Below are 114,657 nucleotides of genomic sequence, written 5' to 3'. Positions count from 1 at the left end.
GTCGAAGACGACTTCGGGGCCGACCGCCTTGGCGTGGGCGACCACGTCCCGGGTGGGGCCGAAGTAGACGCCGAGGCCCCAGGCGAGCAGGGAGCCGAGTCCGCCGCCGAGGGCGAGCCCCAGCACCAGCGGGATGCCGCCCCGGCGCTTGAGCAGGAAGACGACGAGCGCGGCGAGGGCCCCGAAGGCCAGGGCGAGGAGGACGAACGTGCCGTCGGAGCCGATGGCCGCCTCGCCCTCGGAGTCGCGGAGGTAGACGCCCTTGCCGTCGGAGACGAGCAGCACGCGCGGGGCGAGATTCAGCCACAGTACGCCGAGCACCGCGCCCGCGATCGTCGACACCAGGGCCACCAGGACCCCCTGGAGCACCTCGGCTGCCGTGATCGGGTCCCCGGCGGGACCGGACACCGGCGGAGGCGGCGGGGGCCAGCCGGGATCGTGCGACGAGGGCTGGTGAGGCGGCGTAAGGGGTGCGGTCACCCCGCCATCGTGCCAGGTGTCCCCGCGGCCCGCCTCAGCGGACGGCGGCCCGCCGGTACGCCCAGGTGGCGACCGCGAGGGAGACCGCGCCGACCACGGCGCAGACCCCGAGGTCGAGGGCGACGACGGCCCAGTCGGGGCGCGCGTCGAAGGTGCGGGCGAGGGCTTCCACGCCGTACGTCGAGGGCAGCAGGTCCCGGGCCCAGCCGATCGGCTCCGGCATCCGTTCGGCCGGGAGGACGCCGAGGAGCAGCGCCGCCGACATGCCGAGCTGGCCGAGGAGGGTGGCCAGTTCCTGACGGGGAGCGAGGAGGCCGAGGGCCGCGCCGAGACCGGCGAGGGCCGCTCCGGAGAGCGGGACGACGGCGGCGAGGATCCACAGGTTGCCGAGCGGCAGCCCGAAGAGGACGGATCCGGCGACGGCGGTGACGGCGGTGCCGGGCACGGTGAAGGAGGCGTACGCCCCGGCGGCGCCGAGCACGACGGCGGCGGGCGGCACGGGCAGGGTGGCGTAGTGGTCGAGCCCGCCGGTGGCCCGTAGCTGCCCGAAGTACTGGGCGAGCAGGTTGAGCGCGACGAAGGCGACGACGAGGACGGTGGATCCGGCCACGACGGCCCGCGCCTCGGAGCCGCCGTCGACCACCCCGCGCATCAGGATCATGATCCCGACGGACTGGAAGGTGGCGACGAAGAGCAGCGGGATGCGGGCGACCCGGGCGCGGGAGAGCTGCGCCCGGTAGACGGCGGCCAGGGCCGGCAGCAGCCGGGCGCGGGGGGCGAGGGGCGCGGCGGTGTCCTCGTCGTCGCGGGTCCGGACGGCGGGCGCGCCGGTCGGCAGGACCTCGGCGGGCACGGTGCTCACTGCGGACAGCTCCTGGGGGTCACGGGCTCGGGCGGGGGTACGGAGCCGGCCCCCGGATCGTACGCGAGCGAGCCCACTCGTACGGGCGCGGGCACGGGCCCTCGCCCGGAGGCGGAGATCCGCGCGGGTGCGGGCGTGGCCCCTCGTACGGAGGCGGAGGCTCGTGCGGCTGCGGGCGCGGCCCCTCGTACGGAAGGCGCGGAGGCTCGTACGGGCGTGGTCCCTCGTACCAGTGTGGAAGCCCGTGCGGGCGCGGACGCTGTCCCCGGCACGGACACGGAGGTCCCCGCGGGTGCGGGCATGGCCCCTCGTACGGAGGGTGCGGAGATCCGTGCGGGTGCGGGTGTGGTTCCGGTCACGCCTTCACCAGTCCCTCCGTGGCGCCGCCGAGGGCCAGGTAGACGTCCTCCAGGCTGGGGGTGGCCAGGGTGAAGTCGTCGAGGGCGGCGAAGGCGGCGCCGCCGGTGACGGTGGCGACGGCGGCGCGTGCCTGGTCGGGGGCGAGCCGGAGGGCCCAGCGGCGGCCGGTCTCCTGGGCGAGGCCGCTCAGCGCGGCGATCTCGGGCAGGTGGAGGGGGGCCGACTCGCGCCAGAGCAGTTCGACGCGGACCTCCCCCGCGACGCGTTCCTTGAGTCCGGTGGGCGTGTCGCAGGCGATGACCCGGCCCCGGTCGAGGACGGCGACGCGGTCGAGGACGGTCTCGGCCTCGATGACGTTGTGGGTGACGAGGAGCACGGTGGTGCCCTGTTCGGCGCGGCGCCGGTCGACGGCGGCCCAGACGGCGCGGCGGGCGACGGGGTCCATGCCGGTGGTGGGCTCGTCGAGGACGAGCAGGGAGCGGCGTCCGACGAGGGTGGTGGCGAAGCAGGCGAGCCTGCGCTGTCCGCCGGAGAGCTTCTTGAGGGGCCGGGAGGCGAGGGGGCCGAGGCCCAGCTCGTCGAGGACGGCGTCACGCTCGGCGCGGGCCTCGGGGGCGGTCAGGCCCCGGAGCCGTGCGGTGGTCTCGGCGGCGAGGGAGACGGTCAGCTCGTCGAGGGCGGTGGACTCCTGGCCGAGGTAGGCGAGGAGCCGGGCGGCCCGCTCGGGGTGGCGCACCAGGTCGTGGCCGAGGACCCGGACGGTTCCGGAGTCGGGGCGCATCAGTCCGGTGAGCTGGCGTACGAGGGTGGACTTGCCCGCCCCGTTGGGGCCGAGCAGGCCGAAGATCTCGCCGCCGCGCACATCGAGGTCGATCCCGTCGGTGGCCCGCACCTCGGGGGTCGCGGGCGTACCGCGCCCGCCGCGCGTGGCGGGGTACGTCTTGACCAGTTCCCGCACCGCGCACACCGTACTCACGGGGGAAGAGCCTACGGGGTCGTCGGGCCGGTGCCGGGCGCGGGGGCGGGTTCGGCGGCGGCCCGGACGTCGATCTCGCGCCAGAAGCCCGCCCGGATCGCGTACCGGTCGTGTTCGTCGATCTGGTCGTCCTTGTGGGCGAGCAGGCCGAACCGGGCCGCGTAGCGGAGGAGTTCGCCGTCGATGCGGTGCGGGATGCGGGGGTAGAGGACGGAGAGGTTCTGGACGTGGCTCTGTTCGTGGAGGCGTTCCATCCATCGGCGGGCGAACACCTGGCCGACCTCGAAGGGGTCGCCGCCGACGGTGGTGATGTCCTCCTCGCGGTCGGCCCAGCGCTGCTCGGCGCTGGTGAGGGTGGCGAGGGTGGGCAGGGAGGCGGTCTCGGGCGGTTCGCCGAGGGCGGGGGCCGGGCGCTCGACCCAGCCCCGGTCGGAGGACCAGCGGAGCGCGCTGTTGCCCGGGGGCGCGGTGGCGGGGCCGGTGGTTCCCGGGCCGCGCAGCCCCGCCAGGTCCTTGGGGGTGGGGACGCCCTTGCCGGTGGCGGGGGCGGGGACGCCGGGGGTGAGCGGGTGCGCGTCCTCGTGGGCGAGTCCGGCGGTGGCGTCGGGGGTGGCGGCGGGGGCGGGCGTGGTCTCGGAGGGGGGCGGCGGGGACTGCCCGGCCCGTTCGCCGGAGGCGGCGAGGGCCGCCTCCGGCAGGGGCGCCGAGAGGATGGCGGCGATCTCGGGGCGGGGCGCGGGCGACGGGGAGCAGATGCCGTTGAGGTCCTTGGCGCGGATGGCTCGGGTGATCCAGGCGCGGTCGAGGACCCGTCGTTCGTCGGCCTCGGCGACGAGGTCCTCGGACTGGTTGTAGTCGCCGTCGGCCGCCTGGACGGCCCAGAGGTGCACGGCGACGCCGTGTTCCTTGGCCGACATGAGGCCGGGGAGCAGATCGCCGTCGCCGGTGACGAGCACGATGTCGGAGCAGGCGCGGTTCCTCGCCAGCTCGGTGAGTTCGGCGTGCATGGCCGCGTCGACGCCCTTCTGGGCCCAGCGTCCCTCGCTTCGGGTGAGGGCGCCGAGCCGGACGGTGACCCGGGGCATGACCCGGAGTCTGCGGTGCTCCGGCTGGGGGACCCGGTCGGGGGCGCCGTCGAACCAGTAGATCCGCAGCAGGGGCAGGGCCGTCTCGGCCTCGGCGCGGTGGCGCAGCTGCTGGATGAGCCCGGCGTGGTCGACGGTGATCCGGGAGCGGGCCGGTTCCCCGGCGAGAAGGCTGGCAGCGGCACCCAGCAGGTAGCCGGCGTCCACCAGAACGACGCAGCGGTCCACGTGTTCCACCCTCTTTCGGGAACCTCGGGAACGGAAGTTGCTTCGGATTTCCTTCGAGTCTGCCCGAAGGCCGGGGGCCGGACGGTCGGAACTGGATCATCGGCGTGGCGGATGTCACTCCTGGGGGGCCGTCACGTTCCGCAATGATCCAAAATGCGTCGGTTCATCCGGTATGTGAGTCTGACAGCGGCCCTGGCCCCTAGGTCCCTTTGGAGGCGACCCCCATGGCGAAGAACCGCAACCAGACCCGCGGTCCGAAGCACTCCCAGGCCGAGCGCGGCGCCCAGCAGGCGCAGCAGTCGTCCCTGGAGTCGCAGGCCGACCAGCGCGCGAGCCAGGTCACCCCGGGCGACGTGGCGCGCAAGGGGCGTCAAAAGCGCTTCGGTCACAACTGACGCACCTCTGACGCACCTCGCGGTACGGCGAAGGGGCGCGCCCGTGACGACGGGCGCGCCCCTGGCGCGTGCGGCGGGCCCCCGGGGCCCGGCTCTTCGGTTATCCGGCCAGGCAGGACGGTCCGAGCAGGACCTTCAGGTCGCCGAAGAGCGCCGGATCGGCCTGGACCCGGTGGCGGTCGAGCCGGAGCACGGTGGTGGTGCGGGGGCCCTGGAGCTTGATCCGTACCTCGGTGTTGCCCTTGTGGTGGCCGAGGATCTCGCCGAGCCGGGTGATCATCGGCGGGGTGACCTTCACGGTGGGGATGGTGAGGATCACGGGCGCGTTGGTCCCGGCGTTCGACAGGTCGGGGACCATCAGCTCCATGGCGACGAGCCGGGGCACGTCCTCGCGCTTGTCCAGGCGTCCCTTGACGAAGACGACCGTGTCCTCGACCAGCTGGGTGGAGACCAGCTGATAGGTGGCGGGGAAGAACATGCATTCGATGGAGCCGGCCAGGTCCTCGACGGTGGCGATGGCCCAGGCGTTGCCCTGCTTGGTCATCTTGCGCTGGAGGCCGGAGATGATGCCGCCGATGGTGACGACCGCGCCGTCGGAGTGCTCGCCGCCGGTGAGCTGGGAGATCGCCGCGTCCGACTTGTCGGACAGGACGTGCTCGATGCCGAAGAGCGGGTGGTCGGAGACGTAGAGGCCGAGCATCTCGCGCTCCTGGGCGAGCAGGTAGGACTTCTCCCACTCGACGTCGGAGAACTCGACGTCGAGGCCGAAGCCCGGTTCGTCGGTGCTCTCCTCGCCCATGCCGCCGAACAGGTCGAACTGTCCCTCGGCCTCCTTGCGCTTGACCGCCACCACGTTGTCGATCATCGGTTCGTGGTGGGCGACCAGACCCTTGCGGGTGTGGCCCATCTCGTCGAACGCGCCGGCCTTGATCAGCGACTCGATCGTCCGCTTGTTGCAGACGACGGCCTCGACCTTGTCGAGGAAGTCCGGGAAGGAGGAGTACTTCCCCTTGGCCTTGCGCGACTTGATGATCGACTCGACGACGTTGGTGCCGACGTTCCGGACGGCGGAGAGGCCGAAGAGGATCACGTCGTCACCCTGGGCGGCGAAGTTCGACTCGGACTCGTTGACGTTCGGCGGGAGCACCTTGATGCCCATGCGGCGGCACTCGTTCAGATAGACGGCGGACTTGTCCTTGTCGTCCTTGACCGAGGTGAGCAGTCCCGCCATGTACTCGGCCGGGTGGTTGGCCTTGAGGTAGGCGGTCCAGTAGGACACCAGGCCGTACGCGGCGGAGTGCGCCTTGTTGAAGGCGTATCCGGCGAAGGGGACCAGGACGTCCCAGAGTGCCTTGATCGCCTCGTCGCTGAAGCCCTTCTTCTTGGCTCCCGCCTCGAAGATGACGAAGTTCTTCGCCAGCTCGTCGGGCTTCTTCTTGCCCATCACGCGGCGGAGGATGTCGGCCTCGCCCAGGGAGTACCCGGCGATGATCTGGGCGGCCTTCTGGACCTGCTCCTGGTAGACGATGAGGCCGTAGGTGACCGCGAGCACCTCTTCGAGCGGCTTCTCCAGCTCGGGGTGGATCGGGGTGATCTCCTGCTGCGCGTTCTTGCGCAGGGCGTAGTTCGTGTGCGAGTTCATGCCCATCGGGCCCGGCCGGTACAGGGCGGACACGGCGGAGATGTCTTCGAAGTTGTCGGGCTTCATCAGCCGCAGCAGCGAGCGCATGGGGCCGCCGTCGAACTGGAAGACGCCGAGGGTGTCACCGCGCTGGAGCAGGTCGAAGGTCTTCGGGTCGTCGAGCGGCAGGGCGAGGAGGTCGAGTTCGATCCCCTTGTTCGCCTTCACCATCTTGACGGCGTCGTCCATGATCGTGAGGTTGCGCAGGCCCAGGAAGTCCATCTTGAGCAGGCCAAGCGACTCGCACTGGGGGTAGTCCCACTGGGTGATGGTGACGCCGTCGGTGTGCCGCACCCAGACGGGCGCGTGGTCGACGATCGGCTCGCTGGACATGATCACGCCGGCCGCGTGCACACCCATCTGGCGGACCAGGCCCTCGACGCCCCTGGCGGTGTCGATGACCTTCTTGACGTCCGGCTCGTTCTCGTACATCGACCGGATCTCGCCCGCCTCGCTGTAGCGCGGGTGCGAGGGGTTGGTGATGCCGTCGAGGTCGATGCCCTTGCCGAGGACGTCGGCGGGCATGGCCTTGGTGAGCCGGTCGCCCATCGCGTAGGGGTAGCCGAGGACGCGGGCGGAGTCCTTGATCGCGTTCTTGGCCTTGATCTTGCCGTAGGTGCCGATCATGGCGACCTTGTCGGCGCCGTACTTCTCCGTGACGTACCGGATGACCTCGACGCGCCGGCGCTCGTCGAAGTCGATGTCGACATCGGGCATGGAGATGCGCTCGGGGTTGAGGAAGCGCTCGAAGATCAGACCGTGCGGGATGGGGTCGAGGTCGGTGATGCCCATGGCGTACGCGACGATCGAACCGGCCGCGGAGCCTCGGCCGGGGCCCACGGCGATGCCCTGGCTCTTCGCCCACATGATGAAGTCGGCGACGACGAGGAAGTAGCCGGGGAAGCCCATCGAGATGATGGTGTCCATCTCGTACTCGACCTGCTTCATGCGGTCCTCGGGGATGCCGCCGGGGAAGCGCCGGTGCATGCCCTTCATGGTCTCCGCGCGGAACCAGGTGACCTCGGTGTAGCCCTCCGGGATGTCGAACCTCGGCATGAGGTTCTTCTCCACGAACATGCCCTCGGTGGTGACCTGCTCGGCGACCAGGAGGGTGTTGCGGCAGCCCTCCTGCCAGGCGTCCGAGGAGTCGACGGCGTACATCTCGTCCGTGGACTTCAGGTAGTAGCCGGTGCCGTCGAACCTGAAGCGGTCCGGGTCGGAGAGGTTCTTGCCGGTCTGGATGCAGAGCAGGGCGTCGTGCGCGCCCGCCTCGTGCGCGTACGTGTAGTGGGAGTCGTTGGTGACGAGCGGCGGGATGCCGAGCTTCTTGCCGATCTCCAGGAGGCCGTCGCGGACCCGGCGCTCGATCTCGATGCCGTGGTCCATCAGCTCCAGGAAGTACCGCTCCTTGCCGAAGATGTCCTGGTACTCGGAGGCCGCCTTCAGGGCCTCGTCGAACTGGCCGAGGCGCAGCCGGGTCTGGAGTTCGCCGGAGGGGCAGCCGGTGGAGGCGATCAGGCCCTCGGACCACTGGGAGATGGTCTCCTTGTCCATCCGGGGCCACTTCTGGAGCCAGCCCTCGGCGTAGGCGTCGGAGGAGAGCTTGAAGAGGTTGTGGAGTCCGGTGGCGTTCGCCGCCCAGATCGTCTTGTGGGTGTAGCCGCCGGAGCCGGAGACGTCGTCGCGCTTCTGGTGCGGCTGGCCCCACTGGATCTTCCGCTTGTTGCGGCGGGACTCGGGGGCGACGTACGCCTCGATGCCGATGATCGGCGTCACCCCGGCCTTCTTGGCCGAGTGGAAGAAGTCGTACGCCCCGTGCAGGTTGCCGTGGTCGGACATGGCGATGTGCGTCATGCCCATCTCGTTGCACGCGTTGAACATGTCCTTCAGCCGCGCGGCCCCGTCCAGCAGCGAGTACTGGGTGTGGACGTGGAGGTGCGTGAAGGGCGGCTTGGTCACGGCGGAAGGCCTCCGGGAAACGACGGACTACAGGCTGCGGACAGTCTGGGGGGACAGCGTGGAAGTCTACGTCGCGCGAGGGACGGACGACGGGTACCGGGAGCCGGGGTCGCCCGCGGGCCGGGAGCGGACACCCGCCCGAATTGTCGTGAACATTCCCGCCGGTTCCCAGGAGCCGGAAGACACCCCGCCGCCGGGCCCCCGGCGAGCGCGTCCGTGCCGTCCCCGGCCCCCCGGGGCCCGTGAGGCCGCCCACAGGTTCCCCTTAGTCACCCCTTACGGCCCGGCATGACAGACTTCCGGGCAATGGACATGGCAGGGACGCAGCTGAGGGCGCTGCGGGCGGCGTTCTTCACGGCAGTGGTCGTGACGCTGTCCGTGGCGTCCCACGTGCTGCTCTCCGGCGTGCCGCTGCCGCTCGGGGCGGTCGTCCCGGTCGCGGCCGGCGTCTTCGCCACGGCGTACGCGCTGGCCGGGCGCGAGCGGGGGTTCGGCCCGATCGCCGGGCTCCTGATCCCGCTGGAGCTGGCCGCCGACACCCTGTTCACCAGCGGCCAGACGATCTGTTACGGCCCCGCAGGCGGCCCGGTCGCCGGTTCGCTGCGCTCGGTGGGCGTGGAGGTCTTCTGCGGCGGCGCCCTCGGCACCCCGCTGCCCGGCGTGGCGGACCCCGAGGGCGGGGCCGTGGGCGCCGTCCTCTCCTCCGCCGATCCGGCGCTGCCCTGGCTGCTGCTCGGGCTCCATGTGACCGTCGGCCTCTCGGCGGCGCTCTGGCTGCGCGGCGGGGAGCGGGCCCTCGCCCGGCTGCTCGGCGCGGTGGCCGCCTTCGCGTTCCGGCCGCTGCTGCTGCTCGCGGCCCTGCTGCGGACCGCCGGTCCCGCGCCCCGGCGCACCGGCCGCCCGGTGGCGCGGCCCCGGCTCTCCCGCGCCCGGCTCCTCACCCACTCCGTGGGACGGCGGGGACCGCCGTGCCCGCGCTTCGCCCTCGTCTGAGCGAAGCGCGCCCCCGGCACGCAGTCCCCCTCGTCTTCCTCACTTTCACGGAGATCACGATCATGAGCGCACGCAACACCCAGTCCAACAAGGCCGCCGCCCGCGAGCGGCTGCGCGTCGAGCGCGAGCGTCAGGCGAAGAAGGACCGGGCCCGTCGGCAGCTGGTCGTCGGCGTCTCGGCGGTGGCGGTCCTGGCCGCCGCCGGTGGCATCGGCTACGCGATCGTCCAGGCCAACAAGCCGTCCGCCTGGGAGGCGGCGGCGGACGCCAAGACGGTGACCGCGCCGAAGAACACCACGGGCACCGACGGCACGACGGTCGTCATCGGCAAGGAGTCGGCGAAGAAGACCCTGGAGCTGTACGAGGACTCCCGCTGCCCGGTCTGCGCCACCTTCGAGCAGGGCGCGGGCGCCTCGGTCGAGAAGGACGTCGAGGCGGGCAAGTACAAGATCAAGTACATCGGTGCCACCTTCATCGACAACGCCACCAACGGCGAGGGCTCGAAGAACGCCCTGTCGGCGCTCGGCGCGGCCCTGGACGTGAGCCCCGAGGCCTTCCTCAAGTACAAGGCCGCGCTGTACTCGACGGAGTTCCACCCGGAGGAGAACGACGACAAGTTCGCCAAGGACTCCTACCTCCTGAAGGTGGCGGACTCGGTTCCGGCGCTCAAGGGGAACGCCGCCTTCAAGAAGAACGTCGAGGACGGCACCTTCGACGCCTGGGCCATGAAGATGTCCAAGACCTTCGACGCGAGCGGGGTCACGGGGACGCCGACCCTGAAGATGGACGGCAAGCCGCTGACGGCGCCGGGCAGTGAGAACGCCCCGATGACGGCCGCCGACTTCGAGGCGTCGATCGCCGCCGCGCTCAAGGCCTGACCCCTCCGCCCGGCCCACACCTTCGGCCCCGGTCCCCCCGCTTCCCGCGGGAACGGACCGGGGCCGGACGTCTTGGCGGCGCCACACGAGGGGCCAACCGGTCCTCCGGCGTACCTCCTGAGTACCCCTACGGCCCCCACAGCGATGCTTTTCAGCCATGGACGCTTCCGTTGACGGAAGATCACATCGCTACGGCGGGTGGCGATTCGCGCCGATCGAATCCGGACACACCACCCGCCTCCGTCACCCCATCCATGACGTCGGGATCTCAAACTCCGAGAAGCACATCAGTTTTTCTTCCCGATGCCCCGAATTGCCGCAGGAATGAATGGGCTTGATCATTCCTCAACAGGATCTGACATGAACGCGTAATCTCCCCGGCGTGGCGGAGGAAGGACCTCCGCACACCCCCCACGAGGAGTCACCATGCGTGCTCTTGCCCGGATATCCCCGCGTACGTCCCGCCGGATGCTCGGTACCGCCGTGATGGCCGGAACCCTGGCCCTTGCCCCGCTCTCCGCCCCGGTCGCCCTCGGCGGCACCGCCACCCTGGCCGGAGCCTCCGCCGAGAAGTGCGCGCCGGACGCGGAGGCCGCCACCTCCGCCACCGCCCGCAAGGCACGCGGCGCGGACACCAAGACCGCCGATCCGAACGAGGTCACCGCCGCCAAGGCCAAGGCGATGGACGAGGACCTGCGGAAGAAGCTCTCCGCCGCCCGCGCCTCGGGCCGCCTCGGCGCCGAGGCGGGCACCACCGCCGCCGCCGCCGTGAGCATCCCCGTCTACTTCCACGTCGTCCACTCCGGCACGACCGGCAAGCTCTCCGCCGCCGCCATCAGCGGCCAGATGGCGGTGCTCAACGCCGCCTACGGCGGCCAGGGCACCGGGAACGCCAACACCAACTTCCAGTTCAAGCTGGCCGGCACCGACTACACGGACAACGCCACCTGGTACAACCTCACCGACGGCTCCACCGCCGAGAAGCAGATGAAGCAGACCCTCCGCAAGGGCGGCGCGGGTGCGCTCAACGTCTACACCGCGAACCTGGGCGGCGGTCTCCTCGGCTGGGCCACCTTCCCGTCCTCGTACACCTCAAGCCCCCTGATGGACGGCGTCGTCATCCTCGACGCCTCCCTCCCGGGCGGCTCGGCGACCAACTACAACCAGGGCGACACCGCCACCCATGAAGTCGGCCATTGGATGGGCCTCTACCACACCTTCCAGGGCGGCTGTAACGGCAACGGCGACTACGTCTCCGACACCCCGGCCGAGGCCAGCCCGGCCTACGAGTGCCCCACCGGCCGTGACTCCTGCACCGGCAAGACGGGCGTCGACCCGATCCACAACTTCATGGACTACACGTACGACTCCTGCATGTACCAGTTCACCTCGGGCCAGGTGGCCCGGATGAGCAGCTCCTGGACGGCGTACCGCGCCTGACGCGAGCGCCCGCACACGGGTGTGGCCCCGGGGATCGGTCCCCGGGGCCACACCCGTGTGTCCGTGCCGGTCCTACAGCTCCTCCAGGAACGAGAGCGCCACCGACCAGGTCCGCTCGGCCGCCTCCTCGTCCCAGTCGGGCAGCTCCGGGTCCGTGTAGAGGTGACCGGCGCCCCGGTAGCGGTAGATCTCCACGTCCGCCCCCGCCTTGCCCATCTGGAGGTACCAGGAGGACAGCCAGTCGTCCGTCTCGAAGGGGTCCGGCTCCGCCACGTGCAGCTGCACGGGCAGGTCGTCCACCGAGGCGTTCGGCGCGAGGTCCGAGGTGCCGTGGAGCAGCAGCAGGCCACGCGCCCGCTCGTCGCCGAGGGCCAGGGTCTGCGCGACGGAGGCGCCGAAGGAGAAGCCCGCGTAGACCAGACCGCGCTCCGAGTAGGGGGCGGCGGCCAGGATCGCGCGCTTGAGCAGCTCGTCCTTGCCGATCTCGTCCCGCTTCGCCATGCCCTCCTCCACCGAGTCGGTGGTCCAGCCTTCGAAGAGGTCCGGCACCCACACCCGGTGTCCGGCGGCCCGCAGCCGCCCGGCGGCGGCCTCGACGGCGGGCCGGGGCCCGTAGACCGAGTGGAAAAGCATGATGTCCATACGGGACATCCTGCCACCCGCCACCGACAGTCGAGGCGAGGGCGGCCGGGGCGAGGCCGCCGCCTCGGCCGGGCTCACCGCATGCTGCGTACGTCCAGCTGTCGCAGCACCCGGTCCACCACCTCCGGGTCGGCGCCCGGCTCGTTGCGCGCGGCCAGCACCTCGTGCCGGGCGGCCGACATCAGCTCCCGCTGGATCCGCTGCACCGCCTTGAACCGCTGGGTCCGCTCCACGAAGGCCGCCCTGCGCTCCTCGTCGACGACGTCCGGGCTGATCCTGGCCCCGATGTCGTAGGCGCCGCGCTGGAGCCGTTCCTGCACCTCCTCCGGCAGCTCCTCGACCTCCTCGATCTCCTTGAGCCTGCGCCGGGCCGCCTTCGCCGCCCGGATCGCGAGATCGCGCTCAAGGGCCCGCTCGGCGTCCGTGTCGGCCCGTACGCCGAGCTTCCTGACCAGCCAGGGCAGGGTGAGGCCCTGGAAGACCAGGGTGCTGATGATCACGCAGAAGGCGATGAAGACGATCTCGTCACGGCCGGGGAACGGCGTCCCGTCGTCGGTGCGCAGCGGGATGGCGAGCGCGAGGGCCACCGAGGCCACTCCGCGCATCCCCGCCCACCACATGACGATGGTCTCCCGCCAGCTCGTCGGGATGTCCTCCTCCACGTCCCTGCGGGTGTGCAGCCGTTTCGCCAGCCAGGTGGCCGGCAGCAGCCACAGCAGCCGGACCCCGACGACCACCCCGACAACTGCGGCGCCCCAGCCGAACATCTCCCTGCCGTGCCCCTCGGCCACCGCGAAGACATGGATCATCTCCAGGCCGATGAGCCCGAACGCGATGCCGGTGACGAGGGTGTCCACGATCTGCCAGAAGGTCTGCCCGGCGAGCCGTCCCATGACGTCGTCGGCGTCGGCCGCGTGCTCGGCCAGGAAGAGGGCGACGACGAGGACCGCGAGGACGCCGGAGCCGTGCAGCTCCTCGGCGAGGACGTAGCTCACGAAGGGCACGAGGAGGGTGAGCCCGGTCTGGAGGGTGGCGTCGCCGAGGAGTCCGATGAGCTTGTTGGAGAGCCAGCCGAGCAGCAGTCCGACGATCACGGCGACCACGGCGGACAGCACCAGCGCGCCGACCGCCTCAGGCCAGGAGAACGCCCCGCTCACGGCGGCGGCGATCGCCACGTGGTAGAGCACGATCGCGGTCACGTCGTTGAAGAGGCCCTCGCCCTCCAGGATCGACACAAGGCGCCTCGGCAGCCCCAGCGATCCGGCCACGGCGGTCGCCGCGACCGGGTCGGGGGGTGCGACGAGGGCGCCGAGCGCGATCGCGGCGGCCAGCGGCAGCCCCGGCACCAGCGCGTTCGCGACCGCGCCGACGGCCGCCGTGGTGACGAAGACGAGCGCGACCGCGAGGAGGAAGATGGGCCGCTTGTTCGCCGTGAACTGGCGCCACGAGGTGCGTTGCACCGAGGCGTAGAGCAGCGGTGGCAGCACCAGCGGGAGGATGAACTCCGGCGGGACCTCGACGTTCGGCACGAAGGGCAGGAGGGCCAGCACGATCCCGATGAGGGTCATCAGGACGGGCGCGGGCAGTCCGAGCCGCTCACCGAGGGGCACGGTGAGCAGGGCGCCGAGCAGCAGCAAGAACAACAGGGCCAATTGATCCACGGCCACACCCTGCCATGTATGTCCGGTTTGGCTGCGACTGCCCCCTGTGCGTCTTCGCGCGCGGCGGCTGCTACCGGAGGGCCCCTACAGGACCCTGCGCATCGCCCGGTGCGGCATGCCCGCGTCCGGGAACTCGGGGCCGTACGCCTCGTAGCCGAGACGCTCGTAGAAGCCGAGGGCGTGGGTCTGGGCGTGCAGGTCGACGGCGGTCAGACCCTGGGCGCGCGCCGCCTCCTCGATGCCCCGGACCAGGGCGGCGCCGACGCCGAGCCCGCGCGCCGCACGGGAGACCGCGAGCCGGCCGAGGGAGCCCACCGAGGCGTCCGCGCCGGTCCTGTCGGCCGCGTCCGCGCCGAACAGCAGCCGCCCGGTGCCCAGCGGGCGCCCGTCCGCGCCGACCGCGAGGACGTGCAGGGCGGTCGCGTCGCAGTCGTCGTACTCCATCTCCGTGGGCACGCCCTGCTCCTCGACGAAGACCTCGCGGCGCACCGCGAAGCACGCCTCCCGGTCCTCGTCGACGTCCGCACGGCGCACGGTGTACGCGGCGGTCATCGGCTCTCCGACGCGATCCGGTCGAGGGCCCGCTGGAGGTCCTCGGGGTAGGTGCTGCTGAATTCGACCCAGGAGCCGTCCCCCGGGTGCTCGAAGCCGAGCCGGACGGCGTGCAGCCACTGCCGGGTCAGCCCGAGGCGCTTGGCGAGGGTGGGGTCGGCGCCGTAGGTGAGGTCGCCGACGCAGGGGTGCCGGTGGGCGGACATGTGCACCCGGATCTGGTGGGTGCGGCCCGTCTCCAGCTTGATGTCGAGCAGCGAGGCCGACCGGTACGCCTCGATGAGGTCGTAGTGGGTGACCGAGGGCTTGCCGTCGGCGGTGACCGCCCACTTGTAGTCGTGCTGGGGGTGCCGGCCGATGGGGGCGTCGATGGTGCCGCTCATCGGGTCGGGGTGCCCCTGGACCAGCGCGTTGTAGCGCTTGTCGACCGTGCGCTCCTTGAACTGGCGCTTGAGCGAGGTGTACGCGTACTCGGACTTGGCGACCACCATCAGACCGGAGGTGCCGACGTCGAGGCGGTGCACGATGCCCTGGCGCTCGGCGGCGCCGGAGGTGGAGATGCGGTACCCGGCGGCGGCGAGCCCGCCGATGACGGTGGTGCCGGTCCAGCCGGGGCTGGGGTGCGCGGCCACCCCGATCGGCTTCATGATCACGACGATGTCGTCGTCGTCGTGGACGATCTCCATGCCCTCGACGGGCTCCGCGACGATCTGCACGGGAGCGGCGGCCCCCGGCATCTCGACCTCCAGCCAGGCACCGCCGATGACCCGCTCGGACTTGCCGACGACGGAGCCGTCGACGTGGACCTTCCCCGCCGCGGCCAGCTCGGCCGCCTTCGTACGGGAGAACCCGAACATACGGGCGATGGCGGCGTCGACGCGCTCGCCCTCCAGGCCATCGGGAACGGGCAGGGTGCGGATCTCGGGACTCGTGCTCACCCGTCGAGTATGCCTTGTGCGGAGGCCGCCTCGTCTTCCACGACCGCCGGACCGGGTCGTTCCGGACCTTCCCGGCCCCGCGCCGGTCCCGCGTCGTCCCTGCTCAGTCCTTGTGGACGGTGCCGTCGGGGTCCAGACCGCGGAAGGAGAGGATCACGATGAGGATGCCGCCGCAGACGATCGCGGAGTCCGCGAGGTTGAAGACGGCGAAGTGCGCGGGGGCGATGAAGTCGACCACGGCGCCCTCGAAGACGCCCGGCGAGCGGAAGATCCGGTCCGTGAGGTTGCCGAGCGCGCCGCCGAGGAGCAGCCCGAGCGCGATGGCCCAGGGCAGGCTGTAGAGCTTCCGGGCCAGCCGGACGATCACCAGGATCACGGCGGCGGCGATGCAGGTGAAGATGATGGTGAAGGCCTCGCCCATGCCGAAGGCGGCGCCCGCGTTCCGGATGGCGTCGAGCCGGAGCAGATCGCCGACCAGCTCGATCGGCTCGTGCCCCTCCAGCTTCGCCACGACCAGCATCTTGCTGCCCAGGTCGAGCAGGTACGCGAGGACGGCGACGACGAAGAGCGCGAGGATCCTGCGACGGCCCTTGGGGGGCGCGACGGCGTCCGCGTCGGCGGGGCCGGTCCGGGAGGTCTCCGCGTCGGCAGGGGCGGTCGCGGCGACGGGGGCGGTCGCGGCGGCGGGGCCGGAGACCGCGGTGTCCGCATCCCCGGCCGTACCCTCGGCCTCGGTCTCGGCGGCCTTCGCTGCCGGGTCCGCGCCGGTCGTGCCCTCCGGCTCTTCGGCCCCTGCTGAATCCGGCGTACCGATGATGCGCTCCGCCTCTGCCACGTGAGTGAGTCCCTCGACCTCGATGCCTGACCGTGCACCGAGCGTACGGCACAGGCGTACGAGACCGGCAGCCGAGACCGTCAGCCGCGCCGCTCCTGACGCTGCTTGTCCTCGACGCAGAGCGTGGCCCGGGGGAAGGCCTGCATCCGCGCCTTGCCGATCGGCTTCCCGCACACCTCGCACAGGCCGTACGTGCCCGCGTCGAGCCGTTCCAGGGCGTGCTCGGTCTGCTCCAGCATCTCCCGCGCGTTGGCGGCGAGGGACAGCTCGTGCTCCCGGGTGATGTTCTTGGTGCCGGTGTCGGCCTGGTCGTCGCCCGCGCCGTCGCCGGAGTCCCGCATCAGACCGGTCAGCTCCTCCCGCGAGTGGGCCAGCTCGCTGCGCAGCCGCAGTACCTCCGCCTGGAGCCCGGTGCGGGCCTCGGCGACCTCCGCCGGGGTCCACGGCTCCTCGCCGGGGCGTACCGCCAGCTCCCAGGACCCGGCCGCGGGCACCCCGGCCGTCTCCCCGGGCGCGGTCCTCTGCGCTGCCACCGTCCTGGCTCCCGTCTGCTTCCTCGCCCCGGGCGCGGTCTTCTTCGCGGGGGTCTTCCCGGCCGCCGCCCTCTTCGCGGGGGCCTCCTTCGCCGCGGTCTCCCCTGCGGCGGTCTTCCTCGCCGGGGTCTTCCTGGCAGCCGTCTTCCTGGCGGCGGCCTTCTTCGCGGGAGCCTCGGCCGGGGCCTTCTTCGCAGGGGCCTTCCCGGCGGCGGCCTTCTTCGCGGGAGCCTCGGCCGGAGCCTTCTTCGCGGGGGCCTTGTCGGCGTCCGGCGTCCGGGCCGCGTCCGTCCCGGCGGCGGTCTCCCCGGCCGGGGAGTGCCGCGTCGCCGTCTTCTTCGCCACCATGTCGCGGCCCCTTCACATTTTGTGATCTTGCTCGCGCACCGTGCTGGGACGATAAATCGGCCCAAGGTCCTCGGCAACGGGGCACGCCGCCGTTCCCGCGCCCCGCACAGCGGACCCGCATCCGTTGTGCCCAGCTCCCCGCCGGGTAATGCCTCCCGCCCTCCCCCACATGGCCGCACACCGACTCCGGACCGCCCCGTATGCCCATTCGGGTCACGGGAAAACCGGTCCGCCGTATCGCGCCGGGGCCCTTACACTGGGCGAAGCGAAAGGCTTGGATGGGGACGAGTAGCGTCGTACGCAGCCATGAGCGACCCGGGGACGGTGAGAGCCCGGGGGCGAGCCCGATGTGAAGCATCACCCCGGAGCCGTCGGAAGAAAGCCGCAGCACAGCGCGGTGACTAGACCCGGCGTCGCGCCCCAATGAGGGGGCTCGGGGCGTGCGCGCCCCGGGCCAAGGAGGGTGGTACCGCGGGAGCAGTGCTCTCGTCCCTCCGACGGAACGACGCCAGTCCGCCGGAGGAACCGATGACACCGCCGCAGTACCGCCAGGTGCCCGCCCAGGTCGACCTGTCCGCGATGGAGCACGCCGTGCTCGATCTCTGGCAGGAGAACAAGATCTTCGCCAAGTCGCTCGAACAGTCCGAGGGACGCCCCGAGTGGGTGTTCTACGAGGGCCCGCCGACCGCCAACGGCATGCCCGGTGCCCACCACATCGAAGCCCGCGTCTTCAAGGACGTCTTCCCCCGCTTCCGGACGATGCGCGGCTACCACGTGGCCCGCAAGGCGGGCTGGGACTGCCACGGTCTGCCGGTCGAACTGGCCGTGGAGAAGGAGCTGGGCTTCTCCGGCAAGAAGGACATCGAGGCGTACGGCATCGCCGCGTTCAACGACAAGTGCCGCGACTCCGTGACCCGGCACACGGACGCCTTCGCCGAGCTGACCACCCGCATGGGCTACTGGGTGGACCTCGACGACGCGTACCGGACGATGGACCCCGAGTACATCGACTCGGTCTGGTGGTCGCTCCAGCAGATCTTCGACAAGGACCTGCTCGTCCAGGACCACCGCGTCGCCCCCTGGTGCCCCCGCTGCGGCACCGGTCTCTCCGACCACGAGCTGGCGCAGGGCTACGAGACGGTCGTCGACCCCTCGGTGTACGTCCGCTTCCCGCTGACCTCCGGCCCCCTCGCGGGCAAGGCGGCGCTCCTGATCTGGACGACGACCCCGTGGACCCTGGTGTCCAACACGGCGGTCGCCGCGCACCCCGAGGTCACCTATGTCGTCGCCACCGACGGCGACGAGCGGGTGGTCGTCGCCCAGCCGCTGGTGGAGAAGGCCCTCGGCGAGGGCTGGGTGACCACCGGCGAGTCCTTCACCGGCGCCGAGATGGAGCGCTGGACCTACCGGCGCCCCTTCGACCTGGTCGAGTTCCCCGTCACCGAGGACGGCTCCCCCTCCGCGCACTACGTCGTCAACGCCGAGTACGTGACGACCGAGGACGGCACGGGTCTGGTCCACCAGTCCCCCGCCTTCGGCGAGGACGACCTCAGGGTCTGCAAGGCGTACGGTCTGCCGGTCGTCAACCCGGTCCGCCCTGACGGCACCTTCGAGGAGGACCTGCCGCTGGTCGGCGGCGTCTTCTTCAAGAAGGCGGACGAGGCGCTCACCGCCGACCTGGACGCGCGCGGACTGCTCTTCAAGCACATCGCGTACGAGCACAGCTACCCGCACTGCTGGCGCTGCCACACGGCCCTGCTCTACTACGCGCAGCCGTCCTGGTACATCCGTACGACCGCCGTCAAGGACCGGCTGCTCGCGGAGAACGAGCGGACCAACTGGTTCCCCGACTCGGTCAAGCACGGCCGCTTCGGCGACTGGCTCACCAACAACGTCGACTGGGCGCTCTCCCGCAACCGCTACTGGGGCACCCCGCTGCCCATCTGGCGCTGCGAGGAAGGCCACCTGACCTGCGTCGGCTCGCGCGCCCAGCTGACCGAGCTGACCGGCAGCGACCAGTCGGAACTCGACCCGCACCGCCCGTACATCGACGCCGTCACGTTCACCTGTACGGCCGAGGGCTGCGAGAAGACCGCGACCCGCGTCCCCGAGGTCATCGACGCCTGGTACGACTCGGGCTCGATGCCGTTCGCGCAGTACGGCTACCCGTACCGGAACAAGGAGCTGTTCGAGAGCCGGTACCCGGCGCAGTTCATCTCCGAGGCGATCGACCAGACCCGCGGCTGGTTCTACACCCTGATGGCCGTCGGCACGCTGGTGTTCGACAAGTCCTCGTACGAGAACGTGGTCTGTCTGGGCCACATCCTCGCCGAGGACGGCCGCAAGATGTCCAAGCACCTGGGCAACATCCTCCAGCCGATCCCCCTGATGGACCAGCACGGCGCCGACGCCGTCCGCTGGTTCATGGCGGCCGGCGGCTCGCCGTGGGCGGCCCGCCGGGTCGGCCACGGCACCATCCAGGAGGTCGTCCGCAAGACCCTCCTGACGTACTGGAACACGGTCGCCTTCCAGGCGCTGTACGCGCGCACCGCCGGCTGGGCACCCAGCGCCGCCGACCCGGCCCCGGCCGACCGCCCGGTCCTCGACAAGTGGCTCCTGTCCGAGCTGCACACCCTCGTCGCCGAGGTCACCGAGGCGATGGAGGCGTACGACACCCAGCGCGCGGGCAAGCTGCTCTCCGCCTTCGTCGACGACCTGTCGAACTGGTACGTGCGCCGCTCCCGCCGCCGCTTCTGGCAGGGTGACGCGGCGGCCCTGCGCACCCTCCACGACGTCGTGGAGACCGTCACCCGGCTGATGGCCCCGCTGACCCCGTTCATCACCGAACGGGTCTGGCAGGACCTGGTCGTCACGGTGACGCCGGACGCCCCGGAGTCGGTCCACCTCTCCGCCTGGCCGGAGGCCGACCGGGAGCTGATCGACCCGAAGCTCTCCGAGCAGATGCTGCTCGTCCGGCGCCTGGTCGAGCTGGGCCGCGCCACGCGCGCGGAGTCCGGTGTGAAGACCCGCCAGCCGCTCTCCCGGGCCCTGGTGGCGGCGACGGGCTTCGCGGCCCTCTCCGAGGAACTCCAGGCGCAGATCACCGAGGAGCTGAACGTCTCCGCCCTGGCCTCCCTCTCGGAGGTGGGCGGTTCGCTCGTCGACACGACGGCGAAGGCCAACTTCCGTTCCCTGGGCAAGCGTTTCGGCAAGGGCGTCCAGGACGTGGCGAAGGCGGTGGCCGCGGCCGACGCGGCGGCGCTCTCGCTCGCCCTGCGCTCCGGCGAGGCCACCCTTGAGGTCAACGGCGAGACGATCACCGTCACCCCCGAGGAGGTCATCATCACGGAGACCCCCCGCGAAGGCTGGTCGGTCGCCTCGGACTCGGGCGCCACGGTCGCCCTCGACCTGGAGATCACCCCGGAGCTGCGCAAGGCGGGTCTGGCCCGTGACGCGATCCGGCTCATCCAGGAAGCCCGCAAGAACAGCGGTCTGGACGTGGCCGACCGGATCGCCCTGCGCTGGGCGACGGACTCCCCGGAGACGGCGCAGGCCCTGACCGCCCACGCGGAACTCATCGCGGACGAGGTCCTGGCCACGGAGTACGCCCAGGGCGAGGCCGACGAGAGCTACGGGACGCCGTTCACGGACGATTCGCTCTCCCTGACGTTCCGTCTGCGCAAGGCGTAACCCGCACGAGTGAGAGGCCCGGCCCCCCTTTCCCCGGGGGGCCGGGCCTCTGGCGTTTCCCGGGCCGGTCCGTGAAGTCCCTTGCGGGACAGGGCTGGTAGGGAATGCCTCCCAAGTCCCGTACGACGAAAGGACGATGAGACCGGGGCTCCCTCAGGGAAGGCTCCCGGTGGAGTGCGCGCGCCGCCGCCGTGGAGTGCGTACGGGCCGCCGTGGAGTGCGTACGCCGACCCCGGCAGCGCGCACGGCGACCCGGCAGCCCGTACGCCGACCCCGGCAGCGCGCACGGCAAAAGGCCGGGCCCCCGGTTTCCCGGGGGCCCGGCCTCGCAGCCTGCCGACGGCTACGCGCTCAACGCGCGACCGCCCGCCGTCAGTTGTCGTCCTCGTCGATGAGGAAACCGCGCATCGGCGCGGGCGCCTGCTGCATCGGCTGCGGAGCCTGCGGACGGACCGGAGCCATCGGCTGGGTCATCGCCGGAGACATCTGCTGCTGACCGCCGTAGGAGGGGCCGCCGCCCATGGACGGAGCACCGCCCATCGCGCCGTTGCCACCGTAGGACGGGGCACCCGCACCGGCCGAGGCCATCGACGGGGCCGGCGGCAGCGAGGCCGTCGCCGGGGTCCGCGGCGGGGCCAGCGAGTCGTCGGCCTGCGTCTCCAGCTGACGCAGCTGGGACTCCAGATACGACTTCAGACGCGTGCGGTACTCGCGCTCGAAGCCGCGCAGGTCCTCGACCTTGCGCTCAAGCGTGGCGCGGGCGGACTCCAGGGAGCCCATCGCGACACGGTGCTTCTCCTGCGCGTCCCGCTCCAGGGCGTCGGCCTTGGCGCGGGCGTCCCGCTCCAGACCCTCGGCGCGCGAACGGGCCTCGCCGACAATCTTGTTGGCCTCGGAGCGGGCCTCGGCGATCGCCTGGTCGGCGGTCTGCTGGGCCAGCGAGAGGACACGGGCGGCACTGTCTCCACCGGGCGCCTGCTGCGGAGGCTGCTGCTGCATCTGCGGCGGCTGCATCTGCTGCTGCGGGTGACCCATGGGGCCGCCCTGCATCGGGCCGGGACCCATCGGCCCACCCTGCATGGGACCGCCCTGCATCGGGCCGGGGCCCATCGGTCCGCCCTGCATGGGGCCGGCGGGAAGCTGAGGGGCACCGGACGGCAGCTGCGGGGGCCCCATCTGGGGCGGCTGCTGCTGTACGGGCGGGCCCGATATGGCGGCGGGCACCGGCGCGCCGGGAGCGACCGGACGGTCCTGCGGCTCCGGGGGCTTGCGCATGCCCTGCTGCTGCTGGTTCTGCGCGGCGGCACGCGTCGCGGCGGCCAGCTTGGCGCGCAGGTCCTCGTTCTCGCGGAGCAGGCGGGTCAGCTCGGCCTCGACCTCGTCGAGGAACGCATCCACCTCGTCCTCGTCATAGCCTTCTCGAAGGCGGACGGTCGTGAACTGCTTGTTCCGCACGTCCTCGGGAGTCAGCGGCATCTCTTCTTCACCTCTACGTAGTCGTCGGCAGTCGGCAAGACCGTATCGTCCACATTCACCTCGCGAAGCTGCTCACGATGGAGATCAGGATGTAGACGATGATCATCAGAACGAAGAAGGACAGGTCGAGTGCCACGCCCCCGAGACGCAGCGGCGGAATCAGCCGCCGCAGAAGCTTGAGCGGTGGATCGGTGACAGTGTAGGTGGCCTCAAGGACCACCACCATCGCCTTGCCGGGTTGCCATGAACGGGCGAACTGGAAGACGTAGTCCATGACAAGCCGGACGATCAGGAGGACGAGGAAGCACATCAACACGATGTAGACCACCTGTAGTGCGACGCCCATCCCGCGTTTCCCTCTCCCCTGGCTTTCGTGCTCTCACTGGTCCGGCCGCTTCGCGACCGGCCCGTCCGTTTTTCGTTTTGTCAGCTCTGGTTGAAGAATCCGCCCTCTGCGATCCGGGCCTTGTCCTCCGCCGTGACATCGACGTTAGCAGGCGACAACAGGAACACCTTCTGTGTCACACGCTCAATGCTGCCATGGAGTCCGAAGACGAGTCCGGCGGCAAAGTCGACAAGTCGCTTCGCATCCGTGTCGTCCATCTCCGTGAGGTTCATGATCACCGGAGTGCCCTCACGGAAGTGTTCCCCGATGGTACGGGCCTCGTTGTAGGTCCGCGGGTGCAGCGTGGTGATGCGGTAGGGCTCCCGCTCGGACACGACCTTGGGCATGATCACCGGTGCGTTCTTCTCCAGGCTCGGACGTTCGGGTGTGATGGATGCCACGGGGGCAATTCGGGCCGGACGTCCGCTTTCGGCAGCTACCGGGACGGAATGGGCGACCGGTTCGCGGGGTGCGGGAGGCTGAACCACCCGTACCGGTTCCTCGCGTTCCACCTGACGAGGAGGCACCTGGCGCCGGTCGCGCTCGGGCTCCGGCTCCAGTTCGGGCTCGAAGTCGTCGTCGGGGTCGAACCCCCGGCCGTCGTACCCATCGTCCTCCACGAGGCCGAGGTAGACCGCCATCTTGCGCATCGCGCCGGCCATTCTCTGAGTCCTCCGCTCTGTGGTGGATCGGCCTCGTCACCAAGTGTGCGATCCACGGGTCGTCCCGCCATTCTGCGGAATGACCATATTTTCTGCTGTGGTCCGACTTGCTTCGCGACGTTACCCGAGCTTCGGGCGGACTCCGAGTACCGCAGTACCGACGCGTACGTGTGTCGCCCCGGCCGCCACGGCCTCTTCCAGGTCCGCACTCATGCCTGCTGACACCATGTTCGCAGCCGGGCGTGTCGCGCGCAGCGCGGACGACAAATCCATCAGCCGGTCGAAGGCGGCGCGTTGCCGTCCGGCGTACGGACCGGCCAGCGGGGCGACGGTCATCAGACCGTCGAGGCGCAGCCCGGCGGCGGCGTCCACCGCCGCCGCCAACTCCTCGATCCCGTCCGGCGCGACACCGCCGCGCTCGCCCCGCTCGCCGGACTCGGCGTCGAGCGCGACCTGGAGGAGGCAGCCCAGCTCGCGGCCCGACTTCTCCGCAGCTGCGGAGAGAGAGGAAACGAGCTTCAAACGGTCGACTGACTGCACGACATCTGCATAACCGACCACCGATCTGACCTTGTTGGTCTGCAATTGACCGACAAAGTGCCAGGTGAGATCGAGGTCCGCACAGGCCGCGGCCTTGGGTGCGGCGTCCTGGTCCCGGTTCTCGGCGACGTGCCGAACTCCGAGGCCATGGAGGATTCTGACGTCGCTCGCGGGATAGGTCTTGGTGACCACGATGAGAGTCACCTCCTCCCGGGGGCGACCGGCGGCGGCGCAGGCGGCGGCGATGCGCGCCTCCACCCCGGCCAGGTTCTCGGCGAGTTCCGACGTGCGGTCCGTCGTCATGTCTCTTCTCAGTCCAACCAGACATATCCCGCGAGTCGCCCTGTGATGCGATCGCGACGGTACGAGTAGTGGTCACCGGACTCCCGGGTGCAGACGCCACTGGCCTGCCGGTCGGCGACACCGAGCCGTTCGAGCTGGGCGAGCACGCCCGCGGCGACGTCGACGGCCGGGGTGCCCCAGGAAGTCTCGGCCCAGGCGGCCGGTTCGACCGCCGCGACCTCGGCGCGCATCGCCTCCGGCACCTCGTAACAACGCCCGCAGACGGCGGGGCCGGTGCGGGCGACGACACGGGCGGGCTCGGCGCCCAGCCGGACCATGGCCGCGAGGGCGGCGGGGACGACCCCCGCCACCATCCCGGGTCGTCCGGCGTGGGCGGCGGCGACGACCCCGGCGACGGGGTCCGCGAGCAGGACCGGGACGCAGTCCGCGGTCAGGACGGCGAGGCCGAGGCCCCGCCGGGCGGTGACGAGCGCGTCGACCGACGGGACGTCACCGGTGGTCCAGGGCCCGTCGACTTCGGCGACACCGGCGCCGTGGACCTGGTTCATCCAGACCACCCGGTCCGGAGCGAGCCCGAGGGCTCCGGCGGCCAGCGCCCGGTTGGCGCGCACGGCCTCGGGGTCGTCACCCACCGCGCCGCCGAGGTTCAGCTCCTCGTACGGAACGGCGCTCACCCCGCCCCACCGGTCGGTGAAGGCGAAGTGGGCGCCGTTCGCGTCGAGGCGTTGGCCTATCACTTCAGGAAGTCCGGGACGTCCAGCTCCTCGGCCTGGGAGTCCGCGTACGGGCGGGCGGGCGGGACGGCCGGGGGCGCGGGCGGCAGCGGAGCCTCGTTGACCGAGGCCGACTCGGCCGGGATGTGCACCGGCTCGTCGCGCGGGGCGACGGTGCCGAGGCCGCCCAGCGGGCGGGGGGGCTCGATGTGACGGGGCGCCGGGGCGGGCTCCTCGCGCTTGGCGGCCGAGCCCATCATGGTGTCCCGGCGGGCCGGCGGCTGACCGCCGTCGAAGCCCGCCGCGATGACGGTGACCCGGACCTCGTCGCCGAGGGCGTCGTCGATGACGGCGCCGAAGATGATGTTGGCCTCGGGGTGGGCCGCCTCGCTGACCAGCTGCGCGGCCTCGTTGATCTCGAAGAGACCGAGGTCGCTGCCGCCGGAGATGGAGAGCAGCACGCCGCGGGCGCCGTCGATGGAGGCCTCCAGGAGCGGCGAGGAGATCGCCATCTCCGCGGCGGCCACCGCGCGGTCGTCGCCCCGGGCGGAGCCGATGCCCATGAGCGCCGATCCGGCCTCGGACATGACCGACTTGACGTCGGCGAAGTCGAGGTTGATCAGGCCCGGGGTGGTGATGAGGTCGGTGATGCCCTGGACACCGCTCAGCAGCACCTGGTCGGCCGACTTGAAGGCGTCGAGCACGGAGACCTGACGGTCCGAGATCGACAGGAGCCGGTCGTTGGGGATGACGATGAGGGTGTCGACCTCTTCGCGGAGTTCGGCGATGCCGTCCTCCGCCTGGTTGGCGCGACGGCGGCCTTCGAAGGTGAACGGCCGGGTGACCACACCGATCGTCAGGGCGCCGAGCGAGCGCGCGATGTTGGCGACGACGGGCGCGCCGCCGGTGCCGGTGCCGCCGCCTTCGCCTGCGGTGACGAAGACCATGTCGGCCCCCTTGAGGACCTCCTCGATCTCCTCACGGTGGTCCTCTGCCGCCTTGCGACCGACGGCCGGGTTGGCCCCGGCCCCGAGGCCGCGGGTGAGTTCACGGCCGACGTCGAGCTTGACGTCGGCGTCGCTCATCAACAGCGCTTGCGCGTCGGTGTTGATCGCGATGAACTCGACGCCCTTGAGACCGACCTCGATCATTCGGTTGATGGCATTGACACCACCGCCGCCGACACCGATGACCTTGATGACTGCGAGGTAGTTCTGCGGTGCTGCCACGTCGAAGGCCTCTCGCCTCGAGTTACGTGTCGTCGCCGCGCGTTGTAGCGCCGCTCCGACGGATGCCGATTGGGACGGTCCGAAACGCCGACCCGAACCCTAACGTTGAAGTTTAGGGTTACCAGTGTCTCTGTTCGCTGGACTCTTCCGGACAGGACACTAAGTCGACAAGTGGCGCACGTTCAACGAACACGCCGAACCTCCCGTTTTTCTTTTCACCCTATGTGATCACCCGTAGCGCTGGCCAACCAGGGTGCTGGCCAGGGGCGATACACGTCAACTTCCGGACGAGGCGGGCGCCGTGGGGGCACTTACATCGAAGTGCCCCGCTTTGGGCGTGGCCTTCATCAGGGCGACGAGGACCCGAGCCTTGACCGGACCGTGTTCGCCACTGCCCCAGTAGACGGTGCGCCCCTTGGTCAGCTCCAGAGTGACGGAGTCGTACGAGGTGACGCGTACGACACGAGTGTCCCGGGCGATTTCGGGCGGGAGTTCACCCCGGACGCGTACCGCCTCCGACATCAGCCGGTCCGCGTCGAAGCGGCGGAGGCTGGGCGAGGCGGAGGTGTCCAGGACCAGCCGGGGGACGCCCTTGGGGGCGGTGGCGACCGTGGCGAACCGCATACCGGTCGCGTCCACTTCGATAAACTTTCCGCCCTTTTCCAGCAGGAGGACGGGCTGCCTCTCCGTCACTTTCAGACCGATTCCGTGCGGCCATGACCGGACCACGTCCACCGACTCGATGCGCGGCAGCGCGGACCGCAGCCGCGCCCCGATGGCGTCGGTGTCGACCGAGACCAGCGGGGCGCCCACGGGTACGGCGGCGGCCTTCTCGACCTCGGCCGGGGTCAGCACCGAGGTGCCGGAAGTCTTCACACCTTCCACACGGAACCAGGAGGAGCCGTAGAGCGCCCAGATCCCGCCCGCCACGAGGACGAGAACGCCGAGGGCGATCAGGAGCGTTCGGGTGCGGGGCACCCGGAGCACGCGCCCCCGGGCGCCCCCGCCGGAGGGACCGTCCGACGACCCCCTCGTCCTGCGCTCGCCGCTCTTCTCGGCGGTCGTCGGTCCGGCTGCCACCTGGCGCCTCCTGCCCTCTGCCGCCGCGCTACGCCTGACGGCGGGCGGCGATCGCCTCGTACACCATGCCGACGAGCAGCTCGTCGGCGTCCCGGCGGCCGAACTCGGCCGCAGACCGGGACATCTCGTACAAACGGTGCGGATCGGCCAGTACGGGCAGAACGTTGCCCTGCACCCACTGCGGCGTCAGCTCCGCGTCGTCGACGAGGAGTCCGCCGCCCGCCTTCACCACCGGCTGCGCGTTGAGCCGCTGTTCGCCGTTGCCGATCGGCAGCGGGACGTAGGCGGCGGGCAGTCCGACGGCGGAAAGCTCGGCGACGGTCATCGCGCCCGCGCGGCAGAGCATCATGTCGGCGGCGGCGTACGCGAGATCCATCCGGTCCACATACGGTACCGGCACATAGGGCGGCATTCCGGGCATATTGTCGACGCGCGGCATTTCGTTCTTCGGGCCGACCGCGTGCAGGATCTGGATGCCCGAGCGCTGGAGCACCGGGGCGATCTGCTGGATCACCTCGTTGAGCCGCCGGGCGCCCTGCGAGCCGCCGGAGACGAGGAGCGTCGGCAGGTTCGGGTCGAGTCCGAACGCCGCGCGCGCCTCGGGCCGTACGCGCGCCCGGTCCAGGGTGGCGATGGTGTGCCGCAGCGGGATGCCGATGTAGCGGGCGTTGCGGAGCTTGCTGTCCGGGGTGGCGACGGCGACCCCGGCGGCGTACCGCGAACCGATCTTGTTGGCCAGACCGGGCCGTGCGTTGGCCTCGTGGACCACGATCGGCACCCCTCGGCGCTTGGCCGCGAGATAGCCGGGCAGCGCGACGTAGCCGCCGAAGCCGACCACGCAGTCCGCCTGGGTGCGTTCGAGGATCTGCTCGGCCGCCTTGATCGTGCCGCGCAGCCGTCCGGGGACGGTGATCAGCTCGGGGGTCGGCTTGCGGGGCAGCGGTACGGCGGGGATGAGCGCCAGCTCATAGCCCCGCTCGGGCACGAGCCGGGTCTCCAGACCCTTCTCCGTGCCGAGCGCCGTGATTCCCACGCTGGGGTCCTGCCTGCGCAGGGCGTCCGCGAGGGCCAGCGCCGGCTCGATATGACCGGCGGTCCCCCCGCCGGCGAGTACGACATGCACCGAAATTCACCGCTCTCCGGACGGGCGCTTCTTGACGCGCCGTCGCATCGACTTCCATCTCACCCCGGCCCGCTTGCCCCAGCCGGGGCGGCGCATGGCCAGGGCCGCTTTCGCGGCGGGTTCCTGTCGCGCGAAGGCGATGAGGAGCCCGACGGCGAACATGGTCGGCAACAGGGCCGATCCTCCGTAGGAGAACAGCGGGAGCGGGACACCGGCGATCGGCAGCAGACCGAGCACCGCACCGATGTTGATCACGGCCTGGGCCGTGATCCAGGTGGTCACGCCTCCCGCGGCGAACCTCACGAAGGGATCCTCCGTGTTTCCGGCCACGCGGATACCCGCATAGCCTAGGGCCGCGAACAGGGCCAGCACCGACAGCGTCCCCGCGAGGCCCAGTTCCTCACCGGTGACCGCGAAGATGAAGTCGGTGTGGGCTTCGGGGAGTTGGCCCCATTTCTCGACGCTCGCACCGAGTCCGGATCCGAACCAGCCGCCCGAGGCCAGCGCGTAGATTCCGTGCGCCGCCTGGAGGCAGGGGGCTCCCTCGCCGCCGGGGTCGGAGGCGCCGATGCACTCGAAGCGCCGCATCCGGTTGGCACTCGTCTTGATCAGCAGGAAGCCGATCGCACCGGCCACGGAGAGCACTCCGGCGAAGAGCCGGGTGGGCGCCCCCGCGGTCCACAGCAGACCGAAGAGGATCGCGGCGAGGATGATCGAGGTGCCCATGTCGCCGCCGAGCATGATCAGCCCGAGCAGCATGAAGGCGCCGGGTACCAGCGGCACCAGCATGTGCTTCCACTGCGTGAGCAGTTTCATGTCCTGTTTACGGGCGAGCAGGTCGGCGCCCCAGAGGATGAGCGCCAGTTTGCCGAACTCGCTGGGCTGGAGCTGGAAGGGCCCGCCGAGGGAGATCCAGTTCTGGTTGCCGTTGACCGCGTGCCCTATCCCGGGGATCTGGACGAGCACCATCAGGAAGACCGCGCCGACCAGTATCGGGTAGGCCAGGGCCCGGTGCAGCCGGACCGGCATCCGGGAGGCGGCCAGGAGCAGTACGGTGCCGATCAGCGCGGCGAGGAACTGTTTGCGGAAGAAGTAGGAGGGCGCCAGGTCGTAGCGGAGCGCCGTGATCATCGAGGCGGAGTAGACCATCACGAGGCCGAGCGTGGTGATGAGCAGGCCCGCACCGATGATCACGTAATACGCGGTGAGGGGCCGGTCCCAGGCCTTCCGCGCCTGGTCGAGGAGGCCCCGGAGACCTCCGCCGCGTGGCCGCGGGGTCGCGGGAACCCGCCCTCCGCCGCGTACGGCGGAAGGACGGCGTGTCCCGACGATCTTGCTCGGCATGGTCGCTGATCCCCTCAGGTCGTGCCCGGTCCTGCCGGACCCTTCCCCTGGGCGGTCAGGCGTTCCCGGTCGCGGCGAGGGCGCGGACCGCGTCCGCGAAGGCCTCGCCCCGCTTGTTGTAGTTGGTGAACATGTCCATCGAGGCACAGGCCGGGGCGAGGAGGACGGTGTCCCCCGGGCGGGCGAGCCGGGCCGCTTCGCGGACCGCCTCGGACATCGCCCCAGTGTCGGTCCGGTCGAGGTCCACCACCGGGACTTCCGGGGCGTGTCGCGCGAGGGCTTCGCGGATCAGGGCCCGGTCGGCGCCCATCAGGACGGCGGCGCGCAGGTGCTTGGCCGACTTCCCGACCAGCTCGTCGAAGGTCGCGCCCTTGGCGAGGCCCCCGGCGATCCAGACGATCGGGTCGTAGGCCGCCAACGAGGCTTCCGCGGCGTGGGTGTTGGTGGCCTTGGAGTCGTCCACGTAGGCGACTCCCCCGACCTCCTCGACCAGTTCGATGCGGTGCGGGTCGGGCCGGAAGGCCTTCAGCCCGTCCCGTACGGCCCTGGCGTCGACGCCGAAGGCGCGGGCGAGGGCGGCGGCGGCGAGCGCGTTGGCGATGTTGTGCGGGGCCGGCGGCTGGACGTCGGCGACCTCGGCGAGTTCCTGGGCGTTCTTCTGCCGGTCCTCGACGAAGGCGCGGTCGACGAGGATGCCCTCCACGACGCCGAGTTCGGAGGGGCCGGGGGTGCCGAGGGTGAAGCCGATGGCCCGGCAGCCCTCCTCGACGTCGGCCTCGCGGACCAGGTCCTCGGTGACCTTGTCGGCCACGTTGTAGACGCAGGCGACCTGGTTGCCCTCGTAGATCCGGCCCTTGTCGGCGGCGTACGCCTCCATGGAGCCGTGCCAGTCGAGGTGGTCCGGGGCCAGGTTCAGCACGGCGGCCGAGTGGACCCGGACCGAGGGCGCCCAGTGCAGCTGGTAGCTGGAGAGTTCGACGGCGAGGACGTCGTACGGCTCCTCGCCGAGGACGGCGTCGAGGAGCGAGACGCCGATGTTGCCGACGGCGGCGGTCCGCAGTCCGGCCGCCTCCAGGATCGAGACGAGCATCCGGACGGTCGTGGTCTTGCCGTTGGTGCCGGTGACCGCGAGCCAGGGGGCGGCGTCCGGGCCCCGGAGCCGCCAGGCGAGTTCGACGTCGCCCCAGATCTCCACGCCCGCCGCACCGGCGACGGCGAAGAGCGGCTTGTCGGGCCGCCAGCCCGGGGCGGTGACGATCAGCTCGGTGCCGGTCGGCAGGGTGTCGCCGTCGCCGAGGCGGACGGTGACGCCCTCCGCCTCCAGCTCCGCGGCCTGGGCCCGGGAGCGCTCGTCGTCGCCGTCGTTGACGACGGTCACGTGCGCGCCGAGGCGGTGCAGGGCGCGGGCGGCCGGGATGCCGGAGACGCCGAGCCCCGCGACGGTGACCTTCTTGCCGTTCCAGTCGAGCTGTTCCGTCACTTGTCCGCTGCCCATCCCGCGTAGAAGAGGCCCAGGCCCACGATCACGCACATGCCCTGGATGATCCAGAACCGGACGACGACCAGGACTTCCGACCACCCCTTGAGTTCGAAGTGGTGCTGGAGCGGGGCCATCCGGAAGACGCGCTTGCCGGTCATCTTGAACGAGCCGACCTGGATGACCACGGACATCGTGATCAGCACGAACAGGCCGCCGAGCAGCGCGATGAGCAGCTCCGTGCGGGAGCAGATGGCGAGACCGGCGAGGGCGCCGCCGAGGGCGAGGGAGCCGGTGTCGCCCATGAAGATCTTGGCGGGCGAGGTGTTCCACCAGAGGAAGCCGAAGCAGGCGCCCATCAGGGCGGAGGCGACGACCGCGAGGTCGAGCGGATCGCGGACCTCGAAGCAGGCGCTCGGGTTGGTGAGGGTCAGCGCGTTGGCGCAGGACTCCTGGAACTGCCAGAGGCCGATGAAGGTGTAGGCGCCGAAGACCATCACGGAGGCGCCGGTGGCCAGGCCGTCCAGACCGTCCGTCAGGTTCACGCCGTTGGACATGGCCAGGATCATGAAGAGCGCCCAGACCACGAAGAGGACGGGGCCGATGGCCCAGCCGAAGTCCGTGATGAAGGAGAGCTTCGTGGAGGCCGGGGCGAGTCCGCGCGAGTCGGCGAACTGGAGCGAGAGCACCGCGAAGGCGATGCCGACGATCAGCTGTCCGGCCATCTTCGCCTTGGCCCGCAGGCCGAGCGAACGCTGCTTGACGATCTTGATGTAGTCGTCGAGGAAGCCGACCAGGCCCATGCCGGTCATCAGGAAGAGGACCAGCAGACCGGAGTACGTGACGGACTCGCCGGTGATCACCTTGGCCAGTGCGTACGCGATGAGCGTGGCCAGGATGAAGGAGATGCCGCCCATGGTGGGCGTGCCCTTCTTCCCGGCGTGGCCGCGCGGGCCGTCGTCGCGGATGAACTGACCGTATCCCTTGCGGGCGAGGAGCTTGATCAGCAGCGGGGTGCCGATCAGGGTCAGGAAGAGCCCGATGGCCCCCGCGAAGAGGATTTGCCTCATCGGCCGGTGACCTCGCCCTCGGTGTCCAGGAGAGCCAGGGCGACCTGTTCGAGACCGACCGACCTGGAAGCCTTCACAAGGACGACGTCCCCCGGGCGCAGCTCACTGCGCAACAGGTCGACAGCCGCCTGCGCGTCGGACACGTGCACCGACTCCTCACCCCACGAACCCTCGTTATATGCGCCCAGTTGCAGCCAGGACGCTTCCCTGTCCCCGACCGCGACGAGCTTGCTGACGTTGAGCCGGACGGCGAGCCGTCCGACCGCGTCGTGCTCGACGAGCGATGCGTCACCCAGCTCGGCCATCTTGCCGAGCACCGCCCACGTACGAGCCCCTCGGGCCTGTGCGGCCCTGCCCATGGCCGCGAGCGCGCGCAGGGCGGCTCGCATGGACTCGGGGTTCGCGTTGTAGGCGTCGTTGACGATCGTCACGCCGTCCGGACGCTCGGTGACCTCCATGCGCCAGCGCGACAGGGTGCCCGCTTCGGAGAGCGCGGTGGCGATCTCTTCGACGGGCATGCCCAGCTCGTGCGCGACGGCGGCCGCTGCGAGCGCGTTCGACACGTGGTGCTCACCGTACAGGCGCAAGGTCACGTCGCTGCACCCGGTGGGTGTGTGAAGGCGGAAAGAAGGCCGTCCGGTCTCGGTGAGACGCACGTTCTCGGCCCGTACGGCCGCTTCGTCCGCTTCGCCGAAGAACAGGACGCGGGCCTTGGTGCGGCTCGCCATCGCGCGGACGAGCGGATCGTCGATGTTGAGGACCGCCACTCCGCCGTCCTCGGCCGACGGCAGCGCCTCGACCAGTTCGCCCTTCGCCTCGGCGATCTGCTCCCGGCCGCCGAACTCGCCGATGTGGGCGGTGCCCACGTTGAGGACGAGGCCGATACGGGGCGGGGTGAGGCCGGTGAGGTAGCGGATGTGGCCGATGCCCCGGGCGCCCATCTCCAGGACCAGGTGCCGGGTCTCGTCGCTCGCGCGGAGCGCGGTGAGGGGCAGTCCGATCTCGTTGTTGAGCGAGCCGGGCGTCCACACCGTGGGCGCGTGCCGGTCGAGGACCTGGGCGATCAGGTCCTTGGTGGAGGTCTTGCCTGCCGAGCCGGTGAGGGCGACGACATCGGTGCCGAGCCGCTCGACGACCGCGCGGGCGAGGGCCCCGAGCGCGGTCTGGACGTCGTCGACGACGAGGGCGGGGACGCCGACGGGCCGGGCGGCCAGTACGGCCACGGCTCCGGCCTCGACCGCGCGTGCCGCGTAGTCGTGGCCGTCGACGTGCTCGCCGGTGAAGGCCGCGAAGAGGCTGCCGGCCCGCACTTCGCGGGAGTCGATGACGACGGGCCCGGTGATCCGGGCGTCCGGATCCGGTATGTCGTGCGCCTGCCCGCCGACGATTTCGGCGATCTCGGCGAGGGAGAGGGCGATCACTGCTTCATCCCTGACTGTTCTGGTGGCTGTCTGTTCCGCTCGGCGCGGGGGCCTGGGGGTGCGGGCGGCCGGTGATGGCGGCCCGCAGGACCTGACGGTCGTCGAAGGGGCGGACCACTCCGGCGATCTCCTGGCCCTGCTCGTGGCCCTTGCCCGCGACGAGGACGGTGTCCCCGGGCTCGGCGCGGGCGACGGCCGCGGCGATGGCCGCGGCGCGGTCGGCGAGGACGAGCACCTCGCCGCGTTCCTCCGCGGGCACCTCCGCGGCGCCCGCGAGCATGGCGGTGAGGATCGCGAGGGGGTCCTCGGAGCGGGGGTTGTCGGAGGTGAGGACGGTGGTGTCGGCGAGCCGGGCGGCGGCGGCGCCCATCGGGCCGCGTTTGGTGGTGTCCCGGTCGCCGCCGCAGCCGATGACCACGTGCAGCCGTCCCTCGGTGACCTCGCGCAGGGAGCGCAGGACCGACTCGACGGCGTCGGTCTTGTGCGCGTAGTCGACGACGGCGAGGTACGGCTGGCCCGCGTCGACGCGCTCCAGGCGGCCGGGGACGCCGGGGACGGCCGCGACGCCCTCGGCGGCGCGCCGGGGGTCGACGCCGGTGGCGGCGAGGGTGGCGATGGCGGCGAGGGTGTTGGCGACGTTGAAGGGGCCGGGCAGCGGGGCGGTGGCGGGGATGCGGGCGCCCTCGGGGCCGACGGCGGTGAACGTCGAGTCGTGGGAGCCGAGGACGACGTCCTCGGCGCGCCAGTCGGCTTCGGCGCGGCCTTCGGCGGAGAAGGTGAGGACCGGGACGGTGGCCTCCTTGGCGAGCCTGCGGCCGTAGGCGTCGTCGAGGTTGACCACGCCGAGGCGGCTGCGCTCGGGGGTGAAGAGGGAGGCCTTGGCCTGGAAGTAGTCCTCCATGCCGGAGTGGAACTCCATGTGCTCCGGGCTGAGGTTGTTGAAGACGGCGACGTCGAAGACGCAGCCGTCGACCCGGCCGAGCACCAGGGCGTGGCTGGAGACCTCCATGGCGACGGCCTCGACGCCTCGTTCGCGCATGACGGCGAAGAGGGCCTGGAGGTCGGTGGCCTCGGGGGTGGTGCGCTCGGACTTGACGCGTTCGTCGCCGATCCGCATCTCGACGGTGCCGACGAGCCCGGTGTGGTGTCCGGTGCCGCGCAGTCCGCCCTCGACGAGGTAGGCGGTGGTGGTCTTGCCGGAGGTGCCGGTGATGCCGATCTGGAGGAGGTCGTCGCCGGGGCGGCCGTAGATGCGGGCCGCGAGTTCCCCCATCCGGGCGCGCGGGTTCTCGACGACCAGGACCGGCAGGCCGGTCGCGGCGGCGCGGTCGGCGCCGGTCGGGTCGGTGAGGACGGCGGCGGCGCCGAGTCCGGCGGCCTGGGCCACGAAGTCGGCGCCGTGCGCGCGGGCGCCGGGGAGGGCCGCGTACAGGTCGCCGGGGCGTACGGCCCGGGAGTCGTGGGTGATGCCGGAGATCCCTGCGGTCCCGGGGGCGGTGGTCCCCAGTTGTGCGGCCAGGTCGCCCAGGGGTGTCGGGCGGGCCTGCTCCGGCCGGGGCGGGGTGGTTCGGTACTGATCAGCGTGTGGCACGGCGGTGAGCGTACCGGGCGCACCCTGTGGGGGGCCAAAAGAGCCCGGGGCCTCGCCGGAGTTCGATTTCCGGTTCCCGGAATGGGGGGTGATCGTTGTCACTGGTGCTCCCGGAGTGTCACGGGGTGGGGTCGAAGGTGACCGGCAGTCGGCCGGGGGGGTTGCCCGTGGGGGCGACGTGGAGGGTCTTGAGGGAGAACTCCATGACCTGCTTGTAGATGGGCCCGCAGATCTGGCCGCCGAAGTAGCTGCCGGATGTGGGGTTCTGGATGGCGCAGTAGACGGTGATCTGGGGGTCGTCGGAGGGGGCGAAACCGGCGAAGGAGGCGGTGTAGCCCTTGTAGCGGCCGAGTTCGGGGTCGACGCGGTTGGCGGTGCCGGTCTTGCCCGCGACGCGGTAGCCGGGGATGGCCGCCTTGACGCCGGTGCCCTCGCCGCCGACGACGGATTCCAGCATGGCGGCGAGGGTGCGGGCGGTCTTCTCGCTGACGACCCGGGTCTCCTCGGGCTTGGCGGCGGGGGCGAAGCGCCCGTCGGGTCCCTTGCTGCCGCGGACGAGGGTGGGTTCGACGCGTACGCCTCCGTTGGCGATGGTCGAGTAGACCGAGGCCGCCTGCATGGCGTTGAGGGAGAGGCCCTGTCCGAAGGGGATCGTGTACTGCTGGGAGGTGGACCAGTCCTGGGGTTTGGCGAGGAGGCCGGAGGTCTCGCCGGGGTAGTCGAGGCCCGTGGGGCTGCCGAGGCCGAACTTGCGCAGGTAGGAGTAGAGCACCTGGTTGGCCTGTGCCTGGGTGGTGCCGAGCTGGCCGGTGGCGAGGATGGTGCCGATGTTGCTGGACCGGGCGAGGACGCCGTTGAGCGTCAGGTGCCAGGTCTCGTGGTCGATGTCGTCCTTGAAGAGCCGGTCGCCCCGGTGGAGCCGGTTGGGGACGGTGACATGGGTATCGGCGGCGGCCTTGCCCTCTTCCAGGACGGCGGCCATGGAGATGACCTTGCTGGTGGAGCCGGGTTCGAAGGCGTCCTGGAGGGCGGCGTTGCCCATGGCGGCGGAGTTGGCGGCGGAGAGGTCGTTGGGGTCGAAGCCGGGGGCGTTGGCCATGGCGAGGACCTCGCCGGTCCTGGCGTTCTGGACGATGACGTAGCCGCGGTCGGCCTTGGACTTGCGGACCTGTTCGGTGATGGCCTGCTGGGCGGCCCACTGGATGTCCCGGTCGATGGTCAGCTCGATGTCGGAGCCGGGGACGGCGGGGGTGCCCTGGGAGCCCGCGGTGGGCACCTGACGGCCGCCGGACTGGGTGAAGCGGATCTTGCCGTCCTTGCCGGCCAGCGCCGGGTCGAGCATGGATTCGACGCCGCCCGCGCCCTTGCCCTCGGCGTTGACGTAGCCCAGTATTCCGGCGGCCAGTTCGCCGTTGGGGTAGACGCGCTTGGTGCTGGGTTCGCTGAGGATGCCGCCGAGCAGGTTGACGCCGTTGCCGCCCTCGGAGGACTGGGACTTCTGCCCGTAGACCCGCTTGAGGTCCTTGATCTGGTTCCAGACCTGCGGGGTCTGCTTGCGGGCCAGGAGGGTGTAGCGGGACTTGGGGGTGCGCAGCTTCTTCGCCAGTTCCGCGGGCTCCTTGCCGAGGAGGGGGGCGAGGAGGGCGGCAGCCTGTTCGGGGGCGTCGGGGACCTTGGACTCCTCGGGGGTGAAGAGCTTGGGGTCGGCGGTGATGTCGTACGCGTCGACGCTGGCGGCGAGGGCGATGCCGTTGCGGTCGGTGATCTCGCCGCGTTCGGCGGAGAGCGTGTACTCCTGGAAGCGGTACCGGTCGGCCTTGGCCGCGTAGGCGTCGGCGTCGACGGCCTGGACCTGGAGCAGCCGGACCACGAAGACCAGCATGACGAGCGTCAGGGCGAAGGAGATCAGCCGCAGCCGGGGCCGGGGGCTGCCGAGCCGGATGGTGCGGGCGCGCCGGGCCGGGGGGCGGGGCGCGGTCCGCTTCCCCGCCGGGCGGGGGGCGGGTCGGTTCGGGCGGGCTCCGGCGGAGGCGGGCCGGGGGCGTACGGGCCTGGCGGGGCCGGGGACGCGTCGGCGCGGGGGCTCCTTGGGGGGCACTGCTCGGTCACCTGCCGGAGGTCGTCGGGTCGGGCGCGGTCGTCTTCGGGCCCGTGGTGCCGGTGGTGGCGGGGTCCGGGGTGGTGGGCGGGTTCCGGGTGCCGGCGGTGGAGGGGGTGGCCGTCGCCGTGGGCGTCGGGTCCTGCGTCGGCGTGGTCTTCCCCGTCGGGGCGGGGCTCGGCTTGGGGGCGGCGGCGGCCTTGGACGGCTCGCCGAGCACCTTTCCGTCCTGGCCGAGGAAGGCGGGGCTGCCGCCCGGGACCATGCCCAGCTGGCGGGCCCGGCGGGCCAGGGCGTCGGGGGCCGCGTAGTCGTCGACGTCCCGCTGGAGCGCCTGCTCCTCGTCGGTCAGCTCGGTGGTCCTGTTCTTCAGCTCGTTCAGCCGGAAGGAGCCCTGGTTGAGGGCCGAGTTCAGCACGAGCAGGGTGATCAGGCCGCCGCCGAGCAGCACCACGACGAGCAGGACGAAGGGGGTGCGGGCCGCCTGGCTCGGCCCGGCGGGCAGAAGCCGACCGAGCCGTGCGGCCCGTCCTTTGAGGGGCCCCTTCGCCGTGCTCACCGGACGTCTTCCCGGATGCGTTCGACGCCGCGGAGCCGGGCGGGGGCGGCGCGCCGGTTCTCGGCGACCTCCTCCTCGGTGGGCAGCTCGGCGCCTCGGGTGAGCAGCTTCAGACGGGGCTGGTACTTCTCGGGGACGACGGGCAGGCCGGGCGGGGCGGTGTTCGCGGCGCCGGCCGCGAACACCTGCTTGACCAGCCGGTCTTCCAGGGAGTGGTACGAGAGGACGGCGATGCGGCCGTTGACGGCGAGGGCCTTGACGGCGGCCGGGATCGCCCGCTCCAGGACGGACAGCTCGCCGTTGACCTCGATGCGCAGGGCCTGGAAGGTGCGCTTGGCCGGGTTGCCGCCGGTGCGCTTGGCGGCCTGCGGCAGCGCGTCGCGGATCAGCTCGACGAGCCGGGCGCTGTGGTCGAAGGGCTCCTTCTCGCGTTCGCGCACGATCGCGGAGACGATCCGCTTGGCCTGCTTCTCCTCGCCGTAGGCGCGCAGGATGCGGACCAGTTCGCCGGCCGGGTAGGTGTTGAGGACCTCGGCGGCACTGATGCCGGTCGTCTGGTCCATGCGCATGTCGAGCGGCGCGTCCTGGGCGTAGGCGAAGCCCCGGTCGGCCTCGTCCAGCTGCATGGAGGAGACGCCCAGGTCGAAGAGGACGCCGTCGGCGGCGGGGATGCCGAGCCGGTCGAGGACCTCGGGCAGCTCGTCGTAGACGGCGTGCACGAGAGTGGCGCGCTCCCCGTACGGGGCGAGCCGCTCGCCGGAGAGCCGCAGGGCCTCCTTGTCGCGGTCGAGGGCGACGAGCCGCACCTCGGGGAACCGCTTCAGGAGTGCCTCGCTGTGGCCGCCGAGGCCCAGGGTGCAGTCGACGACGACCGCGCCGGGGCGCTCCAGGGCGGGGGCCAACATGTCCAGGCACCGCTGGAGCATGACCGGGACGTGTCGGTCGTTGCTCAATGCGCCCTCTCAGATCGGGCGCGGAGGTTACCGGCGAGCGGGAGGAGGCCGAGCCGTAGGTACCGCCGCACACACGGGGGAGAAACCGCGGAAATCGCTCGTTGTCTCCAGGAACTCCGCGCCACTTTAGTCCACCGGACGCGCCGGTCAATCAACCCGCTGGCGCGTCGCCCGGAGGTGGGAGGCCGGGGGACATTTCCGGGCGCCTCACTCGTTCGGGGCATGTCGCCGACACGTGTGGGTTACCTCACAACAAGGCTCGTCGACGTAATTTGTCCGCTCCCACAGCGGGCCACGAGGGGTCGCGGCCACTAACGTCGGAACCATGTCGACTTCCGCGCACTCCTCTGTTGACGCCATACGCGACGGCGGCACGGTCACCGACCGTCTCGTCGACGCGAACGCCCACTACGCCGCCGACTTCACCGATCCCGGAATGGACGCCAGGCCCGTGCTGCGCGTCGCCGTCGTCGCCTGCATGGACGCCCGTCTCGACCTGCACGCGGCCCTCGGTCTGGAACTGGGCGACTGTCACACCATCCGCAACGCGGGCGGGGTCGTCACCGACGACGTCATCCGTTCGCTCACCATCAGCCAGCGTGCCCTGGGCACCCGCAGCGTGATGCTGGTGCACCACACGAACTGCGGTCTGGAGTCGCTGACCGAGGACTTCCGGCACGAGATCGAGGACGAGGTCGGACAGCGCCCGGCGTGGGCGGTCGAGGCCTTCCGCGACGTGGACAAGGACGTGCGCCAGTCCATGCAGCGGGTGCGGACCTCCCCCTTCCTGCTGCACTCCGACGACGTCCGCGGTTTCGTCTTCGATGTGACGACGGGCCTCCTGCGGGAGATCGACCCCTCCGAAGACCCCGAGACCGAAACGGCCTAACACCCCCCAAACCCCGGCATTGCACCCGCAGTTATCCACAGGCGAGTGACACGAGCCGGATCCGCGAACAAGAATGCCCGTGTGACACCCCCCGAAGATCCCACGGGGGCAGGTGTCCCTGTTCCGGAAGGCCGAGGAGGGCCGGGGTGACCACCTATGACGATCGAGCGAGCCTCACTGATCTGACCACCACCGTCGAGCGTGTCCGCAGGTCGGTGGAGAGCGTGATCGAGGGCAAGCCCGAGGTCGTACGGCTTTCTCTGACCGTGCTGCTCGCCGAGGGGCACCTCCTCATCGAGGATGTCCCCGGCGTCGGCAAGACCATGCTCGCCAAGACCCTGGCCCGGTCCATCGACTGTTCCGTGCGCCGTATCCAGTTCACCCCCGACCTGCTGCCCTCGGACGTCACCGGCGTGTCGATCTTCGACCAGCAGCGGCGGGACTTCGAGTTCAAGCCGGGCGCGATCTTCGCCCAGATCGTCATCAGCGACGAGATCAACCGCGCCTCGCCGAAGACCCAGTCGGCGCTCCTGGAGTCCATGGAGGAGCGCCAGGTCACCATCGACGGCCAGACGTACGAGCTGCCCAGCCCGTTCATGGTGGTCGCCACGCAGAACCCGGTCGAGATGGAGGGCACCTACCCGCTGCCCGAGGCCCAGCGCGACCGCTTCATGGCCCGGGTCTCCATCGGCTACCCCAGCGCCGACGCCGAACTCCGGATGCTCGACGTGCACGGCTCGGCCTCCCCCCTGGACGACCTCCAGCCGGTCGCCCACGCCCACGAGATCCTGAAGCTGATCGACGCGGTGCGCGCGGTGCACGTCGCCGACGCCGTCCGGCGGTACGCGGTCGACCTCGTCGCCGCCACCCGCGCCCACCCCGACCTGCGGCTCGGCGCCTCCCCGCGAGCGACCCTGCATCTGCTGCGGGCCGCCAAGGCGTCCGCCGCGCTCAGCGGCCGCGAGTACGTGCTGCCCGACGACCTCCAGGCCCTCGCCGCGCCCGTCCTCGCCCACCGGCTCCTGCCGACGGCGCAGGCCCAGCTCAACCGGCGCACCGCCGAGCAGGTCGTCCAGGACATCCTCCAGCGCACGCCCGTCCCGGCCGCGGCGGCGCCCGCCGGCCCGATCCACCCGCAGCCCGGCGCCCGGCGGCCGTGATGGAAGCCTCCGCCGTGCCGGAGGGCCAGCGGGGCGAGGAGGACGACCGGGGCGGTCTGCGGACCGCCCTCGGCGGTCTCACCACCCGGGGCCGCTCCTTCCTCGCCGCCGGGGTGGCCGCCGCCGTCTGCGCGTACGTCCTCGGCCAGGCCGACCTGCTGCGCGTCGGGCTGCTGCTCGCCTCGCTCCCGCTGCTCTGCGCCCTCGTGCTGCACCGCACCCGCTACCGGGTCGCGACCTCCCGAAGGCTCACCCCGCAGCGGGTCGAGGCCGCCTCGGAGGCCCGGGTCCAGCTGCGGATGGAGAACGTCTCCAAACTGCCCACCGGCCTCCTCATGCTCCAGGACCACGTGCCGTACACGCTCGGGCCCCGGCCCCGCTTCGTGCTCGACCGGGTCGAGGGCGGCGGGCGGCGCGAGGTGTCCTACCGGGTCCGCTCCGACCTGCGCGGACGCTTCCCGCTCGGGCCGCTCCAGCTACGACTCAGCGACCCCTTCGGGATGTGCGAGCTGACCCGGTCCTTCAGCGCGTACGACACCCTCACCGTGGTGCCGAGGAGCGAGCCGCTGCCGCCGGTGAAGCTCACCGGCGAGGCCTCCGGCCACGGCGACGGGCAGCAGCGCGCCCTCGCCCTCGCGGGCGACGACGACATCATCCCGCGCGCCTACCGCCACGGCGACGACCTGCGCCGGGTGCACTGGCGCTCCACCGCCCGCTACGGCGAGCTGATGGTCCGCCGCGAGGAACAGCCGCAGCGGGCCCGCTGCACGGTCCTCCTCGACACCCGCCGCATCGCCTGGCAGGGCGCGGGCCCCGACTCCGCCTTCGAGTGGGCGGTCTCCGGCGTCGCCTCCGCACTGGTCCACATGCTGGAGCGGGGCTACTCGGTCCGGCTCGTCACCGACACCGGCAGCACGGTCCCCGGCGAGGGCTCCGAGGGCTTCGCCGGGTCCCACGACCCGGCCGAGTCGGCGGGGCTCCTGATGGACACCCTCGCGGTCGTCGACCACTCCGAGGGCGGCGGCCTCTCCCGTGCCTCCGACGCCCTGCGCGGCGACAACGGGGGGCTGCTCGTCGCCTTCCTCGGCGATCTCGACGAGGAACAGGCCGCGCTCCTCGCCCGGAGCAGGGGCCGCGGCGGGGCCGTCGCGTTCCTCCTGGACGCCGGGACCTGGCTGACCGCCGGCGCCGTCAGCGGAGCCGTGGACAAGCGGGTGCGGCAGCTCCGGGAGGCCGGCTGGACGGCGATCGCCGTACCGCCCGGCGCCCGGCTCCCCGACCTGTGGCAGGCGGCGGCCGGAATCCGGGCCGAGTCCGCCCCCGACACCCCTGGAGGCTGGACATGAGCGGGCGCACCCGGCTGACCCTGGCCGCCTGGGCCGCCACCCTGATGGGTTCCGGAGCACTGCTGCCGCTGGTGAGGCCCGCGACCTGGATCTTCACCGCCGCCTTCGTCCTCGCCCTGGTCAGCGGGGTGGGCGCGGTGGCCAGAAGGGTTCCGCTGGCCCGGCCGCTGACCGTCCTCGCCCAGCTGGCCGTGGCGCTCCTGGTGCTGACCTCGGTCTTCGCCGGGGAGCAGGCCGTACTGCGCTTCCTGCCCGGCCCGCAGGCCGTGACGCACGCCGTCGAGCTGTTCCGGGCGGGCGTCACGGACGTCGGGCACTACGCGGCCCCCGCCCCCGACACCGAGGGCATCCGGCTCCTGCTGGTCGGCGGGGTCGTCGCGATCGGGCTCCTGGTGGACGCCCTCGCGGTCACCTTCCGCAAGGCCGCCCCGGCCGGTCTGCCGCTGCTCGCCCTGTACTCGGTCGCCGCCGGGCTCTCCGGCGGCGGCGCGGGCTGGCTCTGGTTCCTCCTCGCCGCCTCCGGCTATCTGCTGCTGCTCCTCGCCGAGAGCCGTGACCGGCTCGCCGCGTGGGGCCGGGTCTTCGGCGGGGCCCACCGCTCCGGACGGCCCGGTTCGGCCGTCGCGAGCGGCGGCACGGCCTCCTCCCCGGCCCGCACGGGGCGCCGGATCGGCGTCGTGGCCATGGGCGTCGCGCTGGTCGTGCCGCTGGCGCTGCCCGGCTTCAGCGGCGGCCTGTTCGGCGAGAAGGGCGGGGCGGGCGACCCGGGCGGCAAGGGCGGCACGATCTCGGCGGTGAACCCGCTGGTCTCCCTCCAGAACAACCTGCGCCAGCCGGAGGACCGCGAGGTCCTGCGCTACCGGACCAACGCCACCGACATCTCCGGCAGATATCTGCGGCTCGTCGCGCTCGACCAGTTCGACGGCACTTCCTGGAAGTCCTCGGTCCGCCCCATCGAGGACGTGCCCGAGCGGCTGCCCTCCCCCGAGGGGCTCGACCCGTCCGTCGAGACCGCCGAGGTGACGGGGAACTTCGTCGCCGCCGACGCGTACGAGCAGAAGTGGCTGCCGATGCCGTACCCGGCGACCCGGGTCGGCATCGACGGACGCTGGCGGTACGAGCCGGCCGGCCGGATGCTCGTCGGCGACGACAAGCAGACCACCCGGGGCGCCCGCTACCAGGTCACCAGCCTCGACGTACGGCCCACCTCCGAGCGGCTCGCGACGGCCCCGCCCGCCCCGGAGCGGATCCGCCGCGAGTACACGCGGGTGCCGCCGACGCTGCCGCAGGACGTGAAGACGACCGCCCTCGACGTCACCAAGGGCGCCGCCAACGACTACGAGCGGGCCGTGCGGCTCCAGGACTGGTTCGCCCGGGACGGCGGCTTCCGCTACGACGTGCAGGTGGAGTCCGGCACCGGAGTGCAGGCGATATCCCGCTTCCTGAAGGACAAGGAGGGCTTCTGCGTCCACTTCTCCTTCTCCATGGCGGCGATGGCCCGCTCCCTGGGCATCCCGGCACGGGTGGCGGTGGGCTTCACCCCGGGCACCCCCCAGACCGACGGCTCGGTCTCGGTCGGCATCCGGGACGCGCACGCCTGGCCCGAGCTGTACTTCGAGGGCGTCGGCTGGACCCGCTTCGAGCCGACCCCCTCGCGGGGCTCCACCCCCTCGTACACCCGGCCCGACACGCCCTCGGGCTCGGCCACCGGCCCCGCGCAGCCGCAGCAGAGCGCTTCGGCGCAGCCGTCCGCCGCGCCGAGCGCCTCCGAGAGCTGCACCCCGCAGATGCGCCGCCAGGGCGACTGCGGGCCGGACGCGGCGGTGGCGGGGGCGTCCTCGGACGGCTCGGGTCCCGAGCCGTCGACGGTGCTCCTCGTGGGCCTCGCCGTGCTCGTGGTGCTCGCGCTCCCCTTGGGTCCGCTGTTCTGGCGGACCCGGGTCAGGGCCCGTCGCCTCGCTCCGGCGGGAGACCGGAGCCCGGCCGGGACGGCTGCCCGGACGCTCGCGGTCTGGCGGGAGATCATCGACACCGCCTGGGACCACGGCGTGGAGCCCGACGAGTCGCGGACGCCGAGGAACACGGCGGACCGGATCGTCCGCCTCGGCGCGCTGGACGAGGAGTCGGCACGGGCCGTGCACCGGGTCGCGGGAGCCGTGGAGGAGGTCCTGTACGCGCCCCGGCCGGGCGCCGCCACGGGCCTCGTGGAGGAGGCCGCCCGGGTCAGGGCGGGCTTCCACGCCACGGCCGACCGCCGCACCCGGCTGCGCGCCCTGCTCGCCCCCCGCTCGGCCCGCCGCCTGCGCTGGTCGGCGGAGGCCCGCCGGGTGTCCCTGGCCCGCACGTGGTCACTCCGGTGGCGGACGGCGACGGACCGGGTGGCGGGGGTGTTCCGCAGGTCACCGAGGGAGACGGGCTGAGCGGACACCGCTCGGCGGGGGGTGGCTGGTAGCGGCCCCCTGCCGAGCGGTACGGGCTGGAGGGGCGTCGGTGGGGGGGCGGACCGGAGCGCCCTCGGAGGAGGGGCGGGCTGTGGGCGCCTCCGCCGAGCGGTGCCGGAGGCGGGCCGGAGGGCCGCCAGGGGGCCCGAGTACCGCCAGCGGGCTGAGAACGCTCGACGGCTGGGGACGCTCACGGCCCGGGGTGCAAGGCACGGCCCGGAGTGCAGGGCACGGCCCGGGGTGCCGCAGGCAGTCTTGGCCTCTCCGCCCGTGCCTCCGGCGCCCACCCCTCCCGTGCACGACGTGCCCCAGGCGCGCGCGATGGAGCCCCGGGCACACCCAGGCCCCACGCACGACCGAGCCCCGTGCAATTCCGCGTTCTGGCGCGGAGTGGCACGGGGCTCGGGCTTGGGAATCCTCAGAAATGCGGGGCCTCCGCTCAGGGGGCCGTCAGTGGCCGCCGCCCTGCTGTTCGTCGCGGCGGCGCTGCCACCGCTCCTCGATGCGGTTCATCATCGAGCGTCGCTGCCGGGTCCGGCGGCCTCCGGCCGCCATTCCCCCACCGTGGGGCTGCTGCTCCCCCGGCTTGGGCGCCTTGCGCCATCCGGTGACCGCCAGGACCGCGCAGCCCAGCATGACGAGGAATCCCACCACGCTGATCCAGATCTGCTGTGCGACCATTCCGGCCATGAGGAGCGCGATACCCACCAGGAAGCCGACGACTGCCTGGTAGACCCGTCGCCGGGTGTACGTACGCAGTCCGCTTCCCTCGAGCGCTGTCGCGAACTTGGGATCTTCGGCGTACAGCGCTCGCTCCATCTGCTCGAGCATTCGCTGCTCGTGCTCCGAGAGCGGCACGGAGTCCTCCTAGTCGTCGGTCGCGGGGGCGACCGGTTTGCGGCCCTTTCAGGATAGGCAGGGAATCGTCCCCGTGAAACCCGCCCTCAATGCCGTATAGCCAGTCCGGGCCGCCATGCGGATCGGTTGCTGAGGCCTTGATTCCCCAGCCTCTTCCCCGTCATGCCGGATGCTGTCCCCCGATCATACGGGGCCCGGCCCCTGACCGGGCGGCCCGTGCCGTACTCCATGGAGCCCACGGCTCGCACCGCCGATCGGGTGGCGTCCTGCTCAGGCCCGCTTGCGGCCCAGCAGGTGCAGCTGGGTGGCGATGGCGTGGAAGGACGGCAGCTCGGCGGCGGCGGCCTCCAGCTTGAGCAGGGCCTCCGCCGCGCCGGGCTCGGTGTCGACCAGGACGCCGGGGACGAGGTCGGCGAAGACCCGCACGCCGTGCACGGCGCCGACCGCGAGTCCGGCGCCGTCGGCCAGCTCGGTGAGCTGTTCGGCGGTGAAGCGGCGGGGCACGGGGTCGCCCTCGCCCCAGCGGCCCGCCGGGTCGCCCAGGGCGTGCCGCGCCTCGGTGAAGTGCCCGGCGAGGGCGCGGGCGAGGACCGCGCCGCCGAGTCCGGCCGCGAGCAGGCTGAGGCCGCCGCCGGGCCGGAGGGCCGCGGCGGCGTTCCGCACGCCTTCGACGGGGTCGTCGACGTACTCCAGGACTCCGTGGCAGAGCACGGTGTCGTAGCTCTCGCGTCCGACGACCTCGAAGAGGCCGCTGATGTCTCCCTGGACGCCGGTGACGAGGTCGGCGACCCCGGCTTCGGCGGCCCGGCGCTCCAGCGCGAAGAGCGCGTTGGGGCTGGGGTCGACGACGGTGACCCGGTGGCCGAGGCGGGCCACCGGCACCGCGAAGTTCCCGGAGCCGCCGCCCGTGTCGAGGACGTCGAGCCCGGCTTTCCCGGTGGCCTCGACCCGGCGGTCGAGGGCGTCCTTGAGGACGTCCCAGACGACGGCGGTACGCAGGGAGGCGCGCGACGGGCGCGATGTCGCCTCTCGACCGAAAGCGGGGGAAAGGTCCGGCACGGCTGTTGACTCCTCGGTGACGGGTACGGACGCTCCCCACCCTATGGCCTGACCCCCTCCTTTCGGATCAACCGCCGTCCCGGCCCGTCCCTCGCGGGCGGGGCGGCTCCGGGTGGAGGGCGAGCAGCCGCTCGACGAGGCGGAGGAAGAGCGCGGCGTCCCTGAGCAGGTCGTCCGCCTCGCGCCGGGTCGCCGCACTCGGTATCCCGGCCTCGGCGCGGGCCCGCCGCTCGGCGCCCGAGGCGAAGAGGGCGCTCCACTCGGTCAGCTCGGGCGCCAGCTCGGCGAGCAGTTCCCAGGCGCTCCGAATCCGGCGGCCCCGGCGGGCGGGCTCGGGCCTGGCGCGGGCGGCGAGGACGGCGGCGGCGGCCCGGAGCGCGGCGAGGTGCGCGGCGGCGTACCGCTCGTGGGGACGGTCGAGGGTGGCGGCTTCGGCGAGTCCGGCCGTCGCCTTGGCGAGGAGGTCGAGGGCGGCGGGCGGGGCGGTGGCGCGGCGTGTGACGGGGTGGATGTCGGACGCGGGTCCGGGCTGTGCGGGCACGGGGCGGCGGTGGGGCGCGGCTGCTGCGGAAGGGCTTGCCATGACGAGTCCTCCTGTCGTCGCGTGACGGCCGGGTGGCCGCATGTGTTCATCGTGCACCGCCCCACTGACAATCCCGCTGACCTGGGGCTTTGCCTGAACTTCGGGGCGGCGGTACTTTTTGCACTGACCAGTCAGTTCAAAAAAGGGGAACGGGGGGTGGACCCATGGGGTCCCCACGTACGGAGGCCGGGGAGGAGCCGCACGGCGCCGCCGTCGTCGCGGACGGCTTCGGCCTGAAGGGACCGCGTGGCTGGGCGTTCCGGGGGGTGTCCTTCCGGGCCGCTCCCGGGACGCTGGTGGCGATCGAGGGGCCCTCCGGCTCGGGCCGCACCTGTCTGCTGCTCGCGCTCACCGGCCGGATGAAGGCCAGGGAGGGCACCGCCGAGGTCGGTGGTCTGCCGCTGCCCCGGAAGATGGCGGCGGTGCGCCGGATCAGCGCGCTCGGGCAGGTCCCCGGCGTCAGCGAACTCGATCCCGCCTTCAGCGTCGCCGAGCACCTGCGCGAGCGGGCCCTGCTCCAGCGCCGGTACGACGGCTCCCTCCGGGCCCTGCTGGGCCGCCCCGGCGAACGGGCCGCGACCTCCAGGGAGCGGATCGAGGAGGCGCTGACCGCCGTCGGGCTCGACCCGGCCGCGTTGCCGAAGGGCGAGCGGACCCGCGTACGGGATCTGGAGCGGCTCGAAGCGCTGCGGCTCTCGCTCGCCCTGGCCCTGATCGGCCGGCCCCGGCTGCTCGCCGTCGACGACACGGACCTGAAGCTCTCGGACGCCGACCGGGCCACGGCCTGGGAAGTTCTGCGCTCGGTGGCCGCCGCCGGCACCACCGTCCTCGCCGTGTGCAGCGAGGCACCCGAGGACGCCCTGCGGATCACCACGACCGGGACCAGGCCCGAGACCACGCCCGAGGACACACCTGAGATCACGCCCGGGACCCCGCCCGAGGGCACGCCCGGGACCACGTCCAAGGACACCCCCGAAACCACGCCCGGGACCCCGCCCGAGACCACGTCCAAGGACACCCCCGAAACCACGTCCAAGGGCGCATCCGAGACCACGACCGAGATCACGACCGAGGAGAGGGCGGCCGGTGCGTTCGTCGAGACTGGCCGCGCTTGAGCTGAGGCGCTTCGGCAGGGGGCGGCTGCCGCGCGCCGCGCTCGTCGCGATCCTGCTGCTGCCGCTGCTGTACGGCGCCCTGTACCTGTACTCGTTCTGGGACCCGTACGGCAGGCTCGACAGGATCCCCGTCGCCCTCGTCAACGAGGACCGGGGAGCCACCGCCGACGGCAAGCGGGTCAACGCCGGTGACGAGATCACGAAGGGGCTCCTGGAGAGCGACACCTTCGAGTGGCACCGGGTGAGCGACGCCGAGGCGCGCGAGGGCGTCGAGAGCGGCAGGTACTACCTGTCCCTGACCATGCCCGGCGACTTCAGCTCCCGGATCGCCTCCAACTCCGGCGACTCGCCGGAGACCGGAGCCCTCCAGGTGCGGACCAACGACGCCAACAACTACATCGTCGGCCAGATCTCCCGGACGGTCTTCTCCGAGGTCCGCACTGCCGCCTCCACCAAGTCCTCCCGCACCTTCCTCGACAAGATCTTCGTCTCCTTCTCCGACATCCACGACGCCACCGCGAAGGCGGCCAAGGGTGCCGACGACCTCAAGGACGGCGTCGACCAGGCGAAGAAGGGCTCCAAGGACCTCTCCGACGGGCTCAGGAACGCCAAGACCGGCAGCGGCGACCTGGTCGCTGGCCTGAAGAAGCTCGACAAGGGCGCGAAGGACCTGGAGAGCGGTTCCCGCAAGGTCGCCGCGGGTACCCAGGCACTCGCCGACAAGGTCAACGGCACCGCCGACAAGGTCCGCCCCTACCTCGCGAACAACGGCAGGTCCGTCCGGGACACGGCCCGGCTCGTCTCCGACTCCGCCACCGCCGTCCGCCACGACCTCGACGACCTGGTCCGGCGCGCCCCCGCGGTCCGCGCCGCCGCGCACAAGGCCGACACCGGTCTGGCCACGCTCCTTCGCGAGCACTGCACGGCGAACGCGGAGAAGCCGGGCGCCGTCGGGACCGCGGGGAAACCGGCGAACCCGGAGAACCCCGGGAACCCGGCGAACCCGGCCCCCGAAGCCGAGATGTGCGAAGTCCTCAAGGAGGCCTCCGTGACGGCGGGCGACGTGGCCCTCGTCGCCGACGACGTGCACGAGCTGACCAAGGAGAGCGGCGGCGACCTGAAGACCCTGGACACCCGGCTCGTCACCCTGAAGACGCAGGCGGACGAGCTGGCCGCCCGCGCCCCGCACCTCGACGAGGACGTGGCCGGCGCCATCCGGAAGATCAACGAGCTGAACGCGGGCGCGAAGAAGGTCGCGGCGGGCGTGGACCGGCTGGGCACCGGCATCGGCGACGCGCGTACGGGCTCGGTGAACCTGGACACCGGCGTCGGCAAGCTGAAGAAGGGCGCGGGCGACCTCGACGGCGGTCTGTTCAAGCTCGCCGACGGCTCGGGCGAGCTGGCGGGCGGGCTGCACGACGGCGTGGGGCGGATCCCGGACTACGACAAGCAGGACCGCGACCGGCGGACCGAGGTCATGGCCGATCCGGTGAAGCTCGCCTCCCAGTCGCTGCACAAGGCCCCGAACTACGGCACCGGGTTCGCCCCGTACTTCATCCCGCTCTCCCTCTGGGTCGGCGCCATGGTCGCCTACATGATCATCCAGCCGTTGAACCGGCGTGCGCTCGCGGCGGGCGGCTCCGCCCTGCGGATCGCCCTCGCGGGGTGGCTCCCGGTGGCGGCCATCGGTGTCCTCCAGGTCGCCGCGCTCCTGTCGGTGCTGCACTGGGGCCTCGGGCTCCAGATGGCCAGGGCCGCCGGGACCGCCGCCTTCCTCGCCCTGGTCACCTGCTGCTTCGCCGCGATCATCCAGTGGCTCAACGCCCGCTTCGGAGCGGCCGGCCGCATCCTGGTGCTCGCCGTCCTGATGCTCCAGCTGACCTCGGCGGGCGGCACGTACCCGGTGCAGACCAGCCCCGCCTTCTTCAACGTCCTCCATCCCTTCCTGCCGATGAGCTACGTGGTCGACGCGCTGCGCCGGCTGATCACGGGCGGCGGGCTCGGGCCCGTCTGGCAGGCCTGCGCGGTCCTGACCGCGTTCACGCTCGGCGCGCTCGCCCTGACCGCCGTCTCGGCCCGCAGGCGGCAGGTGTGGACGCTCGACCGGCTCCACCCGGAGCTGAGCCTGTGAGACACGGCCGGTGGGAGCCGCGGCACCTGTGAGAATCGAGCCCATGGACAGCAGCAGCACCCGACGCCAGGCCACCCGCGCGAAGCTCTACGAAGCGGCGGTCACCCTCATCGCGGAGCAGGGCTTCTCGGCGACGACCGTCGACGAGATCGCCGAGCGGGCGGGCGTGGCCAAGGGCACGGTCTACTACAACTTCAAGAGCAAGACCGAACTCTTCGAGGAGCTGCTGCGCCACGGGGTGTCGCTGCTCACCGCCTCCCTGCGGACGGCGGCCGAGGAGACCGCCGCGAGCGGCGGCAGCCGGGTGGCGGCCCTGGACGCCATGATCAGGGCCGGACTCGTCTTCATCGACCGCTACCCGGCCTTCACCCAGCTGTACGTGGCCGAGCTGTGGCGCACCAACCGCGCCTGGAACTCGACCCTCCTGGTGGTCCGCCAGGAGGCCGTGGCGGTGGTCGAAGGGGTGCTGCGCGAGGGCGTGGCGGCCGGGGAGCTGCACGAGGAGATCGACGTCCAGCTGACGGCGGCGGCGCTGGTCGGGATGGTGCTCGTGGCGGCCCTGGACTGGAAGGCCTTCCAGAGCGAACGCTCCCTCGACGACGTCCACGCCGCCCTCTCCCGGCTCCTGCACGGCCGGGTCGGCGGGCGCTGAGACCGGGAAAGAAAACCCGTACAGCAACGTCGGGAGACACCTGCGCGGAAGCCTCCGGGAAAGCCCGTACGGCAGCGTCGGGAAAGCCCGCACAGCGGCGTCCGGGCCGGGAGGTCCCGTACAGCGGCGCCGGAAGCCCCTACAGCAGCGCCGGGAAGGCCCGTACAGGAACGTCAGGGAGGCCGTACAGGAACGCCGAGAAGGCCGGTGTCGTGGGGCTCGATCCCCCCGAGCCCCACGACACCGGCCTTCCGGCACTCCCCCGTGACGGCAGGTGCGCGGCCCCGTTCCGCAGCCCCGTGCCGGCGGTTCCGGAGCCGCGCCCCTTCCGTGGGCTCCACTCTCTCCCCCGGGCCCTCCCTCGCCCATCCGCGCGCCTACTCATCTCGTCCTCTAGGTACGGATACTCAGGGCTGGCTACCATCGCCCGCATGGCGGTACTTCCCCTGGTGTTCACCAGCGGCTGGGCGAGCGGGATCAACGCGTACGCGGTGGTACTGCTTTTCGGCGTCTTCGGCGTGACCGGGCTGACCGACGAGGTGCCCGCTTCCCTTCAGCGCACCGATGTCCTCGTCGTCGCCGGGGTGCTCTTCCTGTGCGAGGCGGTGGCGGACAAGATCCCGTACGTCGACTCGGTCTGGGATGCCGTCCACACGGTGATCCGGCCGGTCGCGGGGGCCGTGGTCGGGGCGCTGCTCGCCGGGCAGAGCGGCTCGCTCCCCGAGCTGGCGGCGGGGGCGATCGGCGGTTCGACGGCGCTGTTGAGCCATGCGGTCAAGGCGGGGACGCGGATGGCGGTCAACACCTCGCCCGAGCCGTTCTCCAATGTGGTGCTGAGCCTGGCGGAGGATCTGGGGGTGGCGGGGCTCGTCACCTTCGCGGTCTTCCACCCGGTGGCGGCGGCGGTGGCGGCGGGGCTGCTGCTCGCCCTCGGTCTGGCGATACTCGTCTTCCTCGCGGGCCGGATCCGTCGTTTTCTGCGCCGCAGGTCGCAGCGGAGCGAGGAGCGGCGGCTCGCCGGAGCGGCTGCCAGGGCCCGGGACCGGCCGCCGTCCGGGGATGGCTCCGAGCACTTCTGACCGGCCGGTTCGCGCCCCCGGCGGGCCGGATAGGCTCGCCGGCATGGCACGGATTGTGGTGATCGGCGCGGGACTCGGCGCCATGGCGGCGGCGGCGCGACTGGCCGTGGCGGGCCACCGGGTGACGGTGTACGAGCGGAACGGGACGTACGGCGGGGCGGTCGGCCGGTACGAGCGGGACGGGTTCGCCTTCGACACGGGGCCGGGGCTGCTGCATCTGCCCGCCGTCTACCGGGACCTGTTCGTGAAGACGGGCAAGGAGCCGCTGGAGGAGTGCGTCACGCTGACGCAGGTCGATCCGGCGAGCCGTCATGTCTTCGCCGACGGCACCCGGGTGGATCTGCCGAACGCCTCCCGCGCCGGTACGGTCGCCGCCCTGGACGCGGCCCTCGGCGCGGGCGCGGGAGAGCGCTGGGGCGCCTTCCTGGTACGGGCCCGCGAGGCCTGGGACCGCACCCGCCGTCCGCTGCTCGAAGAGCCGCAGCCGAGGGAGCCGGGGGCGCCGCCCGCCGACCCGTATCCGGCGCCGAAGGCGGGGTTCCTGCGGCGCCCGACGACGACGCTCGCCCGGATCGGGGAGCGGGAGCTGCGCGATCCCCGGCTGGCGGCGCTGCTCGACGGGTACGCGTGGAGCTACGGCTTCGACCCGGTCACCGCCCCGGCGGCGGCGGCCGTCCTGCCGTACATGGAGCAGACCTTCGGCAGCTGGTACGTGGCCGGGGGGCTGCGGGCGCTGGCCGACGCGGTGTACGAGCGGTGCCGGAAGCGGCGGGTGGAGTTCGTGTTCGACTCGCCCGTCGAGGAGGTCCTGGAGCGGGACGGGCGGGCGGCGGGCGTCCGGCTCGCCGGGGGCGCCACGGTCGAGGCCGATCATGTGGTGGCGGGGGCACCGGTGCCCGCGCTCCACCGGGACGGGGTCCTCGCGGGTGGCGAGCCGCCGCGTCATCAGACGGTGGGGACGGGCCGGGTGACGGTGTGTCTGGCCCTGCGCGGCCCCCGGGAGGCGTCGGCGGCGCACCGCACGGTCGTGCACGCGGCCGGGGAGCGGCCGACGGTGACGGTGCTGCGCCCGGACGATCCGGCGCTGCGACCGGACGCGGAGCACGAGTCGGTGACGGTCACGGCGACCGTCCGGCTGCCCGCGCCGGACGCGGAGGCGATCGCCGACCGGATGGTGGAGGCGGCCGGGGAGGCGGTCCCCGGGCTCGCGGAGCGGCTGCTGTGGCGACGGGTGCGCACTCCGGAGGACGTACGGCGGGAGACCGGCGCCGCCGAGGTGCCGGGGCCCGCGCTCGCGGGGGCGCGGGGGCTGCTGCTGCCCGCCGACAACCGTGCGCCGCTGCCGGGGCTCTGGTTCGCGGGCGGCTGGTCCCACCCGGGGGGCGGGCTGGCCCACGCGGGGATGTCGGGGGCGCTCGTGGCGGGGCTGATCGTGGAGGGCGCGGACTTCCGCGGCTCTCGGTGAGGCGCCGGGGGGCGGGGGCCGGGTGATCCCCGGCCTCCGCTCCATACCGGTCAGTTCTGGTCGGTTCCAGTCGGTTCCGATACTCGGCACCGATCAGAACGGGTCAGTACCGGTACTGCTGGTCGTCCGGGTGCGGGCCCTGGCCGTAGGGCTGGGGGGTCTGCTGCTGAGGGGCCTGTTCGGTGTCGCGCTGCTGCGGGACCCAGACGCCGCCGGGCGGCGTGTCGTAGGTGTACGAGGGGGCGTACGGGTCGCCGTAGTAGTTCTCGTACGACTGGGCGTCCGGGCTCGTGCCGATGTACGGGTCCGAGTAGGCGGCGTACTGCTGGGGGCCGGTGGTGTCGTAGCCGTAGACGGGCTGCTGCTGGTCGTAGCCCGGGGCGTAGGGGTCGTAGGCCGGGGTCTCGTATCCCGTGGGGGCCTCGGTGCCGGTCTCGTGGCCGGGCGCGGGGTCCTGGAGGTGGGCCTGCGGGTGGGGCTGGGTGTGGGCCTGGGGGTGGCCGCCGTAGACGCCGTACTGGCCCGTCTCGTCGGGCATCGGCAGGGGCTCGTAGACCGCGGTGGTCTCGGCGGCGACCGGTGCGGGGGTTCCGTCACCGGTCTCGTACGGGGTGTCCGCGGCGTCGTAGGAGACCTCGGTGACCTCCAGGGTGGGGCCGCCGCGGGCGGGGCGGCCGGCCTTGCGGCGGCGGCTCGCGCCGGGGCTGCCGCCGATCGCCCAGCCGGTGGAGAAGCCCCGGCGGAAGGAGAGCGTCACATAGGTCTGGCCGACGGCGAAGGCGATCGCGCCGACGATGATGACCAGGATCGAGGGGAGCAGCACGCCGAGGACGACGCCGAGGAAGCCGCAGAAGGCGAGAACTCGCCAGCGCAGTCGTGCCTTGTACTGGAGGAGCACCTCCCCCAGCAGCCACAGCGCGACCACGCCGAACGCGATGTAGAGGACCGTCCACCCCATGCCCCGCCGCCCCTCTCACGGTCACCGCCGCGGGTCGGGGCGGGTACGACCGGTCACGACTGCTGGTGCAGTCCGAGATTCTCGTAGATCTCCAGTGTCGCGGTGGAGCTGTTCAGCGTGATGAAGTGCAGTCCGGGGACACCCTCGGAGAGCAGCCGCGCGCAGAACTCCGTCGCGAACTCGATACCGATGGAGCGTACAGCGGCGGGATCGTCCTTGACGGCGAGGATCCGCTCTTTCACGTCCGCGGGGAAGTGCGCGTTGCTCAACTGGGGGAGCCGGTCGAGGGTCTTCACGTTCACGACGGGCATGACCTCGGGGATGATCGGGGTCTCGCAGCCCGCCTTGGCGACGCTGTCGCGCAGGCGCAGATAGTTCTCCGGGTCGAAGAACATCTGGGTGATGGCGTAGTCCGCGCCCGCGCGGCACTTGGCCACGAAGTGCCGGATGTCGGTGTCCCAGTCGGTGGAGCGGGGGTGCATCTCGGGGAAGGCGGCGACGCCGACGCAGAAGTCTCCCGACTCCTTGATGAGCCGTACGAGATCGGCCGCGTAGCGGACGCCCTCGGGGTGCTCGACCCACTCGCCCAGCGGATCGCCGGGCGGGTCGCCGCGGACGGCGAGCATGTTGCGGATGCCCGCGTCGGCGTACTGGCCCAGGATGTTGCGCAGCTCGGCGACGGAGTGGTCGACGGCGGTGAGGTGGGCGACCGGGGTGAGCGTGCTGTCCGAGGCGATCTTCTGGGTCGCCTTCACGGTGCCGCCGCGGGTGGAGCCGCCGGCTCCGTAGGTCACGGAGACGAAGCTGGGGCCGACCGCCTCGACCCGGCGCATCGTGTTCCAGAGGACCTGCTCGCCCTTCTCGGTCCGCGGCGCGAAGAACTCGAAGGAGTACGACGTGCCACCGGAAGCGAGGATCTCGCGGACCGTGCGGGCACGGTCCGATCGGACGGAAGCGGTACCAAGGGCCATACGGGCAGGTTAGACGGGGTCCGGCGGGCGGCGTACACCACGTCCGACAGATGGACATGTTTTTGGACACTCGGGCGTGTCGCGCGGGTGTCCGCCAGGGGGCGGGCCGTGGTGCGCGCGGTCCCGGCGGGGGCTTGGCGGGTCAGGCTTCCGGCGGGGGCCGGGTGCAGGTCGGCTGGTCGGCCGGAGCCGGGGCGGGGCGGGCCGGTCAGCTTCCGGTCGGGGCCGGGTGCGGGGTGCGCTCCCTGATCCGGCGGGCGAGGGCGGCGGTGGCGGCGGCCGGGTCCTCGGCCTCGGTGATCGCGCGGACGACGACGATCCGGCGGGCGCCCGCGTCCAGGACCTCGTCGAGATTGTTCGCGTCGATGCCGCCGATGGCGAACCAGGGCCGGTCCTGGGCCAGCCCCGCCGCGTACCGCACGAGGCCGAGTCCCGGCGCGTACCGGCCGGGCTTGGTGGGGGTGGGCCAGCAGGGGCCGGTGCAGAAGTAGTCGACGCCCGGCTCGGCGGCGGCGGCCGCCACCTCGTCCTCGGCGTGGCAGGAGCGGCCGATCAGGACCCGGTCGCCGAGGATCGCGCGGGCGGCGGGCACGGGCAGGTCGCCCTGGCCGAGGTGGAGCACGTCGGAGCCGATGGCGTGGGCGACGTCGGCCCGGTCGTTGACGGCGAGGAGCCTGCCGTGGCGGCGGACGGCGTCGGCGAGGACGGCGAGGTGCTCCAGCTCCTCGCCCGCCTCCATGCCCTTGTCGCGGAGCTGGACGATGTCGACGCCTGAGGAGAGCACCGCGTCGAGGAAGGCGGGCAGGTCGCCCTGGCGCTTCCGGGCGTCGGTGCACAGATAGAGCCGGGCGTCGGCGAGCTGCTCACGAGGCGTGGGCATGGATGGGTCCCCCCGTCGGTGGCGCGGGGGCGCGGCGCCCGGCCCTCGGTGGGGCCGGGCGCCGCGACACCCGCTGGTGGTGTCTTCGGTGCCGGGTCAGACGGCGAGCGCCTGGGCCCGGCGCTTCACCTCCGTGCCGCGGTTCTCGCCGAGGGCCTGCACGGGCGTGCCGGGCAGGCTCTCGTCCGGAGTGAAGAGCCACTCCAGCATTTCCTCGTCGGTGAAGCCGTCGTCCCGCAGGAGCGTCAGGGTGCCGACGAGTCCCTTGACGATCCGGTCGCCCTGGATGAAAGCGGCGGGGATCTGAAGGGCATTGTTCTCGCCACGGCGTACGGCGATGAGCTGGCCTTCCTTGATCAGCTGCCGTACGCGCGTCACCTCGACGTCGAACATCTCCGCGATATCGGGCACGTAGAGCCAGGCGGGGACGAGCGCATCGATCTTTACGTCAATCTCGGTCACGGGACAAGCCTGCCATCCCGGACTGACAGCCGGTAGTCGGGCCCTACCTGACCGCCGCCTTCAGGGGGACGGCCGGGTCGGCCGCGCGGGCGGGATCGAGCGGGGTGGCGGCCTCGACGAGCCTGCGGCCCTGGGCGAGGTCGCGGGGGCGTCCGACGGCGAGGAGGGCGACAGGGACCCCGGCGCGCAGCCAGAGCACGGACCAGGCCGGGTCGGCCGGGTCGCCGCGCCAGAGCAGTTCGTCGGCGTGGGCGTGGTGACCGGCGTACTGGACGAAGCGCCCGAACTGCTCGGACCAGAAGTACGGGACGGGGTCGTACGGTCCCGGATCGGTGCCGGTGATCGCGGCGGCGACGGTGCGGGGGCCCTGGAGGGCGTTGTCCCAGTGGTGGACGAGGAGGCGCTCGCCGTAGCGGGCGGAGGGGAAGGAGGCGCAGTCGCCGACGGCGTACACGTCGGGCAGGGAGGTGCGCAGCCGGTCGTCGGCGGTGACGGCGCCGTCGGGGTCGAGGGCGATACTGGAACCGGCGAGCCAGCCGGTGGCGGGGCGGGCGCCGATGCCGACGACGACGGCGTCGGCGGGCAGGACGCGGCCGTCGGCGAGGACGACCCGGCCGGGTTCGACGCGGTCCACGCGCGCGTGGAGGAGGAGTTCGGCGCCACTGGCGCCGTACCACTCGGCCATGGGGGTGGTGACCTCGGCGGGCAGCGCGCCCGCGAGGGGGCGGTCGGCGGCCTCGACGACGGTGACGGCACAGCCCGCCTCGCGGGCGGCGGTGGCGAACTCGGCGCCGATCCAGCCCGCGCCGACGACCACGACGTCACGGCGGGCTCCGAGGACGGGTCCGAGGCGGACGGCGTCGTCGAGGGTCCGCAGCAGATGGACGCCGGGGACGCCCTCGGTGCCGGGCAGGGTGACGGGGTGGGCACCGGTGGCGACGACGAGGACGTCGTAGCCGACGGGCCCCGCCTCGGTGTCGATCTCGTGGTCCCCGGGGCGCAGCGCGGTGACGTCGAGGCCGAGGCGGAGGGTGACGCCGAGGGCCTCGAAGTCGACGTCGAAGGCGGAGTGCTCGGCCTTGCCGAGGAGGATCGCCTTGGAGAGCGGGGGCCGGTCGTAGGGCTGGTGGGGTTCGGCCCCGATGAGGGTCACGGGGCCGGTGAAGCCCTGCTCGCGCAGGGCGACGGCGGTCTGGACGCCCGCCATTCCGGCGCCGACGATCACGACGTGCTGCTGATCCTGCTTCTGCTCGCTCACCCGTCCACCTTACGCATCTGACGCCTCGTCAGGATGGCGGGGGCGGGGGCGGGAGTGGGCCGGGGCCGCCGGGAGGGCAGGGCCAGGGCGGGGACTGCGACCGGCGGGGCGGTGAGGCCGGGACGGGATGCGTGGCTGTCCCGGCGGCGGGGCCTCTGGCCGGGGGCTGTGGCCATCCGGGCGGCGGGGCCTGGCCGGGATGTGTGGCATCCGCACGGCAGGAGCGGGACGGCATGCATGGCTGTCAGCGCGGCGGGGCCTCCGGCCGGGGGCTGTGGCCGTCCGGGGGGGGCGGGGCCTGGCCGGGATGTGTGGCATCCGCACGGCAGGAGCGGGACGGCATGCATGGCTGTCAGCGCGGCGGGGGCTGTGGCCGTCCGGACGGCAGGACCAGGACAGGACCCATGACCGACAGTACGGCGAAGCCAGGACGGGGACTGTGACTATCCAGACGGCAGGGCCCGGCCAGGGGGGGGCTGTGGCCGCCCGTACGGCGGGGCCAGGGCGGAAACCGTGGCCGCCCGCACGGCGAGGTCAGGACGGCATCCGTGGCCGTCCGGGCGGCAAGGGCCGGGGCGGGGGCTGTGGCCGCCCGGTGGCGCGGGCTAGTCTGGCGCCGTAAAGCACTCGCGGGAGCCCGGACGTACCGGGCTGAGAGGGAGGCTGGGACGGCCTCCGACCGTACGAACCTGATCCGGGTCATGCCGGCGAAGGGAGGGGCTGGACGCCCATGCGTTCTTCCGATGTCCTCGTGGTCGGGGGCGGCATCATCGGCCTGGTCACGGCCTGGCGGGCCGCGCGGCGGGGACTGCGCACCGCCGTCGTCGACCCGGAGCCCGGCGGCGGCGCCGCCCGGGTCGCCGCCGGGATGCTCGCCGCCGTCACCGAACTCCACTACGGCGAGGAGACCCTGCTCGGCCTCTCCCTCGCCTCCGCCGCGCGCTATCCCGCCTTCGTCGCCGACCTGGAGGAGGCCACCGGGCACGACGTCGGCTACCGCGCCTGCGGCACCCTCGCCGTCGCCCTCGACGCCGACGACCGGGCCCATCTGCGCGAACTGCACGCCCTCCAGACCCGCTGCGGGCTCTCGTCCGACTGGCTCAGCGGACGCGAGTGCCGCCGCCTCGAACCGATGCTCGCGCCCGGCGTGCGCGGCGGACTGCGGGTCGACGGCGACCACCAGATCGACCCCCGCAGGCTCGCCACCGCCCTCCTCCTCGCCTGCGAACGCGCCGGGGTGGCCTTCCACCGCACCCTCGCCCGGCGGCTGACCGTCACCGGCGACCGGGCGCGCGGCGCCGAACTCGCCGACGGCCGGACGGTCGCCGCCGACCAGGTCGTGCTCGCCGCCGGCAGCCTCAGCGGACGCCTCGCGGGCGTACCCGACGAGGTCCTCCCCCCGGTCCGCCCGGTGAAGGGCCAGGTCCTGCGGTTGCGGGTGCCTCCCGCGTACGCCCCCTTCCTGTCCCGGACCGTCCGGGCCGTCGTCCGGGGCAGCCACGTCTATCTGGTGCCCCGAGAGAACGGCGAACTCGTCGTCGGCGCCACCAGCGAGGAACTCGGCTGGGACACCACGGTGACCGCCGGAGGGGTGTACGAGCTGCTGCGTGACGCGCATGAACTCGTCCCCGGCATCACCGAACTGCCCCTCACCGAGACCCTGGCCGGACTGCGCCCCGGCTCCCCCGACAACGCCCCCCTGCTCGGCCCCACCGCCCTGCCCGGACTGCACCTGGCCACCGGCCACTACCGCAACGGGGTCCTGCTGACCCCCGTCACCGGCGACGTCATGGCCGAGGCGCTCGTCACCGGCGCCCTCCCCGACGAGGCGCGCCCCTTCACCCCCCGCCGTTTCTCCCCCGCCCCTCCCGTACGACAGGAGCAGCCCGCATGATCGTGTCCGTGAACGGAGAGGCCCGCGAGGTCCCCGGACCGCTCTCCCTCGACGCCCTCGTCGCCACCCTCACCACGGCCCCCTCCGGGGTCGCCGCCGCCCTCAACGAGACGGTGGTGCCGCGTGGCGCCTGGGCCGTCACCCCGCTCGCCGAGGGCGACCGGATCGAGGTCCTGACCGCCGTGCAGGGGGGCTGAGCGCGATGTCCGACGACGTGTTCCTCCTCGGCGGTACGGAGTTCTCCTCGCGGCTCGTCATGGGCACCGGCGGCGCGCCCAGCCTGGACGTCCTGGAACGGGCCCTGATCGCCTCCGGCACCGAGCTGACCACCGTCGCCATGCGGCGGCTCGACCCGACCGTGCGCGGCTCGGTCCTCTCCGTCCTGGAGCGGCTCGGCATCCGGGTGCTGCCCAACACGGCGGGCTGCTTCACGGCGGGCGAGGCGGTGCTGACCGCGCGGCTCGCCCGGGAGGCGCTCGGCACCGACTGGATCAAGCTGGAGGTCGTCGCCGACGAGCGGACCCTGCTGCCGGACGGCGAGGAGCTGCTCGCGGCGGCCGAGACCCTGGTCGACGACGGTTTCACCGTGCTCCCGTACACCAACGACGATCCGGTCCTCGCCCGGAAGCTGGAGGACGCGGGCTGTGCGGCGATCATGCCGCTCGGCTCCCCCATCGGCTCCGGACTCGGCATCCGCAACCCGCACAACTTCGAGCTGATCACGGAGCGGGCCGGGGTCCCGGTGATCCTCGACGCGGGGGCGGGCACCGCGTCGGACGTGGCCCTCGCCATGGAGCTGGGGTGCGCGGCGGTGATGCTGGCGTCTGCGGTCACCCGGGCCCAGGAGCCGGTCCTGATGGCCTCGGCGATGCGGCACGCGGTCGAGGCGGGCCGCCTCGCCCACCGGGCCGGCCGCATCCCGCGCCGCCACTTCGCCCTGGCGTCCTCCCCGGAGACGGGCCGCGCCACCCTGGACCCGGAACGCCCGGCGTTCTGAACGGGAGGGCGACAGCGGCCCGGGGCCGGCCCCGGGCGGACTGGACACAGCGACCGGGGACTCGGCCCTGAAAGCTTCCGGCGCGGCCGGACTCCCGAGGCCGCGCCCCAGGACCGGCCGGGTCTTCGGCGCGGGAGGCTGGGGGCGGCCGGGAACTCGGCCCGGGGGCGTAGCGGCCGGAATTTCGGCACCGAGGGCTCGAAGCGGCCGGGCCCTCGGGCCCTGGGAAGCTCCGGTCAGCCGGGCCCTCGGCACCGGGAAGCTCGGGGTAGTCGGGCCCTCGGCCCCGGGAAGCCCGGAACAGCCAGGCCCTCGCCCCCTGGAAGCCCAGAGCAACCAGGCCCTCCAGCCGGGAAGCTCCGATCAGCCAGGCCCTCCAGCCGGGCCGCCCCCCGTCGCCCCGGGGCCCCCTCCCGTCCCGGTGCCCGTGTCACCGCTCCGGGCCGCCCGGCCGGGCGGCTGCCGGGTGGTGCCTTCGCTGCTCGTAGACTCGACGCCGTGGACACGACCCTTCAGGACCCCCTCGTCGGGCGGCTGCTCGACGGCCGCTACCGCGTCGACGCGCGCATCGCCGTCGGCGGGATGGCCACGGTCTACCGGGCCGTCGACACCCGCCTCGACCGCGTCCTCGCGCTCAAGGTGATGCACCCGGCCCTCGCGACCGACGCCGCCTTCGTCGAGCGGTTCATCCGCGAGGCGAAGTCCGTCGCCCGGCTCTCGCACCCGAACGTCGTCGGCGTCTTCGACCAGGGCGCCGAGGGCGCGTACGTCTTCCTGGCGATGGAGTACGTGGCCGGCTGCACCCTGCGGGACGTACTGCGCGAGCGGGGCGCCCTGGCCCCCCGGGCCGCGCTCGACATCCTGGAGCCCGTGCTCGCCGCGCTCGGCGCCGCGCACCGGGCCGGGTTCGTACACCGGGACATGAAGCCGGAGAACGTCCTGATCGGGGACGACGGCCGGGTCAAGGTCGCCGACTTCGGCCTGGTCCGGGCGGTGGGCTCGGCGACCGCCACCACCGGCTCGGTCCTCGGCACCGTCTCCTATCTGGCGCCGGAGCAGATCGAGCACGGCACCGCCGACACCCGCGCCGACGTGTACGCCTGCGGTGTCGTCCTGTACGAGATGCTGACCGGCGGCAAGCCGCACTCCGGCGACACCCCCGGCCAGGTCCTCTACCAGCAGCTGCACACCGACACGCCCGCGCCCTCCGCGACCGTCCCCGGCCTCGCCCCGGCCCTGGACGCGCTGGTCGCCACCGCCACCGCGCGCGACCCCGAGGCACGCCCGGACGACGCCGTCGCCCTGCTCGCCCTCGTACGGGAGGCCCGTGCCGGGCTCACCGACGAGCAGCTGGACGCCGTGCCCCCGCGATCCCGGTCCGGGGAGCGCAGCTCCGCCGAGGACCGCACCAGTGTGATCGCCCGCGCCGTACCGGCCCCCGCGGAGGAGCCGCCCGTCGCGCTCACGGACCGGATGCCGGTCCCCGAGGCTCCGCCCGGCGCCGCCCGGCGGCTGCCCCCGCGCGGCCCGCTGCTCCTGGTCGTCGGCGTGCTGCTCGCCCTGGGGCTCGGCACCGGCGTCTGGTACATCAACTCCGGCCAGTTCACCCGGGTCCCGGCCGTCCTCGGCCAGACCGAGGAGGCGGCCACCCGGCGGCTCGTCGGCACCGGTCTCGACGTCGGGGCGACCGAGCGCGCGTTCAGCGACGTGTACGAGCGCGGCACCGTCATGGCCGTCGACCCCGCCCCCGGCGAGCGGGTGCGGAGCAACGGCAGGGTCACCCTCACCCTGTCCCGGGGCCCGCGGATCGTGAAGGTGCCCCAGCTCAAGGCCAAGCCGCTCGCCGAGGCCCGGCGGGTCCTGGAGCGGGAGGGCCTGGCGACCGGGGTGGTCACCCAGTCCTTCAGCGACACCGTGCCGCAGGGCGCGGTGATCGGTTCCGACCCGGAGCCCGGCACCGAGCGGGCGCCGGACTCGGCGATCGCCCTGGTGGTCAGCAAGGGCACCCCGGTCCCGGTGCCGGACGTCACCGGGGAGAGCGTCCCCGCCGCCACGGCCCGGCTCCAGAAGGCCGGGCTGACGGTCCGGGTCGCCCCGGAGCGGATCAACTCGCCCGAACCGGCCGACGCGGTCGCCGCCCAGTCCCTCGCCGAGGGCAGCAGGGCCGCGAACGGCGACACGATCACCCTGACGGTCTCCAAGGGCCCCCGGCTCGTCGTGGTCCCGGACGTCACCGGCAAGACGACCGAGGAGGCCCGGACGGCCCTGAAGGCGGCGGGCTTCGGCGTCGAGGTGAAGAAGTCCTTCCCGTACCTCGGCGACACCGTCTCCGGCCAGTCCGTGGAGGGCGGCTCCACCGCCCCCGAGGGCTCCACCGTCATCCTCACGATCAAGGGACTGTAGGAAGCATGCGCAACCCCGTCGGCGGTCACGTCCCGGTGGCCGGTGGCCTCGCCACGGTCGGTCTCGGCTACGCCCGCGAGCTGGGCGCCGAGGCCGTGCAGGTCTTCGTCGCCAACCCGCGCGGCTGGGCCACGCCGACGGGCACCCCCGCCCAGGACGAGCGGTTCCGGAGCGAGTGCGAGGCCGAATCCCTCTCCGCCTGGGTCCACGCCCCGTATCTGATCAACTTCGGCTCCCACACCGAGGCCACCGCCGAGAAGTCGGTGGAGTCGATGCGGCACTCGCTGCGGCGGGGCCGGGAGATCGGGGCGAAGGGCGTGGTGGTGCACACCGGCTCGGCGACCGGCGGACGGCCGCGCGCGGTGGCGCTCGCCCAGGTGCGGGAGCTGCTGCTGCCGCTGCTCGACGAGCTGACGCACGAGGACGACCCGTATCTGCTGCTCGAATCGACGGCGGGTCAGGGCGCCTCGCTCTGTTCGCGCGCGGAGGACTTCGGGCCGTACTTCGACGCGCTCGACCGGCATCCGAAGCTGGGCATCTGCCTGGACACCTGCCATGTCTTCGCCGCCGGGCACGACCTCACGGGACCGCACGGGGCGGCGCGGACGCTCGACCAGCTGGTGGCGACCGTGGGCGAGGGGCGGCTGCGGCTGATCCACGCCAACGACTCGCAGGACGTGGTGGGCGCCCGGAAGGACCGGCACGCCAACATCGGCGCGGGCCACATCGGCGAGGACGGCTTCCGGAACCTGCTGCGGCACCCGGCGACCGAGGGCGTGCCGCTGATCATCGAGACGCCCGGCGGGAAGGCAGGGCACCTCGCGGACGTGGAGCTACTGAAGAAGCTCAGGGACTGACCCGGGGGCCGCGCCCCGGGGCGGACCGGGCCTGCTCGGGGCCGCGCGGCCCCGTCCGCGCCCCGGTGGACCGTGCGCTACAGCTCCGGTCCGTCGCCCGGTTCCTCCTGGTACGAGTAGCGCTGCTCCGTCCAGGGGTCGCCGAGGTTGTGGTAGCCGCGCTCCTCCCAGAAGCCCCGGCGGTCGGCGGCCATGTACTCCACGCCCCGGACCCACTTCGGGCCTTTCCAGGCGTACAGATGGGGCACCACGAGGCGGAGCGGGAAGCCGTGCTCGGCGGTGAGCAGTTCGCCGTCCTTGTGGGTGGCGAAGATCGTGCGCTCGGCGGCGAAGTCGGCGAGGCGCATATTGGCGCTGTAGCCGTACTCGGCCCAGACCATCACATGGGTGACCTGCGGCGCGGGTGGTGCGAGTTCGAGCACCGTACGGGCCTGGACTCCGCCCCATTCGGCCCCGAGCATGCTGAATTTCGTGACGCAGTGCAGATCGGCCACGACCGAGGAGAAAGGGAGGGCCGAGAACTGCTCGTGGTTCCAGCAGTGCTTCTCGCCGTCGGCGGTCGCCCCGAAGACCCGGAATTCCCAGCGGTCCGGCTTGAACTTGGGGACGGGGCCGTAATGGGTGACCGGCCAGCCGCGCTGGATCCGCTGGCCCGGGGGAAGCTCCGGCTGCCCCGCTTCCCGGTGTACTCCGCTCTCCGGCTGACCCATGCCTTCCATGGTGACAGACCGCGAGGGGTGGTCATGACCACGCTACGGCCGCCGGGTCCCATTCGGGGCAACTCCCACTAAGCGTGCACTTACTGGACGCCCTTCCCACCCGGGTGCGAGGATGCGGCCGTTCCGATTTGTGACGGCTTGGATACGCGAAACGGAAGGAGTCCCGTGATGCAGGGCGACCCCGAGGTCCTCGAATTCCTCAACGAGCAGCTGACCGGCGAGCTCACGGCCATCAACCAGTACTGGCTGCATTACCGCATCCAGGACAACAGGGGGTGGACGAAGCTCGCCAAGTACACCCGCGAAGAGTCCATCGACGAGATGAAGCACGCGGACAAGCTGACCGAGCGCATCCTGATGCTCGACGGCCTGCCGAATTACCAGCGGCTCTTCCACGTGCGGGTCGGCCAGACGCTCACCGAGATGTTCCAGGCGGACCGCCAGGTCGAGGTGGAGGCGATCGACCGGCTGCGGCGCGGGATCGAGGTGATGCGGGCCAAGGGGGACGTGACGTCCGCCAACATCTTCGAGGAGATCCTGGCCGACGAGGAGCATCACATCGACTATCTGGACACCCAGCTGGAGCTGATCGAGTCGCTGGGCGAGGCGCTCTACATCTCGACCCTGATCGAGCAGCCGAGCTAGTACGGGCCCATCGGGCGCCTAGGCGGCTTCCCCGAGTCCGACGACGGTGCCGGAGGCCAGGGCGGGGACGCCCTGGTCGAGGAGTTCGCGGCGGGGGCAGGTGCCGCGGCCGAGGAGGGCCTGGATGCGGCGGACGCAGGAACCGCAGTCCGTGCCCGCCTTGCAGGCGGAGGCGATCTGCCGGGGAGTGCAGGCGCCCGCGTCAGCGTGCTCCTTGACCTGCGCCTCCGTGACACCGAAGCAAGAGCAGACGTACATCGCGGTTCACCTCCCGCCGAGATCGATAAGGCTAACCTAACCTTACCCGGCGCCCGGGTGCCGCAAAAGCCCCGGATACGGCGATGGGGCACGGATCACATCGATCCGTGCCCCATCGCCGTATGGCCTTCGCCTACTGGTCCCGGTACATCTCCGCGACCAGGAACGCCAGGTCCAGGGACTGGCTGCGGTTGAGACGCGGGTCGCAGGCCGTCTCGTAGCGCTGGTGCAGGTCGTCGACGAAGATCTCGTCACCGCCGCCCACGCACTCGGTGACGTCGTCACCGGTGAGTTCGACGTGGATGCCGCCGGGGTGGGTGCCGAGCGCCTTGTGGACCTCGAAGAAGCCCTTGACCTCGTCGAGCACGTCGTCGAAACGGCGCGTCTTGTGGCCGGAGGCCGCCTCGAAGGTGTTGCCGTGCATCGGATCGGTGACCCAGGCGACGACCGCGCCGGAGGCGGTGACCTTCTCGACCAGCTCGGGGAGCTTGTCGCGGACCTTGTCGGCGCCCATGCGGACGATGAAGGTCAGCCGGCCCGGCTCGCGGTCCGGGTCGAGGCGGTCGACGTAGGACAGCGCCTCGTCCACCGAGGTGGACGGGCCCAGCTTGATGCCGATCGGGTTCGCGATGCGCGAGGCGAACTCGACGTGGGCGTGGTCGAGCTGCCGGGTCCGCTCGCCGATCCAGACCATGTGGCCCGAGGTGTCGTAGAGCTTGCCGGTGCGCGAGTCCGTACGGGTCAGGGCGCCCTCGTAGTCGAGCAGCAGCGCCTCGTGGGAGGCGTAGAACTCGACGGCCTTGAACTCGGCCGGGTCGGTGCCACAGGCCTTCATGAAGTTCAGCGCGTTGTCGATCTCGCGGGCGAGCGCCTCGTAGCGCTGGCCCGAGGGGGACGACTTCACGAAGTCCTGGTTCCAGGCGTGCACCTGGCGCAGGTCGGCGTAGCCGCCGGTGGTGAAGGCGCGGACCAGGTTCAGCGTGGAGGCGGAGGCGTGGTACATCCGCTTCAGCCGCTCGGGGTCCGGGATCCGGGACGCCTCGTCGAAGGCGAAGCCGTTGACCGAGTCGCCCCGGTACGTCGGCAGGGTCACGCCGTCACGGGTCTCGGTCCCCTTGGAGCGGGGCTTCGAGTACTGGCCGGCGATGCGGCCGACCTTCACCACGGGCACGGAGGCCGCGTAGGTGAGGACGGCGCTCATCTGGAGCAGCGTCTTGAGCTTGGCCCTGATGTGCTCGGCGGACACCGCGTCGAAGGCCTCCGCGCAGTCGCCGCCCTGGAGCAGGAACGCCTCGCCACGGGCGACGGCTCCCATCCGGGCACGCAGCTGGTCGCACTCGCCCGCGAAGACGAGCGGAGGATACGACCCGAGGTCCGCGATCACATCGCGCAGAGCCTCGGCATCGGGGTACTCGGGCTGCTGCGCCGCGGGCAGGTCTCGCCAGGTCGCCTCGGCGACGGCGTGGGAATCAGCGTTCACGGTCACACCACCACAGTACGGGGTTCTTCGTCCGGTCCTGTCCGATTGACCAATGGCTGAGACACGCGGGCGGGGACTCCCCCCGTGATCCCCCGCATTTCGGCCCGGTGTTACCCTCGGGCCCCGTTTCGCAAGAACACAGCAAATACTAAATAAAGTCGAACCACAGGGGTGGGTGTGACCCAGAGGCACCGCAGGGACCGCAAGAAGAAACGACTTCTCTACGGAGGCGCGGCCGCGGTCGTCGCCACCGCCACGCTCGGCACCCTGGCGGTCGCCTCGCCCGGCCTCCTCGCCGCGGACGGCGCCAAGGCGGCCGGGAGCGGGCTTCCCCTCCAGACCCAGTTCGCCGACGCGGCGCGGGAGTTCGACGTCCCGCAGAGCGTGCTGATGGCCGTCTCGTACCAGCAGACCCGCTGGGAGTCGCACGACGGCGAGCCGAGCACCACCGGCGCGTACAACGTCATGGGTCTGACCAAGGTCGACCCCGGCGACGTGGCGCGGAAGGTCACGGACGAGCAGATCGACCACTTCAACGGCTCGGGCCGTCCGGAGATCGAGAAGAAGTTCGACCGCGCGATGGTCCGGCGGATCCTGGAGAAGGCCGTCGTCGACACCGACGACCCCCGGCTGCACACCCTGGACAAGGGCGCCGAGCTGATCGGCAGCTCCACGGAGACCGTGGAGAACGACACCGCCGCCTCCATCCGCGCCGGTGCCGCACTGCTCGCGGAGTACCAGAAGCAGGCGGGCGCCGAGCTGTCCGAGGACCCGGGCGACTGGTACCCGGCCGTGGCCCGCTACAGCCAGTCCCCCGAGCGCAAGGGCGCCGACCTCTTCGCCCGGCGCGTCTTCGCCTCGATCAAGGAGGGTGAGCGGGCGCTCACCCTCGACGGCGAACAGGTCGCGCTGCCCGCCGCCCCGTCGGTCGAGCCGGTCAAGCCCTCGAACGTGCCGCTCGCGGCGACCCCCGCGGCCGTCACCGCCGATCCGGTCACCGAGTGCCCGGCCACGCTGAACTGCAACTTCGTGCCGGTCCGCACGGACCCGGGCGGCGCGAAGAACTACACGCCCGCCGACCGCCCCGACCAGGGCGTCGACATCCGGCAGATCGTCATCCACGACACCGAGGGCGGCTACCAGGGCTCGCTCGACACGCTGACCGACCCGAAGGGCGCGGGCAGCGCGCACTACCTGATCCGGGCGCAGGACGGTCAGGTCACCCAGATGCTGGAGAACAAGCAGCTGGCGTGGCACGCGGGCAACTGGACGCACAACATGCACTCCATCGGCGTGGAGCACGAGGGCTTCGCCATGAAGGAGGGGAGCTGGTTCACCGAGCCGCAGTATCGTTCCTCCGCCGAGCTGGTGAAGTTCCTGGCGAAGAAGTACGACGTGCCGGTCGACCGTGAGCACATCATCGGCCACGACGAGGTGGCGCTCCAGACGGACGGCCGGGTCTCCAGCCTCCACTGGGACGCGGGCCCGTACTGGGACTGGAACTACTACATGTCCCTCCTGGGCGCGCCGCAGGGCGACAAGGGCGCGGGCGCCCCGCTCCAGGCCGGTCAGGTGGTGCGGGTGGTGCCTCCGTTCACCCCGGACAACCAGCCGAAGCTGACCACGGGCGGCACGACGGCCACCGCACGCCCGGCCAACTTCGGCTACCTCTACACCACGCCGTCCACGAGCGGCACTCCGCTGAAGGACCCGTACTTCACCTCGTCCTGGTCCGAGGGCTCCAACTACGGGAACAAGGTCCGCGCGGGCGGTTCCTACGTGGTCGCCGAGTCCCGCACCGACTGGACGGCGATCTGGTACGCGGGCGAGAAGGCCTGGTTCTTCAACCCGGGCAACCAGTACACGGTGCCGGTGCGAGGTGCCACGACCGTCACGGTCAAGGCGGGCGCGACCTCGGCCAAGGTCTTCGGGCGCGCGTTCCCCGAGACCGCCGCCTACACCGCCGCCGGGCTGACCGCCCCGGGTGACGAGAACGCCTCCCTGACGAAGTTCTCCCTCCCCGCCGGTCAGTCGTACGTGAAGGCCGGTCCCGCGGTGAAGGGCGACGACTGGTTCGGCTCCGCCCAGAGGAACGTGGTCGGGCAGACCCTCTTCGTCCCGATCCGCTTCCACCACAAGATCACCTGGGTGAAGCAGAGCGACGTCGTGGAGGCGCCCGGCGTCGGCCCGGTCGCCTCGGACAACCGCTACAACCTGCTGGCCCGGGACGCCTCCGGCGCCCTCTGGCAGCACCAGGGCACCGGCAGCGCCACCACTCCGTTCCTGAGCCGCTACCGGGTCGGCGGCGGCTGGCAGGTCTACGACACGATCACCCCCATGACGGCTCTCCGCGCCGACGGCACCGGTGACGCCGTGGCCCGGGACGCCTCCGGCGTGCTCTGGTACTACCAGGGCAGCGGCAACCCGTCGGCCCCGTTCAAGGGCCGGCTGCGGGTCGGCGGCGGCTGGCAGATCTACGATCTGATCATCGGCGTCCGCGATCTGACCGGGGACGGCAAGGCGGATCTGATCGGCCGCGAGAAGTCCGGTTACATCTGGCTGTACGCGGGCACCGGCGACCCGGCCAGGCCCTTCGCCGCCCGGGTGCGGATCGGCAACGGCTGGCAGGTCTACAACAACATCATCAGCACCGGCGACCTGACCTCGGACGGCAAGCCTGACCTGATCGGTCGGGACGCCACGGGCACGCTGTGGCTGTACAAGGGCAGCGGCAACGCCGCGAGCCCGTACGCCGCCCGCGTCCAGGTGGGCAACGGCTGGCAGGTCTACAACAGCATCGTCGGCCCGAGCGATCTGACCGGCGACGGCAAGGTCGACTTCGTGGGCCGGGACGCCTCCGGCGCCCTGTGGCTCTACAAGGGCACCGGCAACGCGGCCTCGCCGTACGCCGGCCGGGTCCAGGTCGGCACGGACTGGCAGTCGTACAACCTGATCTTCTGATCTGGTCACGCTCCACTGCGGGGCCCGTTCCCACCGTCCACGGTGCGGAACGGGCCCCGCTTCCGTCCCCGGCTGGGTTACAGTGCTGCCATGTTCGCGCCCCTGAACCAGAACTGGTGGTGGACCGCTCATCCGGCGGCCCACTGATCGCGCGTACACCGACACACGCACAGGCCGCCCGAGGGGCGGCCTTTCTCGTACCCGGGGCCGTTCCTCTCCGCACTCCCACGGAAGGAACGACGGACCATGGACCTCTCCCGTCTCCTCGACGACTCCTGCCCGCCCTTCGCGCTGCTCCGCCGCCGCACCCCCGGCCGCGACCACGACACCGTCGAGGTGCTGATCGGGCGGGTCCACGAGGCCGGTCTCCTCGCCGAGCTGCCCGTGGGCGACCGGCCGACGCTCGCCCTCGTGCCCTTCCGGCAGATCAGGGAGCGCGGCTTCGACGTCCGCGACGACGGCACCCCGCTCGCCTGCCTCGTCGCCGACGAGACGGCCGAACTGACGCTCGCCGACGCCCTGGAGCAGCTCCCGGCGCACGAGGTCCGCGTCGAAGGAGGCGGCTTCGACGTCTCGGACGAGGAGTACGCCGGGACCGTGCGCCGGGTCATCGACGAGGAGATCGGCTCGGGCGAGGGCGCCAACTTCGTCATCCGGCGCACCTACCGGGGCGAGATCCCGGGCTTCGGCCGCGCCGACGCGCTCGCCCTGTTCCGGCGGCTGCTGACCGGCGAGCGGGGCGCGTACTGGACCTTCGTCGTGCACACCGGGGAGCGGACCCTGGTCGGGGCCAGCCCCGAGGTCCATGTGCGCATGTCGGGCGGCACGGTCGTGATGAACCCCATCAGCGGCACCTACCGCTACCCGGCGGAAGCCGCCCCCACCGCCGACGACCTGCTCGCCTTCCTCGCCGACCGCAAGGAGACCGAGGAGCTGTCGATGGTCGTCGACGAGGAACTGAAGATGATGTGCACGGTCGGCGACATGGGCGGGGTGGTGATCGGCCCGCGTCTGAAGGAGATGGCCCATCTCGCGCACACCGAGTACGAGTTGCGGGGCCGCTCCTCCCTCGACGTGCGGGAGGTGCTGCGGGAGACCATGTTCGCGGCCACCGTCACCGGCTCGCCCGTGCAGAACGCCTGCCGGGTCATCGAGCGGCACGAACCCCTCGGCCCCGACGGCATCGCGCGCGGCTACTACGCGGGCGCCCTCGCCCTGCTCGGCACCGACGCGGGCGGCGCCCAGACCCTGGACTCCCCCATCCTGATCCGTACGGCGGACATCGCTGCCGACGGACGGCTGCGGGTCCCCGTCGGCGCCACCCTCGTCCGGCACTCCGACCCGGCGGCCGAGGTCGCCGAGACCCACGCCAAGGCCGCCGGGGTGCTGGCCGCCCTCGGGGTCCGCGAAGGGCGTCCGGCGGCGGACCCGGCGCTCCCGCCCGCCCTGCTCGCCGACGACCCCCGGGTCCGGGCCGCCCTGGACGCGCGCCGGGCGGACCTGGCGCCGTTCTGGCTGCGGATGCAGGACCGGTCGGCCGAGCTGTCCGGGCACGCCCTGGTGATCGACGCCGAGGACACCTTCACCGCGATGCTGGCGCACGTCCTGCGCTCCTCGGGCCTCGACGTGTCGGTGCTCCGCTACGACGAGCCGGGGCTGCGCGAACTGGCCCTCGCCCACGAGGGCCCCGTGATCCTGGGACCCGGCCCCGGCAACCCCTCGGACTCCGCCGACCCGAAGATGCGGCTGCTGCGCGGGCTGACGGCCGAGCTGGTCGGGGGCCACCGGCACGGGCTGCTCGGGGTCTGCCTGGGGCACGAGCTGATCGCCGCCGAGCTGGGCCTGGAGATCGTCCGCAAGCGGGTCCCGTTCCAGGGCGCGCAGCTGCGGATCGACCTCTTCGGGCAGGAGCGGACCGTCGGCTTCTACAACAGCTTCACGGCCCGCTGCGACGACCGGACGGCGACCGAGCTGGCGCTGCACCGGATCGAGGTGAGCCGGGACGCGGCAACCGGCGAGGTGCACGCGCTGCGCGGGCCGGGCTTCGCGGGGGTGCAGTTCCACCCCGAGTCGGTCCTGTCCACGGAGGGCGCGGCCCTGACGGCCTCGCTCCTGGCGGGGGTGCTGGTCTGAGAGACCGGCTGGTCCGGTCCTCGCTCCCCGGGTGGGCGGCGGGGGCCGGACCCGGCTTCCGGCGCACGGCTTCCGGCGCACGGCTTCCGGCGCACGGTTCCTGGCGTATGGCTTCCGGCTTCCGGCTTCCGGCTTCCGGCGGTGGTGTCAGGGGTTGATCCGGGGCACCAGGACGTTCTCGCCGCGTCGGCCCGCCGTGTAGTCGAGGACGTTGCGCACGGTGGTGTCGATGATCTGGCCCACCGCGTCGACCGTGTAGTAGGCCTGGTGGGAGGTGACCACCACGTTCGGGAAGGTGACGAGCCGGGCCAGGGTGTCGTCCTCGACGACTTCGAGGGACTTGTCGAGGAAGAAGAGCCCCGCCTCCGCCTCGTACACGTCGAGCCCGACACCGGTGAAGCGCCCGGCCCGCAGTTCGGCGACGAGGGCCTCGGTGTCGACGAGCCCGCCCCGGCTGGAGTTGACCAGGATGACGTCGTCCTTCATGGACTTGAGGGCCCCGGCGTCGATGATGTGATGAGTGGACGGCAGCAACGGCACATGCAGGCTGACCAGGTCGGCCTCGGCGAAGAGCCGCTCCTTCTCCACGTACCGCATGCCGAGTTCGACGCAGGCGGGGTTCTCGGCGACGTCCCAGCCGAGGAGGTTCATCCCGAAGCCGTGGGCGATCCGGGTGAACGCCTCGCCGATCTTGCCGGTGCCGAGGACGCCGACGGTACGGCCCCGCAGGTCGCGGCCCATCAGCCCGTCGAGCCGGAAATCGAAGTCGCGGGTCCGGTTGGAGGCGCGGACGATCCGCCGGTTGACGGCGGTCGCGAGGGTCCAGGCGAACTCGGCGACCGAGTACGGCGAGTAGTACGAGACCCGGGCGACGGTGAAGCCGAGCCGCTCGGCGACCTCCAGATCGATGTTGTTGAAGCCCGTGGAGCGCTGGGCGATCATCTGGGTGCCGCCCGCGGCGAGGGTCTGGAGCACCCGGTTGTCCAGGCTCGCGTTGACGCTGGTGGAGATGACCTCGTAGCCGGCCGCGATGGGGGCGGTGTCCTCGCTGAGGAAGACGTCGAGGCAGCGCACCTCGTGGTGTCCCTCGAAGGCCTTCTCGATCAGGGGCCTCTCGTCCGCCTGCACGCCGAATGCCAGGATTTCCACGAGCTTCCCCTCAGGCCGAAGATGGTCGTACAGGCCGATCATCACCCATGAGCGGCGCGTCCGCCTGCCGCGCCGCCCGCCCGGGTACCGCCCCGGACCTCAGGCTTCGTCGAGACCGCGCTCGATGGCGTACCGGACGAGTTCCACCCGGTTGTGCAGCTGGAGCTTGCCGAGGGTGTTCTGCACGTGGTTCTGGACGGTGCGGTGCGAGATCACCAGGCGCTCCGCGATCTGCTTGTAGCCGAGGCCCTTGGCGACGAGCCGCAGGACCTCCGTCTCGCGGTCGGTCAGCCGGGGCGCCTTCGGCTCGTCGGCGCCGGACGCCGGAGCGGGCTCGGAGGCCAGCCTGCGGTACTCGCCGAGGACGAGCCCGGCAAGCCCCGGGGTGAAGACCGGATCGCCCGCCGCCGTCCGGCGCACCGCGTCGATCAGCTCCTCCGTGCTCGCCGACTTCAGGAGGTAGCCGGTGGCGCCCGACTTGACCGCCTCCAGGACGTCGGCGTGCTCGCCGCTCGCCGAGAGGACGAGGACCCGGGGGCCCGTACCGGCGCCGACCAGCTCCTTGCAGACCTGGACGCCCGGCTTCACCGGCAGGTTCAGATCCAGGACCAGGACCTCGGGCCCGGCCGCCAGGGCCCGGCGCACGGCCTGCTCGCCGTCGCCCGCCGTGGCGACGACGTCGAAGCCCGCCTCCGCCAGATCGCGGGCGACCGCGTCCCGCCACATCGGATGGTCGTCGACCACCATCACCTTGATCGGCTGCTCGCTCACTTCTTCCCTGCCTTCCCCCGGGGGACCTTCAACTCGACTTCCGTGCCCTGGCCCGGGACCGAGATCAGTTCGGCCGTGCCGCCCAGATCCCGCAGTCTCCCCCGGATGGAGAGGGCGACGCCCATCCGCCCCTCCCCCTCGGCCTGCGCGAGCCGCCCTTCGGGGATGCCGGGCCCGTCGTCCCGTACGGTCACGACGACCTCCTCCGGCCAGTCCTCGACGAGGATCCAGGCCCGCGCGTCCGCTCCGGCGTGCGCCCGTACGTTGTCCAGGGCGGCGCCCACGGCGGCGGCCAGTTCCCGGGCGGCGGACGGCGGAAGGAGCACCGGCGCCCCCGGATCGGAGAGGGTGACCCGGGCCCCGGCGCGCGGAGCGAGCAGCAGCCGCAGGTCGACGGGGGCGCCCCCGTCGTCCCCCGCGCCCCCTGCGCCACCCGCGCCCCTCACACCCCTCGCGTACACCGTGTAGGCCGCGTATGCCGGGTCCTCCGCGTCCGACGCGTCCGCCGGGAGGCCGTCCTCCACGATCCGGACGACGGCTCCCTCGGAGGCGTCCTCGGAGAGCCGGGCGGCCCGGGTGTGGCCGCCCGCGACGAGGGTGCGCAGGGCCACCTCCTGCTCGCCCGCCATCCGGCCCAGCTCCGCCGCCTCGCCGCCGAGGGCGGTGCCGCGCCGCTGCACCATGGCGAGGACCTGGAGGACGCTGTCGTGGATGTCCCGGGCGAGCCGCTCCCGCTCCCGGGTGGCGGCCTCGATCTCCAGGGCACGGGCCAGGGTGCGCTCGGAGGCGCGGGCGACCTCGACGACGTATCCGATGGCGATGGAGGCGATCCAGACCAGCAGGATGTTGTGGAGGGTGTCCCGGCTGGGGTGGCCGCGCTCGACGACGTTGGCGACGGCGACGAGGGAGGAGGCGGCTCCGGCCCAGCGCCAGCCGCCCTTGATGGCGTACGCGAGGACGGCGCCCGCGGTCCATATCGAGGGCAGGGTGGGGCCGTCGACCGACTGGGCCTGGGCGTCGGCGAGCGGGGTGAGGAGGATGCCGCCGAGGGCGACGGCGAGGTCCGCGCCGAGGAAGCGCTTGGTGCAGCGGGCCGCGCCGGAGACCCTGGGGAGGGTGGCGAGCGTCCAGACACAGAGCACCGACAGATAGCAGACGGCGATCCAGGGGCGCTCGTAGCGCTCACGGCCGAAGGCGAAGAGCAGTACCGCGTAGACCATGGTCAGGACGCGGTAGCCGGTCAGCGCCCGCCACAGCGGCTGCTCGACCGACATGCGCACGACACGCTCGCGCCTGGCCATCTCCCCCACCCCCGGACGCCCCCGGCGGGGCGCCGACTACGCGCCGGACTCTTCCCTGGCCGCGATCTCGGCCTTCACGGCTTCCTTGGCGGCCTTCTCCGCATCCGCGATCTGCCGCTTGGCGGCGGTCGCGTAGATGTCGACGTACTCCTGCCCGGAGAGCTTCATGATCTCGTACATGACCTCGTCGGTCACCGAGCGGAGGATGAAACGGTCCCCCTCCATGCCCTGGTAGCGGGTGAAGTCCAGCGGCTTGCCGATCCGGATGCCCGGCCGCATCAGCTTGGGCAGGACCTTGCCGGGCGGCTGGATCTTCTCGGTGTCGATCATGGCGATCGGGATCACCGGGGCGCCGGTGGCCAGCGCCACCCTGGCCAGACCGCCGGGCTTGCCCCGGTAGAGGCGCCCGTCGGGCGAGCGGGTGCCCTCGGGGTAGATCCCGAAGAGCCCGCCCTGCTCGATGACCTCGATGCCCGCCTTGATGGCCGCCTCGCCCGCGCCCCGGGCGCCCGAGCGGTCCACCGGGAGCTGGCCGACGCCCTTGAAGAAGGCGGCGGTGAGCTTGCCCTTCACACCCGGCGAGGTGAAGTACTCCGCCTTGGCGATGAAGGTGACCTTGCGGTCCAGGACCGCGGGCAGGAAGAAGGAGTCGGAGAACGACAGGTGGTTGCTCGCCAGGATCGCCGGACCGTCGGCGGGAATGTTCTCGATCCCCTCCACCCAGGGCCTGAAGGCAAGCTTCAGTGACCCTCCGAGGGAGAACTTCATCGCGCCGTAGATCAACTCGCCAAGCCTTCCGTGTGCCGTCACGTCGACTTTATCCCGTACCGGCGCACGCCCCCCGCTACGGCCCTGGTCGGTGTCGGTCCGGTCGCGTACCGTGAAGGTTCTTCCCCGTATTCCGTCGCTTCGGCGCACCCGAAGTCGAACGAACAGGAGATTCCCGGTGCCGGTCCTCCCCGGAGCCGAGCCCTACCGCCACGAGGGCGGCGAGGTCGGTGTCCTTCTCTGTCACGGATTCACCGGTTCCCCCCAGTCGATGCGCCCATGGGCCGACTACCTGGCCGCGCGCGGGCTGACCGTCTCGCTGCCGCTGCTGCCCGGCCACGGCACCCGCTGGCAGGACATGCAGCTCACCACCTGGCACGACTGGTACGCGGAGGTGGACCGGGCGCTGCGCGAGCTGCGGGAGCGGTGCACCAGCGTCTTCGTCTTCGGTCTCTCCATGGGCGGGGCGCTGACCCTGCGGCTCGCCGCCCGGCACGGGGACGCCGTGCGGGGCATCGTGCTGGTCAACCCGGGCAACAAGGTGCACGGTCCGGCCGCCCACGCGCTGCCGGTCGCGCGCCATCTGATGGCCTCCACCCAGGGCATCTCCAGCGACATCGCCAAGGAGGGCGTGGCCGAGACCGGCTACGACCGGGTGCCGCTGCACGCGGCGTACTCGCTGCGGGAGTTCTTCCGGCTCGTCGACGGCGAGCTGCCCCAGGTGACCCAGCCGGTGCTGCTGCTGCACAGCCCCCAGGACCATGTCGTGCCACCGGCCGACTCGGCCCGGATCCTGTCCCGGATCTCCTCGACCGATGTCCGTGAGGTTCTGCTGGAACACAGCTACCACGTCGCGACGTTGGACCATGACGCGGAGCGGATCTTCGACGAGAGCCTGGCCTTCGTCGAGCGTCTCGCCCCTGTGCTGGTCGACGAGAAGGGGAGCAGGAGCGGTGGCTGAGCAGCAGGACGGCGGCGAGCGGGAGCCGCAGCCCATCGACGAGGAAGCGGCGTGGGCCGCGATCGTCGCCGGGTACGGCGAGGAGCCCGCGGACCCGCCGGGCGCGAAGCCGTTCCGGCCGGTCGAGAACCTGGCCCTGCCGGAGCCCGGGGAGGAGACGGCGGAGACGGACGCGGACCCCGCGCCGGACGCCCGCCCGGGGCCGGACGGGGGGAAGGGCGTGGTGTGGAAGCCGCGCCCGGCGGCGGGGACGCCGAAGGAGGAGGAGCAGGAGCCCGACGAGGAGCCGGGGCCTGAGCGTCCGGCGCTCGGCAGCTCCGTCGTGTTCGCACCGGGGGTCCGGCCTGCCGCGGGACCGCGCGACTACTCCCCCGCCGAGCCGGACGGCGGCGACGAGGGGCACTTCGTCCCGCCGGAGCCGCCGCCGCTGCCGGACGCGGACGTGACGACCAGGTTCGCCTGGCTCGCGGTGGTCGGCGGTCCGATCCTGATGCTGGTCGCGGTCCTCTTCCAGTGGGAGATGACGTGGTGGCTGACGACCCTGTGCATCGGCGGCTTCCTGGGCGGCTTCGCGACGCTCGTGGGCCGCATGAAGCACGACGACGAGGACGACGACGGGTTCGGCGACCCGGGGCGCGGGGCGGTGGTGTAGCGGCCGAGGTCCGGGGCGGGGCGCGCCGGACGGGGGCCGGTGGCGGTCGGATCAGCCCTCCGGCGGGGTGACGGCCGCCGGCTGAGCGGCCGTGGGCGGGGTGACGGTGGCCGTCGCCGGAGTGACGGCGGCCGGGGTGACGGTGGCCGGGGTGACGGTGGTCGTCGCCGAAGTGGCGGCGGTCGTCGCGGTCGTCGTCGCCGGGATCCGGACCGCCGCCAGGACCGGCAGGTGGTCGGTGGCGGCCCGGAGGTCGGCCGGGGGAAGGTCCTGCGGGACCCCGCAGCCGAGGAACTCGACGCCCGGGGTGGCCAGGATCGCGTCGATCCGCTGGTGCGGGTCGGCCGGGGTCCAGGTGTGCTCGCCGCCCCAGGGAGCGGCCTCCCAGCCGTCCTGGAGACCGGCGGTCAGCCGCCGGAAGGCGGGACCCTCGGGCCGCTCGTTGAAGTCCCCGCCGACCAGGACGTACGGGGTCCCCAGCGCGGCGACCCGGTCCAGGACCAGGCCCGCCTGCGCGTACCGCTCCTCCTTCCGCAGGCCCAGATGGCAGCCGACCAGCCCGAGCCGGGCGCCCGCGAAGCGGACGACGGCGGTGGCCAGACCCCGGCGGTGCAGTCCCGGGGTGAGCGGAAGCAGGACGTCCTCGGTGTGCTCCACGGTGGCCCGCAGCGAGCAGAGCAGCAGCGGCCCCGCGGCCGTCGCGCCGCCGCCCAGGACGACGAGGCCGCTCTTGGCGGCGAGCCGGGCGGCGTGCTTGCGCCAGCGGAAGAAGCGCGGGGCCTCCTGGACGAAGACCAGATCGGGCGCGCAGGCGCGGACGATCCGGGCGAGGGCGTCCTCGTCGTCACGGAGCGAGCGGACGTTGTAGGAGAGGACCCGCAGGACGGCCGAACCGTCCGGCTCGGTACGGGAGTCGGGCAGTGCGCTGATCGCCATGGCACGTAACGTACGACAACCGCCCGCCGCGTCCGGGAGGGACGCGACGGGCGGAGGTGACGGGTCTTCCACGCACACCGGGCCCGGCGACGGGCCCCGGTGACGGGTGCTCAGCCCTGGCGGGCCAGGTCCGCCGCGCCGACCAGACCGGCCTTGTTGCCGAGCTGGGCCGCGAGGACCTGGGCGTGCGGACGCCACTGGCCGCCGATCAGCCAGCGCCGGAAGGACTTGCGGATCGGGTCGAGGACCAGTTCGCCCTCGTCCGAGACGCCGCCGCCGACGATGAACGCCGAGGGGTCGAAGAGCGAGGCCAGGTCGGCGAGACCGGCGCCCGCCCAACGGGCCAGCTCGCGGAAGGAGTCGATGGAGACCGGGTCCCCGGCGCGGGCCGCCTGGCTGATGTGCCGGCCCTCGATGCCCTCGGGGGTGCCGTCGCCGAGCGAGAGGAGGACCTCCGCGTTCTCGGGGGTGGCGGCGGCGCGCTGGCGGGCGTAGCGGACGAGGGCGCGCCCGGAGGCGTACTGCTCCCAGCAGCCCTGGCTGCCGCAGCCGCAGAGCAGACCGTCCGGGACGACCCGGATGTGGCCGAACTCGGCGGCCACGCCGAAGCGTCCGCGGCGCAGCTTGTTGCCGATGATGATGCCGCCGCCGAGGCCGGTGCCGAGGGTGATGCAGATGACGTCCTCGTGGCCCTGGCCCGCGCCGAAGCGGTACTCGCCCCAGGCGGCGGCGTTGGCGTCGTTCTCGACGACCACGGGAAGCCCGACCCGCTGCTCGACCTTGTCCTTGAGCGGTTCGTGCCGCCAGTCGATGTTGGGGGCGAAGAGCACGGTGGCGCGCTTGTCGTCGACGTAGCCCGCCGCACCGATGCCGACGGCCTCGATCGGGTGCCCCTTGCCCGCTTCGGAGACGGCGGCGCAGATCGCGTCGACGATCCCTTCGGGGGTCGGCGGGGTCGGCACCTTGTGCGTGTCGAGGATCCTGCCCTCTTCGTCGACCACACCTGCCGCGATCTTCGTGCCGCCGATGTCGACGCCGATGGTGAGTCCCATGTGTCCCTCAGATTTCGGTCGAGCCCCGCTAGGGCCCACCGTACCGGAGGGGTCGACGACTCCTGATCAGTCGAGGTCGATGCGGCGGCCGGGTCCCGGCCCGTCGCCGTCCTCGCGGTCGGGCGCGTCGTCGGCGGGTGCGGTTCCGGTGGGCGGGGCGCCGGGAGGCGGGGTGTCGAAGGGGGCGGCGTCGGGGGGCGTGGTCCCGGATCTGGTCCAGCGGCTCTCGTGGCCCTCGACGGCGGAGCGGTAGGCGGCGAGCAGTTCGCCGCCCGCCGCGGCAAGGTGGTCGAAGACCTTCGGGTTGCGCTCGATGACCGGCTCGACGACGGACTTCGCCTGGCTGACGAGGTGCTGCACGGTCTGCGCCGCCTGACCGGCGAGCGGGCCGCCGAGTCCGCCGGAGACCTTCTCGGCGACGGCTTCGAAGAGCTTGCGGAACTCCTCGGCGGGAGAGCCGGGCTCCGCGCCCTGCCGGGCCCGGTGGCGGGCCTTCTCGGCCTCCAGGTCCTCGGCGCAGGCCTCGGCCCAGGCGTCCGGATCGCTCATGGCGTACTCCTCCGTGGTCGTACTTCGACGGTACACGGCCTCAAGGGGTACGGGGCCAGAGCCCGGGGTCGGGAGTGAAGCGCACGCGCAGGTCGCCGTCGACGAGTCCGGCGCCGGTGACGGTGCAGCGGCGCAGGGCGGCGGGCAGGGGCAGGTTGCGGCGGAAGGGGCCGACGCCGAGGAGGAGTTCGTCGCCGCGCCGGATCAGGGACAGCTCCCCCTTGACGGCGCCGGGGAGGCCGATGTGCCAGACGAGCACGCCGTCCTCGGCGCGCCGGTCCTCGACGGTCCACTCCGGTACGGGGAGGGGCGCGGGTGCCGGGTGGGCGGGGGCGAGCAGGGCGAGGTCGCCGGGCCCGTGCGGGTCGCGGCCGAGGTGGGGCAGCTCGGTGACGGTCTCCTCGACGGCGGCGGCGCGCAGCTCGGCGAGGTGCCGGCGCTGCCGGTCGGCGAGCCCGGCGAGCCAGGGGTCGGCGGAACCGGCGGGCAGCAGCCGGTTGGCGACGACGGTGTCGAGGGCGAGGCCCTGGAGGGCGAGGCCGAGGCGGGCGGTGCGCAGGGCGCGGAGGGCGGCGGGGCCTGGTTCGAGGACGAGCCGGACGGTGGTGCCGGGGGCTTCGACTATGTCCTGTACGGCGGCCAGCTCGGCTTCCCAGCGGGCGGTGGCCTCGTACAGCCACTGCGCGGGCATGGGCACCCCGGCGAGCTGGGCGAGCATCGGGCGCAGGGCGCGGGCGGCCTGCCGCTCGGAGGGCAGGAGGCGGCGCAGATAGCGGCGGAGCTGCTCGGGCAGGGCGAGGACGGCGAGCGCCTCGGGGAGCGGGGGCAGATCGACGACGACGAGGTCGTGGTCGCCCGCGGCGGCGTCGCGGAGGGTACGGAGCAGGGCGAACTGGCGGCTGCCGGGGAGTTCGGTCAGCTCGGCGTCCTCGAAGGGGGCCGCGCCGAGCAGGTCGAGAACGGTGGCGGAGCGCTCCTGGAGCGCCAGGAACTCGCGCCGGAAGTCGTCGGCGGGACGGGGCCGGAGGAGCTTGAGACGGCCGGGGGGCGCGCTGGGGCTGCGGGGGCCGCCGAGGCTGTCCGCGCGGTGGGGGTGGTGGGCGTCGGGCCGGTGGGCGTTGGGCCGGTGCTCGTCAGGACCGGGGCCGCCGGGACGGTGCTCGTGCCCGCCGGGGCCGTCAGGGCCGGGGCCGTCGCCGGGGTGCCCGTCGTGGCCGGGGCGGGTGGTGCCGTCTTCCGGGAGGGGGCCGGTGGTGCCCTTCGCGGGGGACCCGCCGGTGCCGGCCTCCGCGAGGAGCCTCTCGTCGCCGCCCGCCGCGAGGAACCCCTCCGGGTTGCCCTCCGGGAAGAGCGCGTCGGCGTTCTCCGAGATCAGGAGGGTCCGGCGGCCGGCCCTCGCCTCGGCGAGGGCGGTCGCGGCGGCGACGGTGGTACGACCGGCGCCGCCGAGGCCGGTGACAAGGATGATCCGCATGCGCAGGACGTTACCCGCGCGCCGCGAGGGCCCGTCGGGGGGTTCGGGCGCCCGGCCCGCGAGGGACCGGCAAGGAGGCGCGGGCCTGCCCGCCGCGCGAGGGCCCGGCGAGGAGACACCGGCGCCGAAGTCGGCGCACGAGGCTCGGGCACCCGCCCTGCGAGGGACCGGCAGGAGGCTCAGGCGCGCATCCCGCGAAGTCCCGGCGGCAGGCTCAAACGCGCGTCCCCCGAAGACCAGGCGGCAGGCTCAAGCGCGCCCATACCACGAGGGCCCTGCGGGGAGGCACGGACGCGCCCGTCCCGCGAAGGCCGGGCCAGGAGAGGCAACAAGCCCGCCCTCCCCGCGAGGACCGACGGCGGAGGGGGGAAGCTCAGGCGCCGGATTCGACGCGCTTCTTGAGGCCGTCGAGGGCGCGGTCGATGATGACCTTCTCGGCCTTGCGCTTGATCATGCCGAGCATGGGGATCTTGACGTCCACGGTCAGCTGGTAGGTGACCTCGGTGCGGTCGCCGCCGAGCGAGGTGAGCCGGTAGGAGCCGTCGAGGGAGCGGAGCATCTGCGACTTGACCAGGGTCCAGCTGACCTCGTCGGCGCCGGTCCAGGTGTACGCCAGGGTGTGGTCGTCCCGGATGGCGCCCGCGTCGAGGACGAGCCGGACCTTCTCCGCGCGCCCGGCGTCGTCGGCGGCCAGGACCTCGGCCTCCTTCACCTCGCCCGTCCACTCGGGGTAGCGGGCGAAGTCGGCGATCACGCGCATGACGTCGGCCGGTGCCGCCTCGATGGTGATGCTCGAGCTGGTGTGTTCGGCCATCGCGGTGGCTCCTCCACGGTGCGGTCCGGCGGAAGTCAAGGGGCACAGGTGTGCCGACGGAAGGCTATCGCGCCGTGACACACCGGCTGTCACCCCGGGCCGTCGGGGCACTCACCACTCCAGGACCCACGGTGTGCCGGTCGCGGCGAAGTGGCCGACGTTGACGCACTCGGTGGCGCCGATCCGCATCCGCCGGGCCAGCGGCTGATGGACGTGGCCGAAGAGGTGGTAGCGGGGGCGGGTGCGCCGGAGCGCGTCGAGGAGGGCGCTGCTGCCGCGCTCGAAGCGGCGGGCGACGGTGTCGTACGTCAGCTCGGGCACGTCCGGGGGGATGTGGGAGCAGAGGACGTCCACCTCGCCGAGGGCCTCGACCTTGGCCGCGTACTCCTCGTCGGAGATCTCGTACGGGGTGCGCATCGGGGTGCGCAGTCCGCCGCCGACGAAGCCGAAGACGAGGCCGCCGATCTCGGCCCGTCCGCCGTCGAGGACGGTGGTGCCGGGCCCGGCGAAGTCGGGCCAGAAGCGGGGGATGTCGACATTGCCGTAGGTGGCGTACGTAGGGGTGGGGAAGGCGGCGAAGAGTTCGGCGTACTGGCGTCGGACGGCCGCCTCGATCGCGGTCTCGCGGTCGACGTCGAGCGTGGCCCAGAGGCTACGGCCCAGCTCACGGGCCTCGTCGAAGCGGCGGGCGGTGCGCAGCTCGACCAGCCGGTCGGCGTTCTCGACGCCGAAGAGGTCGGGGAAGATGCCCCGGCCGTGGTCGGCGTAGTCGAGGAAGAGGACGAGGTCGCCGAGGCATATCAAGGCGTCGGCGCCTTCCCCCGCGCGGGCGAGATCTTCGGCGTTGCCGTGCACGTCGCTGACCACATGGACTCGCATGGCCCCCACCCTAGGGGGTGTCACCTGCGGTTACTTCCGAGTCGGGAAACCGGTGGATTACTGTGCGGAGAGCACCGTCATGCGTGTGTGACGCATGGAACATCTGCCCAGGACCCCCTACCGGGAACCGTGTACTGGTGGGTAACGTCCGGGCAGTCCAGTCGCGCTCGCCCCCACTGAGCGCCGGGTAGTCACTGGACTTCACCGGTGCATCACACAGAGCCGTGGCGCCGGCGCCCGATGAGGAGCAGCAGTCTTGCGCGAGTTCAGCCTTCCGGCCCTGTACGAGGTCCCCGCGGACGGCAACCTGACGGATCTCATCCGCCGCAACGCCTCCCAGCACCCAGACGTGGCCGTGATGGGCCGCAAGGTCGGCGACGCCTGGGCCGACGTGACGGCCAGGGAGTTCCTCGCCGAGGTCAGGGGCGTGGCCAAGGGGCTGATCGCCGCCGGGGTGGAACCGGGCGACCGGGTCGCACTGCTCTCCCGTACGCGCTACGAGTGGGTGCTCCTCGACTTCGCGATCTGGAGCGCGGGCGGGGTGACCGTACCGGTGTACGAGACCAGCTCGGCCGAGCAGATCCAGTGGATCCTCGGCGACTCGGGCGCCAGGCTGGCCCTGGTGGAGAGCCCGGCGCACCGCGAGTCGGTGGAGTCCGTACGGGCGAACCTGCCCGCCCTCGAAGAGCTGTGGGCGATCGAGGAGGACGCGGTGGCCCGGCTCACCGCCTCCGGCGCGGACGTCTCCGACGAGCTGGTCGACGCGCGGATGTCGGCGGCGAACGCGGACGACCCGGCGACGATCGTCTACACGTCGGGCACCACGGGCCGCCCCAAGGGCTGTGTCCTGACCCACCGGGCGTTCTTCGCCGAGTGCGGCAACGCGGTGGAGCGGCTGAAGCCCCTCTTCCGTACGGGCGAGTCCTCCGTCCTCCTCTTCCTGCCCGCCGCGCACGTCTTCGGCCGGCTCATCGAGGTGGCCTCCGTGATGGCCCCGGTGCGGCTCGGCTGTCTGCCGGACATCAAGTCGCTCACGGACGAGCTGGCCGCGTTCCGGCCGACGCTGATCCTGGGCGTCCCCCGGGTCTTCGAGAAGGTCTACAACGGGGCGCGGGCCAAGGCGCAGGCCGACGGCAAGGGCAAGATCTTCGACAAGGCGGCGCACACCGCCATCGCGTACAGCCGCGCCCTGAGCACCTCGCAGGGCCCGTCCCTCGGGCTGCGGCTCAGGCACAGGCTCTTCGACAAGCTGGTCTACGGCAAGCTGCGGGCGGTGCTCGGCGGGCGCGGCGAGTACGCGATCTCGGGCGGCGCGCCGCTGGGCGAGCGGCTCGGCCACTTCTTCCGGGGCATCGGCTTCACGGTCCTGGAGGGGTACGGCCTGACGGAGTCGTGCGCGGCGACGGCGTTCAACCCGTGGGACCGGCAGAAGATCGGCACGGTCGGGCAGCCGCTGCCGGGCTCGGTGATCCGGATCGCCGACGACGGCGAGGTGCTGCTGCACGGCGAGCACCTGTTCACCCGGTACTGGAACAACGAGGCGGCGACGGCCGAGGCGCTCGCGGACGGCTGGTTCCACACGGGGGACATCGGCACCCTCGACGAGGACGGCTATCTGGCGATCACCGGCCGGAAGAAGGAGATCCTGGTGACGGCGGGCGGCAAGAACGTCGCCCCGGCGGTCATCGAGGACCGCATCAGGGCGCACGCGCTGGTCGCGGAGTGCATGGTGGTCGGCGACGGGCGCCCGTTCGTGGGCGCGCTGGTCACGCTCGACGAGGAGTTCCTCGGCCGCTGGGCCGCCGACCACGGCAAGCCGACGGGCTCGTCGGCGGGCTCGCTGCGCGAGGACCCGGAGCTGCTCGCGGAGATCCAGCGGGCGGTCGACGACGGCAACGCGGCGGTCTCGAAGGCGGAATCGGTCCGCAAGTTCCGCATCCTGCCGACCCAGTTCACGGAGGAGGCGGGCCACATCACGCCGTCCCTGAAGCTGAAGCGGAGCGTGGTGGCGAAGGACTTCGCGGACGAGATCGAGGCGATCTACACGAAGTGAGGCCCGGCAGGGCCGCCGGACCTGCGAAGGGGCCCGGGACGCGTGTGCGTCCCGGGCCCCTTCGCATCCGACGACCGGCCGCGCCCGCCGCTCGGACCGGGGCCGCGCCTTCGCCGACCGTACTGGCGGGACCGGGTCCTCCGCCTCGCCCGCCCGGCAGCCAGACCGGACCCTTCGCCGCTGCCGGACCGACGGACGGGGACCGACCACCCTCGTCTCACCCGCCCGCGCCGACGGACAGGGCCCCTCGGTCGGGTCCGGCCCGGCAGACAGACCGGCCCCTTCGCCTTACCGGCCCGACTGACGGGACCGGACCCCCTCGCCCCGCCCGCCCTGCCGACGGAGCAGGCCCTCGTCCCGCCCGCCCTGCCGACGGACCGGCCACCCTCGCCCCGCCCCGCCCGCCCGCCCGCGCCGACGGACAGGGCCCCTCGGTCGGGTCCGGACCGGACTGTCGGTGCGGGCGTTCGCGCGTCCTACAGGAGTTCCCTCAGGCGTTCCGCCAGGAGGTCCCAGCGCCATTTCTCCTCGACCCAGGCGCGGCCCCGCTCGCCCATGCGGGCGCGGAGTTCCGGGTCCAGGAGGAGGGTGGTGACGCGGTCGGCCGATTCCTCGGGGGAGGTGCCCCGGACGACCCAGCCGGTCTCGCCGTCGAGGACGGCGTCGGGGGCGCCGCCCGAGTCGCCCGCGACGACCGGGAGGCCGGTCGCGGAGGCCTCCAGGTAGACGATGCCGAGGCCCTCCACGTCGAGGCCACCGCGCCGGGTGCGGCAGGGCATGGCGAACACGTCGCCCGCCCCGTAGTGCGCGGGCAGCTCCGCCCAGGGGACGGCGCCGGTGAACCGTACGGAATCGGCCACGCCGGTGGTGGCCGCGAGCCGGTGCAGGTCCTTCTCGTACGGGCCTCCGCCGACGATCAGGAGGACCGCGTCCGGGACCCGGCGCAGGATCTGCGGCATGGCCTTGATCAGGGTGTCCTGGCCCTTGCGCGGGACGAGGCGGGAGACGCAGACGACGACCGGGCGGTCGGTGAGTCCGAGCCGGGCGCGGACCTCGGCGCCGCCGGAGCCGGGGTGGAAGGTCTTCTCGTCGACGCCGGGCGGCAGCTGGGTCATCCGGCCGGCGGCGGCGGGCGTGAGGGCCCCCGCGATCCGGGAGCGGGTGTACTCGCCGAGGTACGTCAGGGTGTCGGTTCCCTCGCCGATCCGCCGCAGCAGACCCCGGGAGCCGGGCAGCTGGGCCCAGCCCGCCTCGTGGCCGTGCGTGGTCGCGACCAGCCGACGGGCGCCCGCCTTCCGCAGCGCCGGGCCCATCAGCCCGAGCGGCGCGGCCGCCCCGAACCACACGGACTCGCAGCCATGCTCGCGGAGCAGGGCGGTCGCGCGGGCGGTGACCCGAGGCGTCGGCAACAGCATGGTGGTGCGATCCCGGACGACCGTGAAAGGCTGTTCGGCGTCGAACGCGGCCGTCGCCTCGATCCCTTCGCGGCCGTGCTTCCACGTGGAGGCGTAGACCACGATCCGATCGGGGTCGAGGCGCAGCGCCATGTTGTGCAGGAAGGCCTGGATTCCGCCGGGACGTGGCGGGAAGTCGTTGGTTACGATCAGGGTCTTGTGCATCGTGGCCGACAGTACCGCGCGCGCACCCACCGCCCGGCACCACCACTCCCCCGCGTGAGCGGGGCCGACAGGACAGGCATCAGGACGGGCATGACGGGCGCCACCGCGAACCACTCGCGCACGACCTCGGCACTTCCCCTCGGGCTCTGGGGCCTGACCCGGATCATCCTCCTGCTGTGCGTGTTCAAGGTGATCGTCCAGCCGGGCCCGGACACGACGGCCGAGGTGGAGTCCATATACCGGCCGTGGGCCGAGGTCCTGGAGACGGGGACGTACCCCATGGGCGACGTGACCTGGCAGTACCCGCCGGCCGCCGCCCTCGCGATCCTCTCCCCCGCGCTGCTGCCGTTCCTGGACTACGCGTCCGCCTTCTTCGTCCTCGCGCTCGCGTGCGACGCCCTCGTCTTCGGGCTTCTCCTGCACACGGGCCGCCGCCCCGGCCGTTCGATGCGGGGGGCCTGGCTCTGGCTCGCGGCGGTCCCGCTGCTCGGCCCGACCGCGTACGCCCGCTACGACATCATGGTGGCCGCCGTCGCGGTGGCGGCCCTGCTCGCGGCCGTCCGCAGCCCCCTGGTCCTCGGGCTGCTCACGGGTTTCGGGGCGGCTCTGAAGATCTGGCCGGCGCTGCTGCTCACGGGCACCTCCAAGGGGCGGGCGACCTGGCGTGCCTGGCTCGTCGCGGCGGGCTCGGCGGCGGGTGTGCTGCTGCTGTGCGCGCTGTGGATGCCGGGGGCGCTCGCCTTCCTCTCGTACCAGAGCGAGCGGGGCACGGAGGTCGAGTCGCTGGGGGCGATGGTCTTCCACGTGGCCCGGAACCTCGGCTGGGAGGGGGAGGCGCGGATGAACTACGGCTCGATGGAGTTCCTCGGCCCATACGTCTCCTGGGTCTCGGCCGTCTCGATGGCGCTGACGGTCGCGGCGTTCGGCTGGCTGGTCCTGTGGCGGTTCAAGGCCCGGCGCTTCACCTCCTCGACGACGGCCGACGCTGCTTTCGTCGCGGTGCTCCTCTTCACCCTGACCAGCCGGGTGATCTCGCCGCAGTACATGATCTGGCTCTTCGCCCTCGCCTCGGTCTGTCTGGCCTACCGGTCGAGCCGGATGCGGCTCCCGGCGCATCTGGTGCTGTGGGCGACGGCCGTCACGCAGTTCGAGTACCCCGTCTGGTTCTGGCATGTGACACAGAGCGATCCGCTGGGCGTCGGCGTGCTCTTCCTGCGCAACGGTCTGCTGGTCGCCGCCGCCTTCCTCGCCTGCCGCACCCTGTGGCGGCACACGGTGATGGAGACCGACCCGGTGAACGTTCCCGCCCCGGCGGGCCACCCGGACCGGGAAAAGGAACTGGCCGGGTCGTACCGATGAGGGCGGATCGACCTCTTCCGAATGCCGGTTCAGGCCGGTGCTACCCTGAACACCTTTATCTCTCCGTTAGGGCCTTCTGCCGACATGAATAACCCGGAACTCTCGGTCGAGACGCTTCTTCCGCATCAGGGGACGGGAGGGAGGGGAACAGCCCCGGAGAGAGCCCGGGAGAGGACCCAGGGAGCGCCGGAGAGAAACCCCGGGAACACCCCTCGGAGCACGCCGGAGGGCACCCCGGAATTCACGGCGCGAAAGTTCTCGGCCCTCACTTTCGCGACGTCCGGGACATTCTTCCTGATTTATCTCGCGCTCTCGGCACGACGTCACGCGGCCAACCTCTCCACCGGATACGACCTGGGCATCTTCACCCAGGTCGTGCAGTCCTACGCGAACGGGACCGCCCCCTATTCGGCGCTGAAGGGTCCGGACTACAACACGCTCGGGGATCATTTCCATCCGATCCTCGCGGTGCTCGCACCCGCCTACAGGCTCTTCCCCTCCGGCTTCACGCTGCTGGTGTGCCAGGCGGCGCTCGTGGCGTTCTCCATAGCCCCCCTGATGAAGTGGGCGTACGAGGTGCGGGGGCGTGGATTCGCCCTCTGGGTCGGCATTTCCTACGGCGCCTCGTGGGGGCTCGCGAAGCTCGTGAGTTTCGACTTCCACGAGGTCGCCTTCGCGGTGCCGTTCCTCTCGCTCTCGCTCTGCGCGGCGGGGCGCCGGAACTGGCGGGCGGCCGCCCTGTGGGCCATGCCCCTGGTCCTGGTCAAGGAGGATCTGGGGCTCACGGTCGCCGCGATCGGCGCGTATCTGGCGTGGAAGGGCGCCCGGACCACGGGCATCGCCCTGGCCGTCTTCGGCGTCGCCGCGACGGCGCTGGAAATGCTGGTGATCCTCCCGTACTTCAATCCGCTCGGGCAGTTCGCCTACTGGCCGCCCGAGGCGTCCGAGGAGGCGGGGCTCCTCCTCCAGGCGGTCGGCGTCCTCTGGCCCCCCGTCAAGTGGCTGACGGTCCTCATGCTCGTCGCCCCCACCGGCTTCCTGGCGCTCCGCTCCCCGATCCTGCTCGTCGCACTGCCGACCCTCGGCTGGCGCTTCGTCTCCTCGAACCCGTACTACTGGGGAACGGACTTCCACTACAGCGCGGTCCTCATGCCCATCGCCTTCGCCGCCGCGATACACGCCGTGGACTCGGGCCGTACGGGGCTCGGGAGCCGTCTCGGAGCCCGCTTCGGCAGCCGCGTCGGAGGGGGTTCCGGGGGCGGCTTCGGAGGGGCGGTCGGTGCCCGGCTCCGTGCGCGGGGCGTCCTGCCCGCCTGTGTCCTCGGCGCGGTCGTCACGGGCGTCACCTTCTTCACCCATCCCCTGCACGAGCTGGTCCTGCCCCGGACGTGGAGCGAGTCCGCGCACGCCAGGACGGCCGACGAACTGCTCGGCAGGATCCCCGACGGCACCACGGTGGCCGCGTCGAACCGGCTGGCCGCCCAGCTCATGGACCGGACCACGGTCAGCGAGGTCTGCCTCTTCCCCCGGTCCTTCCCCCCGGAGGAACCGCCCCGCTGGCTGATCTACGACGACACCGACAACACCGACCCCGCCTGCGCCACCGGAAACCTGCTGGAAGCGGGCTCCGACGTGCCCGGCTACCGGCTGATCGAGAAGCGGGACGGGATCTCCCTCCTCCAGCGGACCGCCACCCCGCCGACGAGCACCTCGTCGACAGGCACCTCGTCGACAGGCATCCAGCCGAACGGCACCCCGTCGACCGGCATCCAGCCCACCGGCTGACGACGGACCGCAGACCGGCTCACCGACCGACCGGCCGACCGGCCGACCGTCGAGCGCAGGTCCGGCCGACAGGCCCCCGCACCCGTACGGCGCTCGGCCCCGCGCGTCCCCCGGCTGGCGCTCGTAGCCTGGGGCCATGGCGGAGGCCACGACCGAGCGCGGCGCCGAAGCCCTTCGGCTCCCCCTGTGGACCCAAGTCCTCGGCTGGTGCGGTGTCGCCGGGCTGATCTACCTGCTGATCTGCGCCGTGAGCATCATCAGCCGGGGCTTCGCGGGGCTCGGCACCGACGCGGCGCACACCATGTTCGCCTTCGCCGCGCACCCCTGGGTCGGACTCAGCGTCGGCGTCCTCGGCACGGTCCTCATCCAGTCGTCGACCACGACGACGGCCATCGCCGTCACCGCCGTCGGCTCGGGCGCACTGCCCATCGAGGGCGCGATCCCCATCATCCTCGGCGCGAACGTCGGCACCACCGTCACGACGAGCCTGGTCGCCCTGACCTTCATCGGCGACCGCGCGGAGTTCCGCAGGGCGCTCGGCGCCTCGACCGTCCACGACTTCTACAACTGGCTCGCGCTGCTCGTCTTCTTCCCCGTCGAACTGATCTGGCATCCGCTGCGGGGCATCAGCGGAGCACTCACCGACGCCCTGTACGGCAGGGACTGGCTGCCGAACCCCGCCCACTTCAACGTCATCCGGGCGGCCACCCGGCCGGTGGAACACGGCGTGATCCAGGCGACCTCGCACATCAGCAGCACCCTGGGCCCGCTGTTCACCATCGTGATCGGCGCCCTGCTCATCCTGGTCGCCGTCCGCTACCTGGGAAGGCTGCTCAAGCTGCTGATGGTCGGCAGGGCCAGGGACATCCTGGTCAGGGCCGTCGGCCGCAACGCCTACCTCGCCATGGCCTCGGGCATGGCGGTCACCGTCGTCACCCAGTCCTCCACGATCACCACCTCCGTCCTCGTCCCCTTCGCGGGAGCGGGCATCCTGACCCCGGCGCAGGTGTATCCGGTGGTCGTCGGCTCCAACCTAGGCACCACGTTCACCGTGGTCTTCGCCGCCTTCGCGGGCGCCGGACCGGACGCGAAGATCGGCCTGCAAGCCGCCTTCGTCCATCTGATCTACAACCTCTTCGCCATCGTCGTGATCTACGTGATCCCGCTCCTGCGTCCCGTACCGCTGTACTGCGCCGAGAACCTGGCCCGGGTCGCCGCCGAGCACCGCTGGGTCCTCGCCGTCTACCTCGGCACGGTCTTCATCGCCCTGCCCGCCCTGGTCATCGTGCTGGTGGGCGTCCTCTGACACCCCGACACCGGACCGGACCGGGCCCGGGTCAGCCCAGCCGCTCCCGGACGTACGCCCGCCAGTCGGCGGTGAACCGCTCCGGGGTGGTGCCCAGGACCTCCCGCAGGGCCGCCTCCACCGCACCCTCCCGGGACGCCGCCGCCCCGACCGCGCGGTAGAACGCGGTCAGCCGCTCCTCGCCCCAGCGGTTCGCGATCAGCGCGCAGGCCAGCCAGCCGCCCTCGTACGCCCGCGCCAGCGCCTCCGCGTCCCCGCCGAAGGAGAACTCCTCGTCCTCGGGCAGCCGGGCGGGCACCTCCCCCGCCAGGACCGCGCGGCGCAGCTCGGGCGCCGCCTGCGCCGGAGTGCGGCCCGCGCCCCGGTAGGCGACCCAGTCGGCGAAGCCCTCGGAGAGCCAGACGGGGGTGGCCGGGGTGGTGGCGGCGCGGGTGGCGACATGGACGGTCTCATGGGTGAGGACGAACTGCCGGCCGAAGTCGCCCAGCAGCCCGTACGCCTCCGGGTTGACGATCACCCGGTCCGCCGGGGCGTCCGTACCGCCCCGGGTCTCCCCCGTGGTGACGGCGGCGATGCCCCGGTAGCCGGAGCCCGGCGCGCCGAGGAGTTCACCCATGCCGTCGAGGGTGGCGGGGACGAGGACGACGAGCTTCCGGTCCCAGTCCCCGGGCCAGGAGGCGGCGGCGACGGGGACCGCGCGGTCGGCCGCCCCGGCGATCTCCCGGAGCCGCTCGGCGCTCTGCCCGACGCCGAGGACGAGCGAGCGGGAGCCCTGGACGGGCGTCACGTCCCCCTGCTCCCACAGCTGCCGGGGCGCGCCCCGGTCGGGCCGGTCGCCGGTGACGTACCAGCGTCCGCCGCGCCGGACGAGGTCGAGGACCCGGGCGCCGGTGGCGGGCCGCCGGTCGTGACCGGTCAGCCGGTAGCCGAGTTCGGCGCGGGCGGTGATCCGGTCGGGGGCGGTGCGTTCGGTGCCGGTGACCCGGTACGTCCAGCCGTCGAGCGGCACGGCGGCGAGCCGCCGGTAGACGGTGAGCGCGGTCGGGGCGTAGCCGGGGTCGAGCGCGGCGAGGTAGCCGGGCTCGTCGCGGGCGAGGAGCGCGTGGGCGTACCGGTCGAGAAGGGCCTGCGCCTCCCGGGTGGCCGGTTCGGCGGGCGGTTTCGCGGTGCAGCCGACGAGCCCGGCGAGGACGAGCAGCAGGACCGGCAGCCAGCCGGCCACCGGCCGCCGCGCTCCACACCCCTGACCTGCCACGCCTCCGATCGTACGGTCGAGGGGACGGGTGACGCGGCCGGCGGGGCCGCCGCGCGGCGGAGCCCGGCGCCTCGGCCTCGCCGGAGCGGGCGGCTCCGCCCCCTCTCGGGCCTCTCCCTCAAACCCCGCTCAGGCCCCGCTCAGACCCGTGTGACCGTGATGTGCGACATCATGTTCACCGGGTCGTAGCGGACCCGGGCGCCCGGGTAGGGGGCGTGGATGACCTGGCCGTTGCCCGCGTAGAGGGCGACATGGCTGGCGTCGCCCCGGTAGGTGACGAGGTCGCCGGGCTGGGCCTGGGAGAGCGGCACCTGACGGCCCGCGTACCGCTGGGCCTGGGAGGTGCGGGGCAGGCTGACGCCCGCCTGCCGGTACGCCCAGACCATCAGGCCCGAGCAGTCGAAGGCGGACGGTCCCGTGGCGCCCCACACGTACGGCCTGCCGATCACGCTGCGGGCGGCGAGCACCGCGGCGGCGGCGCGGGAGGAGGCCGGGCCGAGGTCGGCGAGCGGCGGCAGTTCCCCGGCGCGTCCGCCGGAGCGGGAGCCCCGGTCGAAGTCGGCGCGCTGTGCGGCGGTGAGGCGGGCGAGCACCCGGCGGGCCTCGGCGAGTTTGTGTTCGACGGTCCGCTTGTGGCGGGCGACCTCGGCGCGGCTGCGTTCCAGCTCGGCGAGGGCCTGGCGGCCCTCGGCCCGTCGCTGGTCGAGCCTTCGCCGCTCCCGGCGGAGTTCGCCGAGGACGGTGCTCTGCCGGGTGGTGAGGCGGTCGAGGGTGGCGGCCCGGTCGAGATAGGTGTCGGGGTCGGAGGAGAGCAGCAGGGCGAGGGAGGGATCGATGCCGCCGGAGCGGTACTGGGCTCCGGCGGCCGAGCCGAGGGCGCCCCGCATGCGGTTGACGCGCTCCTGGCCGCGGGCGAGGGCGTCCTGTGCCTGGGAGACCGTCCGGCGCAGCGCGTCCGCCTTCTCGTCCGCCTGGTTGTAGCCCTCGGTGGCCTTCTCCGCCTCCTCGAAGAGACGGTCGACGGTGGCGCGGGTGGCGGCGGTTCCCGTCCCGGGGTCGGCGCTCGCGGGGACGGCCCCGAGGGACGCGGCGGCGGTGGCCGCGGCGGCGGTGAGGACGGTGACCCTGGCGGCGGGTCGGCGGTGGGACGCCACGAATCGCGCTCCGTTCGGCTCTACGCAGACTGGCGCGGCAGAGAGTAGCCGTTGCGCGGCCCGCGTCCAACGAAGGCGAAAGGCACATAAAGTGACGCCCCGCCGGAGACCACAGGTCACCGGCGGGGCGTCAGTCGGCAGAGGCCGATGCGAACCACCCGTTCGGGCGGTGTCGCGGGGCGGGTCGCGGGGGCGTCAGCCCGCGATGCGCACGCCGAACTGGAACGTGCCCATGTAGTTCATCGACTCGTAGCGCACGTTCGCGCCCGGCTTGGGGGCGTGCAGGATCGTGTTGTTGCCCGCGTACAGGCCGACGTGCGAGAGGCCGTTGAAGAAGACCAGGTCGCCGGGCTTGAGCTGGCTGCGGCTGATCTTCACGCCGTCGTTCTGCTGCGTGTAGGTGACCCGGGAGAGGCCGACGCCCGCCTTGCCGTAGGCCCACTGGGTCAGACCCGAGCAGTCGAACGAGGAGGGGCCCTCGTGGCCGGAGGCGTACGGCATGCCGAGGCGGGTGTGGGCGGCGGCGAGGGCGGCGGCGCCGAAGCCGTTCGCGGGGACCTCGTTGCCGAGTTCGACGCGGTCGGTGGCGGCGCGGCTGGCGCGCTGCTCCTTCTGCCGCTCCTGCTCCTGCATCTTGGCCCGCTCGGCGGCCGTCAGGGTGTTCAGGAGCGTGCGGGCCTCGGCCAGCTTGCCCTGGAACTTCTTCTTCTTGGCGCCGAGGGTCTTGCGGACGTCCTCAAGGTCGGCCAGCTTCGTGCCGGCCTCGGCGCGCTGCTGCGCGAGGGTGCGCTGCTTGGCCTGGATCGAGGTGAGGACGTCGGCCTGCTGGGCGCTCAGCTGGTCGATCGCGGACGCCTTGTCGAGATAGGTGTCCGGGTCGGCGGAGAGGAAGAGCTGAAGGGCCGGGTCGATGCCGCCGGAGCGGTACTGGGCGCTGGCGACCGAACCGATCTGGTCACGCAGGGTGTTGAGTTCCTGCTGGCCCCGGGCCACCTTGTCCTGGAGGGCGCCGATCTCCTTCTGGAGGGTCGTGCGGCGCTCTTCGGCGAGGTTGTACTGCTCGGTGGCCTCTTCGGCCTCGTGGTTCAGGGCGTCGACCTTCGCCTTGACCTCGTCGATCTTGGGCTTGGGGGCTGCCTGGGCTCCGGACTGGGCGGAGAGGGCGACGGCGGCTGCGGCGGTCGCGGTGAGCACGGTCACGCGGGTGCGGCTCGGCTGCTTGGGTCGACGGTGGGACGCCACGAAGGCGATCTCCTTCTTCCTCAGAGCCGCCCAACCGGTCAGGGGCAGGCGGTTCCTCCGCTGCCACCCCGGATGGATGGTCGACCGCGCGAAGGTTCGAAGGCCGACCCTAGTGACCAAGTTGTGATCAGTTCAAATCCCACCGGCAAAAATATCGCTCTCGCCTGTTTTCTTTACACATATCGCACGGGCAGTGAGGGCAACTTGACGGTGCGCCACCCATAATCCGGGCATTACGCCCAGGAGTTGCGATGCGTCACGAGAGCCGCGAAAGCCGCTTCAACAACAAGGCGGACGCCACCGGACGCGCCCCCGCCTTCGCCACCCCGTCGGCCACCTCGCGATCGGTGGAGACCACCACGACCGGCCGGCCCCCCGGCTCCGCCCGTACCAGCTGACGGATCAGCTCGTCCGCCGTCACCCCCGGTTTGGAGAACAGCACCCGCACCCCGCGCGGCGGCGCGAGCAGCACCGGCGCCGCCAGCTCCGCCCCGTCGAAGACGCAGGTCACCTCGGCGCCCGAACGGGCCGCGAGCGCCGAGAGGCTGCCGAGCAGCCGCAGCCGCTGCTTCTCCAGCGGCATCGTCGGATAGCCGGTCTTGGTGACGTTGTAGCCGTCGACGACCAGATGGGCCTGAGGCAGCGCCAGCAGCTGGTCGAGCAGCGCCGGATCGGTCTCCGAGAGCGCCCGCGCCGCGATGTCCTTCGGGGACATCCGCCCCGGCTCCACCGCGTCCACCAGATCGGCCGGATGCAGCGAGACCGGCGGCAGCGCCAGCTCGCGCCGGAGCCCCTGCGCCGCGTCGAGGACCGTGTCGAGCAGCAGCCTCAGCCGCATGTCCTCCACCGAACGCCCCTCGCGGGCCGTCCTGCGGCTCGCCTCAAGGGCCGCCTCGACCTCGCCGAGCCGCGCCTTCAGCCGCCTGCTCTCGCTCTCGGCGGCCGACACCTGCGCCGCCGCCTCCGTCCGCGCCGCCTCGGTCTCCCCCCGCACCCGGCGCAGCGCGGCCTCGCCCCGCTTCACGTCGCTCTGGGCGCTGCGCAGCTTGCGATGCAGCGCCTCGGTCTCCTTGCGGGCAGCCTCCAGGTCGTGCCGGAGCTGCTCGGTCTCGGTGCGGATGCGCTCCCGGGCGGCGGCCAGTTCCTCGCGCAGCCGCTCCACCTCGCGCCGCCCGGCCTCGTCGGCCCGCTCGGCGTCGGCGCGCTGGGCCTCCTCGCCCGCGGCGGCCACCAGCTTGACCCAGCCCGGCGGGCGCAGCACATAGGCCGCCGCCGCGACGTCCACGGGGTCGGCGGCGGCGGGCGGGGTGCCGCTCTCCACGGGCCCGGCCAGTTCGGGATGGCCCTGCCGGAAGCGCTCGCCGATCCGCTGACGGAACAGCGGATCGCTCTCCAGCGCCGCCGCCATCGCGTTCCCGGCGAACTTGGCCCGCCGGCTCGCGGTGAAACGGGCGTACTGCCGCAGCGGCGCGGGCAGCTCGGCGACGGTCAGCCCGCCGAAGGCGTCGGCGACCAGCGCCACGACCTTGCGCCGTACGCCTTCCGGCAGCGGATGGTCGAGCGTCTCGGCAGCGTCACCTGCCGCGCCGGTCGGTTCTCCACCGCGCGCGGGCTGCTCCACGATCCGTCACCCCTATGTCGTCCGCGCCGTCCCTCAGGAAGCGGCGCCCGGCCTGTCCACCAGTTCGATCTGGTCCACCGCGTTGCACCAGCGGCAGCGGACCGACTCGATGGTCTCACTGACCACCTGCCGCTCCTCGACCGTGGGATCACCCGCGAGGTCCAGATGGACGAACTCGACGACCTTCGAGGAGCGCGTCACATCGAAACGGGTCAGATTGCCGCAGAGCGTGCAGCGCCAGCGGGTCTCGTCGGTCGGCGAGGGAACCGTCGTCATCGGTCCGTCCTTCTTCCTGTTGCGTGGGCCAGGTACGGGAGCCGCGGTGCGCCGTCGAACTGCGGTTGTACTGGCAGCAACCCTACGGCCTCGCCGCCACCCGACGGCACGGCGAGGCACTCTGTCCACTTCGGCCCCGGTACGCCATGATCTGTCCGTGACCGACTGGCGAGACAGGACCCTCGGCGCCTGGCAGGGCGTCCGGGGCGGACCCGCGGTGACGTACGGCCTGATCGCCGCCTGCTGTCTGCTCTTCGCCCTCAGTCCGGCGTCCGGACTCGACCCCGGTCACGGCACCGGGGAACAGCTCCTCGCGGCGCAGGGCCTGTACTTCCGCAGCTGGGGCGTGGTCCCCGCCGAACTCCTCGCCGGGGAGCCGCACGCCCTGCTCACCCCGCTCACCGCGCTCTTCGTCCACGGCAGCTGGCTCCATCTGCTGGGAAACATGCTCTTCCTGTACGTCTTCGGCGCGATGGCCGAAGAACGCATGGGCGCGGCCGGATTCGCCCTCTTCTATCTGGGCACCGGCTATCTCGCCCTGCTGGGGTACGCGGTGGCGCACGCCGGCAGCGAGCAGACCCTGGTGGGGGCGTCGGGGGCGATCTCCGGGGTGCTCGGGGCCTTCCTCTTCCTCTTTCCGCGTTCCCGGGTCACCAGCCTCTTCCCCTTCCTCTTCTTCCTGCCGCTGCGCTTCCCCGCCTGGATCGTGCTGATCTTCTGGTTCGTGCTCCAGTGGCTGGCCGCGCGGGCGGCGGGCGCGGGACCCGGCGTCGCCTATCTGGCCCACGTGGTGGGCTTCTCCGTCGGCTTCCTCTACGCCTGGGGGCGCTACCGGGGTGGGGATAGAGTGAAAGCCCAAACCGCGGCCACCGAGGGAGAAAGCCAGCCGTGATCACCGCGATCGTGCTCATCAAGACCAGCGTGGACCGCATCCCCGAGATCGCCGAGTCGATCGCCGGGCTCGACAGCGTCAGCGAGGTCTTCTCGGTGACCGGTACCTACGACCTCATCGCGATGGTCCGGGTCTCCCGCCACGACGACCTGGCGGACGTCATCCCCGGCAGCATCAGCAAGATCCCCGGCGTCGAGGCCACGGACACCCACGTCGCCTTCCGCACCTACTCCCAGCACGACCTGGAGGCGGCCTTCGCCATCGGTCTGGAGTCCTGAGACCCGGTACGCGGCATGACGAAGGGGGCCTCCCGGCGGGAGGCCCCCTTCACCCGTACGAGTGAGTGATCAGCCGCGGTCGGGGACGCAGCGGCCGTCCTCCGTGCGGTACTTCCACTGGGCCCCGTCCCGGACCAGCGCCTTCACCGCGCCCACGAACCGCTCCACGTGCTCGTCCGGCGTACCGGCGCCGAAGCTCACCCGGATGGCGTTCAGGGAGCGCTCGCCGGGAGCCGCGTCCGGGGCGCCGCACTCGCCCGGGTCCTGCGGGTCGCTGCCGAGCAGCGTGCGGACCAGCGGGTGGGCGCAGAACAGACCGTCGCGGACGCCGATGCCGTACTCGGCGGAGAGCGCGGCGGCGAAGTGGGAGCTGTTCCAGCCCGCCACGACGAAGGAGATGACGCCGACCCGGGGCGCGTCGTCGCCGAACAGCGAGAGCACCTTGACCTCGGGGACCTCGGCCAGACCCGCCCGGACCTTGGCGATCAGGTGCCGCTCGCGGGCGACGAGGGAGTCGAAGCCCGCCTCGGTGAGCGCCTTGCAGGCGGAGGCGATGGAGTAGACGCCGATGACGTTGGGGGAACCGGCCTCGTGCCGGGCGGCGGTGGTGTGCCACTCGACGTCCACGCCGCCGTCGGCGCGGCGGGCCACCGTGCGGGAGGCGCCGCCGCCCGCCAGGTAGGGCTCGGCCGCCTGGAGCCAGTCGGCGCGACCGGCGAGCACGCCGGAGCCGAAGGGCGCGTACAGCTTGTGGCCGGAGAAGGCGATCCAGTCCACGTCGAGGTCGCGCACGGAGACCGGGTGGTGGGGCGCGAGCTGGGCGGCGTCGAGGACGATCCGGGCGCCGTGCGCGTGGGCGGCGGCGGCCAGTTCCCGTACCGGCCACAGCTCGCCGGTGACGTTGGAGGCGCCGGTGACGCAGACCAGGGCGGGCCCGTAGGGGTCGCGGTCGGCGAGCGCCCGCTCCAGGGTCTCGACCGCCTGGGAGGGGGTGCGGGGGGCACTCAGATAGGTGACGCGGGCGTCGTTCCAGGGCAGCAGCGAGGCGTGGTGCTCGGTCTCGAAGACGAAGACCTCGCACTCCTCGGGGACGACCCTGGCCAGCAGGTTCAGCGAGTCGGTGGTGGAGCGGGTGAAGACGACCTGGTCGTCGGCGCGGCAGTCGAGGAACTCGGCGACGGTGGCGCGGCTGTTCTCGAAGAGGTCGGTGGAGAGCTGGGAGAGGTAGCCCGCGCCCCGGTGGACGCTGCCGTAGTAGGGGGCGTACGCGGCGACGTCGTCCCAGACGCGCTGGAGGGCCGGGGCGCTGGCCGCGTAGTCGAGCGCCGCGTAGGTCACCTCGCCGCCGGTGACGAGCGGGACGGTGACGTCCCGGCCGAGGACGGGCAGCGGGGCGGCGCAGCAGGGGTCGGCGGACTCGGCGGCGGTCTCGACGGTGGCGGCGGCGGTGGCGAGGGCGTCAGGGCGTGCGGACATGGCGATATCTCCCGGCGGGCGGTGCTGAATGGCTTCGGTGGTCCCGTACGCGGCCGGGTACGGCGGGGTACGGGTGGAGACCTCGGACGGCACGGGTGCGCGAAGGTACGCGGAAGAGACCCTGGTCCAAGGGTGAAGAAGGGGCGGACTCGCCCTATCGCATTCGCTTGCTCACGGAAAAAGCTCCTCGACAGACCAGGACCCCTGGTGTTCGAGGGGTCCGCGCTTGCCGTAGACCTCGCTGCCTACGGCCTGGTCATCACCCGGGGCACCCCGCCACGGACGGAGGGTTGCCGGACAGCAAGCCGGGGCCTAAACGCTGTCACTCGTGACCTGGGGAGCATCTTGCCACATGATCGACCACGCACACGACCCCGGTCCGCATGATGGACCGGGGTCGTGGAGTGAACGGCGAACGGCTCAGGCGTTGCTGACGGCCACCCAGCGCTCCAGGAGCCGTCGGGCGGCGCCGGAGTCGATGGCCTCGGCCGCCCGTTCCATCCCGCCCCTGATCTGCTCGGCGAGGCTGCCGCTGCCCGGGTCGAGCGCGGTCAGGGCGGCGGCGGAGTTGAGCAGCACCGCGTCCCGTACCGGCCCGGTCTCCCCCGCGAGCAGCCGACGGGCGACATCGGCGTTGTACGAGGCGTCCGCGCCGCGCAGCGCCTCCACGGGGACCAGGTCGACGCCGACGTCCCGGGGGTCGAAGGCCTCCTCGGTCACCCTTCCGTCCCGGACCACCCAGACCCGGGAGGTGGCGGTGGTGGTCAGCTCGTCGAGCCCGTCGTCGCCCCGGAAGACGAGGGCGGAGGAGCCGCGCTCGGCGAGCACCCCGGCCAGGATCGGCGCCATCCGGGCATCGGCCACGCCCGTGGCCTGTGCCTTGACCCGGGCGGGGTTGGTGAGCGGGCCCAGGAAGTTGAAGACGGTCCGTACGCCGAGCTGGCCGCGGGCGGTGGCGACATGGCGCAGGGACGGGTGGAACTTCACCGCGAAGCAGAAGGTGATCCCGGCTTCCTCGGCGACCTCGGCCACCCGCTTCGGCGTCAGCTCCAGATTGACGCCGAGCTTCTCCAGGACGTCGGAGGCGCCGGAGGCGGAGGAGGCCGCCCGGCTGCCGTGCTTGACGACCTTGGCGCCGGTCCCGGCGACGACGATCGCCGACATGGTGGAGATGTTGACCGTCTTGGCACCGTCACCGCCGGTGCCGACGATGTCCACGGACCGGCCGGGCACCTCGATCGTGCTGGCGTGCGCGTACATCGCGCGGACCAGACCGGTGATCTCCTCGACGGTCTCGCCCTTGGCCCGCAGCGCGACCGCGAACCCGGCGATCTGCGCGTCGGTGGCCTCGCCGCTCATGATGTTGTCCATGGCCCAGGCGGATTCCTCGGTGCTGAGGTCGCCTCCGGTCAGCAGGGTGTTCAGTACGGCCGGCCAGGAGCGGCCCGCCGACGTAGGTCCTCCAGCGGGGGTCGCAGCGCTCATGGCAGCTCCTGATGAGTACAAGACGGATACGGACCCACCCTATCCATCCCGGGGAACGGCAAAGAGCCCCGTCCAGCGAATGGACGGGGCTCCTGCCGTGGCGACCTGTTCGGTCAGGCGTTCAAGTGATCAGTGGTGGCCGTGGCCGCTCTGGATCTCCTTGTACTCCTCGGCCGTGGGCTTGGCGATCTGGCTGTCGTCGCCGTAGTAGCCCTTGTTGAGCTTGACCCGGAGCTTCTCGAAAGGCCCGGTCTTGCGCTCCACACCGTTCTCGTCGACGGCCGGCGGCAGCTCGGCGGCGGCGTACTGCTCGTGCGCCGTGAGGCGGTGCATCTCGCCCTGGCTGAGCGGCTCGTGGACCTCGACGAACTCACCGTGCGGCAGGCGCTTGATGATGCCGGACTCGCGCCCGTGCAGCACCTTGTCCTTGTCCCGGCGCTGGAGGCCGAGGCAGATCCGCTTGGTGGCGATGAACGCGAGCACCGGGCCCAGGAAGAAGAAGATCCGGACGAACCAGGTGATCGAGTTGATCGACAGGTGGAAGTGGGTCGCCCAGAGGTCGTTTCCACCACCCACGAGCATGACCATGTACGCGGTGAGCCAGGCGACACCGAAGGCGGTGCGCGTCGGAGCGTTGCGCGGGCGCTGCGCGATGTGGTGCTCGCGCTTGTCGCCGGTGATCCAGGACTCGATGAACGGGTAGACACCGATCGCCGCGAGGACCACGGGGAAGATCGCCAGCGGGATCATCACACCGAGGACCAGCGTGTGGCCCCACAGGTTGATCTCCCAGCCCGGCATGACACGGATCAGACCCTCGGCGAAGCCCATGTACCAGTCGGGCTGGGCGCCGGTGGACACCATGTCCGGCCGGTACGGGCCGATGGCCCAGATCGGGTTGATCGAGGCGACGGCCGCGATGATCGCGATGACACCGAAGACCAGGAAGAAGAAGCCTCCGGCCTTGGCCATGTAGACCGGCATCAGCGGCATGCCGACGACGTTCTTGTTCGTCCGGCCGGGACCGGCGAAGTGCGTGTGCTTGTGGACGAACACCAGGATGAGGTGGGCGACCACGAGGCCGAGCATGATGCCGGGCAGCAGCAGGACGTGGGCCGAGTAGAACCGGGCCACGAAGTCGCCGCCGGGGAACTCGCCGCCGAACAGGAACATCGACAGGTACGTACCGACGATCGGCACGGACAGGATCGCGCCCTGCATGAAGCGGACACCGGTGCCGGAGAGCAGGTCGTCCGGGAGCGAGTAACCGGTGAAACCGGTGAACATGCCCAGGAAGAACAGCAGGAAGCCGAACAGCCAGTTGATCTCACGCGGCTTGCGGAACGCGCCGGTGAAGAAGACGCGCATCATGTGCACGAACATGCCGGCCAGGAAGATCAGCGCGGCCCAGTGGTGGATCTGGCGGATCAGCAGACCACCGCGGACCTCGAAGGAGATCGTCATGGTCGAGTTGAACGCCTCGGACATCAGCTGTCCCTGGAGCGGGACGTACGGTCCGACGTACTCCACCTCGTTCATCGACGGGTGGAAGAACATCGTCAGATAGACGCCCGTCAGGATGATGATGAGGAAGCTGTAGAGGCAGATCTCGCCCAGCATGAAGGACCAGTGGTCCGGGAAGATCTTCCGCATGTTGGACTTGGCCAGGGTGTAGATCCCCAGGCGTCCATCGGCCCAGTCGGCCACCCGCTCACCGGCGGGCGCCTTCTTCGTCGTATCGGTCACGGTGCTCATCCGCGCTCCCAGAAGGCAGGGCCGACGGGCTCGTCGAAGTCGCCGAGCGCCTCAAGGAAGCCCTTGTCGTTCACACCGATCCGCAGCTGCGGAAGCGGGTGACCGGCCGGGCCGAAGATGACGCGGGCGCCGTCGGAGAGGTCGAAGGTGGACTGGTGGCACGGGCAGAGGACGTGGTGCGTCTGCTGCTCGTACAGGGAGATCGGGCAGCCCACGTGGGTGCAGATCTTCGAGAACGCGACGATCCCCTGGTGGGACCACTCCAGCTCGCGCTTGTCCTTGATGTCCTCCGGCTGGATCCGGACGATCATCAGGGCGGCCTTGGCGATCTCGGTCTGGAAGTGCTCGTCGTGCTCCGACAGGCCTTCCGGCATCGCGAAGGTCAGCGAGCCCACCGCGACGTCCTCGGGACGCAGCGGCTCGTGCGTGTTCATGTTGATGAGCTGAAGCCCCTTGGCCCACCGGGTGGTCCGGAGCTTCTTCTCGGGCAGCGGGCCCAGGTCGCGCAGCAGGACGACGCCGGAGAGCGGCACCAGGGCCAGCGCGCCGAACATCGTGTTGCGGATGAGCTTGCGGCGGCCCATGCCGGACTCGGCGGCACCGGCCGCGAAGTCCGCCATGACCTTGGCCTTGGTCTCGGCGTCGGCCTCCATCGGGTGCCGCTCGTCCGCGATCTCGACGTCGGACATCAGGGTGCGGGCCCAGTGGACCGCGCCCGCGCCGATGAAGAAGAGCGCGAGACCGAGGGTCCAGCCCAGCGAGAAGTTGAGCGCGGACACCCGGCCGAACGGCCAGATGTACACGATCTTGTCGACCGGGAAGATCACGTACGAGGCGATGAAGCCGATGGTGGCCAGCATCGACAGCGTGAACATGAAGGCGACCGCACGCTCGGAACGACGAGCGGCACGCTCGTCGATGTCCTGGATGCGCGGCTTGTGGGGCGGCAGCCCCGGGTCGGCGAACGGGTCGTCGGCGACCTTCACCGCGCCGTGCGCGGTGTCCTGCCCTGCCGGCAGTGTCTCTTCAGGAATCTCTTGGCTACTCATGACTTCTTGGCCTTAGCGGTGTGGGCCGCGACCCAGATGGCAACTGCGATCAGCGCGCCCAGTCCGAAGATCCAGGCGAACAGGCCCTCGCTGACGGGGCCGAGACCACCGAGCGAGAGACCGCCCGGACTGTCCGTCTTGTCACTGTTGACGGCCTGGACGTACGCGATGATGTCCTTCTTCTGCTGCTCCGGCATGGTCGCGTCCGGGAAGGAGGGCATGTTCTGCGGGCCGGTCTGCATGGCCTCGTAGAGGTGCTTCGGGCTCACGCCTTCGAGGTTCGGTGCGTACTTGCCGTGGGTCAGCGCGCCACCCTGGCCGGTGAAGTTGTGGCACTGGGCGCAGTTGTTGCGGAACAGCTCGCCACCCCGGGAGGAGTCGGCACCCGCGGGGTTGTACTGGCCCTCGGTCGGAGTGATCGGACCGGCGCCGAGAGAGGCGATGTACGCCGCGAGCTGATCGATCTCAGCCTGCGAGTAGATGACCTTCTTCTTCGGGACCTGGGCGCCCGGCTGCTGGGCCGGCATACGGCCCGTGCCGACCTGGAAGTCGACGGCCGCGGAGCCGACGCCGACGAGGGAGGGGCCGTCAGTGGTGCCCTGACCGCCGGTTCCGTGGCAGCTGGCGCAGCCGACGGAGTAGAGCTTCTTACCCTCCTCGATGGCGAGGGACTGGGCGGTCTCATCGGCCTTCGCGGTGCCCGCGGGCGCGAACGCGGCGTACAGCCCCCCAGTGGCCGCCAGCGCGAGAAGTAGGACGACGACCGCCGCCAGCGGATGGCGTCGTCGTGTGGAGAGCTTTTTCACGGATTACCCCGGTGTCAGGATCTTCTGCGTCGATGCTTGCTGGATGTCTCGGTCCGCCGGGTCGGCGGGACCGATTACTTGATCATGTAGATCGTGGCGAAGAGGCCGATCCAGACGACATCGACGAAGTGCCAGTAGTAGGACACGACGATGGCGGCGGTTGCCTGCTCGTGAGTGAACCTCTTGGCGGCGTACGTCCGGCCCAGGACCAGCAGGAAGGCGATGAGTCCGCCCGTCACATGCAGTCCGTGGAAGCCGGTGGTCAGGTAGAACACCGAGCCGTACGGGTCGGACGAGAGCGAGAGGCCCTCGTGCTTGACCAACTCGGTGTACTCGAAGACCTGGCCGCCAATGAAGATCGAACCCATCACGAACGTGATGATGAACCACGTCCGGAGCTTCTTCACGTCACCCCGCTCGGCGGCGAAGACGCCGAGCTGGCAGGTGAGAGAGGAGAGCACCAGGACCGTGGTGTTGGTCGCCGAGAACGGGAAGTTCAAGGCCGAAGCCTTTTCTGCCCAGAACTCGGCACCCGTCACCGATCGCAGGGTGAAGTACATCGCGAAGAGGGCCGCGAAGAACATCAGCTCGGAGCTCAACCAGATGATGGTTCCGACGCTGGTGAGGTTCGGTCGATTGACCGACGGGTGCGCGTGCCCTGTTTCTACTGTCGTTACTGTCGCCACGACCGACATTATGTCGGTCGCTTATCCCGCCCTCACTCCGGGGGGTGCCGTTCGGAGTGTCAGAGGGGTGTGTCCTGCCCGAACGGCCCAGTCCGAGGGCCCTCCGGCACCCTTCGAACGGGTGCGGAACGGGTGTTGACGGAGAGTGGAGCGGAGTAGCATCCCGCGCATCGGTCGACGACGACCGCCCGCCTTCCCAGCCGGAGGAACGATGCAGTCGAGTGCCACGGTCCTGGTCTACAGCGACGACGCGAACACCCGCGAGCAGGTACGGCTGGCGGCCGGGCGCAGGCCCGCCTCCGACGTGCCTCCGGTGCGGTTCGTGGAGTGCGCGACGCTGCCGGCGGTCCTGAAGCGCCTGGACGAGGGCGGGATCGACGTGTGCGTCCTGGACGGCGAGGCGGCGCCCGCCGGAGGCATGGGCGTCTGCCGGCAGATCAAGGACGAGGTGTACCGGTGCCCGCCGGTGCTGCTGCTCATCGGGCGCCCGCAGGACGCCTGGCTGGCCACCTGGAGCCGCGCGGACGCCGCGATCACCCTTCCGGTGGAACCGGTGGAGTTCGCGGCGTCGCTGGCGGCCCTGCTGCGCGCACGGCTCTCGATCGACGCGTAGGCCGGGCGCGCCGGGCCGGGAATCCCGTGGGACGGCACGCGCCGACGCGAGTCGACGCGTGCCGTCGGGCTGTCCGGGCCTCCGGGCCGTCCGGGTCAGAGGGAGGGCCGCAGACGGGCCTTCTGGGCGGCGGGGACGGGCTCGCCGGTGGGTTCCACCAGGGAGCTGCCCTTGCGCCAGTCGGCCCAGGGCATGTTCCAGTCGCCGAAGCCGTTGCCGAAGGTGTCCATGGTGTCGCCGTAGCTGTTGACGGTCCTCACGATGTCGCCGGGGCGCACGGTCTCGTAGAACCAGGCCGCGTTCCCCGTCGACATGCCGATGCAGCCGTGGCTGACGTTCTCCATGCCCTGGGAGCCGACGGACCAGGGGGCGGCGTGGACGTACTCGCCGCTCCAAGTCACCCGGGTGGCGTAGTAGACGGGCAGGTCGTACGAGTCGGAGCTGCCCTCGGAGATGCCGATGCTGGCGCCGCGCATCCGGACGAAGTACTCCTTGCCGAGGACCACTTTGATCCCGTTTCGGGTGGAGTATCCCGATTTCCCGGTGGTCACCGGAATGGTGTTGATCACTTCTCCGTTGCGCTCCACGGTCATGGAGTGCGCCTCGGCGTCCGCGACGGCCTCGATCCGGTCGCCGATGGTGAGCTTGAGCGGTGTGGAGGCGCCGCCGTAGAGCTTGTCGCCGACCTTGAGCCCGTCCAGGTTGCCCGTGACCGTGACCTGCGTCCCGGCGGGCCAGTACTCCTTGGGGCGGAAGTGCAGCTTCTTGTCGTCCACCCAGTACCAGGCACCCTCGACGGAGGGGGTGGAGCGGACTCTGAGGGCCCGTTCGACGACCGTGCGGTCCTTGCGGTCCTTGACGGGGAGGCTGAGGTCGGCGGTGATCGGCTGCCCGACGCCGTAGGTGCCCTCCTCCGGGCCGAACTCGACGGTGAGGGCCCGTTTGGCCGGAGCCGTCTCGAACGTGAACGTACGGGCGCCTGGAGCGCCGTCCTCGTCTTCGGTGGCCACCCGGACGGTGTAGCGGGCGCCCGCGGCGAGGGACGCCGTGGAGCGCCAGCGCTTCCCGTCGGCGGTGAGTTCGCCCGCCAGATGGTGGCCCGAGGCGTCGACGGCGGTGACGTCGGCGATCCGTCCGTCCTCGCCCTTGGCGGTGACCTCCAGAGGCTTCTCGGGGTCCGCCTTGGCGCCCTTGGCGGGTGCGTTGACCGCGAGCTGCGCGGCCGCGTCGTAGGCCCGTCCCGACAGCGGGTGGGCGTCGGAACCCGCACACGCCGTGGCGCCCGCGGTGACGGTGAAGGCCAGCAGGGTGCAGCTCACGGCGGTCCTGATGCGCGGCGTGTCGTTCATGAGTTCACCGTAAGAACAAACCGCCGAGGCAGCGCGCCCGACTACGGCGAAAGAGGGACCCGGCCGCTTCGGTGACGAAGCGTCCGGGCCCCTCCGTGTGCTCCGGTGTGGAGCGGGGTACCGCTACTGGTTCTGGTTCTCGCCGCGGTAGAACTCGAAGACCCAGCCGAACAGGCCGACGAGGATCAGCGGGGCGGAGAAGTACAGCAGCCACCAGCCCATCGCGATCGCGAGGAAGGCCAGGGCACCACCGGTGGCCAGCGACAGCGGCTGCCAGCTGTGCGGAGCGAAGAAGCCCACCTCGCCGGCCTCGTCCGCGACGTCGGCCTCCTTGTCGTCCTGGGCCAGCGCGTCGACGCGCCGGGCCGTGAACGAAAGGTAGAAGCCGATCATGATGGCCAGGCCGAACGCCAGGAACAGCGCCGTCGCACCGACCGGCTCCTTCGCCCACACGCCGTACAGGATCGCGACGGCGAGGATGAAGACGCTCAGCCAGATGAACATCTTGCCCTGGATCTTCACTTGCCGGCCTCCTTGCCGCCCGTGAGGGCTTCGGCCTCGTGCGGCTTGTTCTCAAGCTGGTCGACGGCCGCGATCTCAGGGTGGTGCAGGTCGAACGCCGGGGATTCCGAACGGATCCGGGGCAGGGTGAGGAAGTTGTGCCGCGGCGGCGGGCAGGACGTCGCCCACTCAAGCGAACGGCCGTAGCCCCACGGGTCGTCGACCTCGATCTTCTTGCCGTACTTGGCGGTCTTCCAGACGTTGTAGAAGAACGGCAGGATCGACAGACCGAGCAGGAAGGAGGAGATCGTCGAGATCGTGTTCAGGGCGGTGAAGCCGTCGGCGTCCAGGTAGTCCGCGTAACGACGCGGCATGCCCTCGGCACCCAGCCAGTGCTGCACCAGGAAGGTGCCGTGGAAGCCCACGAACAGCGTCCAGAACGTGATCTTGCCGAGGCGCTCGTCCAGCATCTTGCCGGTGAACTTCGGCCACCAGAAGTGGAAGCCGGAGAACATCGCGAAGACGACCGTACCGAAGATCACGTAGTGGAAGTGCGCCACGACGAAGTACGAGTCGGAGACGTGGAAGTCCATCGGGGGCGAGGCCAGGATGACGCCGGTCAGACCACCGAAGGTGAAGGTGATCAGGAAGCCGACGGCCCAGAGCATCGGTGTCTCGAAGGACAGTGAGCCCTTCCACATCGTTCCGATCCAGTTGAAGAACTTCACGCCTGTCGGTACGGCGATGAGGAACGTCATGAAGGAGAAGAACGGCAGGAGCACGCCGCCGGTGACGTACATGTGGTGGGCCCACACGGTCACGGACAGACCGGCGATCGCGATGGTCGCGGCCACCAGACCGATGTAGCCGAACATCGGCTTGCGGCTGAAGACCGGGATGACCTCGGAGATGATGCCGAAGAAGGGCAAGGCGATGATGTACACCTCTGGGTGTCCGAAGAACCAGAAGAGGTGTTGCCACAGCAAGGCGCCGCCGTTGGCCGCGTCGAAGACATGGGCACCGAACTTGCGATCCGCCTCCAGGGCGAACAGCGCCGCCGCCAGCACGGGGAAGGCGAGCAGGACCAGGACACCGGTCAGCAGCACGTTCCAGGTGAAGATCGGCATGCGGAACATCGTCATGCCCGGAGCACGCATGCAGATGATCGTGGTGATGAAGTTGACCGAACCGAGGATCGTGCCGAAGCCTGAGAAGGCCAGACCCATGATCCACATGTCGGCGCCGACGCCCGGCGAGCGGACCGCGTCCGACAGCGGGGAGTAGGCGAACCAGCCGAAGTCGGCCGCACCCTGCGGGGTGAGGAAGCCGGCCACCGCGATGATCGAGCCGAACAGGTAGAGCCAGTAGGCGAACATGTTCAGCCGCGGGAACGCCACGTCGGGCGCGCCGATCTGAAGCGGCATGATCCAGTTCGCGAAACCGGCGAACAGCGGCGTCGCGAACATCAGCAGCATGATCGTGCCGTGCATCGTGAACGCCTGGTTGAACTGCTCGTTCGACATGATCTGCGTACCCGGACGGGCCAGCTCGGCGCGCATGAAGAGCGCCATGAGTCCGCCGATGCAGAAGAAGACGAACGACGTGACCAGGTAGAGCGTGCCGATCGTCTTGTGGTCGGTGGTGGTCAGCCACTTGATCACGACGTTGCCGGGCTGCTTGCGCCGTACGGGCAGCTCGTTCTCGTACGAGTCCTCAGCTGCGGCGGCACCCTGGGTTTCGTTGTGGATGCTCACAGTTGGTTCTTCTCCGCATTCCTGGCCGGGTCCGTCTGCTCGATGCCAGACGGGATGTAGCCGGTCTGCCCCTTCTCGGCCAGCTCCTTCAGGTGCTGCTGGTAGCGCTCCGGAGAGACCACCTTGACGTTGAAGAGCATCCGGGAGTGGTCGACACCGCACAGCTCGGCGCACTTGCCGAGGAAGGTGCCTTCCCGCGTCGGGGTCACCTCGAAGGAGTTGGTGTGACCCGGGATGACGTCCTGCTTCATCAGGAAGGGAACGACCCAGAAGGAGTGGATGACGTCACGCGAGGTCAGGACGAACCGGACCTTCTCGCCCTTGGGCAGCCACAGGGTCGGACCCGGGTTGCCGGTCTGGGGGTTGCGGTCGCCGGGGATGCCGGCGTCGTAGACACCGCCCGCGTTCGCCGGGAAGTCCGCGAGGAACTTGTCCGGGATCGAGGCGAGGTTCTTGTCCGTCTTGGCGTCACCCTTCACACCGGGCACGTCCTCGACGTAGTTGAAGCCCCAGCTCCACTGGTAGCCGACCACGTTGATGGTGTGGGCAGGCTTGGGGGAGAGCTCAAGGAGCTTCGACTCGTCGCGTGCGGTGAAGTAGAAGAGCACCGAGACGATGATCAGCGGAGTGACCGTGTACAGCGCCTCGATGGGCATGTTGTAACGGGTCTGCGGAGGTACCTCGACCTTGGTCCGGCTGCGCCGGTGGAAGATGGTGGCCCAGAGGATCAGGCCCCATACCAGGACGCCCGTGATGAGGGCGGCGGCCCAGGAGCCCTGCCACAGGGAGAGGATCCGAGGCGCCTCTTCCGTGACGGGGGTGGGCATGCCAAGGCGGGGGAAGTCTTCCCAGTTGTACGAGCAGCCTGTGGCTGTCGCCAGGATCAGGCCCGCAGTCAGCACCTGCGGCAGCTTCCGCCGCATCGGGCGCCGCGACGAGCGGTCGGAGCCGTTGGGACTCACGTAGCGCCTTCCCGAGAGTCTCGGCCCGCAGTGGTCGGCCACGGCCGTCCGTCTCGCTGGTCGGTCGCCGCCCCGGCCGCGGGCAGGGGTTTGGATGTTTATGCGGACCAAACCCTACTGGACGCTATTTGGGGTCGCGCGGGGAGGGTGCCCAACGCGCCGTCCGAGCCCCCGAAGGGGTGGACTCCGGCGTTCCGCCGGGGGTCCGAAGACACCCGTTCGGGGGTCTCACGGCGTGCCGCGCGCCCCTTCTGACGAGGGCTCACCCCGGCCGGGCGGTCCCGTACGGACCCCCGGGGCGCCCGGTCGGACACCCGTCCGGTCCAGGCCCTACCGTGGGCGGATGCCGTACTTCGACGCCGCGTCCGCCGCCCCGCTGCACCCCGTCGCCCGCCAGGCACTGCTCGCCTCCCTGGACGAGGGCTGGGCCGACCCCGCCCGGCTCTACCGGGAGGGGCGGCGGGCCCGGCTGCTCCTGGACGCGGCGCGGGAGGCCGCGGCGGAGGCGGTGGGCTGTCGTCCGGACGAGCTGTCTTTCACTCCTTCGGGGACACGTGCGGTGCACGCCGGGGTCGCCGGGGCCCTGGCGGGGCGCCGCCGGGCCGGGAACCGGCTCGTGGTCTCCTCGGTCGAGCACTCCTCCGTCCTGCACGCGGCCGAGGCGCACGCGGCGGCGGGCGGCACCGTGACCGAGGTGCCGGTGGGCCGGACGGGCGCGGTGGACGCGGCGGGGTTCGCGGCGGCGCTCGACGCCGGGACGGCCCTGGCCTGTCTCCAGTCGGCCAATCACGAGGTGGGCACCGAGCAGCCGGTGGCCGAGGTGGCCGGGGCCTGCCGGGCGGCGGGTGTGCCGCTCCTGGTGGACGCGGCCCAGTCGCTCGGCTGGGGGCCGGTGGCGGAGGGCTGGTCGCTGCTCGCGGCGAGCGCGCACAAGTGGGGCGGTCCGGCGGGGGTGGGGCTGCTCGCCGTCCGCAAGGGCGTCAGGTTCGCGCCGCAAGGTCCCTCGGACGAGCGGGAGTCGGGCCGGGCGCCCGGCTTCGAGAACCTGCCGGCGATCGTGGCTGCGGCGGCCTCGCTGCGGGCGGTACGGGCGGAGGCGGCGGCCGAGGGGGCGCGGCTGCGGGCCCTGGTGGACCGGATCAGGGCGCGGGTGCCGGAGCTGGTGCCGGAGGTGGAGGTGGTGGGCGACCCGGTGCTGCGGCTCCCCCATCTGGTGACGTTCTCCTGTCTCTATGTCGACGGGGAGACCCTGCTGCACGAGCTGGACCGGGAGGGTTTCTCCGTTTCGTCCGGTTCTTCGTGTACGAGTTCGACGCTGACCCCCAGCCATGTGCTGCGCGCGATGGGGGTGCTGAGCGAGGGGAACGTCCGGGTGTCGCTGCCCGCCGGCACGGCGGCCGAGGACGTGGACCGCTTCCTGGAGGTGCTGCCGGGGGTGGTGGCGGGCGTACGGGAACGGCTGGGCGCCCCGGTCGCCCCGGCTGCGGCCCCTTCGGACAACGCGGGCCCGCTCGTGGTGGACGCGCTGGGCAAGCGCTGCCCCGTCCCGGTGATCGAGCTGGCGAAGGTGATCGGCGACGTCCCGCCCGGGGCCACGGTGACGGTCCTCGCGGACGACGCGGCGGCCCGGCTCGACATCCCGGCCTGGTGCGAGATGCGCGGCCAGGAGTACGTGGGCGAGGAGCCCTCGGAGCGGGGCGGGGTGGCGTACGTGGTGCGGCGGGTGGGGTAGGCGGGGGTTTACGGGCCGGGGCCGGGGCCTTACGGGCCAGGGCCGGGGCCCGGAGCGTCCTGCGGGCCGGGCCCGGGGGTGCGGCCCTGCGGGCCGGGCTTCCGGTGGGGCGGCGGGCCTCGGCGGGCCGGAAGGCGCGAGGGCCCCGGAGGCGGTGGTGCGCGCCTCCGGGGCCCTCGGGCCTCGTCCGGTCAGGACAGGTGGGTGCGGACCTCGGCGGCGGCGTCCTCGCCGTACTCCTTGGTGAAGCGCTCCATGAAGTTGGCGCGGCCCAGGGTGTACTCCTGGGTGCCGAGGGTCTCGATGACCAGGGTGGCCAGCATGCAGCCGAGCTGGGCGGCGCGCTCCAGGCCGACGCCCCAGGACAGACCGGTGAGGAAACCGGCGCGGAAGGCGTCGCCGACGCCGGTCGGGTCGACCTTGGCGTTCTCCTCGGGGCAGCCGACCTCGATCGGGTCCTCGCCGACGCGCTCGATGCGCACTCCGCGCGAGCCGAGGGTGGTGACCCGGTGGCCGACGCGGGAGAGGATCTCGCTCTCGGTCCAACCGGTCTTCGACTCGATGAGGCCCTTCTCGTACTCGTTGGAGAAGAGGTAGGTGGCGCCGTCGAGGAGGGTGCGGATCTCCTCGCCGTCCATCCGGGCGATCTGCTGCGAGAAGTCGGCGGCGAAGGGGATCCCCCGCGTCTTGCACTCCTCCGTGTGGCGGAGCATGGCCTCGGGGTCGTCGGCGCCGATCAGGACCAGGTCAAGACCGCCGACGCGGTCGGCGACGGCCTTGAGCTCGATCAGCCGGGCCTCGCTCATGGCTCCGGTGTAGAAGGAGCCGATCTGGTTGTGGTCCTGGTCCGTGGTGCACACGAAGCGGGCGGTGTGCAGGACCTCGGAGATGCGCACCGAGCCGGTGTCGACGCCGTGCCGGTCGAGCCAGGCGCGGTACTCGTCGAAGTCGGAGCCTGCCGCGCCGACCAGGATCGGGGTGCCGCCCAGCTGGCCCATGCCGAAGCAGATGTTGGGGCCGACGCCGCCGCGGCGCACGTCCAGGTTGTCGACGAGGAAGGAGAGGGACACCGTGTGGAGCTGGTCGGCCACCAGTTGGTCGGCGAACCGGCCGGGGAAGGTCATGAGGTGGTCGGTGGCGATGGAGCCGGTGACTGCGATACGCACGGCGAGTGCTCCTGCGGGATATGGGTAGGGACAGTTCACGCTACCCGTTGGGACAGCCCCTGCCGAACAGTGGAAACTACCCCAGAGTAGGCCTTTTCCCCAGGGGCGTGAGGTGCGTACGGTGCGCCCATGACCACGTACCCCGCTCCGCGTGAGCGACACGAGTCCGAGTTCAGCCTCGCCGAGCTGCGCGGCGCCGGGGCACGGATGGCTCCGCACTGGGTCTCTCCGGTCTCCCCGGCGCCCGCGCCGGTCTCCCCCGCCGCGATCCACGGGGTCGTGGTTCCGGCGGCCTCGGCCCGCCTGATCGCGGCCACCGCCGAGTACGGCTCCTGACGAGCGGAACCGCCGGCCGCCCCGTACCGTCCCATCGGCATCCGATCGAGACGAGGGAGTCGCGGTGAGCGGTACGGAGAACGTGCGGAGGCGGCGGGGCGCGCTGGCCGCCTCGGTGGCGGCGGGCGTCCTGCTCGCCGGTGGCGGCGGGGTCTGTCTGGCGGCGGCCGCCGGTGACGTCGTGGCGGACCGGGCGACGGAGTCCCCGGCACCCCGTGCGGCGGGCGGTACCGTCTCCGCGGCGCCGGGCGGGCCCGGGATCGCGCCGGGTGAGCCCGACCCCGGCGGCGGTCCCGGCGGAACCGTCTACACAGCCAAGGGCCCACTCCCCCAAGGGCCCTCCTCGGCCGCGGTCCACCGGCCCGAGGGCCTGGTCACCTCGGCGGAGGTGACCAGGCTGGCCGCGGCGCTCGGTCTTTCCGGGAGCCCGGTCCTGGTGGAGGACGTCTGGACGATCAGGCCCGCGAAGGACGGCGCCGGAGCGCGGCTCGACGTGGCCCGGAAGGCGCCGGGGAGCTGGTCGTACGCCTGGTACGACGGCGGGCCGCTGGGCGATGCCTGTCTGGACGGACCGGCCTGCCCGCCGCCGGGCGAGCCCAAGCCGGGGCGGGGCGGGACGCCGCCGAG

98 protein-coding genes, 2 pseudogenes and 2 riboswitches (1 of these 102 only partly in view) are annotated in these 114,657 nt (G+C 72.1%); of the genes and pseudogenes, 35 read left to right on the top strand and 65 right to left on the bottom strand.

Features of this window, described 5'->3' with window-relative positions; translation table 11 throughout:
- The 4 genes from BU197_RS08895 to BU197_RS08880 all read right to left on the bottom strand — a co-directional run.
- Window positions 1–480, bottom strand: partial view of a DUF2567 domain-containing protein gene (locus tag BU197_RS08895; RefSeq protein WP_188267687.1) — the 5' portion only. Its footprint begins 147 nt before the window's first position; the window shows 480 of its 627 coding nt (coding positions 1–480); the start codon lies at window positions 478–480; its stop codon lies off the left edge, out of view.
- A gap of 34 nt (window positions 481–514) precedes the next feature.
- Window positions 515–1,342, bottom strand: coding sequence for an ABC transporter permease (locus BU197_RS08890; protein ID WP_411158463.1), 828 nt, complete (start codon window positions 1,340–1,342; stop codon window positions 515–517).
- A 355-nt stretch (window positions 1,343–1,697) separates the two neighbouring features.
- Window positions 1,698–2,678: an ABC transporter ATP-binding protein gene (locus BU197_RS08885; RefSeq protein WP_188267686.1), complete on the bottom strand. Its 981-nt coding sequence runs from the start codon at window positions 2,676–2,678 to the stop codon at window positions 1,698–1,700.
- An 11-nt stretch (window positions 2,679–2,689) separates the two neighbouring features.
- Window positions 2,690–4,000, bottom strand: coding sequence for an NYN domain-containing protein (locus BU197_RS08880; protein ID WP_188267685.1), 1,311 nt, complete (start codon window positions 3,998–4,000; stop codon window positions 2,690–2,692).
- Between the two features lie 215 nt (window positions 4,001–4,215).
- Here BU197_RS08880 and BU197_RS08875 point away from each other — a divergent pair, with 215 nt between their 5' ends.
- Entirely contained in the window at window positions 4,216–4,386 is a 171-nt protein-coding gene (locus BU197_RS08875; protein ID WP_188267684.1) for a hypothetical protein, read from the top strand.
- Between the two features lie 100 nt (window positions 4,387–4,486).
- Here the strand turns inward: BU197_RS08875 and dnaE are convergent, their stop codons facing one another.
- On the bottom strand, window positions 4,487–8,026 hold the full coding sequence (gene dnaE / locus BU197_RS08870) for a DNA polymerase III subunit alpha (RefSeq protein WP_188267683.1): 3,540 nt from the start codon (window positions 8,024–8,026) through the stop codon (window positions 4,487–4,489).
- Window positions 8,027–8,332: 306 nt separating this feature from the next.
- Here dnaE and BU197_RS08865 point away from each other — a divergent pair, with 306 nt between their 5' ends.
- The 3 genes from BU197_RS08865 to BU197_RS08855 all read left to right on the top strand — a co-directional run bounded on the left by BU197_RS08865 (window position 8,333) and on the right by BU197_RS08855 (window position 11,337).
- Window positions 8,333–9,019 carry a hypothetical protein gene (locus tag BU197_RS08865; RefSeq protein ID WP_188267682.1) on the top strand — a complete coding sequence of 229 codons (687 nt, stop codon included), beginning with the start codon at window positions 8,333–8,335 and terminating at the stop codon, window positions 9,017–9,019.
- A 62-nt stretch (window positions 9,020–9,081) separates the two neighbouring features.
- A complete protein-coding gene (locus BU197_RS08860; protein WP_188267681.1) occupies window positions 9,082–9,897 on the top strand; it encodes a thioredoxin domain-containing protein in 816 nt (271 codons plus the stop codon).
- Between the two features lie 426 nt (window positions 9,898–10,323).
- Window positions 10,324–11,337 (top strand): zinc metalloprotease, encoded by a 1,014-nt coding sequence (locus BU197_RS08855; protein ID WP_188267680.1) that lies wholly within the window; start codon window positions 10,324–10,326, stop codon window positions 11,335–11,337.
- Between the two features lie 72 nt (window positions 11,338–11,409).
- Here BU197_RS08855 and BU197_RS08850 read toward each other — a convergent pair whose 3' ends face one another.
- From BU197_RS08850 to BU197_RS08825, 6 genes are all read right to left on the bottom strand, one after another.
- Window positions 11,410–11,979 carry a dienelactone hydrolase family protein gene (locus tag BU197_RS08850; RefSeq protein ID WP_188267679.1) on the bottom strand — a complete coding sequence of 190 codons (570 nt, stop codon included), beginning with the start codon at window positions 11,977–11,979 and terminating at the stop codon, window positions 11,410–11,412.
- A gap of 74 nt (window positions 11,980–12,053) precedes the next feature.
- Window positions 12,054–13,640, bottom strand: coding sequence for a Na+/H+ antiporter (locus tag BU197_RS08845; protein ID WP_188267678.1), 1,587 nt, complete (start codon window positions 13,638–13,640; stop codon window positions 12,054–12,056).
- A gap of 84 nt (window positions 13,641–13,724) precedes the next feature.
- Window positions 13,725–14,192, bottom strand: coding sequence for a GNAT family N-acetyltransferase (locus tag BU197_RS08840; RefSeq protein ID WP_188267677.1), 468 nt, complete (start codon window positions 14,190–14,192; stop codon window positions 13,725–13,727).
- Window positions 14,189–15,130: an RluA family pseudouridine synthase gene (locus tag BU197_RS08835; RefSeq protein WP_188267676.1), complete on the bottom strand. Its 942-nt coding sequence runs from the start codon at window positions 15,128–15,130 to the stop codon at window positions 14,189–14,191. Before BU197_RS08835 ends, BU197_RS08840 begins: the two co-directional genes overlap by 4 nt.
- A 103-nt stretch (window positions 15,131–15,233) precedes the next feature.
- Window positions 15,234–15,965: a signal peptidase II gene (lspA, locus tag BU197_RS08830; RefSeq protein WP_188267675.1), complete on the bottom strand. Its 732-nt coding sequence runs from the start codon at window positions 15,963–15,965 to the stop codon at window positions 15,234–15,236.
- An 80-nt stretch (window positions 15,966–16,045) separates the two neighbouring features.
- Entirely contained in the window at window positions 16,046–16,846 is an 801-nt protein-coding gene (locus BU197_RS08825; protein ID WP_188267674.1) for a TraR/DksA family transcriptional regulator, read from the bottom strand.
- Window positions 16,847–17,374: 528 nt separating this feature from the next.
- On the opposite strand from BU197_RS08825, the gene ileS reads away from it, so the two are divergent.
- A complete protein-coding gene (ileS, locus tag BU197_RS08820) occupies window positions 17,375–20,536 on the top strand; it encodes an isoleucine--tRNA ligase (RefSeq protein WP_188267673.1) in 3,162 nt (1,053 codons plus the stop codon).
- A 372-nt stretch (window positions 20,537–20,908) separates the two neighbouring features.
- Here ileS and BU197_RS08815 read toward each other — a convergent pair whose 3' ends face one another.
- From BU197_RS08815 to rsmH, 16 genes are all read right to left on the bottom strand, one after another.
- Window positions 20,909–22,012, bottom strand: a complete 1,104-nt coding sequence (locus tag BU197_RS08815; protein WP_188267672.1) for a DivIVA domain-containing protein — start codon at window positions 22,010–22,012, stop codon at window positions 20,909–20,911.
- Window positions 22,013–22,067: 55 nt separating this feature from the next.
- Window positions 22,068–22,358 carry a YggT family protein gene (locus tag BU197_RS08810; RefSeq protein ID WP_017238790.1) on the bottom strand — a complete coding sequence of 97 codons (291 nt, stop codon included), beginning with the start codon at window positions 22,356–22,358 and terminating at the stop codon, window positions 22,068–22,070.
- 80 nt (window positions 22,359–22,438) lie between these two features.
- Entirely contained in the window at window positions 22,439–23,059 is a 621-nt protein-coding gene (locus BU197_RS08805) for a cell division protein SepF (protein WP_188267671.1), read from the bottom strand.
- Window positions 23,060–23,179: 120 nt separating this feature from the next.
- Window positions 23,180–23,902 carry a YggS family pyridoxal phosphate-dependent enzyme gene (locus BU197_RS08800; RefSeq protein ID WP_188267670.1) on the bottom strand — a complete coding sequence of 241 codons (723 nt, stop codon included), beginning with the start codon at window positions 23,900–23,902 and terminating at the stop codon, window positions 23,180–23,182.
- An 8-nt stretch (window positions 23,903–23,910) separates the two neighbouring features.
- Window positions 23,911–24,639 carry a peptidoglycan editing factor PgeF gene (pgeF, locus tag BU197_RS08795; RefSeq protein ID WP_188267669.1) on the bottom strand — a complete coding sequence of 243 codons (729 nt, stop codon included), beginning with the start codon at window positions 24,637–24,639 and terminating at the stop codon, window positions 23,911–23,913.
- Window positions 24,636–25,844, bottom strand: a complete 1,209-nt coding sequence (gene ftsZ, locus BU197_RS08790) for a cell division protein FtsZ (protein ID WP_188267668.1) — start codon at window positions 25,842–25,844, stop codon at window positions 24,636–24,638. Before ftsZ ends, pgeF begins: the two co-directional genes overlap by 4 nt.
- 276 nt (window positions 25,845–26,120) lie before the next feature.
- Entirely contained in the window at window positions 26,121–26,924 is an 804-nt protein-coding gene (locus tag BU197_RS08785; protein WP_188267667.1) for a cell division protein FtsQ/DivIB, read from the bottom strand.
- Window positions 26,925–26,952: 28 nt separating this feature from the next.
- On the bottom strand, window positions 26,953–28,047 hold the full coding sequence (gene murG, locus BU197_RS08780) for an undecaprenyldiphospho-muramoylpentapeptide beta-N-acetylglucosaminyltransferase (RefSeq protein WP_188267666.1): 1,095 nt from the start codon (window positions 28,045–28,047) through the stop codon (window positions 26,953–26,955).
- 6 nt (window positions 28,048–28,053) lie between these two features.
- Complete coding sequence (gene ftsW / locus BU197_RS08775) at window positions 28,054–29,391, bottom strand: putative lipid II flippase FtsW (RefSeq protein ID WP_188267665.1); 1,338 nt, start codon at window positions 29,389–29,391, stop codon at window positions 28,054–28,056.
- Between the two features lie 55 nt (window positions 29,392–29,446).
- On the bottom strand, window positions 29,447–30,886 hold the full coding sequence (gene murD / locus BU197_RS08770) for a UDP-N-acetylmuramoyl-L-alanine--D-glutamate ligase (RefSeq protein WP_188267664.1): 1,440 nt from the start codon (window positions 30,884–30,886) through the stop codon (window positions 29,447–29,449).
- Window positions 30,868–31,938, bottom strand: a complete 1,071-nt coding sequence (gene mraY, locus BU197_RS08765) for a phospho-N-acetylmuramoyl-pentapeptide-transferase (protein WP_188267663.1) — start codon at window positions 31,936–31,938, stop codon at window positions 30,868–30,870. Before mraY ends, murD begins: the two co-directional genes overlap by 19 nt.
- Window positions 31,935–33,359, bottom strand: coding sequence for a UDP-N-acetylmuramoyl-tripeptide--D-alanyl-D-alanine ligase (locus BU197_RS08760; RefSeq protein WP_188267662.1), 1,425 nt, complete (start codon window positions 33,357–33,359; stop codon window positions 31,935–31,937). The genes mraY and BU197_RS08760 overlap by 4 nt, the downstream gene beginning before the upstream one ends.
- Window positions 33,360–33,363: 4 nt before the next feature.
- Window positions 33,364–35,052 (bottom strand): UDP-N-acetylmuramoyl-L-alanyl-D-glutamate--2,6-diaminopimelate ligase, encoded by a 1,689-nt coding sequence (locus tag BU197_RS08755; protein WP_188267661.1) that lies wholly within the window; start codon window positions 35,050–35,052, stop codon window positions 33,364–33,366.
- 16 nt (window positions 35,053–35,068) lie between these two features.
- The gene (locus BU197_RS08750) at window positions 35,069–37,048 is read right to left on the bottom strand and encodes a peptidoglycan D,D-transpeptidase FtsI family protein (protein WP_188267660.1); all 1,980 of its coding nucleotides are present in this window, start codon (window positions 37,046–37,048) and stop codon (window positions 35,069–35,071) included.
- Between the two features lie 7 nt (window positions 37,049–37,055).
- Entirely contained in the window at window positions 37,056–37,607 is a 552-nt protein-coding gene (locus BU197_RS08745) for a hypothetical protein (protein WP_317452275.1), read from the bottom strand.
- Entirely contained in the window at window positions 37,604–38,560 is a 957-nt protein-coding gene (gene rsmH, locus BU197_RS08740; RefSeq protein ID WP_188267659.1) for a 16S rRNA (cytosine(1402)-N(4))-methyltransferase RsmH, read from the bottom strand. The genes BU197_RS08745 and rsmH overlap by 4 nt, the downstream gene beginning before the upstream one ends.
- Before the next feature lie 325 nt (window positions 38,561–38,885).
- Between rsmH and BU197_RS08735 the strand changes: the two genes are divergently transcribed.
- From BU197_RS08735 to BU197_RS08720, 4 genes are all read left to right on the top strand, one after another.
- Entirely contained in the window at window positions 38,886–39,449 is a 564-nt protein-coding gene (locus BU197_RS08735; RefSeq protein WP_188267658.1) for a beta-class carbonic anhydrase, read from the top strand.
- 146 nt (window positions 39,450–39,595) lie between these two features.
- Window positions 39,596–40,609 (top strand): AAA family ATPase, encoded by a 1,014-nt coding sequence (locus BU197_RS08730; RefSeq protein WP_188267657.1) that lies wholly within the window; start codon window positions 39,596–39,598, stop codon window positions 40,607–40,609.
- Window positions 40,609–41,955 carry a DUF58 domain-containing protein gene (locus tag BU197_RS08725; protein ID WP_188267656.1) on the top strand — a complete coding sequence of 449 codons (1,347 nt, stop codon included), beginning with the start codon at window positions 40,609–40,611 and terminating at the stop codon, window positions 41,953–41,955. Before BU197_RS08730 ends, BU197_RS08725 begins: the two co-directional genes overlap by 1 nt.
- The gene (locus tag BU197_RS08720) at window positions 41,952–44,375 is read left to right on the top strand and encodes a DUF3488 and DUF4129 domain-containing transglutaminase family protein (protein ID WP_188267655.1); all 2,424 of its coding nucleotides are present in this window, start codon (window positions 41,952–41,954) and stop codon (window positions 44,373–44,375) included. Before BU197_RS08725 ends, BU197_RS08720 begins: the two co-directional genes overlap by 4 nt.
- A gap of 471 nt (window positions 44,376–44,846) precedes the next feature.
- Here BU197_RS08720 and BU197_RS08715 read toward each other — a convergent pair whose 3' ends face one another.
- From BU197_RS08715 to BU197_RS08705, 3 genes are all read right to left on the bottom strand, one after another.
- On the bottom strand, window positions 44,847–45,254 hold the full coding sequence (locus BU197_RS08715; protein ID WP_188267654.1) for a DUF3040 domain-containing protein: 408 nt from the start codon (window positions 45,252–45,254) through the stop codon (window positions 44,847–44,849).
- Between the two features lie 270 nt (window positions 45,255–45,524).
- The gene (locus BU197_RS08710) at window positions 45,525–46,313 is read right to left on the bottom strand and encodes a class I SAM-dependent methyltransferase (protein ID WP_188267653.1); all 789 of its coding nucleotides are present in this window, start codon (window positions 46,311–46,313) and stop codon (window positions 45,525–45,527) included.
- Window positions 46,314–46,380: 67 nt separating this feature from the next.
- The gene (locus tag BU197_RS08705; RefSeq protein WP_188267652.1) at window positions 46,381–46,896 is read right to left on the bottom strand and encodes an SAV_6107 family HEPN domain-containing protein; all 516 of its coding nucleotides are present in this window, start codon (window positions 46,894–46,896) and stop codon (window positions 46,381–46,383) included.
- A gap of 164 nt (window positions 46,897–47,060) precedes the next feature.
- Between BU197_RS08705 and BU197_RS08700 the strand changes: the two genes are divergently transcribed.
- From BU197_RS08700 to BU197_RS08680, 5 genes are all read left to right on the top strand, one after another.
- Window positions 47,061–48,011: an ATP-binding cassette domain-containing protein gene (locus BU197_RS08700; RefSeq protein WP_188267651.1), complete on the top strand. Its 951-nt coding sequence runs from the start codon at window positions 47,061–47,063 to the stop codon at window positions 48,009–48,011.
- Window positions 47,983–50,142: a YhgE/Pip family protein gene (locus BU197_RS08695; RefSeq protein WP_188267650.1), complete on the top strand. Its 2,160-nt coding sequence runs from the start codon at window positions 47,983–47,985 to the stop codon at window positions 50,140–50,142. Before BU197_RS08700 ends, BU197_RS08695 begins: the two co-directional genes overlap by 29 nt.
- 43 nt (window positions 50,143–50,185) lie before the next feature.
- Window positions 50,186–50,794, top strand: coding sequence for a TetR/AcrR family transcriptional regulator (locus BU197_RS08690; RefSeq protein WP_188267649.1), 609 nt, complete (start codon window positions 50,186–50,188; stop codon window positions 50,792–50,794).
- Between the two features lie 431 nt (window positions 50,795–51,225).
- Entirely contained in the window at window positions 51,226–51,873 is a 648-nt protein-coding gene (locus BU197_RS08685; RefSeq protein ID WP_188267648.1) for a DUF4126 domain-containing protein, read from the top strand.
- Window positions 51,874–51,916: 43 nt separating this feature from the next.
- A complete protein-coding gene (locus tag BU197_RS08680) occupies window positions 51,917–53,338 on the top strand; it encodes a phytoene desaturase family protein (protein ID WP_188267647.1) in 1,422 nt (473 codons plus the stop codon).
- A gap of 103 nt (window positions 53,339–53,441) precedes the next feature.
- Here the strand turns inward: BU197_RS08680 and BU197_RS08675 are convergent, their stop codons facing one another.
- The 5 genes from BU197_RS08675 to BU197_RS08655 form a co-directional block, all read right to left on the bottom strand.
- The gene (locus tag BU197_RS08675) at window positions 53,442–54,296 is read right to left on the bottom strand and encodes a hypothetical protein (RefSeq protein ID WP_188267646.1); all 855 of its coding nucleotides are present in this window, start codon (window positions 54,294–54,296) and stop codon (window positions 53,442–53,444) included.
- A 53-nt stretch (window positions 54,297–54,349) separates the two neighbouring features.
- Window positions 54,350–55,267, bottom strand: a complete 918-nt coding sequence (gene metF / locus BU197_RS08670) for a methylenetetrahydrofolate reductase [NAD(P)H] (protein WP_188267645.1) — start codon at window positions 55,265–55,267, stop codon at window positions 54,350–54,352.
- Between the two features lie 208 nt (window positions 55,268–55,475).
- Window positions 55,476–56,147 (bottom strand): thiamine phosphate synthase, encoded by a 672-nt coding sequence (thiE, locus tag BU197_RS08665; RefSeq protein ID WP_188267644.1) that lies wholly within the window; start codon window positions 56,145–56,147, stop codon window positions 55,476–55,478.
- 96 nt (window positions 56,148–56,243) lie between these two features.
- Window positions 56,244–56,609, bottom strand: a complete 366-nt coding sequence (locus tag BU197_RS08660; protein WP_188267643.1) for an Rv2175c family DNA-binding protein — start codon at window positions 56,607–56,609, stop codon at window positions 56,244–56,246.
- A gap of 43 nt (window positions 56,610–56,652) precedes the next feature.
- The gene (locus BU197_RS08655; protein ID WP_188267642.1) at window positions 56,653–57,867 is read right to left on the bottom strand and encodes an NAD(P)/FAD-dependent oxidoreductase; all 1,215 of its coding nucleotides are present in this window, start codon (window positions 57,865–57,867) and stop codon (window positions 56,653–56,655) included.
- Between the two features lie 619 nt (window positions 57,868–58,486).
- Window positions 58,487–58,600, top strand: a riboswitch (TPP riboswitch).
- On the opposite strand from BU197_RS08655, the gene thiO reads away from it, so the two are divergent.
- From thiO to BU197_RS08630, 5 genes are all read left to right on the top strand, one after another.
- On the top strand, window positions 58,598–59,761 hold the full coding sequence (gene thiO / locus BU197_RS08650; RefSeq protein ID WP_188267641.1) for a glycine oxidase ThiO: 1,164 nt from the start codon (window positions 58,598–58,600) through the stop codon (window positions 59,759–59,761). Its footprint overlaps the riboswitch before it by 3 nt.
- Window positions 59,758–59,958 (top strand): sulfur carrier protein ThiS, encoded by a 201-nt coding sequence (thiS, locus tag BU197_RS08645; protein WP_188267640.1) that lies wholly within the window; start codon window positions 59,758–59,760, stop codon window positions 59,956–59,958. The genes thiO and thiS overlap by 4 nt, the downstream gene beginning before the upstream one ends.
- 5 nt (window positions 59,959–59,963) lie before the next feature.
- Window positions 59,964–60,758 carry a thiazole synthase gene (locus tag BU197_RS08640; protein ID WP_188267639.1) on the top strand — a complete coding sequence of 265 codons (795 nt, stop codon included), beginning with the start codon at window positions 59,964–59,966 and terminating at the stop codon, window positions 60,756–60,758.
- A gap of 498 nt (window positions 60,759–61,256) precedes the next feature.
- On the top strand, window positions 61,257–63,161 hold the full coding sequence (gene pknB / locus BU197_RS08635; RefSeq protein ID WP_188267638.1) for a Stk1 family PASTA domain-containing Ser/Thr kinase: 1,905 nt from the start codon (window positions 61,257–61,259) through the stop codon (window positions 63,159–63,161).
- 5 nt (window positions 63,162–63,166) lie between these two features.
- Window positions 63,167–64,018, top strand: coding sequence for a deoxyribonuclease IV (locus BU197_RS08630; RefSeq protein WP_188267637.1), 852 nt, complete (start codon window positions 63,167–63,169; stop codon window positions 64,016–64,018).
- Between the two features lie 77 nt (window positions 64,019–64,095).
- Here the strand turns inward: BU197_RS08630 and BU197_RS08625 are convergent, their stop codons facing one another.
- Entirely contained in the window at window positions 64,096–64,728 is a 633-nt protein-coding gene (locus BU197_RS08625; protein ID WP_188267636.1) for a sulfite oxidase-like oxidoreductase, read from the bottom strand.
- Window positions 64,729–64,905: 177 nt separating this feature from the next.
- Here BU197_RS08625 and bfr point away from each other — a divergent pair, with 177 nt between their 5' ends.
- Complete coding sequence (bfr, locus tag BU197_RS08620) at window positions 64,906–65,382, top strand: bacterioferritin (RefSeq protein ID WP_188267635.1); 477 nt, start codon at window positions 64,906–64,908, stop codon at window positions 65,380–65,382.
- Between the two features lie 18 nt (window positions 65,383–65,400).
- Here bfr and BU197_RS08615 read toward each other — a convergent pair whose 3' ends face one another.
- Window positions 65,401–65,640 carry a bacterioferritin-associated ferredoxin gene (locus tag BU197_RS08615; RefSeq protein ID WP_188267634.1) on the bottom strand — a complete coding sequence of 80 codons (240 nt, stop codon included), beginning with the start codon at window positions 65,638–65,640 and terminating at the stop codon, window positions 65,401–65,403.
- A 133-nt stretch (window positions 65,641–65,773) separates the two neighbouring features.
- A complete protein-coding gene (locus BU197_RS08610; RefSeq protein ID WP_188267633.1) occupies window positions 65,774–67,126 on the bottom strand; it encodes a class II 3-deoxy-7-phosphoheptulonate synthase in 1,353 nt (450 codons plus the stop codon).
- Window positions 67,127–67,297: 171 nt separating this feature from the next.
- On the opposite strand from BU197_RS08610, the gene BU197_RS08605 reads away from it, so the two are divergent.
- From BU197_RS08605 to BU197_RS08595, 3 genes are all read left to right on the top strand, one after another.
- Complete coding sequence (locus tag BU197_RS08605) at window positions 67,298–70,081, top strand: N-acetylmuramoyl-L-alanine amidase (protein ID WP_188267632.1); 2,784 nt, start codon at window positions 67,298–67,300, stop codon at window positions 70,079–70,081.
- Window positions 70,082–70,171: 90 nt separating this feature from the next.
- The gene (locus BU197_RS31450) at window positions 70,172–70,228 is read left to right on the top strand and encodes a trp operon leader peptide (protein ID WP_223183714.1); all 57 of its coding nucleotides are present in this window, start codon (window positions 70,172–70,174) and stop codon (window positions 70,226–70,228) included.
- Between the two features lie 99 nt (window positions 70,229–70,327).
- The gene (locus BU197_RS08595) at window positions 70,328–72,214 is read left to right on the top strand and encodes an anthranilate synthase family protein (RefSeq protein WP_188267630.1); all 1,887 of its coding nucleotides are present in this window, start codon (window positions 70,328–70,330) and stop codon (window positions 72,212–72,214) included.
- Between the two features lie 147 nt (window positions 72,215–72,361).
- Here the strand turns inward: BU197_RS08595 and BU197_RS08590 are convergent, their stop codons facing one another.
- From BU197_RS08590 to BU197_RS08575, 4 genes are all read right to left on the bottom strand, one after another.
- The gene (locus BU197_RS08590) at window positions 72,362–73,363 is read right to left on the bottom strand and encodes a 2-hydroxyacid dehydrogenase (protein ID WP_188267629.1); all 1,002 of its coding nucleotides are present in this window, start codon (window positions 73,361–73,363) and stop codon (window positions 72,362–72,364) included.
- Window positions 73,364–73,462: 99 nt separating this feature from the next.
- Entirely contained in the window at window positions 73,463–74,110 is a 648-nt protein-coding gene (locus BU197_RS08585) for a response regulator (RefSeq protein ID WP_188267710.1), read from the bottom strand.
- Between the two features lie 20 nt (window positions 74,111–74,130).
- A complete protein-coding gene (gene macS / locus BU197_RS08580) occupies window positions 74,131–75,435 on the bottom strand; it encodes a MacS family sensor histidine kinase (RefSeq protein WP_188267628.1) in 1,305 nt (434 codons plus the stop codon).
- Between the two features lie 36 nt (window positions 75,436–75,471).
- Window positions 75,472–76,218 (bottom strand): lysophospholipid acyltransferase family protein, encoded by a 747-nt coding sequence (locus BU197_RS08575; protein WP_188267709.1) that lies wholly within the window; start codon window positions 76,216–76,218, stop codon window positions 75,472–75,474.
- A gap of 163 nt (window positions 76,219–76,381) precedes the next feature.
- Here BU197_RS08575 and BU197_RS08570 point away from each other — a divergent pair, with 163 nt between their 5' ends.
- Window positions 76,382–77,164, top strand: a complete 783-nt coding sequence (locus BU197_RS08570; protein ID WP_188267627.1) for an alpha/beta hydrolase — start codon at window positions 76,382–76,384, stop codon at window positions 77,162–77,164.
- Entirely contained in the window at window positions 77,157–77,816 is a 660-nt protein-coding gene (locus BU197_RS08565) for a hypothetical protein (protein ID WP_188267626.1), read from the top strand. The genes BU197_RS08570 and BU197_RS08565 overlap by 8 nt, the downstream gene beginning before the upstream one ends.
- Before the next feature lie 198 nt (window positions 77,817–78,014).
- On the opposite strand, the pseudogene BU197_RS08560 reads toward BU197_RS08565, so the two are convergent.
- The 6 genes and pseudogenes from BU197_RS08560 to BU197_RS08535 form a co-directional block, all read right to left on the bottom strand.
- Window positions 78,015–78,752, bottom strand: a pseudogene (locus BU197_RS08560) (endonuclease/exonuclease/phosphatase family protein); the annotation flags it as partial.
- A 110-nt stretch (window positions 78,753–78,862) separates the two neighbouring features.
- Entirely contained in the window at window positions 78,863–79,804 is a 942-nt protein-coding gene (locus BU197_RS08555) for an ROK family glucokinase (RefSeq protein ID WP_188267624.1), read from the bottom strand.
- Window positions 79,805–79,870: 66 nt separating this feature from the next.
- Window positions 79,871–80,353 carry a DUF5304 domain-containing protein gene (locus tag BU197_RS08550; protein WP_188267623.1) on the bottom strand — a complete coding sequence of 161 codons (483 nt, stop codon included), beginning with the start codon at window positions 80,351–80,353 and terminating at the stop codon, window positions 79,871–79,873.
- Window positions 80,354–80,393: 40 nt separating this feature from the next.
- The gene (locus tag BU197_RS08545) at window positions 80,394–81,827 is read right to left on the bottom strand and encodes an ArsA family ATPase (RefSeq protein ID WP_188267622.1); all 1,434 of its coding nucleotides are present in this window, start codon (window positions 81,825–81,827) and stop codon (window positions 80,394–80,396) included.
- Between the two features lie 373 nt (window positions 81,828–82,200).
- Window positions 82,201–82,641: an SRPBCC family protein gene (locus tag BU197_RS08540; RefSeq protein WP_188267621.1), complete on the bottom strand. Its 441-nt coding sequence runs from the start codon at window positions 82,639–82,641 to the stop codon at window positions 82,201–82,203.
- 111 nt (window positions 82,642–82,752) lie between these two features.
- On the bottom strand, window positions 82,753–83,520 hold the full coding sequence (locus tag BU197_RS08535; protein ID WP_188267620.1) for a metallophosphoesterase: 768 nt from the start codon (window positions 83,518–83,520) through the stop codon (window positions 82,753–82,755).
- A gap of 256 nt (window positions 83,521–83,776) precedes the next feature.
- Between BU197_RS08535 and BU197_RS08530 the strand changes: the two genes are divergently transcribed.
- On the top strand, window positions 83,777–85,573 hold the full coding sequence (locus BU197_RS08530; RefSeq protein ID WP_188267619.1) for an AMP-dependent synthetase/ligase: 1,797 nt from the start codon (window positions 83,777–83,779) through the stop codon (window positions 85,571–85,573).
- Window positions 85,574–86,049: 476 nt separating this feature from the next.
- Here the strand turns inward: BU197_RS08530 and BU197_RS08525 are convergent, their stop codons facing one another.
- Window positions 86,050–87,192, bottom strand: a complete 1,143-nt coding sequence (locus BU197_RS08525) for a glycosyltransferase family 4 protein (RefSeq protein WP_188267618.1) — start codon at window positions 87,190–87,192, stop codon at window positions 86,050–86,052.
- A 90-nt stretch (window positions 87,193–87,282) separates the two neighbouring features.
- Here BU197_RS08525 and BU197_RS08520 point away from each other — a divergent pair, with 90 nt between their 5' ends.
- From BU197_RS08520 to BU197_RS08510, 3 genes are all read left to right on the top strand, one after another.
- Complete coding sequence (locus BU197_RS08520; RefSeq protein WP_188267617.1) at window positions 87,283–88,551, top strand: glycosyltransferase family 87 protein; 1,269 nt, start codon at window positions 87,283–87,285, stop codon at window positions 88,549–88,551.
- Between the two features lie 21 nt (window positions 88,552–88,572).
- A complete protein-coding gene (locus BU197_RS08515) occupies window positions 88,573–90,336 on the top strand; it encodes a DUF2079 domain-containing protein (protein ID WP_317453381.1) in 1,764 nt (587 codons plus the stop codon).
- A gap of 136 nt (window positions 90,337–90,472) precedes the next feature.
- Complete coding sequence (locus BU197_RS08510; RefSeq protein ID WP_223183694.1) at window positions 90,473–91,642, top strand: thymidylate synthase; 1,170 nt, start codon at window positions 90,473–90,475, stop codon at window positions 91,640–91,642.
- Window positions 91,643–91,673: 31 nt separating this feature from the next.
- Here the strand turns inward: BU197_RS08510 and BU197_RS08505 are convergent, their stop codons facing one another.
- The 5 genes from BU197_RS08505 to BU197_RS08485 all read right to left on the bottom strand — a co-directional run bounded on the left by BU197_RS08505 (window position 91,674) and on the right by BU197_RS08485 (window position 97,190).
- Window positions 91,674–92,897: a hypothetical protein gene (locus tag BU197_RS08505; protein ID WP_317452276.1), complete on the bottom strand. Its 1,224-nt coding sequence runs from the start codon at window positions 92,895–92,897 to the stop codon at window positions 91,674–91,676.
- 140 nt (window positions 92,898–93,037) lie between these two features.
- On the bottom strand, window positions 93,038–94,051 hold the full coding sequence (locus BU197_RS08500) for an NlpC/P60 family protein (RefSeq protein ID WP_188267615.1): 1,014 nt from the start codon (window positions 94,049–94,051) through the stop codon (window positions 93,038–93,040).
- 195 nt (window positions 94,052–94,246) lie between these two features.
- Window positions 94,247–95,293 carry an NlpC/P60 family protein gene (locus BU197_RS08495; RefSeq protein WP_188267614.1) on the bottom strand — a complete coding sequence of 349 codons (1,047 nt, stop codon included), beginning with the start codon at window positions 95,291–95,293 and terminating at the stop codon, window positions 94,247–94,249.
- Window positions 95,294–95,549: 256 nt separating this feature from the next.
- Complete coding sequence (locus BU197_RS08490; RefSeq protein WP_188267613.1) at window positions 95,550–96,914, bottom strand: NYN domain-containing protein; 1,365 nt, start codon at window positions 96,912–96,914, stop codon at window positions 95,550–95,552.
- A 33-nt stretch (window positions 96,915–96,947) separates the two neighbouring features.
- On the bottom strand, window positions 96,948–97,190 hold the full coding sequence (locus tag BU197_RS08485; RefSeq protein WP_188267612.1) for a hypothetical protein: 243 nt from the start codon (window positions 97,188–97,190) through the stop codon (window positions 96,948–96,950).
- A gap of 157 nt (window positions 97,191–97,347) precedes the next feature.
- Here BU197_RS08485 and BU197_RS08480 point away from each other — a divergent pair, with 157 nt between their 5' ends.
- The gene (locus BU197_RS08480; protein WP_317452277.1) at window positions 97,348–98,082 is read left to right on the top strand and encodes a rhomboid family intramembrane serine protease; all 735 of its coding nucleotides are present in this window, start codon (window positions 97,348–97,350) and stop codon (window positions 98,080–98,082) included.
- Window positions 98,079–98,360: an Lrp/AsnC family transcriptional regulator gene (locus tag BU197_RS08475; RefSeq protein ID WP_188267611.1), complete on the top strand. Its 282-nt coding sequence runs from the start codon at window positions 98,079–98,081 to the stop codon at window positions 98,358–98,360. Before BU197_RS08480 ends, BU197_RS08475 begins: the two co-directional genes overlap by 4 nt.
- 69 nt (window positions 98,361–98,429) lie before the next feature.
- Here the strand turns inward: BU197_RS08475 and BU197_RS08470 are convergent, their stop codons facing one another.
- The 6 genes from BU197_RS08470 to BU197_RS08445 form a co-directional block, all read right to left on the bottom strand.
- The gene (locus tag BU197_RS08470; protein WP_223183695.1) at window positions 98,430–99,836 is read right to left on the bottom strand and encodes an aminotransferase class V-fold PLP-dependent enzyme; all 1,407 of its coding nucleotides are present in this window, start codon (window positions 99,834–99,836) and stop codon (window positions 98,430–98,432) included.
- A 217-nt stretch (window positions 99,837–100,053) separates the two neighbouring features.
- Window positions 100,054–100,170: riboswitch (SAM riboswitch) on the bottom strand.
- Between the two features lie 86 nt (window positions 100,171–100,256).
- Window positions 100,257–101,321, bottom strand: a complete 1,065-nt coding sequence (gene trpD, locus BU197_RS08465) for an anthranilate phosphoribosyltransferase (RefSeq protein ID WP_188267610.1) — start codon at window positions 101,319–101,321, stop codon at window positions 100,257–100,259.
- 129 nt (window positions 101,322–101,450) lie between these two features.
- Complete coding sequence (locus BU197_RS08460; RefSeq protein WP_188267609.1) at window positions 101,451–103,076, bottom strand: cytochrome b; 1,626 nt, start codon at window positions 103,074–103,076, stop codon at window positions 101,451–101,453.
- The gene (locus BU197_RS08455; RefSeq protein WP_188267608.1) at window positions 103,073–104,125 is read right to left on the bottom strand and encodes a ubiquinol-cytochrome c reductase iron-sulfur subunit; all 1,053 of its coding nucleotides are present in this window, start codon (window positions 104,123–104,125) and stop codon (window positions 103,073–103,075) included. The genes BU197_RS08460 and BU197_RS08455 overlap by 4 nt, the downstream gene beginning before the upstream one ends.
- The gene (locus tag BU197_RS08450; RefSeq protein ID WP_188267607.1) at window positions 104,122–104,931 is read right to left on the bottom strand and encodes a c-type cytochrome; all 810 of its coding nucleotides are present in this window, start codon (window positions 104,929–104,931) and stop codon (window positions 104,122–104,124) included. Before BU197_RS08450 ends, BU197_RS08455 begins: the two co-directional genes overlap by 4 nt.
- A 74-nt stretch (window positions 104,932–105,005) precedes the next feature.
- The gene (locus BU197_RS08445) at window positions 105,006–105,626 is read right to left on the bottom strand and encodes a heme-copper oxidase subunit III (RefSeq protein WP_188267606.1); all 621 of its coding nucleotides are present in this window, start codon (window positions 105,624–105,626) and stop codon (window positions 105,006–105,008) included.
- 202 nt (window positions 105,627–105,828) lie between these two features.
- On the opposite strand from BU197_RS08445, the gene BU197_RS08440 reads away from it, so the two are divergent.
- Entirely contained in the window at window positions 105,829–106,230 is a 402-nt protein-coding gene (locus tag BU197_RS08440; protein ID WP_188267605.1) for a hypothetical protein, read from the top strand.
- Between the two features lie 95 nt (window positions 106,231–106,325).
- Here the strand turns inward: BU197_RS08440 and BU197_RS08435 are convergent, their stop codons facing one another.
- The 4 genes from BU197_RS08435 to coxB form a co-directional block, all read right to left on the bottom strand.
- Complete coding sequence (locus BU197_RS08435) at window positions 106,326–107,579, bottom strand: Ig-like domain-containing protein (protein ID WP_188267604.1); 1,254 nt, start codon at window positions 107,577–107,579, stop codon at window positions 106,326–106,328.
- Window positions 107,580–107,702: 123 nt separating this feature from the next.
- A complete protein-coding gene (locus tag BU197_RS08430) occupies window positions 107,703–108,101 on the bottom strand; it encodes a cytochrome c oxidase subunit 4 (RefSeq protein ID WP_188267603.1) in 399 nt (132 codons plus the stop codon).
- Window positions 108,098–109,834, bottom strand: a complete 1,737-nt coding sequence (gene ctaD, locus BU197_RS08425; RefSeq protein ID WP_188267602.1) for a cytochrome c oxidase subunit I — start codon at window positions 109,832–109,834, stop codon at window positions 108,098–108,100. The genes BU197_RS08430 and ctaD overlap by 4 nt, the downstream gene beginning before the upstream one ends.
- On the bottom strand, window positions 109,831–110,796 hold the full coding sequence (coxB, locus tag BU197_RS08420; RefSeq protein WP_188267601.1) for a cytochrome c oxidase subunit II: 966 nt from the start codon (window positions 110,794–110,796) through the stop codon (window positions 109,831–109,833). The genes ctaD and coxB overlap by 4 nt, the downstream gene beginning before the upstream one ends.
- 343 nt (window positions 110,797–111,139) lie before the next feature.
- On the opposite strand from coxB, the gene BU197_RS08415 reads away from it, so the two are divergent.
- Window positions 111,140–112,528, top strand: a complete 1,389-nt coding sequence (locus BU197_RS08415) for a cysteine desulfurase/sulfurtransferase TusA family protein (RefSeq protein WP_188267600.1) — start codon at window positions 111,140–111,142, stop codon at window positions 112,526–112,528.
- Between the two features lie 191 nt (window positions 112,529–112,719).
- Here BU197_RS08415 and BU197_RS08410 read toward each other — a convergent pair whose 3' ends face one another.
- Entirely contained in the window at window positions 112,720–113,694 is a 975-nt protein-coding gene (locus tag BU197_RS08410) for a carbohydrate kinase family protein (RefSeq protein ID WP_188267599.1), read from the bottom strand.
- Window positions 113,695–113,823: 129 nt separating this feature from the next.
- Between BU197_RS08410 and BU197_RS08405 the strand changes: the two genes are divergently transcribed.
- Entirely contained in the window at window positions 113,824–114,030 is a 207-nt protein-coding gene (locus BU197_RS08405) for a hypothetical protein (RefSeq protein WP_188267598.1), read from the top strand.
- Between the two features lie 64 nt (window positions 114,031–114,094).
- Window positions 114,095–114,657 (top strand): annotated as a pseudogene (locus tag BU197_RS08400) (hypothetical protein); the annotation flags it as partial.

This window comes from Streptomyces sp. CBMA291, from assembly GCF_014596525.1.
GTDB lineage: Bacteria > Actinomycetota > Actinomycetes > Streptomycetales > Streptomycetaceae > Streptomyces.
The sequence above is the reverse complement of the archived record's forward strand: the minus strand, read 5'-3'. Positions and strand labels throughout refer to the sequence as shown.

Coding starts and splice junctions, on each gene's coding strand:
- BU197_RS08875 (WP_188267684.1), top strand. CDS start 4,216: ATGGCGAAGAACCGCAACCAGACCCGCGGTCCGAAGCACTCCCAGGCC.
- BU197_RS08865 (WP_188267682.1), top strand. CDS start 8,333: ATGGACATGGCAGGGACGCAGCTGAGGGCGCTGCGGGCGGCGTTCTTC.
- BU197_RS08860 (WP_188267681.1), top strand. CDS start 9,082: ATGAGCGCACGCAACACCCAGTCCAACAAGGCCGCCGCCCGCGAGCGG.
- BU197_RS08855 (WP_188267680.1), top strand. CDS start 10,324: ATGCGTGCTCTTGCCCGGATATCCCCGCGTACGTCCCGCCGGATGCTC.
- BU197_RS08850 (WP_188267679.1), bottom strand. CDS start 11,979: ATGGACATCATGCTTTTCCACTCGGTCTACGGGCCCCGGCCCGCCGTC.
- BU197_RS08840 (WP_188267677.1), bottom strand. CDS start 14,192: ATGACCGCCGCGTACACCGTGCGCCGTGCGGACGTCGACGAGGACCGG.
- BU197_RS08825 (WP_188267674.1), bottom strand. CDS start 16,846: ATGGTGGCGAAGAAGACGGCGACGCGGCACTCCCCGGCCGGGGAGACC.
- ileS (WP_188267673.1), top strand. CDS start 17,375: ATGACACCGCCGCAGTACCGCCAGGTGCCCGCCCAGGTCGACCTGTCC.
- BU197_RS08815 (WP_188267672.1), bottom strand. CDS start 22,012: ATGCCGCTGACTCCCGAGGACGTGCGGAACAAGCAGTTCACGACCGTC.
- BU197_RS08810 (WP_017238790.1), bottom strand. CDS start 22,358: ATGGGCGTCGCACTACAGGTGGTCTACATCGTGTTGATGTGCTTCCTC.
- BU197_RS08805 (WP_188267671.1), bottom strand. CDS start 23,059: ATGGCCGGCGCGATGCGCAAGATGGCGGTCTACCTCGGCCTCGTGGAG.
- BU197_RS08800 (WP_188267670.1), bottom strand. CDS start 23,902: ATGACGACGGACCGCACGTCGGAACTCGCCGAGAACCTGGCCGGGGTG.
- ftsW (WP_188267665.1), bottom strand. CDS start 29,391: ATGCCGAGCAAGATCGTCGGGACACGCCGTCCTTCCGCCGTACGCGGC.
- murD (WP_188267664.1), bottom strand. CDS start 30,886: ATGGGCAGCGGACAAGTGACGGAACAGCTCGACTGGAACGGCAAGAAG.
- mraY (WP_188267663.1), bottom strand. CDS start 31,938: ATGAGGCAAATCCTCTTCGCGGGGGCCATCGGGCTCTTCCTGACCCTG.
- BU197_RS08735 (WP_188267658.1), top strand. CDS start 38,886: ATGTCGACTTCCGCGCACTCCTCTGTTGACGCCATACGCGACGGCGGC.
- BU197_RS08725 (WP_188267656.1), top strand. CDS start 40,609: ATGGAAGCCTCCGCCGTGCCGGAGGGCCAGCGGGGCGAGGAGGACGAC.
- BU197_RS08720 (WP_188267655.1), top strand. CDS start 41,952: ATGAGCGGGCGCACCCGGCTGACCCTGGCCGCCTGGGCCGCCACCCTG.
- BU197_RS08705 (WP_188267652.1), bottom strand. CDS start 46,896: ATGGCAAGCCCTTCCGCAGCAGCCGCGCCCCACCGCCGCCCCGTGCCC.
- BU197_RS08700 (WP_188267651.1), top strand. CDS start 47,061: ATGGGGTCCCCACGTACGGAGGCCGGGGAGGAGCCGCACGGCGCCGCC.
- BU197_RS08690 (WP_188267649.1), top strand. CDS start 50,186: ATGGACAGCAGCAGCACCCGACGCCAGGCCACCCGCGCGAAGCTCTAC.
- BU197_RS08685 (WP_188267648.1), top strand. CDS start 51,226: ATGGCGGTACTTCCCCTGGTGTTCACCAGCGGCTGGGCGAGCGGGATC.
- BU197_RS08680 (WP_188267647.1), top strand. CDS start 51,917: ATGGCACGGATTGTGGTGATCGGCGCGGGACTCGGCGCCATGGCGGCG.
- BU197_RS08675 (WP_188267646.1), bottom strand. CDS start 54,296: ATGGGGTGGACGGTCCTCTACATCGCGTTCGGCGTGGTCGCGCTGTGG.
- metF (WP_188267645.1), bottom strand. CDS start 55,267: ATGGCCCTTGGTACCGCTTCCGTCCGATCGGACCGTGCCCGCACGGTC.
- thiE (WP_188267644.1), bottom strand. CDS start 56,147: ATGCCCACGCCTCGTGAGCAGCTCGCCGACGCCCGGCTCTATCTGTGC.
- thiO (WP_188267641.1), top strand. CDS start 58,598: ATGCGTTCTTCCGATGTCCTCGTGGTCGGGGGCGGCATCATCGGCCTG.
- thiS (WP_188267640.1), top strand. CDS start 59,758: ATGATCGTGTCCGTGAACGGAGAGGCCCGCGAGGTCCCCGGACCGCTC.
- BU197_RS08640 (WP_188267639.1), top strand. CDS start 59,964: ATGTCCGACGACGTGTTCCTCCTCGGCGGTACGGAGTTCTCCTCGCGG.
- BU197_RS08630 (WP_188267637.1), top strand. CDS start 63,167: ATGCGCAACCCCGTCGGCGGTCACGTCCCGGTGGCCGGTGGCCTCGCC.
- BU197_RS08625 (WP_188267636.1), bottom strand. CDS start 64,728: ATGGGTCAGCCGGAGAGCGGAGTACACCGGGAAGCGGGGCAGCCGGAG.
- bfr (WP_188267635.1), top strand. CDS start 64,906: ATGCAGGGCGACCCCGAGGTCCTCGAATTCCTCAACGAGCAGCTGACC.
- BU197_RS08615 (WP_188267634.1), bottom strand. CDS start 65,640: ATGTACGTCTGCTCTTGCTTCGGTGTCACGGAGGCGCAGGTCAAGGAG.
- BU197_RS08595 (WP_188267630.1), top strand. CDS start 70,328: ATGGACCTCTCCCGTCTCCTCGACGACTCCTGCCCGCCCTTCGCGCTG.
- BU197_RS08585 (WP_188267710.1), bottom strand. CDS start 74,110: ATGGTGGTCGACGACCATCCGATGTGGCGGGACGCGGTCGCCCGCGAT.
- macS (WP_188267628.1), bottom strand. CDS start 75,435: ATGGCCAGGCGCGAGCGTGTCGTGCGCATGTCGGTCGAGCAGCCGCTG.
- BU197_RS08555 (WP_188267624.1), bottom strand. CDS start 79,804: ATGGGACTCACCATCGGCGTCGACATCGGCGGCACGAAGATCGCGGCA.
- BU197_RS08550 (WP_188267623.1), bottom strand. CDS start 80,353: ATGAGCGATCCGGACGCCTGGGCCGAGGCCTGCGCCGAGGACCTGGAG.
- BU197_RS08545 (WP_188267622.1), bottom strand. CDS start 81,827: ATGCGGATCATCCTTGTCACCGGCCTCGGCGGCGCCGGTCGTACCACC.
- BU197_RS08540 (WP_188267621.1), bottom strand. CDS start 82,641: ATGGCCGAACACACCAGCTCGAGCATCACCATCGAGGCGGCACCGGCC.
- BU197_RS08535 (WP_188267620.1), bottom strand. CDS start 83,520: ATGCGAGTCCATGTGGTCAGCGACGTGCACGGCAACGCCGAAGATCTC.
- BU197_RS08525 (WP_188267618.1), bottom strand. CDS start 87,192: ATGCACAAGACCCTGATCGTAACCAACGACTTCCCGCCACGTCCCGGC.
- BU197_RS08520 (WP_188267617.1), top strand. CDS start 87,283: ATGACGGGCGCCACCGCGAACCACTCGCGCACGACCTCGGCACTTCCC.
- BU197_RS08515 (WP_317453381.1), top strand. CDS start 88,573: ATGCCGGTTCAGGCCGGTGCTACCCTGAACACCTTTATCTCTCCGTTA.
- BU197_RS08510 (WP_223183694.1), top strand. CDS start 90,473: ATGGCGGAGGCCACGACCGAGCGCGGCGCCGAAGCCCTTCGGCTCCCC.
- BU197_RS08485 (WP_188267612.1), bottom strand. CDS start 97,190: ATGACGACGGTTCCCTCGCCGACCGACGAGACCCGCTGGCGCTGCACG.
- BU197_RS08470 (WP_223183695.1), bottom strand. CDS start 99,836: ATGTCCGCACGCCCTGACGCCCTCGCCACCGCCGCCGCCACCGTCGAG.
- trpD (WP_188267610.1), bottom strand. CDS start 101,321: ATGAGCGCTGCGACCCCCGCTGGAGGACCTACGTCGGCGGGCCGCTCC.
- BU197_RS08460 (WP_188267609.1), bottom strand. CDS start 103,076: ATGAGCACCGTGACCGATACGACGAAGAAGGCGCCCGCCGGTGAGCGG.
- BU197_RS08455 (WP_188267608.1), bottom strand. CDS start 104,125: ATGAGTAGCCAAGAGATTCCTGAAGAGACACTGCCGGCAGGGCAGGAC.
- BU197_RS08445 (WP_188267606.1), bottom strand. CDS start 105,626: ATGTCGGTCGTGGCGACAGTAACGACAGTAGAAACAGGGCACGCGCAC.
- BU197_RS08440 (WP_188267605.1), top strand. CDS start 105,829: ATGCAGTCGAGTGCCACGGTCCTGGTCTACAGCGACGACGCGAACACC.
- BU197_RS08435 (WP_188267604.1), bottom strand. CDS start 107,579: ATGAACGACACGCCGCGCATCAGGACCGCCGTGAGCTGCACCCTGCTG.
- BU197_RS08415 (WP_188267600.1), top strand. CDS start 111,140: ATGCCGTACTTCGACGCCGCGTCCGCCGCCCCGCTGCACCCCGTCGCC.
- BU197_RS08405 (WP_188267598.1), top strand. CDS start 113,824: ATGACCACGTACCCCGCTCCGCGTGAGCGACACGAGTCCGAGTTCAGC.